Origin of the sequence: Psychrobacillus sp. NPDC096426 (genome assembly GCF_044762745.1) — a bacterium.
In the GTDB taxonomy this organism is placed as follows: Bacteria; Bacillota; Bacilli; order Bacillales_A; family Planococcaceae; genus Psychrobacillus.
Map to the genome: position 1 here is coordinate 57672 of NZ_JBIWEX010000010.1, position 84054 is coordinate 141725.

The 84054-nt window shown below is 37.8% G+C and carries 73 protein-coding genes, 1 pseudogene and 1 riboswitch (1 of these 75 cut by a window edge); of the genes and pseudogenes, 63 read left to right on the forward strand and 11 right to left on the reverse strand.

What is annotated here, in order from left to right; all coding sequences use genetic code 11:
* The 14 genes from ACIQYS_RS10420 to ACIQYS_RS10485 all read left to right on the forward strand — a co-directional run.
* On the forward strand, nt 1-791 hold the final stretch of the coding sequence (locus ACIQYS_RS10420) for an SLC13 family permease (protein ID WP_402978792.1). The gene continues 868 nt to the left of window position 1, outside the view; 791 of the gene's 1659 nt are visible here — the last part of the coding sequence; its start codon lies beyond the left edge, outside the window; its stop codon occupies nt 789-791.
* 22 nt (nt 792-813) lie between these two features.
* Nucleotides 814-1536: a carboxymuconolactone decarboxylase family protein gene (locus tag ACIQYS_RS10425; RefSeq protein ID WP_402978795.1), complete on the forward strand. Its 723-nt coding sequence runs from the start codon at nt 814-816 to the stop codon at nt 1534-1536.
* Between the two features lie 12 nt (nt 1537-1548).
* Nucleotides 1549-2235, forward strand: coding sequence for a CoA transferase subunit A (locus tag ACIQYS_RS10430; RefSeq protein ID WP_402978798.1), 687 nt, complete (start codon nt 1549-1551; stop codon nt 2233-2235).
* Nucleotides 2232-2870, forward strand: coding sequence for a 3-oxoacid CoA-transferase subunit B (locus ACIQYS_RS10435; RefSeq protein WP_402978801.1), 639 nt, complete (start codon nt 2232-2234; stop codon nt 2868-2870). Before ACIQYS_RS10430 ends, ACIQYS_RS10435 begins: the two co-directional genes overlap by 4 nt.
* 22 nt (nt 2871-2892) lie before the next feature.
* Entirely contained in the window at nt 2893-4005 is a 1113-nt protein-coding gene (locus tag ACIQYS_RS10440; RefSeq protein ID WP_402978804.1) for a muconate cycloisomerase family protein, read from the forward strand.
* A gap of 18 nt (nt 4006-4023) precedes the next feature.
* Nucleotides 4024-5217 carry a thiolase family protein gene (locus ACIQYS_RS10445; protein ID WP_402978809.1) on the forward strand — a complete coding sequence of 398 codons (1194 nt, stop codon included), beginning with the start codon at nt 4024-4026 and terminating at the stop codon, nt 5215-5217.
* A gap of 350 nt (nt 5218-5567) precedes the next feature.
* Complete coding sequence (locus ACIQYS_RS10450; RefSeq protein ID WP_402978813.1) at nt 5568-6332, forward strand: 3D domain-containing protein; 765 nt, start codon at nt 5568-5570, stop codon at nt 6330-6332.
* A gap of 479 nt (nt 6333-6811) precedes the next feature.
* Nucleotides 6812-7900: an ABC transporter substrate-binding protein gene (locus tag ACIQYS_RS10455; RefSeq protein ID WP_402978816.1), complete on the forward strand. Its 1089-nt coding sequence runs from the start codon at nt 6812-6814 to the stop codon at nt 7898-7900.
* On the forward strand, nt 7890-8726 hold the full coding sequence (locus ACIQYS_RS10460) for an alkaline phosphatase family protein (RefSeq protein ID WP_402978819.1): 837 nt from the start codon (nt 7890-7892) through the stop codon (nt 8724-8726). The genes ACIQYS_RS10455 and ACIQYS_RS10460 overlap by 11 nt, the downstream gene beginning before the upstream one ends.
* Before the next feature lie 39 nt (nt 8727-8765).
* A complete protein-coding gene (locus tag ACIQYS_RS10465) occupies nt 8766-9599 on the forward strand; it encodes an ABC transporter permease (RefSeq protein ID WP_402978822.1) in 834 nt (277 codons plus the stop codon).
* Entirely contained in the window at nt 9599-10384 is a 786-nt protein-coding gene (locus tag ACIQYS_RS10470) for an ABC transporter permease (RefSeq protein ID WP_402978825.1), read from the forward strand. The genes ACIQYS_RS10465 and ACIQYS_RS10470 overlap by 1 nt, the downstream gene beginning before the upstream one ends.
* Nucleotides 10381-11385, forward strand: coding sequence for an ABC transporter ATP-binding protein (locus ACIQYS_RS10475; protein ID WP_402978828.1), 1005 nt, complete (start codon nt 10381-10383; stop codon nt 11383-11385). Before ACIQYS_RS10470 ends, ACIQYS_RS10475 begins: the two co-directional genes overlap by 4 nt.
* On the forward strand, nt 11382-12167 hold the full coding sequence (locus ACIQYS_RS10480; RefSeq protein WP_402978831.1) for a DeoR/GlpR family DNA-binding transcription regulator: 786 nt from the start codon (nt 11382-11384) through the stop codon (nt 12165-12167). The genes ACIQYS_RS10475 and ACIQYS_RS10480 overlap by 4 nt, the downstream gene beginning before the upstream one ends.
* Entirely contained in the window at nt 12164-13165 is a 1002-nt protein-coding gene (locus ACIQYS_RS10485) for a histidinol phosphate phosphatase domain-containing protein (RefSeq protein ID WP_402978834.1), read from the forward strand. The genes ACIQYS_RS10480 and ACIQYS_RS10485 overlap by 4 nt, the downstream gene beginning before the upstream one ends.
* A gap of 53 nt (nt 13166-13218) precedes the next feature.
* On the opposite strand, the gene ACIQYS_RS10490 is transcribed toward ACIQYS_RS10485, so the two are convergent.
* The gene (locus tag ACIQYS_RS10490) at nt 13219-14265 is read right to left on the reverse strand and encodes an acyltransferase family protein (protein ID WP_402978837.1); all 1047 of its coding nucleotides are present in this window, start codon (nt 14263-14265) and stop codon (nt 13219-13221) included.
* Between the two features lie 328 nt (nt 14266-14593).
* On the opposite strand from ACIQYS_RS10490, the gene ACIQYS_RS10495 reads away from it, so the two are divergent.
* A complete protein-coding gene (locus ACIQYS_RS10495; RefSeq protein ID WP_402978840.1) occupies nt 14594-15031 on the forward strand; it encodes a hypothetical protein in 438 nt (145 codons plus the stop codon).
* A gap of 251 nt (nt 15032-15282) precedes the next feature.
* On the opposite strand, the gene ACIQYS_RS10500 is transcribed toward ACIQYS_RS10495, so the two are convergent.
* A complete protein-coding gene (locus ACIQYS_RS10500; RefSeq protein ID WP_402978843.1) occupies nt 15283-16224 on the reverse strand; it encodes an urea transporter in 942 nt (313 codons plus the stop codon).
* A 246-nt stretch (nt 16225-16470) separates the two neighbouring features.
* On the opposite strand from ACIQYS_RS10500, the gene ACIQYS_RS10505 reads away from it, so the two are divergent.
* The 14 genes from ACIQYS_RS10505 to tsaD all read left to right on the forward strand — a co-directional run bounded on the left by ACIQYS_RS10505 (nt 16471) and on the right by tsaD (nt 26016).
* Nucleotides 16471-16689: a DUF5342 family protein gene (locus ACIQYS_RS10505; RefSeq protein WP_402978846.1), complete on the forward strand. Its 219-nt coding sequence runs from the start codon at nt 16471-16473 to the stop codon at nt 16687-16689.
* Between the two features lie 383 nt (nt 16690-17072).
* Nucleotides 17073-17375, forward strand: coding sequence for an urease subunit gamma (locus tag ACIQYS_RS10510; RefSeq protein WP_402978849.1), 303 nt, complete (start codon nt 17073-17075; stop codon nt 17373-17375).
* Nucleotides 17376-17392: 17 nt separating this feature from the next.
* Entirely contained in the window at nt 17393-17707 is a 315-nt protein-coding gene (locus ACIQYS_RS10515; RefSeq protein ID WP_402978851.1) for an urease subunit beta, read from the forward strand.
* Nucleotides 17708-17711: 4 nt separating this feature from the next.
* Entirely contained in the window at nt 17712-19424 is a 1713-nt protein-coding gene (gene ureC / locus ACIQYS_RS10520) for an urease subunit alpha (RefSeq protein WP_402978854.1), read from the forward strand.
* A gap of 9 nt (nt 19425-19433) precedes the next feature.
* Complete coding sequence (gene ureE, locus ACIQYS_RS10525) at nt 19434-19889, forward strand: urease accessory protein UreE (protein ID WP_402978857.1); 456 nt, start codon at nt 19434-19436, stop codon at nt 19887-19889.
* Complete coding sequence (locus tag ACIQYS_RS10530) at nt 19882-20568, forward strand: urease accessory protein UreF (RefSeq protein ID WP_402978860.1); 687 nt, start codon at nt 19882-19884, stop codon at nt 20566-20568. Before ureE ends, ACIQYS_RS10530 begins: the two co-directional genes overlap by 8 nt.
* A 27-nt stretch (nt 20569-20595) precedes the next feature.
* Nucleotides 20596-21207, forward strand: coding sequence for an urease accessory protein UreG (ureG, locus tag ACIQYS_RS10535; RefSeq protein ID WP_402978863.1), 612 nt, complete (start codon nt 20596-20598; stop codon nt 21205-21207).
* Between the two features lies 1 nt (nt 21208).
* The gene (locus tag ACIQYS_RS10540; protein WP_402978866.1) at nt 21209-22033 is read left to right on the forward strand and encodes an urease accessory protein UreD; all 825 of its coding nucleotides are present in this window, start codon (nt 21209-21211) and stop codon (nt 22031-22033) included.
* Nucleotides 22034-22071: 38 nt separating this feature from the next.
* Nucleotides 22072-22731 (forward strand): HoxN/HupN/NixA family nickel/cobalt transporter, encoded by a 660-nt coding sequence (locus tag ACIQYS_RS10545; protein WP_402978869.1) that lies wholly within the window; start codon nt 22072-22074, stop codon nt 22729-22731.
* A 133-nt stretch (nt 22732-22864) separates the two neighbouring features.
* Entirely contained in the window at nt 22865-23275 is a 411-nt protein-coding gene (locus ACIQYS_RS10550; protein WP_402978872.1) for a YugN family protein, read from the forward strand.
* 138 nt (nt 23276-23413) lie between these two features.
* Nucleotides 23414-23866: a tRNA (adenosine(37)-N6)-threonylcarbamoyltransferase complex ATPase subunit type 1 TsaE gene (gene tsaE / locus ACIQYS_RS10555; RefSeq protein WP_402978875.1), complete on the forward strand. Its 453-nt coding sequence runs from the start codon at nt 23414-23416 to the stop codon at nt 23864-23866.
* Entirely contained in the window at nt 23863-24552 is a 690-nt protein-coding gene (gene tsaB, locus ACIQYS_RS10560; protein ID WP_402978878.1) for a tRNA (adenosine(37)-N6)-threonylcarbamoyltransferase complex dimerization subunit type 1 TsaB, read from the forward strand. Before tsaE ends, tsaB begins: the two co-directional genes overlap by 4 nt.
* On the forward strand, nt 24539-25000 hold the full coding sequence (rimI, locus tag ACIQYS_RS10565; protein WP_402978881.1) for a ribosomal protein S18-alanine N-acetyltransferase: 462 nt from the start codon (nt 24539-24541) through the stop codon (nt 24998-25000). Before tsaB ends, rimI begins: the two co-directional genes overlap by 14 nt.
* The gene (gene tsaD, locus ACIQYS_RS10570; RefSeq protein ID WP_402978884.1) at nt 24997-26016 is read left to right on the forward strand and encodes a tRNA (adenosine(37)-N6)-threonylcarbamoyltransferase complex transferase subunit TsaD; all 1020 of its coding nucleotides are present in this window, start codon (nt 24997-24999) and stop codon (nt 26014-26016) included. The genes rimI and tsaD overlap by 4 nt, the downstream gene beginning before the upstream one ends.
* A gap of 599 nt (nt 26017-26615) precedes the next feature.
* Here the strand turns inward: tsaD and ACIQYS_RS10575 are convergent.
* Nucleotides 26616-28550: an ABC-F family ATP-binding cassette domain-containing protein gene (locus ACIQYS_RS10575; RefSeq protein WP_402979016.1), complete on the reverse strand. Its 1935-nt coding sequence runs from the start codon at nt 28548-28550 to the stop codon at nt 26616-26618.
* Nucleotides 28551-28681: 131 nt separating this feature from the next.
* Between ACIQYS_RS10575 and ACIQYS_RS10580 the strand changes: the two genes are divergently transcribed.
* Entirely contained in the window at nt 28682-29326 is a 645-nt protein-coding gene (locus ACIQYS_RS10580; RefSeq protein WP_402978887.1) for a redox-sensing transcriptional repressor Rex, read from the forward strand.
* A gap of 32 nt (nt 29327-29358) precedes the next feature.
* Here ACIQYS_RS10580 and ACIQYS_RS10585 read toward each other — a convergent pair whose 3' ends face one another.
* Nucleotides 29359-30072 carry a CPBP family intramembrane glutamic endopeptidase gene (locus ACIQYS_RS10585; RefSeq protein WP_402978890.1) on the reverse strand — a complete coding sequence of 238 codons (714 nt, stop codon included), beginning with the start codon at nt 30070-30072 and terminating at the stop codon, nt 29359-29361.
* Between the two features lie 186 nt (nt 30073-30258).
* Here ACIQYS_RS10585 and groES point away from each other — a divergent pair, with 186 nt between their 5' ends.
* The 4 genes from groES (at nt 30259) to ACIQYS_RS10605 (ending at nt 35227) form a co-directional block, all read left to right on the forward strand.
* Entirely contained in the window at nt 30259-30543 is a 285-nt protein-coding gene (gene groES, locus ACIQYS_RS10590) for a co-chaperone GroES (RefSeq protein WP_093274211.1), read from the forward strand.
* A gap of 192 nt (nt 30544-30735) precedes the next feature.
* Nucleotides 30736-32367 carry a chaperonin GroEL gene (gene groL, locus ACIQYS_RS10595; RefSeq protein ID WP_402978893.1) on the forward strand — a complete coding sequence of 544 codons (1632 nt, stop codon included), beginning with the start codon at nt 30736-30738 and terminating at the stop codon, nt 32365-32367.
* Nucleotides 32368-33509: 1142 nt separating this feature from the next.
* On the forward strand, nt 33510-34184 hold the full coding sequence (locus tag ACIQYS_RS10600; protein WP_402978896.1) for a response regulator transcription factor: 675 nt from the start codon (nt 33510-33512) through the stop codon (nt 34182-34184).
* A complete protein-coding gene (locus tag ACIQYS_RS10605) occupies nt 34181-35227 on the forward strand; it encodes a sensor histidine kinase (RefSeq protein WP_402978899.1) in 1047 nt (348 codons plus the stop codon). The genes ACIQYS_RS10600 and ACIQYS_RS10605 overlap by 4 nt, the downstream gene beginning before the upstream one ends.
* Nucleotides 35228-35345: 118 nt before the next feature.
* On the opposite strand, the gene ACIQYS_RS10610 is transcribed toward ACIQYS_RS10605, so the two are convergent.
* From ACIQYS_RS10610 to ACIQYS_RS10630, 5 genes and pseudogenes are all read right to left on the reverse strand, one after another.
* Nucleotides 35346-36065, reverse strand: a complete 720-nt coding sequence (locus ACIQYS_RS10610; RefSeq protein WP_402978901.1) for an ABC transporter permease subunit — start codon at nt 36063-36065, stop codon at nt 35346-35348.
* A complete protein-coding gene (locus ACIQYS_RS10615; RefSeq protein ID WP_402978904.1) occupies nt 36066-36971 on the reverse strand; it encodes an ABC transporter ATP-binding protein in 906 nt (301 codons plus the stop codon). It lies immediately after the preceding gene.
* 16 nt (nt 36972-36987) lie between these two features.
* Nucleotides 36988-37884 (reverse strand): ABC transporter ATP-binding protein, encoded by an 897-nt coding sequence (locus ACIQYS_RS10620; protein WP_402978907.1) that lies wholly within the window; start codon nt 37882-37884, stop codon nt 36988-36990.
* Nucleotides 37885-38405: 521 nt separating this feature from the next.
* Nucleotides 38406-38612 (reverse strand): annotated as a pseudogene (locus ACIQYS_RS10625) (tyrosine-type recombinase/integrase); the annotation flags it as partial.
* A gap of 131 nt (nt 38613-38743) precedes the next feature.
* Entirely contained in the window at nt 38744-39487 is a 744-nt protein-coding gene (locus ACIQYS_RS10630) for an SDR family NAD(P)-dependent oxidoreductase (RefSeq protein ID WP_402978910.1), read from the reverse strand.
* Between the two features lie 151 nt (nt 39488-39638).
* Here ACIQYS_RS10630 and ACIQYS_RS10635 point away from each other — a divergent pair, with 151 nt between their 5' ends.
* The 9 genes from ACIQYS_RS10635 to ACIQYS_RS10675 all read left to right on the forward strand — a co-directional run bounded on the left by ACIQYS_RS10635 (nt 39639) and on the right by ACIQYS_RS10675 (nt 52693).
* Nucleotides 39639-40223: a TetR/AcrR family transcriptional regulator gene (locus ACIQYS_RS10635; RefSeq protein ID WP_402978913.1), complete on the forward strand. Its 585-nt coding sequence runs from the start codon at nt 39639-39641 to the stop codon at nt 40221-40223.
* Between the two features lie 185 nt (nt 40224-40408).
* A riboswitch (purine riboswitch) is annotated at nt 40409-40510 on the forward strand.
* A 120-nt stretch (nt 40511-40630) separates the two neighbouring features.
* Nucleotides 40631-41782 (forward strand): BMP family lipoprotein, encoded by a 1152-nt coding sequence (locus ACIQYS_RS10640; RefSeq protein ID WP_402978916.1) that lies wholly within the window; start codon nt 40631-40633, stop codon nt 41780-41782.
* Between the two features lie 115 nt (nt 41783-41897).
* The gene (locus ACIQYS_RS10645; protein WP_402978919.1) at nt 41898-43430 is read left to right on the forward strand and encodes an ABC transporter ATP-binding protein; all 1533 of its coding nucleotides are present in this window, start codon (nt 41898-41900) and stop codon (nt 43428-43430) included.
* Complete coding sequence (locus tag ACIQYS_RS10650; protein ID WP_402978922.1) at nt 43423-44574, forward strand: ABC transporter permease; 1152 nt, start codon at nt 43423-43425, stop codon at nt 44572-44574. Before ACIQYS_RS10645 ends, ACIQYS_RS10650 begins: the two co-directional genes overlap by 8 nt.
* Complete coding sequence (locus tag ACIQYS_RS10655; protein ID WP_402978925.1) at nt 44575-45534, forward strand: ABC transporter permease; 960 nt, start codon at nt 44575-44577, stop codon at nt 45532-45534.
* Between the two features lie 831 nt (nt 45535-46365).
* Nucleotides 46366-47637, forward strand: a complete 1272-nt coding sequence (locus ACIQYS_RS10660; RefSeq protein ID WP_402978928.1) for a RidA family protein — start codon at nt 46366-46368, stop codon at nt 47635-47637.
* A gap of 361 nt (nt 47638-47998) precedes the next feature.
* Nucleotides 47999-48205 carry a hypothetical protein gene (locus tag ACIQYS_RS10665; RefSeq protein WP_402978931.1) on the forward strand — a complete coding sequence of 69 codons (207 nt, stop codon included), beginning with the start codon at nt 47999-48001 and terminating at the stop codon, nt 48203-48205.
* 323 nt (nt 48206-48528) lie between these two features.
* Entirely contained in the window at nt 48529-50601 is a 2073-nt protein-coding gene (locus ACIQYS_RS10670; protein WP_402978934.1) for a methyl-accepting chemotaxis protein, read from the forward strand.
* A 760-nt stretch (nt 50602-51361) separates the two neighbouring features.
* Nucleotides 51362-52693 carry a hypothetical protein gene (locus ACIQYS_RS10675; protein ID WP_402978937.1) on the forward strand — a complete coding sequence of 444 codons (1332 nt, stop codon included), beginning with the start codon at nt 51362-51364 and terminating at the stop codon, nt 52691-52693.
* Between the two features lie 151 nt (nt 52694-52844).
* On the opposite strand, the gene ACIQYS_RS10680 is transcribed toward ACIQYS_RS10675, so the two are convergent.
* The gene (locus ACIQYS_RS10680; RefSeq protein ID WP_402978940.1) at nt 52845-53711 is read right to left on the reverse strand and encodes an alpha/beta hydrolase; all 867 of its coding nucleotides are present in this window, start codon (nt 53709-53711) and stop codon (nt 52845-52847) included.
* A gap of 297 nt (nt 53712-54008) precedes the next feature.
* Here ACIQYS_RS10680 and ACIQYS_RS10685 point away from each other — a divergent pair, with 297 nt between their 5' ends.
* From ACIQYS_RS10685 to ACIQYS_RS10730, 10 genes are all read left to right on the forward strand, one after another.
* Entirely contained in the window at nt 54009-54989 is a 981-nt protein-coding gene (locus tag ACIQYS_RS10685; protein WP_402978943.1) for a 2-hydroxyacid dehydrogenase family protein, read from the forward strand.
* Nucleotides 54990-55241: 252 nt separating this feature from the next.
* Nucleotides 55242-56648, forward strand: a complete 1407-nt coding sequence (gene allW / locus ACIQYS_RS10690) for an allantoin permease (protein ID WP_483880185.1) — start codon at nt 55242-55244, stop codon at nt 56646-56648.
* An 18-nt stretch (nt 56649-56666) separates the two neighbouring features.
* Nucleotides 56667-58025: an allantoinase AllB gene (allB, locus tag ACIQYS_RS10695; RefSeq protein WP_402978949.1), complete on the forward strand. Its 1359-nt coding sequence runs from the start codon at nt 56667-56669 to the stop codon at nt 58023-58025.
* Between the two features lie 43 nt (nt 58026-58068).
* Nucleotides 58069-59400, forward strand: a complete 1332-nt coding sequence (locus ACIQYS_RS10700) for an allantoinase (RefSeq protein WP_402978952.1) — start codon at nt 58069-58071, stop codon at nt 59398-59400.
* Between the two features lie 97 nt (nt 59401-59497).
* On the forward strand, nt 59498-61162 hold the full coding sequence (locus tag ACIQYS_RS10705; RefSeq protein ID WP_402978955.1) for a PucR family transcriptional regulator: 1665 nt from the start codon (nt 59498-59500) through the stop codon (nt 61160-61162).
* A gap of 35 nt (nt 61163-61197) precedes the next feature.
* Nucleotides 61198-61581 carry a RidA family protein gene (locus ACIQYS_RS10710; RefSeq protein ID WP_402978958.1) on the forward strand — a complete coding sequence of 128 codons (384 nt, stop codon included), beginning with the start codon at nt 61198-61200 and terminating at the stop codon, nt 61579-61581.
* Nucleotides 61582-62484: 903 nt separating this feature from the next.
* Nucleotides 62485-63882 carry an NCS1 family transporter gene (locus ACIQYS_RS10715; protein ID WP_402978961.1) on the forward strand — a complete coding sequence of 466 codons (1398 nt, stop codon included), beginning with the start codon at nt 62485-62487 and terminating at the stop codon, nt 63880-63882.
* Nucleotides 63883-64156: 274 nt separating this feature from the next.
* The gene (allW, locus tag ACIQYS_RS10720; RefSeq protein WP_402978964.1) at nt 64157-65626 is read left to right on the forward strand and encodes an allantoin permease; all 1470 of its coding nucleotides are present in this window, start codon (nt 64157-64159) and stop codon (nt 65624-65626) included.
* A 78-nt stretch (nt 65627-65704) separates the two neighbouring features.
* Nucleotides 65705-67060, forward strand: coding sequence for an allantoinase AllB (allB, locus tag ACIQYS_RS10725; RefSeq protein ID WP_402978968.1), 1356 nt, complete (start codon nt 65705-65707; stop codon nt 67058-67060).
* 77 nt (nt 67061-67137) lie between these two features.
* Complete coding sequence (locus ACIQYS_RS10730; protein ID WP_402978971.1) at nt 67138-68469, forward strand: allantoinase; 1332 nt, start codon at nt 67138-67140, stop codon at nt 68467-68469.
* Nucleotides 68470-68807: 338 nt separating this feature from the next.
* On the opposite strand, the gene ACIQYS_RS10735 is transcribed toward ACIQYS_RS10730, so the two are convergent.
* Nucleotides 68808-70463 (reverse strand): PucR family transcriptional regulator, encoded by a 1656-nt coding sequence (locus tag ACIQYS_RS10735; RefSeq protein WP_402978974.1) that lies wholly within the window; start codon nt 70461-70463, stop codon nt 68808-68810.
* Between the two features lie 264 nt (nt 70464-70727).
* Here ACIQYS_RS10735 and ACIQYS_RS10740 point away from each other — a divergent pair, with 264 nt between their 5' ends.
* From ACIQYS_RS10740 to ACIQYS_RS10785, 10 genes are all read left to right on the forward strand, one after another.
* Nucleotides 70728-72104, forward strand: coding sequence for a uracil/xanthine transporter (locus tag ACIQYS_RS10740; protein ID WP_402978977.1), 1377 nt, complete (start codon nt 70728-70730; stop codon nt 72102-72104).
* A 275-nt stretch (nt 72105-72379) separates the two neighbouring features.
* On the forward strand, nt 72380-73630 hold the full coding sequence (gene allC, locus ACIQYS_RS10745; protein WP_402979019.1) for an allantoate deiminase: 1251 nt from the start codon (nt 72380-72382) through the stop codon (nt 73628-73630).
* Between the two features lie 55 nt (nt 73631-73685).
* The gene (allE, locus tag ACIQYS_RS10750; RefSeq protein ID WP_402978980.1) at nt 73686-74450 is read left to right on the forward strand and encodes a (S)-ureidoglycine aminohydrolase; all 765 of its coding nucleotides are present in this window, start codon (nt 73686-73688) and stop codon (nt 74448-74450) included.
* A 23-nt stretch (nt 74451-74473) separates the two neighbouring features.
* Nucleotides 74474-75526 (forward strand): ureidoglycolate dehydrogenase, encoded by a 1053-nt coding sequence (gene allD / locus ACIQYS_RS10755; RefSeq protein ID WP_402978983.1) that lies wholly within the window; start codon nt 74474-74476, stop codon nt 75524-75526.
* 48 nt (nt 75527-75574) lie between these two features.
* Complete coding sequence (gene allD / locus ACIQYS_RS10760) at nt 75575-76624, forward strand: ureidoglycolate dehydrogenase (protein WP_402978986.1); 1050 nt, start codon at nt 75575-75577, stop codon at nt 76622-76624.
* 100 nt (nt 76625-76724) lie between these two features.
* Nucleotides 76725-78470 (forward strand): acyl-CoA synthetase FdrA, encoded by a 1746-nt coding sequence (gene fdrA, locus ACIQYS_RS10765; RefSeq protein ID WP_402978989.1) that lies wholly within the window; start codon nt 76725-76727, stop codon nt 78468-78470.
* Between the two features lie 68 nt (nt 78471-78538).
* Entirely contained in the window at nt 78539-79813 is a 1275-nt protein-coding gene (locus ACIQYS_RS10770) for a YlbE family protein (RefSeq protein WP_402978993.1), read from the forward strand.
* A complete protein-coding gene (locus tag ACIQYS_RS10775) occupies nt 79814-80704 on the forward strand; it encodes an oxamate carbamoyltransferase subunit AllH family protein (protein ID WP_402978996.1) in 891 nt (296 codons plus the stop codon). It begins immediately after the preceding gene.
* Between the two features lie 36 nt (nt 80705-80740).
* Entirely contained in the window at nt 80741-81676 is a 936-nt protein-coding gene (gene arcC / locus ACIQYS_RS10780; RefSeq protein ID WP_402978999.1) for a carbamate kinase, read from the forward strand.
* A gap of 256 nt (nt 81677-81932) precedes the next feature.
* The gene (locus ACIQYS_RS10785) at nt 81933-83177 is read left to right on the forward strand and encodes a Zn-dependent hydrolase (protein ID WP_402979002.1); all 1245 of its coding nucleotides are present in this window, start codon (nt 81933-81935) and stop codon (nt 83175-83177) included.
* The last annotated feature ends 877 nt before the right edge of the window (nt 83178-84054 follow it).

The following is an 84054-nucleotide window of genomic DNA, read 5'->3' on the forward strand; positions in this document are numbered from 1 at the left end:
TGATGCTGTTTTCTATTTTCTATATTACAAAAATTGCTTATCCAATGAAGGTTAAAAAAATTAAGAACGGTCGTCAGTTTGTAAGTGATCGGAAAAAAGAACTTGGTAAAATGTCGTATGAAGAAAAAATAGTATTGTCCATTTTCTGTTTAACTGGATTCATGTGGATGACGAGAACATTCCTATGGAGTGATATCATCCCTGGTTTGAGCGATACGATGATTGCTATGGTAGCCGCGGTTCTACTACATATTATTCCATCATCTAATAGACCGGGCGAACGTATCCTTGGAAAAGATTCACTCAAGAATATGCCATGGGATGTTCTGCTCTTAGTTGGTGGTGGGCTTGCACTTGCTGCAGGTTTTAACGGAACGGATCTGGCGACCTGGATTGGTAGCCAATTACTATTACTAGATGGTGCTTCTTACCTTATGATTCTTGGTGTTACTACATTGCTTGGTATCGGTATGACACAAATGACGCCGAATACAGCGACTGTAACGATTCTTGTTCCAATTACTGCAGCGTTGGCGCTTGCAATGAATGTTCACCCGCTTCCGCTTATGACAGCGGTAGCTATGGGAGCTGGGTTTGCATTTATGTTACCGATTGGTACGCCATCGAATGCGATCATATTTGCAACCGGCAAAATAACGATGATGGATATGCTGAGAAAAGGGACGGGTCTGACGGTATTGGCATATGTTCTAATTGTTTTGTTTGTGTATTTCGTTCTTCCAATCATATTTGGTATCAATCAGTTTGAATACCCAGAGGTTTTAAAATAATTCGAAACTTAGGAGTGAAATAATGAGTAAAGGATTGGAATATTTTAAAGAAGTGTACGACGAGGTTCCAGGTTGGGTGCAGAAAATGCATGATTATAGCCCGATTGTGCTCGATCATTATACGGGATTACGCGGAGAGATTATGCAAGATGGTGCATTATCCCGCAAGGAAAAAGATGTGCTTTTAGCGAGTATGAACGCTGCTCGATTGTATGCACGCAGTATGGGTTATCACACGAAAGGCGCAATCGATTTTGGGTCGACGATTCCTGAACTAGTGGAGTACTTTTTAGTTTCTTATTTATACGGAGGAACAGCGGCTTTAAAAGTATCGCTAGAGGGACTTGCTTATGCACTTGAGCTAAAAGGGAAGCGAATAGTACATTCTGAAAAGGATCCAGAGACGATTGAAGAGATTTTCGAGACGATAATTACATGGCTAGGTGACGAGGATACTAACTTTTTAGTAGAATCTCTTGCAATCATTCAAAGTGGTGACAAAGCAAGAATAGAAAAAAAGCTTCTTGGAGAAGGCCGTGTGTCTACGCGTATGAAGCATTTAAATATGGTTGGAAACTATATTACACAACTACGAGGAGCAGATGCGGTTCCTTGGATAGAAAAAGCGAGAGCAGTAGGTGTAACGGAAGCAGAACTTGCGGATGTTGGGTATATTTGCGTGTTAACCGCTGGAATTCCAGCATGGTTTGAAATAAGCGATTCATTAAAGTTAGCAACTAAGTAAGGAGAGTTTAATATGTCAAAAGTTATCAGTGACATTCAGGATGCTTTAGCTTGTGTAGAGAGTGGTCATACCGTCTTAGTAGGTGGTTTTGGATTAGTAGGGGCACCTCTTTCATTAATAGAAGGTTTAACAGAAAAAGATGTGAAAGATTTAACGATTGTTAGTAATAATCTTGGTGAATCGGGTAAAGGTCTTGGGATTTTACTCAATCAAAACAAAATCAAAAAAGGGATTGGTTCTTATTTTACGAGTAACCGGGATGTCGGGGGTAAGTATCAAAAAGGAGAAATCGAGTTAGAGTTGCTACCTCAAGGTACATTAGCCGAATCTCTACGTGCTGGTGGTGCTGGACTAGGCGGATATTACACGACAACTGGTGTTGGAACGGATCTTGCAAAAGGAAAAGAAGAACGAGTGATTGATGGAGTGAACTATATTTTTGAAAAGGCGATTCGTGCAGATGTTGCACTTATTCGTGCACATAAAGCAGACACCCTTGGAAATCTCGTTTATTACAAAACTGCGCGTAACTTTAACCCGCTTATGGCAACAGCTGCGAAGAAAGTAATTGTAGAAGTGGATGAAATTGTGCAACCTGGTGAGTTAAATCCCGAAGAAATCGTGACGCCATTTTTGTATGTCGATACAATTATTCAAGCACAGCAAGTGTTGACGAAGGAAGGGGTTGTGAACAAATGACTACATTAAGTAAAACAGATATGCAGCATTTAATCGCGAAGCGTGTAGCAGCTGAACTCGAAGGACCTTGTGTTGTGAATTTAGGAATTGGTATTCCTACACTCGTTGCGGAATATATGGATGCAAAGGATATTTACATGCATACGGAAAATGGCCTGCTTGGCGTAACAGATGTGGGGGAAGCGGATATCGATCCAAACCTTGTAAATGCAGGAAAGCTACCAGTCGGGGAAGCAATTGGTGCCTCTTATTTCAATAGTTCAGATTCCTTTGCAATGATTCGTGGAGGGCATATAGATGTAGCAATTCTAGGTGCGCTTCAAGTCGATCAGACTGGCGTTATTGCGAACTGGGCCGTACCCGGAAAGAATATTATGGGTGTCGGTGGTGCAATGGATTTATTGGTTGGTGCAAAGAAAGTATTTGTGACGATGAGTCATTCGTCAAAAGACGGCAGTAGCAAGTTGCTGAAAGAATGTACATATCCGATTACATCGACAAGAAGTATTGATATGATTTTCACGGAACTTGCGGTATTTGAAGTAGTGGATAAGCAATTGAAGCTTGTCGAGTTAATGCCAGGTGTAACCATTGAAGAAGTACGAGCAAAAACGGAAGCTGATTTTATACAATAATATAGAAGAAAGTTGGTTCTAAATGAAAATACGTTCTTTTGATGTTTATATATTAGATTTACCAACAATTCGCCCGCACCAATTAGCGATGCATACGATTGTCTCCCAATCAGTCGTAGTAGGTTGTGTCACAGATGAGGAAGGGCGCGAGGGCTGGTCCGAAGTGGCGACTATTGGAGGAGCATCATACGGAGAGTCGACACCTGAAGCGATTAAAGCAAATATAGATACGTATATTGCACCGCTAGTTATCGGGAAAGATCCTATTCATTTTGACAAAATTATGTATGAGGTTTCGAAGCAAGTTAGAGGCAATAATTTTGCGAAAACGGTAGTGGAAGCTGCAATTATTGATTTAGCCGCTCGTAGTAAAAATATACCGGCATTCGAATTATTCGGAGGCCAAATTCATACTTCATTGCCAATTGCATGGACACTTGCAAGTGGAAATACTGCAAAAGATATTGAAGAAGCGAAAGAATTTTTGCATCAAAAGCGCCATAATATTTTCAAGTTGAAAATAGGAAAAGGCGATCCGTTTAAAAACGTCGAGCATGTTCGAAAGATAAAACATGCAGTTGGAGACGAAGCTCGTATTACGGTCGATGTCAATCAAGCGTGGGACGAGGATACCGCGAATTATTGTATCGCAGCTCTAGAAGATGGCGGCGTTTCGATGATAGAGCAGCCGCTACAAACATGGAATTACGAAGGAATGGCAAGGTTAACCTCTCGTTTTAAAGTACCAATTATGGCAGATGAAGCTGCAAATAGCATACAAGATGTATTCCAAATTTCGAAGCACCGTGCCGGAAATTGTATCGCGTTGAAACCTTGCAAAGCAGGAGGGCTAACGCAAACGAAGAAAGTGGCGGGTATAGCAGAAGCAGCAGGAATTGGATTGTATGGAGGTACGATGATTGAGTCTAGCTTAGGAACAGCAATTTGTGCTCAACTGTACGCAACAATCCCAGAAATGAAATTTGGTACAGAAATATTCGGTCCTTTATTGTTTAAAGATGATCTTACGTTGGAACCTATTAAGTTTGAAAACTTTGAAGTGGTAATCCCAACCGGTCCTGGATTCGGTGTAGAAATTGATCGTGAAAAAGTGAAGCATTATGCAAGAAGTTAATGGGTTGGAGATGATGAGATGAAAAATGTAGTAATCGTAGATGCTGTACGTACAGCAATTGGGAAACTGGGTGGAAGCCTTGGCAATGAAACAGTAGATTACTTGGGATCACATGTAATAGAAGAATTGATTCGTCGTACAGAATTAGATAAAACTGTTATCGAAGAAGTGATTTTAGGTCAAGCGAAACAAAGTGCGGATGTATCAAACTTAGCAAGAGTTGCGATGCTTCGTGCAGGCATTCCTGTAGAGATTCCTGGATATACAATTCATAGACAATGTGGTTCTGGCGTTCAAGCGGTAAACTCTGCAGCTCAACAAATTCAAACAGGGTTAAGCGAAATTATTATTGCGGGTGGAGCAGAGTCGATGAGTACTGCACCATATTATGTGAATAGTGTGCGCTTTGGAACAAAGTCTGGAGACGTTTCGCTAAAAGATCCGAATACGGCTAGTCAACCGGGGTCTCAGCCAAGAGAAGTTTATGGAGATTTGAATATGGGAATCACAGCGGAAAATGTTGCAGAAAAGTATGGGATTTCAAGAGAAGCGCAAGATGAATTCGCATTAAGCAGCCAGGAAAAAACGAAAAATGCAATTGAAAAAGGTTATTTTGAAAAAGAGATAGCCCCGTATCCAGTGAAAACTCGTAAAGGTATTGTAGAATTTAAAGTCGACGAGCACCTTAGAGAAACAACTTTAGAGAAGCTGGCAGCATTGAAGCCGGTTTTCAAGGAAGGTGGTACGGTAACTGCAGGTAACGCTAGTGGTCGGAATGATGGAGCAGCTGCGTTATTAGTAATGTCTGAAGACGAAGCATTAAAACGTGGCTACAAACCAAAAGCACGCATAATCGCACAAGCTTCTGTAGGCTGTGCACCTGAGTTAATGGGACTGGGTCCTGTGTATGCGATGCAAAAAGCATTGAAGCAAACTAATTTGTCGATGGCAGATTTAGATGTAGTAGAATTGAATGAAGCATTCGCATCGCAAGCCGTTGCCTGTGTGAATGAATTAGGTCTAGATTACAGCAAGGTGAATCCAAATGGTGGAGCCATTGCAATGGGGCACCCAATTGGTGCGACTGGTGCAATACTATTGACGAAATTAGTTCACGAACTAGAACGTACTGGTAACAAATATGGTGCGGTGACACTATGTATCGCTGGCGGTATGGGCATCGCAACAATCATTGAAAATATGCAAGTTTAAGGAAGAGTTGCTTAGGCGGCTCTTTTTGTTTTGGGAGAGAATGGACTGGTTTTGGATTGGTTGCTTTCGTGTGTGAATTAGTTGCTTTTGCACTCAATTTGGTTGCTTACCTCATAGAATTGGTTGTTCTCGTAAGAAATTGGTCTCCCTTCGCCAATATTTTCTATTAAAATTGTAATTTCTTATACTGGAATTTTTCGAAAAATATGGCCATTTTTCAAAACAGATTTTAATTGTTTTGGAAGGTGGCTTCTTTTTATTTTATTAGAATGTTTGTTTTTCGGAGTTTTTGGGCAAGACTGTGTCGAAATAAAAATGTTTTACAGTTTACTTGTAAAGGAGGATTTATTTTGAAGTTTAGAACATTTTTGTTCATTGTGCTTATAACATTTTCAACGAACACCGTAACACAAGCGGCGGATCTTATGCAGATAGGCACAGGAGGGGGCGATCTCGATGCTTCCTATAGTTTTCCAGAAGAATTTGATTTGCCGTTTCAATATGCTTTAGATTTGGGGTTAGTCAATTATCCACCAGTAGAACTGGAAGAAGAGCCTAGAGTATATGAGGTCATGGAAGGGGATAATTTGTTTCGAATTGCACTGAAACATAATATTCCATTGGAGTCGTTAATGGAATGGAATAATTTGGACGGGTATTTAATACACCCTGGCGATGAATTGATAGTGAGCGGTGAGGGGATGGAAGGAGAGACCGTTCCTAAAAAGCCTGATAGGAAGGTGGCGGCTGTATTCACTCCAATTGTTACAACCCCACCAATTGTAGTACCGGTAGTAAAGGAAGAAAAGGTAGAAGCACAAGTAGCGAATGAAATGACTGTTACAGCAACAGCCTATACAGCATATTGTGCAGGATGTTCCGGGACGACTGCCTATGGAATTGACTTGCGTTCCAATCCGAATCAGAAAGTGATTGCCGTAGATCCAAGAATTATTCCACTCGGTACAAAAGTTTGGGTGGAAGGTTATGGAGAGGCTATTGCCGGTGATACAGGTGGGGCTATTAAAGGCCATAAAATTGATGTATTTATTCCATCTTATGATAATGCGATGGAATGGGGAGTCAAAAAGGTGAAAATTAAAGTACTCAATTAATCAAGGAATCCTATGCAAAGTGTTTTGCATAGGATTTTTTTGAGGCATATGAAATTATGTGGATAGCTTTCTCCAAGCAAGCTAGGGCAAGCTCCACGAAAATTGCTTGCTAATCAGTTTCGAATTTTACAGTATATGGTTGAAGGAGACAAAATACACTGCGAACGCGACAAACTAGCCTTTGTACACGACAAAGACTACCCGGAGCACGACAAAAAGACCGCTCAACACGACAAACCCGAAGATCCTATCCTTAAGACGCAATCCCTATCTCGAAAACTATCCTATTTAAGGGTAGTTTTTTGTGTTTGAAATGAAATGAGTTCCTAAAATCGTCCGAATTCTCCATGCACTTTCACAATATCTCAACAATTTTTACTTAACATTATTAACTACTCCATACTTGCTTAATGTTTGTTTCGTAATATAAACCTTGTAAGCAAATCAAAACAAACACAAACAAACGGAGGTTTTCATTAATGTCTTTTAAGCGTATCTGGAAGAAAAGTTTAATCGGTGTACTAGCAGTATCTATTTTGGCAGCTTGTTCAGATGGGTCTGCCGGATCAACAGTTAATGGCAACGATTTATCGTTAGATGAGATTACAACAAAAGCAAAAGAAGAAGGTACAGTAAACTCGGTAGGTATGCCAGATACATGGGCGAACTGGGTGGAAACTTGGGAAGAGCTTGGGACTGAGTACAGCTTAAAACATGCAGATACAGACATGTCGAGTGCAGAAGAACTTGCAAAGTTTGAAGCTGAGAAGGAAGATGCAACGGCTGATATTGGAGACGTTGGTATTGCGTTTGGACCGATTGCGAAAGACAAAGATTTAACATTAGCTTATAAAACTTCTCATTGGGATGATATTCCGGATTGGGCTAAAGACGATGAAGGCCACTGGGTTGTTGGATATACAGGAACAATGTCCTTTTTAACAGATACAAATAATGTGAAAAACCCACCTAAATCATGGGAAGATATTAAAAACGGTGATTACAATGTGAGTATTGGGGATGCATTAACCGCGAACCAAGCACAGTTTGCTATTTTAGCAGCAGCAATGGCTTTTGGTGGAGATGAGAAAAATTTACAACCAGGTATTGATTTCTTCGCGGAGCTTGCGAAACAAGGTCGCTTACAAGGTGATCCAACTGTAGCAAACTTGGAAAAAGGGGAAATCGATGTAGCAATTCTTTGGGACTTTAACTCTTTAGGTTACCGTAGCCAAATTGATGAATCTCGTTTTGATGTAGTAATTCCAGAAGAGGGTTCTGTAACTTCTGGTTATGCAACGGTTATTAATAAATACGCGAAAAACCCACATGCTGCAATGCTAACGCGTGAATACATTTTATCGGATGCTGGACAAGAAAATCTTGCAAAAGGGTATGCTCGCCCAATCCGTGAAAATGTAGAGCTTTCAGCGGAAGTAGAAGCATTGTTATTACCGTCGGAAATGTATGCAAATGCAAAACCAGTTGGTGATCAAAAAGCGTGGGAAGAAACAACGAAACAAATTCCACAAATGTTCCAAGAACAGGTGTTAATCCATGTCAAATAATCGTGTAGTTCTTATAGTGGTAGATGCACTCAGGTACGATACCGCATGTACACATATGGGATATATGCAACATTTAGTGGAAAGAGGTGCTGCTGCGCGCTATGAAGTGCGCTCAGAAGTACCCTCATTATCTCGCCCACTATATGAGACGATTTTAACGGGGACACCACCAATTATTCATGGTGTCACAAGTAATGCCACTGTACGTTTATCCAATCAAACAAGCTTATTCCATTTAGCAAAAGAGAGCGGGAAGACAACCGCCGCAGCTGCTTACTACTGGGTGAGTGAACTATATAATAGCGCTCCTTTTAATCATTTTGCGGATCGTATTCAATTGGATTCAGATCTCCCGATCGAAAATGGACTATTCTATTTTGAAGACCATTATCCAGACAGTCATTTATTTGCAGAAGCAGCTTGGTTAATGGATGAGAAACAGCCTGACTTTTTATATATTCATCCGATGAATGTGGATGATGATGGCCATAAGTTTACGGCGGATTCCAAGGAATACCGTAATCGTGTATTAGCAGTAGATGCGATTCTTTCGTTGTTCATCCCTAAATGTTTGGAACAAGGATATGAAGTTATCGTGACTGCCGATCACGGAATGACGAGTGATGGAAATCATGGTGGTAATACAATAGAAGATCGACATGTTCCGATGTTTGTATTGTCGGATCAGGTGAAGCCAGGTATTAATGAAGGGATTGTTTCACAGCTTCAAGTGGCGCCTTTAGTTTGTCAATTACTAGATATAGAGCCCTCAGAAGAAATGGTTCCTCTTCTACTGAACGGTGTACGTACGAAAAAAGAGGCCTAGTGCCTCTTTTCTTACTTTAAAAAGGAGTAGTGATATTCGTTGACTTCTAAAAAGCAGTTGATCGTTTGGGTTTTGCCGTTTTTAGTGCTCGTCTTGTTATTTTTCGTCGTACCATTGTTATATATGGTTATTTCAAGTTTTAGTAATAGTGATGGCTTTACGTTCGGTCATTATCAAGAGGCTTTGACGAGTAGCTATATTTTACAAGGATTTAAAAATAGCATTACTTTGTCTGCTGTATCCGCTATAGTCGCGCTAATTGTAACGTTGTTTGCGGTGTATGCGATGATGCGTTTTTCAGAGCCGGTGCGTGAGCGTATTTTAATGATTACGAATTTGACATCAAATTTCTCCGGTATCCCACTAGCGTTCGCGTTTATCATTTTGTTAGGTAATAGTGGTTTGTTTACGCTGTTATTTGATAAATGGGGAATCGATTCGTTATCGTCGTTTTCTTTGTATAGCTGGGGCGGGTTACTACTCGTGTATATTTACTTTCAGTTACCTCTTTCCTTGATGCTTTTATATCCAATTTACTATGGTATTCAGCAGCAATGGAAGGATGCAGCGGCATTACTTGGGGCATCGACGTTTCAGTTTTGGCGAAAAATTGGAATTCCAATTATGCTTCCGGGGATTGTAGGAACATTTAGTGTTCTTTTTGCAAATGCGATGGGAGCGTATGCGTCTGCTTATGCACTGACAGGCAGTAGTTATAATTTAGTGGCTATTCGAATTGGTGCATTATTAAGTGGCGATATTTTTGCTCAACCAGAGCTAGCGAGTGCGATTGCAGTGTTGCTCGGAGTGACGATGATTATCGCGATGCTATTAAGTGAGTGGAGTATTAAGAAAACAAGGAGGAATTTATAGTGAAAAAGAAAGGTTTTGCGGATCTATTCTTTGTCTTCCTTCTTTTATATTTATTCCTCCCAATTTTAGCTACGATGCTTTATGCGTTTGCAACTAATTGGAATAAAACAGTGTTACCGGAAGGGCTAACGTTTAAATGGATATCTACGCTATTTCAGGATAGTAGTTTTATCGAAGCGTTTGGACGATCGGTGTTACTTTCTGGAGGAGCGGTACTGCTAGCTTTATTGTTTATCGTTCCGGCGATTTTTGTTATCGTACTTTATTTTCCAAAGTATGAGAAATGGATTCAAGCGGCAGTTGTGATGGTCTATGCTTTTCCGGGTGTTATTTTAGCGGTTGGGTTAATCCGTGCGTATGCACATATTGGAGTGCCAATGATTTTTGCTGTTTTAGGGGCATATGTGATTAGTATTTTGCCTTACATTTATCAAGGGACACGGAATAGTTTGCGCAATGTGAATGCAAAGCAGTTGTTAGATGCGGCTGAGTTATTAGGAGCATCTAAAGCCCAAGCATTTATGAAGGTGTTATTACCCGCTGTATATCCGGGACTGTTTGCTGGTGCGTTATTATCATTTTCCGTATTGTTCGGTGAATTTGTGTTGATTAACTTAGTCGTTGGTTCAAGATTTGAAACGGTTCAAATATATTTGATGAAAAAGTTAAGTACGAGCGGTCATATTGCGAGTAGCGTGGTGTTTGTTTACTTAGTATTAATGGGTATTTTAACTTTTATCATATCCATGTTAACGAAACGATCAAAAGGGGCTGCTAAAGTATGAGTTATGTTGTAATAGAAGGTCTTCATAAAACGTATGGCAAAAACGCGGTGTTATCGAATATTGACATGACAATTAAAGAAGGCGAGTTTGTAACGTTACTCGGCCCAAGTGGTTGCGGTAAAAGTACCATTTTACGTATTGTTGCCGGTTTAACAGATGCAACTTCAGGTATTGTAAAAATCGAAGGAAAAAGCATGAACAATATCCAACCAAAAAATCGTGAAGTAGGAATGGTATTTCAATCCTACGCATTATTTCCGAATATGACGGTAAAAGAAAATGTCGCATTCGGGTTGAAAATGAAAAAAATGAACGCGAGTGATATAGAACAAAAAGTGAAAGAAGCACTAACACTAGTGCACTTATCCGATAAAGAAAATGCTTTTCCACATGAATTATCCGGGGGACAGCAACAACGTGTTGCATTAGCAAGAGCATTGATCGTACGCCCAAAAGTCTTACTTTTAGATGAACCATTAAGTGCACTAGATGCGCAAATTCGTAAAAAGTTACAAGCAGATTTGCGTTCGATTCAAACAGAGCTTGGCATGACAATGGTTTTAGTTACGCATGACCAAGAAGAAGCTATGGCGGTGTCGGATAAAATATTCGTGATGAATAAAGGGAAAATTGCGCAAGCAGGGTCTCCAACAGAGATTTATACGAAACCAGAAAGTGAATTCGTTGCGAATTTTATCGGGCATTATAATGTATTTACGCGCAAAGAATTGGAGCAAATGATTGGTATGAAATTGCCTACTGAACGAGAGAAGTTTGCGATTCGCCCGGAAGCAATACATTTGAAAGCAAAAGAGGGAGACTACCGTTTCACAGGTATTGCGAAAGAGGCTGTGATGAGTGGAAATGTCATTCGTACTGTTTTTCAAGTAGGTGAACGTACTTTTTCCGTGGAGCAGTTACATGAAAGAGAAGCTTCGCTAGTACTTGGGAATACTTACGAATGCTATGTGTCCCAAGAAGATGTGGTTGCGTTATTATGACCTATTCCAAATTAGAACGTTTTGAACATATTTTAAGTAAGCTAGAGTTCGATCGAAAGATTGTTGTCTCCGTGATTGCCGAAGAGTTAAATGTTGCACCGGAAACGATTCGCCGTGATTTTGATGAGTTAGAGGAACAGCATTTATTGACAAGAGTGCATGGTGGTGCCGTGAAGTTCATTAATTTACGAAAAGAGCCGGAGTATTTGCGGAAAATGGATATGCAAAAAGAGGCGAAACGTGAAATAGCTCGTGTTGCAGCTGCGCGTATTAAGGACGGCGATACAATTGCGGTAGATGTTGGGACGACTACTGTCCACATTGCAGATTTTCTTGTGGAAGTGAATAATGTAACGGTCGTGACAAATTCTATTTCTGCTGCAGTTAGGTTCAACGTAGCGTTAGAAGAAAAAAGAATGACAGGGAAAGTAATTTTACTTGGAGGGACGACGAATCCAGAACAATCTTCTGTTTCTGGAGCGATGACATTAGAATGGCTTAGTCGCATGAATTTGGATAAAGCATTTTTATCTTGCGGCGGGATTGATGAAGGAATCGTTTTTGACTACGATTTGGATGAATCGCTTGTTTCTGCAAAAATGTTGGAAAATAGTTATTGTCGGATATTATTAGCGGATACAACGAAGGTGAACCAAAAATCTTTTTACACAATTTGCAACTTGAATGACGTTTCGGAAGTTATTTGTAATGAAGTACGCCCCACTAGTTGGACAGCGTTTGAAGGAAAATGGACAAAGGTAGATGGAGGTAAGTGTAAATGAAAATGGATTATCATGTACATTTGGAGGAAGGTCCATACTCGTTTCGTTGGTTGGAGAGAACTTCTCAAGCAATCGCTTCTTTTCATTCGCCAGATAGATTGGAAAAAGGCACGAAGGAATATATAACTTGGCAAATAAATGCGTTGAAAAATAGATTAGATCAAGGGTGTTATAGTGAAGAATGGCTAGATTTTTACTTAATGCGAGCGAAACAGCTAGAATTGAAGGAAGTCGGCATAGTTGATCATTTGTATCGTTTTCACGAGACAAAAGCTTATTTTGAAAAAAATATGATTTTGGATGCATCGGATTTAGGAAAGATGCAACGATACTGGTTGGATAGTGTGATGACCGAAAATATGAATGATTTTGTGGATACTATTTTGCGAGCGAAAGAGAAATGGCGCAGTGAAGGCGTGGAGCTAAGATTAGGTATTGAAGCGGATTATTTTGTTGGTTGTGATACGGAGCTAAAGGAGCTTTTAAGCGCATATCCATGGGATTATGTGATTGGTTCCGTTCATTTTGTAGATGGTTGGGGATTTGATAATCCGCAAACTGTTGATAAATTTAAAGGTATGGATTTAAAAGTATTGTATGAGCAATTTTTTACGACGGTAGAAAAAGCGATTCGCTCGGAGTTGTTTGATTTTGTAGCGCATTTGGATAATTTGAAAGTGTTCAATTTTCAAGTGGATGATATGGATTTTATGCAGACTTGGTATAAACGGATTGCGGATGCGCTTGTGGATACGGGGACTGCAACGGAAGTGAATGCTGGGCTTTATTATCGTTATCCAGTGAAAGAAATGTGCCCTGGACCTGATTTTGTGAAGGTTTTAGTGGAACATGGTGTAGAGTTTACGGTGTCTTCAGATTCTCATTATCCCGATGATTTAGGGAAATTTACGGTTGTGAATGCAGATATGCTCAAGTCCTTAGGAGTACAAAAGCTTGTAGGATTTGATAAGCGGGTAAAGAAATATCATTCATTGTAAGGATTCGAATAACGACAATAAAACCTCTTCCCGTAACAAGGAAGAGGTTATTTTTATAGGTGAATTGGTTTTTTTGCGCGAATATCTCCAAGAAAGAACTTTCCGTACGGTAATATTTTTTGAATAACAATCGAAGCGATAATTGGAATAGCTAAACCTAAAGTCGTAAATCCAATTAATCCATATTGGAAATAATCGTTCATGATAATATCTGTGAAAATATGCAAGTACATAATAGCAATCGAGTGTTTTTCAACTTTCGCCAACCAATCTAGTGGTAGAATAATCGTCAGCCTTTGGAAAATGCCAAAGATGACAATTATAAAGGCAATAGGGATTAATAGATCGAGCGCAAAATGGTCGTAGCGTAAAAACTTCATGCTCAAATGATAATCGATCCATCCCACAAAATCTGCAGCAACTGCACCAAATACCAATACGAGAGCACCGAATAACCATGGAAGCGTTACATTCATCCAAACAGATTTTGCATAATAACCAAGGGAAAAATAGACGATTGCCATTAATACAACGTCTAAATTCCATAACATTGGAATCGTTTGAGCAGCTTCAGCTGGAGCTCCGCTTATAACATGCATGGCAAGTATACTTTCTAAATGCGCTACTAAATAGAAAATGACAAGCAGCATGATTTGTTTTACACGACTTAAGTATTTGGTCATCCAAATGAATAGCAAGTATGTAAAAAATAACGTCGTTACAAACCAAAAAACTCCGTAGGCACCGCGTGCAAAACGCCCTCCAATAACTAGCTTCCATAGGTCTTGTAAATACCAAGATAACTCAAAGTTGCCTAAAGCTAGTTCCATACTATAACGAACAGTTGTAATAATAAATAAGAAGAATAAATACGGCACCATTAGCTGCATAAACCTCTTCTTTATCGTCATTTTAGTGTTTTGATTATCTTTTATTTCTTTGAAAAATATGCCACTTAATAAGAAAAAAGCCGGCATATGAAACCAATAAATATATTTGATGAATGGGAAATCTAGTTCTCCAGGATAATGACCGATGACAACAAGAATCATCAAGAACCCTTTCGTAACATCTACCCACGTTAATCTCTTTTGCGACATAAAACTTCCTCCAAAACATCATTCTCTATGTTTATGTAACCTATATTAAGTCAATATAAACATATAGTCTGTTTCAATTCGATTACATTTTGATTAATCTAATCTTCCAAAAAACTCATTTGGATATCAGTGAATTTTTGATTTATGTAAAATACCTACTTGTAAGATACGTATTAATTTAACATAGAATGCTTCGATATTATTTGTGAAAACCTACCAATTAAATTAGATAGATTTACTGGTAAAATATTAAATGGAGGATTTGATATACGAAAAAGAGATAAAACCGAATAAGTAATTTATGAAAAATGTCGAAAGGAGGGTTTTTATGATAGAAAATTTTCAATATGAAAAAGAATTTTTTGAAGGCTTGCCTCATAATATAATTCAATTTAGTTTATCCGTTGAGGACAACACATTCAAAGGGCATTATAAAGATGGAGAAATTAATTGGTTTCATCCAAAACCTGAGCGGCTTGTAGATGCGCTTCCTCAAGAGATAGAGGAGGCAGTGCTGAAGAAAATAGAGCACGAACTAGGGATATTTATAATGATGAAGAATTTTAAAATTGATAAAATTTTTGAAGGCTTACCGCATGAGGTAATTCAATTTAGTTTCACAATGGAGGAGAACTCCTTTAAAGGACACTATAAAGATGGCGAAATTAGCTGGTTTTCTCCAAAACCTGAGCATCTTACAGAGGATGTCCTTTCGGATGATGTGAAATCAGCAGTTTTAAAAAAGCTGGGACCATATATTGTATAAGGCAGCCGATGTGCTGTCTTTTTTTTATCAACGAAATATTAATTAGACAGTATTAACTACTGTTTCTATGATATGTTTTGCTTATTTATGGCAAGCTTCTTCCAAATCCACTAAATTTGACCAAAAGAACTCCGCACATTATGGGGATCTTTTTTTATTGTATAAATCTTAATTGATTAACCTAAATTTACCAACTAAAGACGTTACTTATTTGTAAAAATTAGTTTTTCACCCTCTCCTTTTCGAGCACTTCAATCTTTCAGAAAGCTATTTCGTATCCATAGAAAAATCCATGTTACCCCGATAAATGGAAAAGTGAGAGCAGACAGACCAAGCGGAAAAACTAATAAGTTGATACCCGCTGTGAAAATCACCGAACCCATCGCAGCAATAATCCCTGTGATGGCTATACTTCTTTCTTTATGATCAAAAGTCAAACCAACTGAAATAATGGATAAAATAGCATTGAAATTGAAAAGACCCAATTCAATCGTCACCGTATCCACTCCGAAAAAGTATGCGGTTAGCAGCGCAACAAACGTTCCGATAATCGCATTCACCCCGTACTTCCATCCTGCTAAGAAGAGTGCAACCAAGATAAGAAGCCCCGTCCAAACGGAATCGATTAGAAAGACTTCACTAGTCCCTTTTATCAATACCAATAAGAAATTGGGTAAATTGTCGGGAGCAAAAGTAAATACTGTTCGTGTCTCTACGATAAATTCAGGGTTTACGTGGAAAATACCTAAGTGAACACCCGCGAGCTGCATGAACCAAGTAATGAGGATAAACGGTACAGTAAGTACTGGTATATTCTTCTTTTTAAAAGAACGATCCAGTATGAGAAATAAAATAGAGGAAGCTGAAGCAGCAACTAATGCATATATCCAACTATAAGGGCTATTTACGAGAAACATAGTTGCCATTCCAGTTAAAGTGGGGTTAAACCCGAAGAGCCCAATGCTTAAATCATTTATATCTCCATTTAAATCATAGGCGAGCACTGTACCTAATAGGGATGAAACAAAAGCTATTAACCCTAAAAGAGGGGAGAACAACATAATCCCAACAATAATTAGTATCCCTGTAATAACATTGTCTATTAGTAGAACTTGTGAGACTCCTTTAAAGGCATAGAGAATAAATGAGAAGTATTTGTTGGCGTATAAAGAATTCCTTTCCTCTATATTCATCCGAAATCACTCCTTTCTCATAAAAAATAGGTTGCGTAATAATTTAGCGTAAAATACTTTGAAATTAACTGTTAACCCCTTCCAATTTATTTAGGGGATATTAGACATACACAATTTTATTTTAAGCCAATAAAAATATGATTCACTTGATCGAACGAATTAATACTTAAATGAGGGTTGAAAATTTGAAAAAGGGACATAACTGAATGGGTAATTTTAAAAAAATATATAAGGGAGGTTGTTTAAGTGATTGAAAATTTTCAATATGAAAAAGAAATTTTTGATGGTTTGCCCCATGAAGTAATTCAATTTAGTTTCACCATTAAAGATTATAAATTTGCTGGACATTATAAAGATGGAGAGATTAAATGGTTTCAACCTCTGCCGGGGACTATTACGGAGGAACTGGTCCGTGAGGAAGTGGAAGAAGTGGTATTAAAAAAACTAAGACCGTATCTTTCATAAGACAGCCTAGGTGCTGTCTTATGATTTTGTGTTTCAGATAAATCTACACTAGTAGATAATCTGTGAAGGAAAAGAGTTAAATTTCCCCATGGACTGTTTTTTTAAAGGATATGTTTCTGTATTTAAATTCACTAAATTAGACGAAAAGAACTCTGCAAAATCTTATAGAGGTCTTTTTTAGTGTATAAGTTTTCATTGATTAACCTAAACTTACCACTGAAAGATGCTTCCTAATTGTAGTAATTTTAGCTCGTTCCTTTCTTACAATAATAATTTCCAAATTATTATTGTGAGGTAATTGTAAGTAAATACCATTTAGTATTTACTATTTTGACTAAAAAATGAGATAAAACTATTTCATTTTTACGATTGGAGGAAATGCTGTGCATTTATTACCCCGCGAAGAAGAAAAGTTATTAATCGTCGTTGCAGCGGACTTGGCTAGACGTCGTAAGGAAAGAGGGCTAAAGCTCAATCATCCGGAGGCAGTGTCCCTCATCACATATGAAATATTAGAGGGGGCTAGGGACGGTAAAACAGTAGCGGAACTAATGGCTTATGGTGCCACTATCTTATCTGCTGACGATGTAATGATTGGAGTTTCTGAAATGATTGATGATGTGCAAGTAGAGGCAACATTCCCAGATGGTGTGAAGCTCGTTACTGTACATTCACCTATTCGCTAAAAAGGAGGTTTTTTTGCATGATACCTGGGGAGTACGTATTAAAAGAAGAGGACATCATTTGTAACGAAGGAAGAGAGTTGAAAATAATATCTGTTGTAAATAAGGGAGATCGACCTATACAAGTGGGTTCACACTTCCATTTTTTTGAAATTAACAGTTGGATTGAATTTAATCGGGAAGAAACTTTTGGATATCGACTGAATATCCCAGCTGGTTCGGCCGTGCGCTTTGAGCCGGGAGATAAAAAAGACGTACAGCTTGTACCTTTTGGTGGAGAACGACGTGTTTACGGGTTGAACAATAAAACTGAAGGATCATTAGATCGGGGGTAACACGATGAGCTTTAATATGACGAGACAACAATATGCTTCTATGTATGGTCCTACAACTGGAGACGCGGTACGCCTAGCGGATACCGAATTATTTATAGAAATTGAAAAGGATTATACAACTTATGGTGAAGAGGTTATATTCGGTGGAGGAAAAGTAATTCGTGATGGAATGGGGAGCCATCCACTAGCCTCGCGTGATGAAAATATTCCAGACACAGTCATTACTAATGCTATTGTTCTAGATTATACAGGCATTTATAAAGCGGATGTCGCAATTCGTGACAGTAAAATTGTTGCGATAGGAAAAGCGGGAAATCCATTACTAATGGATAATGTGAATATCGTTATTGGTGCATCTACTGAAATAATTGCGGGAGAACATAAAATTTTAACAGCTGGAGGTATTGATACGCATGTGCATTTCATCAACCCGGCTCAGATCGATACGGCTTTGACGGCAGGAGTAACGACGCTTTTCGGAGGTGGAACCGGTCCTGCAGAAGGTTCGAAGGCAACGACGGTTACGCCAGGAGAATGGCATATACATCGAATGCTGGAAGCCGCAGAGGATATGCCCATCAACGTTGGTTTCTTAGGGAAAGGTCATGCAGCTGCAGAAGAACCACTTGCTGAGCAAGTTCGTGCTGGTGCAGTCGGTTTGAAAGTACATGAAGACTGGGGTGCAACTTACGCTTGTATTGATAACTCGCTAAAAGTGGCCGATGAATACGACGTTCAAGTTGCGATTCATACGGATACATTAAATGAAGGTGGATTCGTAGAAAATACAGTTTCCGCATTCAAAGATCGGGTTATTCATACATTCCATACTGAAGGTGCTGGGGGTGGACATGCGCCGGATATTATTAAAGTAGCTGGTCAGATGAATGTATTACCAGCGTCTACTAACCCAACGCTTCCATACACGGTGAATACAATTGACGAGCATTTAGATATGTTAATGGTTTGTCATCATTTAAGCCCTGATATTCCAGAAGACGTAGCATTTGCTGATTCGCGTATTCGTGCGGAAACAATTGCTGCCGAGGATATTCTGCAAGACTTAGGAGTTTTTAGTATTACTAGCTCGGATTCTCAAGCAATGGGTCGTATTGGAGAAGTCATTATTCGTACATGGCAAACTGCGGATAAAATGAAAAAACAACGTGGTAAGTTTAAAGAGGACCAGGGAGTAGGCGACAATAATCGCGTGAAACGATATGTTGCAAAGTACACGATTAATCCAGCAATTGCACAAGGTATTTCCGAATATGTAGGATCTATTGAAGTAGGGAAGTTCGCAGATTTAGTACTTTGGGAACCTAGATTCTTCGGTGTAAAACCAAGCATGATTCTGAAAGGTGGAATTGCTGTACAAAGCTTAATGGGAGATGCCAATGCTTCTATCCCAACTCCTCAACCTATTCTTTATCGTCCAATGTATGGAACGATGGGGAAAGCGAAGTATAAAGCGTCGATTACATTTGTTTCGACTGCAGCATATGAAGCTGGCGTACATGAAAAACTTGGCTTGCAAAAAACAGTTCTTCCCGTACATGGTATTCGTAATTTAACGAAAAAAGATATGAAACTAAATGGAGAAACGCCAGATATTGACGTAGATCCAGAAACTTATGAAGTGAAAGTAAATGGAGAGCTTCTAACGTGTGATCCAGTAGATACAGTTCCAATGGGGCAACGATATTTCTTATTTTGAGGTGAGATAATGATAGTTGAAGAAGTAGTAACGAATATCCATCAACTAGATCCTACTATATTGGCAAGTACGCATAAGGAAAAAATATACTTGGAAAGCAGTGACTTAGTAAAACGAATTCAACGGGTTAAAACTGATCATGGAAAAGAGATCGGGATTCGCTTGAAGGAAGCGAAGGATTTACAAGCTGGCGATGTGCTTTACATGGATGAAAAAAATATGATCATTGTGGAGGTTTTCCCAGATGATTTATTAATCATATCGCCAAGAAGCGTGCATGAAATGGGAACAATTGCCCATCAACTAGGAAATAGACATTTACCTGCTCAGTTTGAAGAAGACCAAATGCTCGTTCAATATGATTATTTGGTAGAGGAGTTATTAGAACAACTTGAAATTCCTTATGCACGTGAAAAGCGAAAAGTGAGACAAGCCTTCCGTCATATTGGGCATAGTCATGACTAATTACTTGTTGTCTTTGTTCCAATTATGCGATTCCAATTTGCCGACCGGGGGATTCAGTCATTCGTTTGGCTTGGAGACGTATATTCAAGAAAACAAAGTGCATGATAAACCGAGTTTTTCGAAATGGCTCAAAATGTATTTAGATGAGCAGCTCGTCTATTCAGACGGGCTCGCTTGTCGACTAGTATATGAGGCATTATCGAATAATGATCTTGCAATAATATGGGAGCTAGATCGACGTATTACCGTTCAAAACCTACCAAGAGAAACGCGAGAAGGTACAAAAAAAATAGGGGAGAGAATGCTCACTTTAGGAGTAGATTTATATGCTAGTCCTCTATTACAAACGTATAAACAAAGAGTATTAGAAAGTGTGTCATTTGCTCATCCTGCAATCGTATTCTCTATAATAGCTTTTCAGTTGGGAGTTCCACAAAAGTTAGGAATTTCTGCGTATCTTTATTCTTCCATTTCAGGTTTAGTTCAAAATGCGGTACGTGGAATACCCCTTGGTCAAACAGCTGGCCAACAATTATTGCGAGAATTTCAGTCGTATATTCAAGAATCTTTGGACAAAATAGGGAACCTAGCGGAAGAAGACTTTGGTGCCGTAGCTCCGGGTCTAGAAATAGCACAAATGAAGCATGAAAGAGTGAATATCCGCATATTCATGTCTTAATGGCATAAAGGAAGGGAGTATTTGTTTATGGATCCAATTAAAATCGGAGTAGGCGGTCCAGTAGGTGCTGGTAAAACAATGTTAGTAGAAAAGTTAACGCGTCATATGGCAAATGATATTAGCATGGCTGCCATTACAAATGATATATATACAAAAGAAGATGCCAAATTTCTAATGAATAATGGAGTCTTACCGGAGGATCGTATTATTGGGGTCGAAACAGGAGGATGCCCGCATACCGCAATTCGGGAAGATACTTCGATGAACTCCGCTGCGATTGAAGATTTAATAAAGCGTCACCCTGATCTGGATCTAATCTTTGTTGAAAGTGGTGGAGACAACTTAGCTGCAACATTTAGTCCAGAGCTTGTCGATTTCTCTATTTATATTATTGATGTTGCGCAAGGAGAGAAAATCCCACGTAAAGGCGGACAAGGGATGATTAAATCCGATTTGTTCATTATTAATAAAATCGATTTAGCGCCATATGTTGGTGCAAACTTAGACGTAATGGCTTCGGATACGAAGGTATTCAGAGGAAACAAGCCATTTATCTTTACAAACCTTCAAGATAATACCGGATTAGATGAGGTAATAGATTGGATTCAGAAAAATGCGTTATTGGCAGGTTTAAAATAAGATGAAACAGTGGACAGGTATTTTACAACTTGTGATGGAAAAGAAGAAAGAAAGAACTGTCACTAAAACTGTATACTTCCAGGGTGCATTAAAAGTAATGCGCCCCAATTATCTTGATAGTTCGGGACAAGCTTGCTTTTTTGTCATAAATCCTGGCGGTGGTTACGTCGGTGGTGACCGATATCGTATAGAAGTGACGCTAGAGGAAAATGCAGAGCTTATATTAACGACGCAATCTGCTACAAAAGTGTATAGAACGCTTATTACCCCTGTCTTACAGGAAACTGAATTTATATTAAAAAAGGGTAGTGTTCTAGAATACATTCCAGATCCTTTAATCGCTTATCGTGATGCCAAATACCATCAAAATACCGTAATTAGAATGGAAAAAGGATCGACACTTCTTTATACCGATATATTAACTCCAGGCTGGTCTCCTAATGGAGAATGGTTTAAATATGATTATCTTCGTTTGAAAAACGAAATATATATGGACGACGAGTTAATTGCATTTGATCATTTAAAGTTAGAACCTAGTGATTCGCAAGTAGAGGATATAGGATTTATGGAAAGTTACACGCATTTAGGTTCGATGCTTGTCGTGGATGAACGGTGTACACCAAGTTTTCTGCATCAATTGTATGAACAATTGGAAGACTATAAACAGGGGTGTACATTGGGTATGTCCATGCTCTACGAATCGGGATGTACGATTCGAATTCTAGGTTCTTCTACGCAACAAATCGAAGAAATATTAGCGGTATGCACTTCATTCATTCGACGAGAGTGGTTTACTAAAAAACCTATGTTATTAAGAAAATACTAGTAGCTAATCGTTCAGATTTTAAAAAAAGGGGAGAATAAATGAGTATAACGTTATTTTCAATATTATCATTAGGTTTTGTTCTCGGTATCAAGCATGCAATTGAGCCGGATCATGTTATTGCTGTGTCTACAATTGCAAGTAAAAGTAAGAAGCTTTGGCAATCTACACTAGCAGGTGTTTTTTGGGGAATTGGACATACGTTAACACTGTTCATCGTTGGTATTATTTTAATCATAATGAAGGATGAAATCTCAGCAAAGATTTCGATGTCTCTTGAATTTTTAGTAGGAATTATGCTCGTTTATTTAGGAATTATGAACATTATTAGTTTTCGCGAGAAAAAACAGCATACACATTCACATGTAAGCTCTTTAGAAAACAAATATCCCTACTTAAAATCTACTGCAATTGGTTTAGTTCACGGGCTAGCTGGTAGTGCTGCAATGGTATTACTTACACTGACGACTGTGCAGACGACTTGGGAAGCAGCTATTTATATTGTGGTTTTTGGAGCAGGTACCATTTTAGGAATGCTCTGTTTCACAACTGTACTCGGTATCCCATTTGTATTTAGCTCCCGAAAATACAGTGTAAACAGAATATTGGCAGTAATAGCAGGCGGGATTAGTTTTGCTTTCGGTATTTACTATATGTATAATCTTGGCGTTACAGAGGGACTGTTCTCTCTTTGGATTTAATAGAATCAATACAAGACTAATAAAGGGAGAGAATTTATGTCCCTTATTATTAGTCTTTTTTACATTCGATCTGTTTGTAAATATTACTTTATGGAAAAGATATGATGGAGTATTTAAGAAGGAGTGAATAGTTTTGTTGCAACTACAAACAGATTTAGAAGGAAAGCGAGCATATTTTGGTCAATTGCGAAACAGCATTCAACATTTGGGATATAGTATCGGAGGAAATTGGGATTATCATAAAGGAAGCTTTGATAATGTTTTATGGCGTGAAGCAGGAGAGACAATCTATTTAAGACTTCCATTCGAAGTACTTGAAGGTGACTTGGATCATCAAGAAGCATATATAAGATTTCAAACGCCTTATGTTATTAAGCATGTAGTGAACGTCGGCTTAGATATGGATGAAAATTCATTATTAACTTCTACAGGGTTCAATCAGTTCCAGGACCCTCTAGACAAAGACGGAAAAATTGAAAATAAAAATAGATGGGTGCATGCTGGAGAACAGGCTGTAGAACAAATTGTACGTCTAGTACACTAATGAGAGTAAAATCATTTCGCCATTTCGCGGAGTGATTTTTTTTGTTCAAATTTGCTCAAAGACTGCATACTTACATTCCGCCGCTTATTTCTTTATAATAGAAGCAAATAGAAATGTACGAAGAAAGGATAGCAACCGATGATGTATGAACGAACGGTAAATTCGGAGCAGGAAACAGAAAGGCTTGCTCGACTGCTTGCGGAAAGCTTAGCGTCTGGTGACGTACTAACGTTAGAAGGCGATTTAGGAGCTGGCAAGACAACATTTACAAAAAGTGTGGCGAAGGGTTTAGGAATTACACGGAATGTAAATAGCCCGACATTTACGATATTAAAACAATATGAAGGCCGACTTCCTTTGAATCATCTCGATGTATATCGTTTAGAGAATAGTGATGAGGATTTAGGATGGGACGAGTTGTTTTACGGGGAGGCAGTAAGCATTATTGAGTGGGCTCATTTGATAAAAGAAGACTTGCCATCAGAGCGTTTGGCAATTCAGATCTACCGCCTAGAAAACGATAAGCGGAAGTTTACGTTTACTCCGTTTGGAGATCGATATGAACGATTATGTGAGGAGCTTTTTGAATGATTTGGTTAGGAATAGATACATCCCATACGCCGCTTGCGGTAGCTGTTGTGAAAGATGGACAAGTACTTGCAGAATATAAGTCGTCCCTTAAAATTACCCATTCAATTGGGGCAATGCCTGCAATTGAGGAACTGTTGAAAAAAGCGAATATAAAACCGAATGAAATTGATGCGATTGCTGTTGCCCAAGGTCCAGGTTCCTATACAGGTGTAAGAATTGGGGTAACAATTGGAAAAACACTTGCTTGGACACTTAATTTACCGATCGTTTCGGTATCGAGCCTGCAAGTGTTAGCTGAGAATGCACCATATTTTCCTGGGATTGTTTGTGCCATTATGGATGCAAGACGCGGCAATGTATTCGCAGGAATTTATACGAACGGGGAAGTAGTGAAAGAAGCACATATGTCGCTTTTGGAATTGTTAAACACAGTAGATGAAATGAGACAGCCGGTTTTATTTGTCGGAATGGATGTGGACATTCACTGGGAACAGATTAAGGAAGTACTTGGCGATAAAGTGCAGCGTGTGAATGCGGCATTCTCCTTACCAAGTGCTGCTGTCCTAATCGAACTAGCAAAAAAACAACAACCAACAGAAGCACATACGACGGTTCCCGAATACTTACGCATAACAGAGGCAGAAGCAAACTGGATGAAAGAGCAGAAGAAACATGATAACGAATGAAACAATTACGTATCGAAAAATGACAGTGGACGATATCGATCAAATTTTATTAATAGAAGAAGAAGCATTTCCCGTGCCGTGGACAAGAGAAGCTTTTGAACATGAAATGACGACAAATTTGTATTCGTACTATATTGTGGCAGAGACAGAAGCGAAAGAGATCGTTGGGTACTGCGGTATGTGGATTGTCCTAGATGAAAGTCATATAACGAATGTAGCAGTTTCGGAGCGTATGCGTGGCTTAAAAATTGGGGAAGGCTTAATGCGCGAAGCAATTCGTGTAGTGCTAGAACAAGATGTTGTACTAATGACGCTAGAAGTACGAGTGACAAATGAGATCGCCAAAAACTTGTATTATAAACTAGGTTTTCAAGACGGTGGCATACGAAAAAATTATTATACAGATACACAAGAGGATGCTCTTGTCATGTGGGTGGAGTTCAAATGATAAAAGATCAATATATATTAGGAATAGAAACGAGCTGTGATGAAACGGCGGCTTCCATCGTAAAAAATGGCCATGAAATCATTTCAAACGTTGTCGCTTCTCAAATCGAAAGCCATAAACGTTTTGGTGGAGTTGTGCCTGAAATTGCGTCAAGACATCATGTCGAGCAAATTACGATCGTCATCGAAGAAGCGTTGAAGCAGGCGGATATGACACCAGCAGATCTAGATGCAGTTGCAGTTACAGAAGGTCCGGGACTAGTAGGTGCGCTATTAATCGGTATAAATGCAGCAAAAGCATTTGCATTTGCGAACAGCCTTCCACTAGTCGGCGTTCATCATATTGCTGGTCATATTTATGCGAATGCACTTGTGCAACCAATGGAGTTCCCGCTTTTAGCACTAGTCGTGTCGGGAGGTCATACAGAATTAGTATTAATGAAAGAAGACGGTCAGTTCGAACTAATCGGAGAAACAAGAGATGATGCAGCCGGTGAAGCATACGATAAAGTGGCCAGAGTATTAAATTTACCTTATCCGGGAGGACCACATATTGACCGACTTGCTAATGAGAGCGACGGTGCGGTACCTTTCCCAAGGGCGTGGTTGGAAGAAGGATCTTACGACTTTAGCTTTAGTGGCTTAAAATCTGCCGTGATCAACTATCAACATAATGCGGAGCAACGCGGTGAAGCCATCAATGCTAACCATTTAGCAGCAGGTTTCCAACAAAGTGTCATCGAAGTATTAACGACAAAAACACTACGCGCGGCACGAGAATTTAAAGTAAAACAAGTGATTGCAGCAGGCGGAGTTGCTGCCAATAGAGGACTTCGTCAATCGCTTGAAGTAACATTCGAAAAAGAAAACATTCCATTTTACGTGCCTCCGATTTCCTTGTGTACAGATAATGCAGCAATGATTGCTGCTGCAGGAAATTCTAAGTTTTCTGCAGGAAAAACAAGTGATATGTCGATGAATGGTCGACCAGGAATGGAATTAACTAGTTGGAACTAAACGAAATCCTCTTTTCTTCGACAAGAAAAGGGGATTTTTTAACAGGTATATTTGGAATTGTCAATAGGGAACGTTCGTACTTATGCACAGTTTGTGGATAAGATGTGCATAAGTTTTGTATTTTCTATATATTGTGTCTCATTTACACACAACTATGTGGAAAAGTAATCTTGGAATCTGTGGACAATGTGCATAAGTCTGTTGATATGTTGGTGCTACTAGTTTTTTCTTGTGAATAAAATTGTGGAAAATGAAATCGTGAAAAAAAGTACTTGACCAACATATATAGACAAGAATCGACAAATGAACTTGCAATAAATGGCTGAACGAGACAAACAAGGACGCAACACGAAAAACCTCCAGACGAGCAACTATTTGAAGGTGTTGTACAGGTTAATATAGGATTGTCCAACTTCTGCGCTAGATTGTCCAACTTTATTGAGAGATTGTCCAACTTCCACGCTAGATTGTCCAACTATTAGAAGAGATTGTCCAGTTTTTACATAAGATTGTCCAAGTTCTCTCTAAGAATGAAATTCTCGTCTATACCTTCTTCTGTAGTCTTAATGTAAAAAAGAGATTCCCCTATAGGAATCCCTTTACTTTGAAGCTGTTTCTTCTAATTGCTCTTGTAATTCCAGCCACTCATTCGACAGGTCGTCTTGTTTTGCTTTCCATTTATCTAGCTCCACTTGCAATTGTTGCACTGCTTCATGGTCTTGGAATATTGTTGGGTCGCAAAGTTTTTCTTCGATAGAAGCAATCTCGGAATCGACTGTTGGAATTTGTGCCTCTAGTTCGTCGAGTTGACGACGTAATTGACGTTCTTTCTTTTTCGCTTCTTTATCGATTGTAGAAGTATTTGTTTTCACAACAATCGTTTTCTCTACAACAGCATTTTCCCCTGCAAGCTCTTCTAGTTCTTCTTTCTTTTCCAAGTAGTAGTCATAATCACCTAAGAAAAGGGTCGCTTGATCGCTAGATAACTCAATCACTTTTGTTGCAATACGGTTAATAAAGTACCGGTCATGTGATACGAAAATGATCGTTCCTGGGAAGTCGAGTAACGCATTTTCAAGTACTTCTTTACTATCTAAATCTAAATGGTTTGTCGGCTCATCGAGTACAAGTGTATTTGCTTTTAGGAGCATTAATTTGGCTAGGGCAAGTCTTGCTTTCTCTCCGCCTGATAAGGTAGCAATTGTTTTTTGTACATCGTCGCCGCTAAATAGGAAGCGTCCTAAAACAGTTCGGACATCTCTTTCATTCATCAGTGGCCATTCATCCCATAGTTCTTGCAATGCGGTTTTATTGCCAGTAAGAGTAGCTTGTTCCTGATCGTAGTAACCAAATTGGACATTAGTTCCATACTGAATTTTTCCAGCGTTACTATCCAGTTGCTTCATCAGTGTTTTTAGTAGCGTGGATTTTCCGACGCCATTTGGACCGACAAGTGCAATACGATCTTGCTTATAAACAGAAAAAGAGATATTCGAGGAGACGGTTTTGTTTGGATACCCAACGGCAACTTCCTCCAGTCGTAATACGTCATTTCCGCTTGGACGATCGATGGTAAAACCGAACGTCGCTGATTTTTCGTCGCCATCTGGAGCATCCATCCAATCCGTTTTTTCAAGGACTTTTCGTCTCGATTGCGCCATTTTTGTCGTCGAAGCACGTGCTAGATTTTTGCTTACAAAGTCTTCTAATTTTGCTTTTTCTTCTTGTTGTTTTTCGTATTTCTTTTTGTCGAGCTCATAGTTTTTCGCTTTTTCATCTAAATAAGCACTATAATTTCCAACATATCTAGTTACATTATGGCGAGAAACTTCATATACAAAGTTCACGACTTGATCTAAAAAATATCGGTCATGGGAAACGATTAAAACGGCACCGTTATAGTTTTTTAAATAATTTTCTAAAAAGCTAAGTGTTTGGATGTCCAAATGGTTTGTTGGCTCATCAAGGATAAGTAAATCAGGCTTGCTGAGTAACATTTTCGCTAATGCCAGTCTCGTTTTTTGCCCTCCGGATAATGCTTGTACGGGCTTATCATAATCTTCTGGGAAAAACTGCATACCATGTAAGATGGAGCGGATATCCGATTCGAATCGATAACCTCCAGCTTCATTGAATGCAAGTTGTAATTCATCATAAGTTGCAGTTACACGTGCATAAGCTTCTGCGTCTTCATATATAGAAGGATCAGCCATTTGTGCTTCTAATGAACGTAGCTCTTTTTCGGAGTCGATTAAATCGCTAAAAATAGATATCATTTCATCCCATATGGATAGCTTCGATTCAAGTCCAGCATGTTGCTCTAAATAGCCTAGGCGAACTGTTTTTGGCATGATGATATCGCCAGAATCATATGACATTTCACCAGCAATTATTTTAAGTAAAGTAGACTTTCCAGCACCGTTTCGTCCGACGAGCGCAACACGATCTCGGTCTTGTACTTCTAACTTTACGTTCGTTAATATATCTTCTCCGTTAAAGGATTTTGTTACTTGATTGACTTGTAAAACAATCATGATAATTGGCACCTCAATTCTCTCCTTAGTGTAATAGATAGGGCCGAACGTTGCAACGCCCTAGCTTTACAAGTAAGGAAATGTCTAGTAATATAATAACGATTTGTACCAATGAAATAGGAGGGTTTTTCATGAAACCTGAACTTCCAAGAATTCCTCAAGCAACAACGAAAAGACTTCCGTTATATTATAGATTTATACAAAGTTTTCATAATGCAGGACATAAACGAGTTTCTTCCCAAGAACTAAGCGAAGCAATGAAAATAGATTCCGCAACGATTAGAAGAGATTTCTCTCATTTTGGAGCACTCGGTAAAAAAGGATACGGCTACGATGTTCCAACGCTTCTAGAATTTTTTCGAAAAACGCTCGACCAAGACGAAGCAGCACATGTAGCATTAATAGGTGTAGGTAGCTTAGGAACCGCATTTCTCAAATACAATTTCCAGAAAAATCATAATACTAAAATTGTAGTGGCCTTTGACACGAAAGCCCCAGTAGAAGGAATGATGAAAAGTGATATTCCGGTCTTTCATCCAAGTGTGATGGAAACGAAACTTGCGGAGTACGGGATTGAGTTAGTAATCGTTACAGTTCCAAGTCGCTCTGCACAAGAAGTTGCCGACCGATTAGTGAAAACCGATATTAAAGGCATTTTAAACTTTACGCCGGTGAGGCTATCAGTACCAGATACGATTCGAGTACATACGATTGATTTGTCTGTCGAGGTGCAAACGCTGATTTACTTGATACGAAATGAGCATACTGAAGAATGAACAAAGCCTTCCAATTGATGGAAGGCTTTTCTCTATTGCATTTGTGAATAGGCTTCGAAAAATTTTTTGATAGCATCGCCGTAAAACTGAGCGAGCACAACAAATCCATTCAAGAGCATGTGAGAAATGATCGATGCCATAATACGTTTTGTCTTGTAATAGATAAACGCGAATATAAACCCAGACACGGCATATAGTAGGATGTGCACGAACTCGAAGTGTATCACTGCAAAAGCAATTGCACTCACAAGCGCCGCTACAAAAAAGTTTGTTTTGGGCAATAATGAACCGAAAATGATGCGGCGGAAAATAATCTCTTCTAATATAGGTGCAAAAATAACGATAGAAAAAATGGCAAAAGGAACACTACGCGCAATTTCTATAAATTGCTCCGTATTTGCAGAGCCTGGTTCAATTCCAAACATTAGTTCCAGATTTGCCGCAACAATTTGACCGAAAAAAACTAGGAAAAAACCAATTATTCCCCAACCGATTACTTTACCAAGAGAAGCTTGCTGTCCTTTTAAAGGCCTTAAGAACGTATTATTTTTGCGAATAACGTGTAGTGTAAAGAAGGTGGCAATTCCCATGCTGATGAATATCCACCAACCGTAAGTGGTGAGCACTGGATCTTTCACATCCGTTGTTTGGATTAATTTATAAAGGAGGGGTACAAAAGCTGCTCCTGAAAGTTGCATCACACAGTAGATGATTAAAATGTATAATCCGGTTTTTTGCTGTTTCATTTGAAATGATTCCTCTCTATATTAACAATCTTCTTTTATTGTAAAGGAAAAGAGAGATAAAAGAAAAAGTTAGCCTTCTTACTTGCAAAATGTTCTGTTATTAATTATTATTATAAGTGTGTTAGCACTCAAAGAGTAAGAGTGCTAATAATATAAAATTCGACAAATTTAGGGAGGTTGTTTCACTTGTTAAGACCATTAGGTGATCGTATCGTAATCGAATTAATCGAAGTAGAAGAAAAAACAGCATTCGGCATCGTTCTTCCAGACTCTGCTAAAGAGAAACCACAGGAAGGGAAAGTTGTTGCTGTAAGTTCTGGACGAGTACTTGATAACGGCACTCGTGTAGAATTGGACGTAAAAGAAGGAGACCGCATTATCTTCTCTAAATATGCAGGTACAGAAGTAAAATACGAAGGCACTGAATATTTAATATTACGCGAAAGCGATGTTCTAGCAGTAATTGGCTAAATAGAAAAGCGCAAGCGCCTATGTTAGAGGAATACAGTCTAAGTTCGCGACATCGTGTCGCAACGACTGCATGACCTGCATCCTGCAGGCCTCCGACAGGAAAGGCGCTGGAGCTGGATCAATACTGAGTAAAAAAGTTTATATTTTCTTATCTAAAAAAATTCCAGACAAAACTTAGGAGGTAACTAAATCATGGCAAAAGAAATTAAGTTCAGTGAAGACGCTCGTAGTGCAATGCTACGTGGGGTGGATAAACTTGCAGACGCTGTAAAAGTAACGCTTGGACCAAAAGGACGTAACGTCGTTCTAGAGAAAAAATTCGGTTCACCACTTATTACAAATGACGGTGTAACAATTGCGAAAGATATCGAGCTTGATGATGCATTTGAAAACATGGGTGCAAAATTAGTTGCAGAAGTTGCATCGAAAACAAATGATATCGCTGGTGACGGTACTACAACAGCTACTGTTTTAGCACAATCAATGATTCGTGAAGGATTGAAAAACGTAACAGCTGGAGCAAACCCAGTTGGAATTCGTAAAGGAATTGACCTTGCAGTTGCAGCAGCAATTACAGAGTTAAAAACAATTTCTAAACCAATCGAAGGCAAAGAGTCTATCGCACAAGTTGCTGCAATCTCTTCTGGAGATTCTGAAGTTGGCGAATTGATCGCGGAAGCTATGGAACGCGTTGGAAACGACGGAGTTATTACAATCGAGGAGTCTAAAGGATTCACTACAGAGCTTGACGTAGTAGAAGGTATGCAGTTCGACCGTGGATACGCATCTCCTTATATGGTGACAGACTCAGATAAAATGGAAGCAATTTTGGACAATCCATATATTTTAATTACAGATAAAAAAATCTCTAGCATTCAAGAAATCCTTCCAGTGCTTGAGCAAGTTGTACAACAAGGGAAACCACTTTTACTAATCGCTGAGGATGTAGAAGGGGAAGCATTAGCTACTCTAGTTGTAAACAAATTACGCGGAACATTTAATGCTGTAGCGGTTAAAGCTCCAGGATTCGGAGATCGCCGTAAAGCAATGTTAGAAGATATCGCTATCCTAACTGGCGCTGAAGTAATTACAGAAGATTTAGGACTAGATTTAAAATCTACGGACATTACACAACTTGGACGAGCTTCTAAAGTGGTTGTAACAAAAGATAACACTACAGTTGTAGAAGGTAACGGAGAATCTGATCGCATCGCTAGCCGTGTAGGTCAAATCCGTGCGCAATTAGAAGAAACAACTTCTGAATTCGACAAAGAAAAATTACAAGAACGCCTAGCTAAACTTGCTGGTGGTGTTGCAGTAGTGAAAGTCGGAGCAGCAACAGAAACAGAACTAAAAGAACGCAAACTTCGCATTGAAGATGCTCTAAACGCAACTCGCGCAGCTGTGGAAGAAGGTATCGTATCTGGTGGTGGTACTGCACTAGTAAACGTATACAACAAAGTAGCAGAAGTTGCAGAGACACAAGAAGGCGACGTAGCAACTGGTCTAAAAATTGTCCTTCGTGCACTTGAAGAGCCAGTTCGTCAAATCGCTAACAACGCTGGTTTAGAAGGTTCAATCGTAGTGGACCGTCTAAAACGCGAAGAAATCGGTACTGGTTTCAACGCAGCTAACGGCGAATGGGTAAACATGATCGACGCTGGTATCGTAGACCCAACTAAAGTAACTCGTTCAGCACTTCAAAACGCTGCATCTGTAGCTGCACTATTCTTAACGACAGAAGCAGTAGTAGCAGATATCCCAGAACCAGCAGGCGGCGGAATGGGCATGCCTGATATGGGTGGCATGGGCGGCATGATGTGATAAAGCCGTCAATCCCTTGATATACAAGGGTTTGTATGTAAGTTGAAAGTGAAATGCTAACATTTTGCTAACATAGAGGATTATAATAGAGGCTTCTCATTAGTTGTGCAAACTTTTGGGAAGCTTCTTTTTTCATTTCTTTTGTAACGTGGAGATAGACATTTTTTGGTGATTTGATCATCTGAATGGCAAAAGTCTATCCATGATTTGTTCAAGTGCTACACCAGCCTCTGCTAGAAGTGATGTATGTGTATGGTCGTAAAGAGTGTTGGGTTAATTCGAGATATAAGTTTGCAAGAGCAAGTAGTATTGCCTTTCTCAATTGTGCCGTTTTAACTACGATAGATATCCCGGTTGCCGCTCTGTTTTAGCAAAGATGATATCTAGATTATTGTAAGTATCACTTAATTGTTGAATGGATTTCTCTTGATTTACTTTGTGAAATTTTAAAGCTTTTATAACATCTTCATCCAACAACTTGTCGTCTGGATTATTACGTTTTCTTCTGTAGAAATGTCCTTTCATTGAAAGCATTCTAAGCTTTATCCATAAGTCACAGGGACTTTGAGAAACGGCTAGAAAAATTATTCCATCAAATATTTACAGAAAAAATTTATTTAGAGACAAAACCACCGCTGGACATAAATTATGATATTCATCCATTATCAAACAAAGGAACACTTAGCCTACTCAACTATTGGGATAAAAATCAAATTTCAGTTACAACAAGGAATACATGATGTACCTGCTAACACTGCTTTCTAATACACAAATAACAAGCTGAGAATTAAGAAGATGAGTTCGGACAGTTGGTGAGAAATTGGGGAAAGTCCTACCAAGGAGAGGGAAAATCTCCCTGTCTTTCACTACAAGATTCATTAAATAATCAATAAAACTGCCTCTAGTAGTTATTTTTACAGGGTATTGGTAATGTAAGAGGGAATTTGGAAATATTTGAACATTAATCTGAATTATGAGAGGATGATGTATTATGATTATTCTTCATAAAAGAAGGAATTGTGCTTTCAAGTAGCTTTTCTTTAAGTGAGGTTTTTTTGTTAATGGATTTAGATTGGCTATTAAAAGGGTAATAATAAAGGGATTTCTATGGTGCCAAACTTATATGGAAAGGTGCAGCAAACATGTTTAACATACTGGTTGTAGATGACCATGACAATATTAGAAATTTGATGATCACTTATTTAGAACGTAAAGGTTACCGAACGATTGCGGCTACTGATGGTTTAGAGGCAATGGCAGTGCTAGAAAAAGAACATATTGATTTGATGATTGTTGACATTATGATGCCTAATATGGACGGCTACACGTTGACGCAGGATTTGCGCTCGGCGAATTACAATTTTCCAATACTTATGATAACAGCAAAGGAACGTATGGAAGATAAGAAAAAAGGGTTTCTGGCCGGTACGGACGACTATATGGTTAAGCCTATTGAACTTGATGAGATGCTGTTACGTGTGATTGCACTTCTGCGGCGAGCAAGAATGAATACGGAGAAGAGAATAGTTATCGGTGATGTTATTCTGGATTATAACACTCTAATTGTAAAGACCAAAACTAAAGAAATGCTAATTCCCAAAAAGGAGTTTTACTTACTCTTTAAATTGCTTAGTTATCCCAAAAAGATCTTTACCCGGCGAGATCTAATGAATGATATTTGGGGTTATGATACTGATTCAGATGAGAGAACAGTTGATGTCCACATCAGAAGGCTACGTGAGAAATTTAGTGACTTGGCTGAGTTCAACATCGTAACAGTAAAGGGCTTGGGTTACAAGGCAGAGATAAATCTATGATGCTTAATATAAAATTCAAACACTTCTTCCGCTTTAGATCTGTTTATGTGAAATTTGCTGTTACTTTTCTTGGGATATGGTATTCTCTCAATGCTTTGACTTTTGTCATTGCAATGCATTTTATGTCTGGTGAAAATAATATTGAACTAGAGGGAATCAGACGCGTGACGGGTCTTGTTTTTTTAAACAGTGCTATTTACGGAACCGTTGTTATTCTAGCGGTTGTAAGAAGTGTTTTGAAGCCATTAAAAAGGCTTTCTAAAGCAGCGAGGGCGGTAGCTAAAGGTGATTTTGACGTTTCGGTTAGGGAAGATAGCTTAGATGAGATTGGACGGCTCACGAATGATTTTAACAAAATGGTCAAAGAGTTGCGTAGTATAGACAATCTTCGTCGCGAGTTTGTTTCGAATGTATCACATGAATTTAGAACGCCGGTAGCATCGATTAAGGGGTACGCTAAGCTAATCACTGAGGATGAGGAAGCAAGTCAGTCCATTAAAGATTATAGTAGCATTATTATGGCAGAAAGTGATCGGCTTATCGATTTGTCCTCTAACTTATTACGTCTTTCTGAACTTGATACCCAAGTTATCTATAAGGAAACTGTATTTTCCTTGGACGAGCAGATTAGACAAGCTATATTGATTTTAGAATCCGGATGGGGACAGAAAGGGATCGAGTATGAAGTAGACCTTGCAGAAGTAGAATTTATTGGTGATGAAGAGTTATTGCGTCAAGTTTGGCTTAATCTTATACAGAATGCAATCAAATTTTCGCATCATGGTGGAACCATTTCTATTTTTCTTTCTGAAGAAGATGATAAGATACAATTCAAGATTATAGATAATGGGATTGGCATTTCCTATGAAGAGAAGTCCCGAATTTTTGAGCGGTTTTATAAAGGAGAAATTTCTCGCAAAAAAAGCGGGAATGGACTTGGCTTGTCTATTGTGAAAAAGATAGTTGAGCAGGCCAGAGGCAAAATATCGATTGAAAGCGAACTTGATAAAGGTACAATCGTTAAAGTGACGCTTCCTAAATAAGAAGCTCCCGATTTGTCCAATAAAATGACCAGTCACCGGTTTAATTCCGGCGACTGGTTAGTTAAAACTTTGCAAATATTCTTCATGGAGACTAAGAAGTGTTCAAGTATCCTTAAACTTACAGTGGCAAGTCTCTTGTTGAGAAGATTTTAATTCCGCTAAAATAAGTGATCAACCCGATCCCAGCTAATACTGCAAACTGCCATATATAATCGGAAGAACCTGAAGCTATGGTATTAACATTGTATAAGGTAGTGATAGTGAAATTTTTTACAAAGTGAAAGTTCTCTCCAAACATGCTCATCATAGACAATAACAAAAATGCGCCAACTATACCGCCCCCAACGGCAATAGCATTTTTGGAGAGATTGAAAATGCTGGATGCCAGGAAGCAAATACCGCTATATGCTAAAGCAAGAAGAAACAATCCGAAATTAAATTTAATAATGTCTACCCATTCACTGGAACTAACGCTCCCATTTAAAATGGCTGTAGGAATAATGTGTGTAGCTGCAGTGATTAAACTCATGACGAAGAGTGAACCTATAAAAAACACAGCCTGTGTCAGGGCTACTTTCGAACGTTTTACTGGTGTTGACAATATATAGGCCATCGATCCTTTATCTACTTGTGCCGCTAATAATTTATTGCCTGTAATGATAATATAAATAGAAGTGAGTACTCCTGGCAGCAAACTATAAAAAATTTGCCCGGTTATTTTTACTGGTTGTCCTGTGCTGGCGATGAGGACCAAACATAAAGCCTGTATAGCTGTTATAATCAGAGCCAGTGGAATATTTGCTTTAACGGTTTGTTTCATCAGTGTTTTCGAAATCATTTATACTGCCTCCGTATCGTTATATTTATCTTTAAAATAAGCTTCCAATGTACGTGGTATTTGGGTAATAAATCGGACGTTCATATTTTGGAGAACATTAAATAGTTCATTGATATCCTTGTCGGGGATAAGGACGGTTGCTTGGTTAAACTCGGTTTGTTCTCTGATAATATTGAAAGAGCGTGAGAGAAAGTCTTTGAAGTCTGATTGTTTCATAAATTCAATTTTGATTTCTTTTACCGACTCGTTTCCACGGATCGTGCTCATATCAACGATATCAATAATACGCCCGTTTTTGAGAAAAGCCACACGGTCACAAGTAGACTCTAATTCATTAAAAATATGACTGCTCATGAATATCGTTTTACCTTTTTGCTTTTCTTCTTTTACGAGATTAGTAAGCTCACTTTGCATTAAGGGATCAAGTCCAGTACTGCCTTCATCCAGTAATATAATATCTAAATCTGCCATGAAAGCATTGACAATAGCAGACTTTTGCTTCATTCCTTTGCTCATTCTTTTTAATTTTGCATCTGCATCAAGATTAAATCTTTGAATTAATTCATTCGCACGTGAAAAATCACGAATGCCTAAATATTCAGCCTGTAGTTTAAAGAAGTCGATTCCTCTTTTAACCTCAGGAAATGCGATCTCCCCTGGGATATAGCCAACATGTTTTTTTAATTCGGAGGAGAATCTCCAGCTATCTTTATCCAATATGGAGGTGTAACCTTTCTGAGGCTTTAAAAATCCCATAAGATGTCTAATTAAGGTGGTTTTCCCACTTCCGTTAATACCAACAAGGCCGAATACTTCGCCCTTTTTAACAGTGAGATTAATGTCGAATATGCCTCTACCCTCTCCATAATCTTTTGTCAGATTACTGATCTTAATGATTTCATTCATTCTTGTTCCTCCTTCATTAGGCGCCTTTTTCATAGAAGTGCATGAAATAGTCTTCTAGCGAGAACTTCTTCTCTTTGAAATTCATAACTTGATAATTTGCTAGAGCTTTTACCAACTGATTAATCTCCATATCATTAATTTCGATCTCAGCCATATGCTTATCTTGTTCTGTTAAAGAAATCGTAAGATGGGTCTCTTTTGTAAATGCGGCCAAGTCTTCACGAGTAGTAAAAGTGATCTGATATACTTTATTTATATTGTGGCGAATCTCATCTGTATTAACTGTAGAGATAATTTTCCCTTCCTTAATGATGGCGATCCTATCACAAATGGCATCAATTTCACCAAACATGTGACTGGATAAAAGAATTGTTTTCCCCCGCTTTTTTTCTTCTTTCATAAAATCAATAAATGTTTGCTGCATTACGGGATCAAGTCCACTAGTAGGCTCATCCAGTAATAAAATATCGGGGTCTGCCATAAATGCGGTTACTACTGCTAACTTTCTCTTGTTTCCAAGACTCATCCGTTTTGTTTTTCCGCTAGGATCTAACTGGAATTTGTCTAATAAATATTGAAGTCTTTCCTCATTGTGGGAGTTCTTCAGGCCCTGCATCATTTTGATAAATTCCCATCCTGTCAAACCTTCTGGTAAGGCAATTTCACCAGGAAGATAACCTACATTCCGTAGAATTTTACTCGTCTGTTCATTACACCTCATACCATTAATAGCCGCATGTCCTTGTTGGGGGTTTGTAAATCCCATCAAATGACGGATAGTTGTTGTTTTACCAGCACCATTAGGTCCAAGAAATCCGAACACCTCTCCCTTTTGGATTTGGAACGAAACGGAGTAAATTCCGCGTCCGTATCCGAAATCTTTCGTTAGGTTATCAACTTCAATTATTGCCATCGTGAATAAATCCCCTTTCGTTTTTGGATTGATATTAATGTGTACTATTGTGTACTTGTGTATCTTATAAATCCTGTATGAACTAAATGTTAACTTTTAGATTGAGAATACAAAAAGATTGAGATATTTCTATTTCTCTAATTATCCGATTCGAAACTTCATGACGGGGGGAAGTTGGTCCATGTAAATTGAATGTAAAAGAATCACTATCATCAGACATCTCGAGTTGCGCTGCATCTGCATTAATCCCATAAGCTGCCGAATGTCAGTATGAATGAAGAGACTCTCAAGCAACATTTATAGAAGAAAAGTCCCTTATTCGGGCTAGAAACTCTATTAAAAATCAGTTCGAAGATATGGGGGAAAGCCCAGTTTTAGCGTTAACTGACGACTTAGTTCTTGTTAAGGCAAATGTACAATACTTTATCGTTAAGGAGTATGAAGGGGCATAATAACGGACGCCATACGAATTGTAATGGCTTCCGTAAGTTCGTTTAGTAGGAGTTGAAAATGCTGAAATGCTAACATAGAGGATTAAATCTGAGGCTTCTCATTAGTTGTAAAGCTTTTGGGAAGCTTCTTTTTCCATTTCTTTTGTAACGTGGAGACAGACATTCTTGGTGATTTGATCATCTGAATGGCCAAAGTCTATCCATGATTTGTTCAAGTGCTACACCAGCCTCTGCAAGAAGTGATGTATGTGTATGTCGAAAAGAGTGTGGGGTTAATGAAAGAATATACTTACGTGAGTTAAATTTTGTGAAATTAAGTAAAACACACGAATGCTGTTATATCAACATTCGTGTGTTTTACTTTTGGATGCTTTTAGCTCTGAGGGTCTTATTTCTTTGGATAAAAATTATAAGTCTGAAATCATACCGCCATCTACAACAAATTGTGAACCAGTTGAATAGCTTGAATCATCAGAAGCAAGGTATACAACTAAATTAGATACTTCTTCTACTTCTGCTCTTCTTCTTAGTGGAATATCTTGTTCAAGTTGCTTAAGATATTCTTCAACATCTGGTTGGTCAGCCATAGGTGTTTTGATAATTCCAGGATGTACAGAATTTACACGGATGTTATATTGTCCAAGCTCAGTGGCTGCACCTTTAGTCATACCAGTTACAGCATGTTTAGAAGCACTATAAGCAATAGCCGTTGGTGCACTTACCAAACCATCTACAGATGAAATGTTAATAATAGAACCTACGCCAGCTTTTTTCATAGAAGGAAGTACTTTTTGCATTCCTAAGAATACGCCAAGCTCGTCTACTTTAAATGTTAATTCGAAGTCTTTTACAGTTAGTTCTTCTAATGTTTTGAAGATACCAATTCCTGCGTTGTTTACTAACACGTTGATAGGACCAAATGTTTCTTCTGTTTTTGCTACAACTTCTATCCAGTTCTCTTCATTAGCAACATCTAATTTAAGAGCAATTGCGTTTTCCCCTAATTCATCGACTAAATTTTGTGCACCTTCAAAGTTAAGGTCAGTAATAGCTACTTTTGCGCCTTCTTCCACGAATTTGCGAACATGCATAGCACCCATACCTTGTGCTGCCCCTGTAATGATCGCTACTTTACCGTCTAGTTTACCCATGATGTAGTCCTCCCGTATTTATGTTTAAAATATCTACAACCCAAATTTAACATCTATTGCGAAAATTAAGGTAAACAAAAATACTACAAATGAAGCTTAAACAACATTTATACTAATATTGTTGAGTATTACTTTCATAGGAGATGGACAAATGGAACTTAAAATAGATCGAAGAGTAAAAAAGACTAAGCTTTCTTTGAAAAATGCATATATAGATTTAATTGAACAGTACTTGGAACATGAAATTACAGTATCCATGATTGCGCAATATGCAGATTTAAATAGAGCTACCTTTTATGCCCATTATTCAAACAAGGAAGAGTTTCTAGAAGAGGCTTTGTGCGATTTGTTAGAGGGATTAAGAAGAGCTATATTGTCTCCCTTTGAAGATAATGATAGGATTAATGTCAATTCTTTAGCGCCTACAACAGTTCAAATATTTGAATATATTGAAAAAAATAAACGCATATTTTATGCATTGTATAATAGTCATTCAGATTTTAAAAAGCGTTTAGAGGAGTTATTTTATCATATTTTTTTAAATGATATCTTTGTAGAAGTGCAGTCTACAATAGGTAAGATAAATTATGAAATGTTTTTACATTATCAATCGAAAGCTGCGCTAGGATTAATTTATTTTTGGATACAAGATAAATTCCAATATTCTGCGAAGTTTATGATGGAACAACTTACTATCTGTTCTAATACCCAGGTAATCGATTTAAAGAAAATATGAAATTTATTAAGGCATAGGGAGAAAACGAATCTGTATTAAGACATGAGTCAATTTACATTAAATTTATTCATGATACGATTTTTTTTATAAAAAATCAGTATATTGACGAATGTTTTTATTGTTTTTATAAATGAATGTTCGCTTTTTTATTGACAGTGAGAATTTCTGATGTTAACATGAGTTAGTAAAAATTAAATATTATTTCTCGTATAATATTGGGGATATGGCCCGAAAGTTTCTACCAAGCTACCATTAATAGCTTGACTACGAGGTTGTGTATATATATGGAGATAATCTAATATTTTTTCCCTCCATCATCTACCTACCTAAAGTCAAGCACCGGTATAACTCGGTGCTTTTTATTTTTTACAAAACTACAACATGATTAACAGAGGAGCATAATTTCAATGAAAAAAGGTACAAAGAAAATAGTAATGATATTATTTGTTGCTTTAATGACTGCTGTTATGGCAGCATGCGGTAATGACTCAGCTAATGAAAACAAAGCTAAGTCTGGAATAGGTGAAGAAGGATTAAAAATTGCCATTGTAACAAGCCCTTCAGGCGTTGATGATGGTAACTTTAATGAGGATAACTATAACGGTATTTTGAGCTTTATTGAAAAAAATCCAACAGCAACAGTAAAGTCTGTTAAAGAAGAAACTGGTGATCCTGCTGCGGCTGTACAAGCTGTTGCTGATATCGTGGCAGATTATGATGTTATTGTAACACCTGGGTTCCAATTTGCTGGGGTTTCTAGCATTGCTGTAGAAAATCCAGATAAAATCTTTATTTTGAATGACTCTGAGCCAGCTCCCGTAGATGGCCAAACTGATTTCGATAACATCTATGCGATGAATTTCGCTGAACAAGAAAGTGGTTTCTTTGCAGGAATGGCTGCAGCACTTGAAACAAAGACAAACAAAGTAGCGGTTGTAAATGGTATCGCTTATCCTTCAAATGTCAATTATCAATTTGGCTTTGAATCAGGCGTAAATTATGCTAATAAGGTTTTTGAAAAAAATGTTGAACTTGTTGAATTATCAGGTTACGCAGGTACTGATGTAACAGGGGCTGATGTTGGTGGTAACTACGCAGGATCCTTTGCAGATGAAGCAACTGGTAAAGTAATCGGAAATGCATTGATCAAACAAGGTGTTGATCTTATCTTTGTTGCTGCAGGCGGCACTGGTAATGGTGTATTCACAGCAGTCAAGGAAGCTAAAGACGATGTAAAAGTAATTGGTGTGGATGTTGACCAATATGATGACGGAGTAAATGGTTCTGAAAATATCGTTTTAACGTCTGCTGTAAAATTCATGGCTATGAATATTGAAAAGGCATTGAATTCTGTTGTTGATGAAACCTTCAAAGGCGGAAATGTAGTTCTCTATGCGGATACAGATTCAACTGGCTTTATAAAAGAAGAAGGCCATCATCAATTATCAGAGGATACACTAAACAAATTGAATGAAGCTTACGAGTTAGTGAAAGCTGGCACAATCGTACCTGCATCTAATTTTAATGAACATTCTCCTGAACAGTTTCCAGGTTTGTAAGATTAATTAGAAACACAATAACAGTAGAAGTTTATCATATCCCTAATAGTAAAATAATTAGGGAATGGTGAACTTCTATTATTTTTCGGATTATGGTGAGGAAGGAGAACGAACGATGTCTGATTATATCGTAGAAATGAAACATATAACCAAACGTTTCCCTGGAATAGTAGCGAATGATGACGTATCGATTGGCATTAAAAAAGGAGAAATCTTTGCCTTGCTTGGTGAAAATGGTGCGGGAAAATCTACATTAATGAGTATTCTGAGTGGGATGTACGAACCCGATGAAGGAGAAATCTATATCCGGGGAGAGAAGGTTCAAATCAGTTCGCCGAATCATGCAGCAAACCTTAACATCGGAATGGTCCATCAGCATTTTAAGTTAGTCGAAGATTATACGATTACAGAGAATATTACTTTAGGAATTGAGCCAATTAAAAGATTTGCAGGACTCTTTCCGTACGTAGATATTCGAAATGCCAATCGCAAAATTGAAGAACTGTCCAAGGATTTTGGATTGGAAGTGGATCCTACCAAAAAAATTGCAGATCTTACGGTTTCCATGCAGCAACGTGTGGAAATTTTAAAGGTGCTTTATCGTGAAGCAGAAATCCTTATATTTGATGAACCAACGGCAGTCCTAACGCCACAAGAAATCGATTTCTTGCTCGGTATTATCGAAGGTCTAAGAAACAGTGGAAAAACTATCATATTAATAACACATAAGTTAGAAGAAATTAAGAAAGTGGCCGATCGTTGTGCAGTATTGAACAAAGGTAAGCTAGTGGATGTTTTGGATGTAAAGACAACATCTGTCAACCTTATGGCTCAATTAATGGTTGGTAGAGAGGTAAGTTTTGAATCTGAAAAAGTACCTGCTCAGTTTAAAGAGGAAGTATTGAAGGTAGAACATCTAACTGTGAAAAATGAAGACGGATTTGAAGTGGTCAAGGACGTTTCCTTTACGATCCGCAGTGGTGAAATATTTGCGATTGCGGGTGTTGCAGATAATGGTCAAGTTGAAATAGCGGATGCTATTGCCGGATTGACAAAAGTCAGCGACGGAAAAATATTCCTCGAAGGTAAGGACATTACGAACGAAAGTATAAGAAACCGAAAAGAAACTGGAATTTCTTATATACCTGAAGATCGACAAAGCTATGGACTATTTTTGGACTTTGATCTATCAACGAATTTGGCGTTAAAGCAGTACTATAAGGAGCCTTTTTCTAGTAAGGGAATCTTAAATAAAGAGGTATTTGAGCAATTTGGCAGTAAGTTAATTGATCAATTTGATATTCGAAGTGGACAAGGTATTAAGACACAAGTTCGTTCGATGAGTGGCGGTAACCAGCAAAAAGCAATTATTGCCCGTGAGATCGAATTACAATCCCCGCTCATGATTTTCGTCCAGCCAACACGAGGAGTAGATATTGGTGCGATTGAAAATATTCATAACATGATGATTCAACAACGGGATCAAGGAAAAGCAATCTTACTGGTTTCGTTGGAGTTAGAAGAGATTATGAATGTAGCGGATACGATAGGCGTTATATATAATGGCCAACTTCAAAAAGTTGCAAGCAGTGAATCATTAACGACCAATGAAGTCGGCGAATATATGATGGGGGCAAAGCATGAGTAAGGATAAAAAGAAAAGAAGCTTAAGTTATCGTCTGTTTTGGCCAATACGGAATGAGAAATGGCAACCGATTACAATCCCGGTAGCTTCTATACTAATCAGTTTTATTGCTGCGGCAATAGTGATACTTTTACTGGGCAAAAATCCGTTACAAGCGTTTTATAACTTGTTCCAAGGGGCAGGGATCTTGCCTAAGTCTTCTTATGCTGGCTACAAGAGCATACTGACTGATTTTTTGAGTTTGCTAAACGCCATGACGCCACTTGTATTTGCAAGCTTGGCAGTGGCTGTTGCTCTTAGAGCAGGCCTGTTTAATATTGGTGTTTCTGGTCAAATGCTCGTCTCTGGTTTTTTAGCGACGGTGATTGTTGGTTATAGTGGGTTAGATGCCATCATTGCAAAGCCGCTTGTATTGTTGGTCGGAATTGTTGCTGGAGGCTTAATGGGTGGATTAGTAGGATGGTTAAAATATAGATTTAACATTCATGAAGTAGTATCTACGATTATGTTAAATTATATTGCCCAATATGTCATAAGCTTTTTTATTCAAATGTATTATGTTGATCCTGTTTCAAGGCAATCCAAATATATTTCAGAAGCAGCAAGATTGACGTTAGTAAACGTCGAGATCGCAAACTTGAAAATGGATATTCCATTGGGCTGTATTTTGGCCATCATTATCGCCATTTTAGTCAAGTTTCTCATGGACAAAACAGTGGTTGGTTTTGAAATTAAAGCAGTTGGTTCCAACCGCAAGGCAGCAAAATATTCAGGAATAAATGTCGGAAGAAATACAGTCTTAGCCATGATTATTTCAGGAGGTTTGGCTGGACTTGCAGGTGTTACGTATTATTTAGGTTATTTCTCTTCCATACAACCAAAAGTATTATCAAGTATCGGTTTTGACTCCATTGCGGTGGCACTATTAGGAAACGCTCATCCAATCGGGATTATTTTTTCATCTTTCTTAGTATCAATTATTGACCAGGGAAGCACGTATATGAGTTCGCAGGCTGGGATCAGACAAGAAATTGCTTCTGTGATTATAGGTTTGATCCTATTGTTTAGTGCATGTGGTGCGTATGTTAAGCATAAAGTCAGCCGCTTGAAGGAAAAAGAAGTGGATCGAAAGGACAGTGAATCATAAATGGATACGATTATTATTGATGGATTATCCTTTGCTCTGCCTCTTTTTATCATGGCAATAGGTGGTATATATAGTGAAAAAAGTGGTATCACCAATCTAGCACTTGAAGGCTTTCAAGGTTTCGGTGCATTCATCGGAGCCCTGTCAGCTGTGTTAATCGCAAATGCTTCTGGAATAGATGTTCAAAATCTATTTTACATGTCGTTACTGTTTGCGATGATTGGCGGGATGGGTTTTTCCGTTATTCATGCTGTATTAAGTATTAAATTTAAGGCAAATCAAGTAATCAGCGGTGTTGTGATTAATATTTTGGCGTTAGCACTAACGACTTTCTTAACAACACAAATAAATGCACTTGTATTTGGAGCGGCTTCGGACAAGTTTCGATTAGGTGTATCGGAGCGGTTTACTATTGAAGGTTTAGTCAATATACCAGTGATTGGTGCGGTCTTTACGAATGTGTATCCGTTCGAAGTGATTATCATTGTGATTGCCATTTTTGCTTGGTATCTTTTATATAAAACGAGATTCGGTATGCGCTTAAGAGCGAGTGGGGAAAATCCTCATTCTGTTGATGCAGCAGGTGTAAATGTATCGAAAATACGATTTTCTGCTGTTCTAATATCAGGTCTTTTATCAGGTTTAGCTGGTATGTGCTTTGCCTATTCCATTTCAGCTAACTTTTCTTCAAGTATTTATATGGGATATGGATTCTTAGCCATTGCTGCATTAATCTTTGGTAACTGGAGGATTCTCCCTACTTTAGTCGCTTGTCTTATATTTGGTTTTGCCAAATCTGGTGGAACGTTTATTGCTCAGGCAATGGCATTGCCAAGTAGTTTCACCGATTTATTCATGATTTTACCGTATGTATTAACGTTATTGTTATTAATCTTTTTCTCTAAATCAAATCGCGCTCCGAGAGCATTAGGTGAAATTTATGACAAAGGAAAAAGATAGAAAAATGCTAACATAAAAGATATAACACACTCTCACTTTACGGGCAGCATGATGTAATAAGTTGCTTCACCCCTTGATAGATAAGGCTTTATATGATGAGAGTGTAATGCTAATATTTTACTAATATTTGAGAATTTTGATCGAGGCTTCTCACAAGTTCATTAAACTTGTGGGAGGCTTCTTTTTTCATTTCTTGCGTAACGTGTAGGTACACATTTTTGTAATCATCTGATCATCGGTATGACTAAGCCTGTCCATAATCTGCTCATTTTAGTTCGAGGGAAGAGAACTTTTAGCAAAATTCGCTCAGTAGTGTTTGAAGGAATGTATGTATAGATATTCGGTAACCTGTCAAGAATGATAATAATTAATTCGGTATCTTGATATGAACAGTATCCTATTCTGGTTACAACCGAATTATTTTACCCCTAAATATGCTTGATATCAAGGGTTTTGTACATTTTGTTTATATTCACTTGTTCGAGGTTAATTAATCATTCGGTAGGATGCCAAGAGGAGGTTTCGTTAAGTACTCGGTAACATACCAAGGGAGACGTTCTCGAAATGATTCCATCTTTTTGACGCAGCCCTTAACTGTTGTTGTCCAGAAAAACAAGAAACATGTAGTCAAAACGAAGAAAGCCTGCTATAATTGCAACCGGAGTAACCATAGGGGTTACTAACTCAAGTTTCGTAGCAGAAATCAGGCATTAAAGCCTCGATATTACTAGGCTGCGAGTTAAACCAAAACATCACTTGCCAAAACGAAGTCTGTGTCTAGTGAGAATTGTTTTATCAACTTAATAAATATATCTAAAGGGGAATACTATTATGAGCGGTTATAACGCAGTATCAGCAAAAAATACAGAAAATGCTCCAAACGGTAACGGTCTATATTCACAAACTGTAGCATTCTCTCATTACAATAATCTTTCAGCTCAATTACCTATCGATCCTAAAACTGGTAAATTGGTAGCTGGTGGTATAACAGAGCAGGCTGAACAGTGCTTTAAAAATATCGAGGCAATTGTAGACAGCATCGATCATGTTATGAGCGATATTGTTAGAATCACTGTATTCGTTAAGAATATCAAAGATGTTGACGCTGTAGACGAAGTTTATAAATCATTCTTCCCAACCTATGTTCCTGCACGGACAACAGTTGCAGTTGCAGCTTTGCCGATGGATGCTATGGTGCAAATTGAAGCACTTCTTTCACACGGTGAAGGTACAATTCCAAACGCACCACAAGCAGGCGACCTAATTAAGCTTACAAATAATACGGCGAATGCACCTACAAGCCCTCTATCTACACAAACCGTGGCTTTCTCTCATTACAATTATCTTACAGCTCAATTGCCTATCGATCCAAAAACAGGCAGATTGGTTGCTGGAGGTGTAAAAGAGCAGGCTGCACAGAGCTTAAAAAATATCAAGGCGATTTTAGAAAGTATCGACGTTCCTTTTGACGATATTGTTAAAATTACAATCTTCCTTAAAGACCTTTCGGATATTGAAGCGGTAAACGAAGTTTATTCAACATTTTTCCCAGACTCCGCTATCGCCAGAGCCGTAGCCTATGTCCCTGCACGGACAACAGTTGCAGCTGCAGCTTTACCTATGGATGCTTTGGTGCAAATTGAAGCAGTGGTGTCACACGGAGATGGTACGCCTCCACAAGCTGTTGAAGACAGACATGGAATCGTTATTTGGGCAAACAACACTGATAACGCACCAAAGAGTTCTCTTTCTACGCAAACTGTAGCGTTCTCCCATTACAATCACCTTTCAGCTCAATTACCTTTAGATCCGAAAACTGGTGAATTGGTAGCTGGTGGTGTAAAAGAGCAAGCTGAGCAGTGCTTGAAAAATGTTAAGGCAATTGTAGAAAGTATCAACCACGTTATGGACGATGTGGTTAAAGTAAATATCTTCCTTAAAAATATCGAGGATATTGATGCTGTAGACGAAGCTTACAAAGCATTCTTCCCAGGTGGTGTCCCTGCACGAAGAACAGTTGGTGTATCTGCTTTACTTGAAGATGCTTTAATCCAAATTGATGTAGTTGTATCAAATGCTGAAGGAACACCTCCACAAGCATAATAGGCATTTGTTTGTATATACAGGAACTAATGAAGTTCTTGCTAATGCAGAGATGGTGAATGCGAAATTGCATATCTATTCAAAAAAGGGGCTGCCTCAAGTGAAAATTGAGGCAGCTTCCGTTTTTTAACAGCACAAATGAAAAAGCATCGAGATTTTAGCCGATTATGGCAGAAATATTGATGCTTTTTTAGTTTTCGGATATAACCCTTATTACTACTCGTAGAATAGTGCAACTATATAGTTTAAAGTGATTGTAAAGAAATGTACTTAAAAGGTTGAGACAGGGATAGTGTAATATTTGTAATTTCTTCCTATTGAACTATAATAGATTTAAAGTACATAAAAAGGGTGACTAGAATTGAAACAATACGAAGTAACATTTTATTTAATTAACGGGCAAATAGGGCATTTAATAGAAGAAAAATCCCTTATTCGAGCTAGAAACTCTATTAAAAATCAGTTCGAAGATATAGGAGAAAGCCCAGTTTTAGCGTTAACTGACGACTTAGTTCTTGTTAAGGCGAACGTACAATACTTTATCGTTAAGGAGTATGAAGGAGCATAATAACAACAGACTTATGACGAGAATTTATCATTAGTGATTGACGAAGGAAAGACAAATATAGCTTTACTCAAAGAACACTTTTGATAATATTGAAAAGCTGCTAAGCAATGGATATTAGGTAATGTTTTTTCTTTAAATACGCCATTACATATAACTATAAAGTGCAAGTAAAATGCTAATATAGCGGATTAAACCTGAGGCTTCTCATTAGTTCATTGAACTTTTGGGAGGCTTCTTTAACTTTTTAAAGAGAAAAGAGTAAAGAAAGTGTTACCCAAAGCCGATACTATCTATAGTCTACACAGATAGGAAGGAATATACTAATGGTAAAAAAAGATAATGAAACGAAGTCAAACTTGTTTTCTTGGATAAGAAATAGTATTTCAACAAAAGTAGCTTTTGCTCTTTTTATAGCTATCATAATCATATTTTCAATTACAGGGTTTCTAATTAACTCTTATACGAAATCAATTTTAGTTCAAAGTGTAGAAGAAAATGTATCGACGAATAGTGACGCAATTGCTGATCAAGTTAATAGTATGTTTGCAAATAAAGGAACAATTGTAAGGCAAATTGCAACAAACCAGGAGATACTAAAATACTTGAATACAGCCGAATCAAGGGATGAAGCAACGACAAACTCGTATTATGATGGGGTTTTAAAATCACTTGATGAGATTGTTAAAACAGATGATGCTATTGCAATGACTTGGGTTGCCAGCAATAAGTCCAATTTTCTAATTGGAAGTAATAGCGTAGTATCGGATCCAAGCTTCGATATTAAAAGCAGACCTTGGTATGAATTAGCCTTAGAGGAAGATGATGTATATTTTACTGAGCCATATATGGATGAAGTGTTTGGAAAAATGATTTTAAGTGCTATGAAACCAATTAAAGATGGCGAAAATACGGTTGGTATCGTTGCGATAGACATATTTTTAGATGAATTACCTCAATTAATGCAATCTTATAAGATGGGAGAAAATGGATATTCATTTTTACTGTCCAACGATGGAACCATACTATATCATCCGAACAGTGAGTTAATACTGAAACAAAAACTTCAATCGCTTTCTGGTGAGATAGGAAATGTGGGTCAGAAAATGGTTGATGGTGAAAAGGGGCTTGAACTAACGCGAGTAAATGATGGCTTAGAATATATTGGGTATTCACCAGTTTCAACAACTAATTGGTCAGTTGGAACATCTATAACACAAGAGGAAGCATTAAGTAGTCTTAACACTTTTACAGTCATGATGATTTTATATTTTGGTATTGCTTGTTTCATCCTAATTGTCTTAGTATTCTTCCTGTTAAAACGTATGTTAAGAGAAATTCCTCATGTTACAAATGTAATGGAGCAACTAGCTTTAGGTAATTTAAGTCAGGGAGAATTAAAATCAAAATCTAAAGATGAAATAGGTAAATTAGTAACATCTACAAACCAATTGAATCAGAACTTGCGAGATATAGTAAGTCAAATCAATACAGTTTCTGAAACAGTAAGTAGCCAAAGTGAAGAATTGACTCAATCCGCAAACGAAGTAAAAATGGGATCAGAACAAGTAGCATCTACTATGCAGGAATTAGCAGCTGGTTCTGAAACTCAAGCCAATAGCGCGAGTGATTTATCATCTGGTATGAATAATTTTGCAGATAAAGTTCAAGAAGCAAATGAAAATGGTTACCGCATAGAAGCAAATTCAAAAGTAGTTTTAAACATGACTAAAGATGGATCTGAGTTAATGAAAAATTCAATTCTTCAGATGGAAAAAATTGATAATATTGTGCGGGATTCAGTCAATAAGGTTCAAGGGCTAGACAAGCAATCACAAGAAATTTCCAATTTAGTAACCGTGATTAAGAACGTTTCTGACCAAACTAATCTTCTAGCTTTAAATGCTGCAATCGAAGCTGCAAGGGCTGGAGAGCATGGAAAAGGATTCGCAGTAGTAGCAGATGAGGTAAGAAAACTTGCTGAACAAGTATCTGATTCTGTAAAGAATATAACTGATATAGTAGGTAACATTCAAAATGAAACGGGTCTTGTATCGGAATCGTTACAAGGTGGATATAAGGAAGTGGAACAAGGAAAAGCACAGATCGAATCAACTGGCGAGACTTTCCATAGTATTAGTGAAGCTGTAACAGAAATGGTTAATAGTATCAAAACTATTGCTGAAAACTTAGCTGAAATTGCAGCAAATGCACAGCAGATGAATGGAGCAATTCAAGAAATTGCTGCGGTTTCAGAAGAATCTGCAGCAGGTGTTGAACAAACATCTGCTTCTTCTCAACAAATAAGCAGCATTATGGAAGAAACAGCTGGGAGATCGAATCAACTAGCGAAATTAGCTGAAGAACTAAATGAATTAGTAAGACATTTTAAGTTATAAATAATCACGGGTAGTTTAATATACTCCACTAACTTCCTATATTAGAATGATAAACAGGTGTGTAAAAAATGCAAGCGGTAGAGGGTGTGAAAATACTTTACGTGCGGCATGTTGTAATAACGTAGTTATAAATTGTAAACTCCACCATTAACTTTTCTATTAATGGTGGAGTTTTTTTAAAAAGAAAAGTTCTTTTAATTAATGAAAACAGACACAAAAAATAATGTGTCTGTTTTTCAATTCAGTACACAATAGGGGGCAGGAATGGCAAGAGGTTGATAGAAACGAAGAGAATCCCCTTATTTTTGATAACTACAGGCCGTTATCAGATGATCTAATATGAAAATTTAGTAAATATTCGTTATATTGTTTTGATAATCTTTACTTTCTAGTTTTATTTGTAAAGAAAAATTGTTCAATTATATCAAATTATACGGGAGAAAAAACAACTTGAAATATCAGAGAGAACAAATAGGCAGGCATAATTACTTTTTTTAAATAGAGTAGTATATGCTATATATATTATTTCATATATTGCAAGATTCTAAAAATATGTAATGGAAGCGTCATTTTTTTTAATCAGAGTAACACAAGATGGTAACAAAGCTTTGGTATATTCAATGCAGGCAGAAGATGGTGCTGCCGGAAAATTTGAGTAATAAACTTACTCGGCTGATTAGGAGGTGAAACGATAAATAACGGAATTTATGAAAAATCCATCCTATCAGTAGAAAAAATACGAATTAGGAGAGATCAAGTAATGAATAAAAAACAAATGGATTCTAAGAAAGTAAATAAAAACTTGTCGAAGAAAGTAGCGCCACTAGTAATGTCAACATCAATGATGGCTGCGACCTTTTTAGCAGCTGGTGCACCTATTTCTGCAGCAGAGCTTGATACAAAGGGAGTAAATCCAGAAGTTATTGAACATGTGAAAAACCATGGTCAGGAAGTATCTTCATTAGCGAAAAGTCTATTAGGCACTCCTGAAAAAGGTAAACTAGTTAGCAAACTTGCTCAAGCTAATTCCAGCAAAACTAATGATGATCCAGATAATAATGATAATATAGATGAAACAAATAACGATGTGCCACAAGAAGGCGAAATAAGTGATGGTACAGCAACTGAAGAAGGAACTGCTGAAGAACAAGAAGTACCAACAGTTAAAAATGGTCAAGTAGCAGATGATACGATAGCAACTGAAGAAGAAGGAACAAAGGAAGAACAAGAAGCACCAACAGCTGAATATGACCAAGTAGCAGATGATGCGATAGCAACTGAGGAAGAAGGAACAGCGGAAGAACAAGAAGCGCCTACAACTGAAGATGGCCAAGTAGAAGAAGGTACAGAAGCAGTTGAAGAAGATGTAGCAGCTGAAGAACCGGAAGCACCAACAATTCAAGACGGCCAAGTAGAAGATGATGCGATAGCAACTGAAGAAGAAGGAGTAGCAGAAGAACCAGAAGAACCGACAGCTGAAGAAGGTCAAGAAGCAGTAGAAGAAGACTTAGCAGCAGAAGATGGCCAAGTAGATGGTTCACAAAATCAAGAAGATGACTCTAGTACATGGGTAGAAGAAACTTATCAATTTATCGGTGCTGGCTATCAAAGTGTTATTGGATATTATCAATACCTAATTGAACAAAATTTAGCTCAATCAAGTGAAGAATCTGATAATGTTGAAGAAATTGATGTAGTATCCGATGTATCTACTGACGTTGGTGAAACAGATACAACAACTTTAGAGGCAGATACATCTCAAGACAGCTCTGTTGATATCGCAGATACAGGTCTAATAAATGATACTGACGTTAATCTAGAAAGCCCAGTCGTTGCAGAAAATAAAGATCAATCTTCTGATATAGAAACACCAGAGCAAGAAACTGTAGAATCAGTGGAAAATACAGTATCCGATCTTGAGGAACCAATACAAACAGTAAATGAAGAAGTAAGTTCGGCTACTGAAACAGAACAACTTAGTCAAAATGAGGAAGAAAAGGAATCCAACCAAATCTCTTTAAAGGATAAAATGATAGGATACTATCAAGACCTAGTAGCTTCATTTGCTAACTTTATGAGCTTCTTAAAATAAAAAGTAATCTGCCTTAAAAGGTTAAGCAGAACTATTTCTGCTTAGCCTTTTTTGCATGGTTGGAGTTGTTGTAAATTACACTCGGAAATCTTAAATGATTGAATAACGAAAGAGGGTGTTCGACTGAGCGAACACCCTCTCTTATTTTCGATCAATTGTCTTCTTGAAGATGCTTTCTTAGAAACTGAATGACATCATCAAATGCATTTTGCACAGTCGCACTCTGCCAATCTTCATCAAAGACATGTTTGCCGTTTGGAATAGTGATTAATTGGTTTTCTACCCCAGTTTTCGTCAATGCTTCGGACATCAATACTGATTGCTCGTATGGGACATCTTCGTCTATTGTTCCATGTAAGAAAAGTGTTGGTGGATACTCCGCATCTAAAGTGTATAATGGGCAAAACGACTGAAGCTCTTTTATGTCCATGTCGCTTATTTTCTCGATCCAGGCACCATTTTGTCTTGCGTACATATAAATGGCATAACGTTTTTGAATCGGTCCAACGGTAATGACTTCATTTGTTACGAGCATATCGGCAAGTTCTTTTGGAACAGCAGTCATTTTTTTATAGTGAGGGCTTGGTTTTAATGCCCACTCCCCAGTGATATCACCGTATCCATAAAACGAGACAATCGCTTGCGGTTTTGTCTCGAATGTTCCAGATAACAGTGCAAGGTAGCCACCAGCAGAGCCGCCGATCACTGCTATTTTTTCTGGATTATAGTCAAACTGCTTTATACCCTCAAACTTTAGCCAGGAAAGTGCGTCCGCAATATCGGTTACTATGTCAGGTATTTTTGTTTCGGGAGCAAGTCGATAATCAATCGAAAATACATTAAACCCTGCCTGCAAATAAAATTTAACTTGTTCAACTTTAATGTCTTCTTTAGATCCCCACAATAGACCGCCACCATGAATATAAACGATGACAGGAGCAAACTCTAGAGTGGTGGGATAAAAATCTGCTTTTATTTCAAATTGTTCACTTTTTTTATAAACGACAGTTGTTTTCATTTGTTGTAACACACACCTTCTATAAAATGATCAAAGTTTTTAATTATTGTTCAGTAATAATACATTATATCATAAAAAAAAAATTGCCTTTAAACATGCAACGAATTAGGAGAATTGCACATAGAAGATGAAAAAAAGCAAAAAAAGCTCATAAACAGATTGAAGCTACTTGGACCGAAAGTAAATATGAAAGGACCTGCTAGATGGTACACCATCTATAAAAGAGTGAATTTAGGGAATATTAATTGTTAGGAAATGATCCTCCTATTACATAAATATTGAAGAGGTGTTTTTAGAATGGCCAAAATTTTAGTTGCAGGGGAAATTCCACAAAAGGGATTAGATTTGTTAGTAGAAAAGCATGAGGTAGAGGTATTCCCTGGTGAAACATTAATTTCTGAAGAAGAATTAGAAGAACGTATTCAAGGTAAAGATGCACTATTAAGTTTATTATCAACACCTGTCACAAAAGAAATTATTGATAAAGCTCCGAACCTGAAAATTATCGCAAACTATGGAGCGGGATTCAATAATGTAGATTTTGAATATGCAGCATCTAAAGGAATCCCCACTACCAATACACCGATTGCCTCTACTGCAGCAACAGCAGATTTAACGATCGCACTATTGTTAGCGGTTGCAAGGAGGGTAGTAGAGGGTGATGAAGTATGTAGAACAGTTGGCTTTAATGGTTGGGCTCCACTTTATTTCCGAGGGCGTGAAGTAACTGGGAAAACAATTGGGATTGTCGGATTTGGACAAATAGGACAAGCAGTCGCAAAAAGAGCTGCAGCGTTTGATATGAAAGTTATATACTACAACCCACGCCGAAAAAGTGAGGAAATAGAGAAGTCTTTAAATGCCACATATGTTTCGTTGGATGAATTATTAACACAAGCTGATTTTATTACACTTAATTGTTCCTACAACCCAAGCATGAAACACATGTTTAGTACGAAACAATTTGACATGATGAAAAAAACCGCCTATTTAATAAACTGTGCACGTGGTCCAATTGTAGAAGAAACAGCTCTAATAGAGGCTTTAAATGAAAAAGTAATTGAAGGTGCAGCATTAGATGTATTTGAATTTGAACCTTCTATTGGAGAAGGTTTGAAAAAACTAAACAATGTTGTTTTAACACCCCATATTGGTAATGCCACATTTGAAGCACGAGATGCGATGGCAGTAATGGCAGCTGAAAACATTGTAAAAGTATTAAATAATGAGGATCCCCTTTATGTAGTGAACGGTGTAAACAAAGTAAAATCCTGTTAAATCTATTGTATTCATATAGTGGAAATAATAACGTTGAAAAGCTCTAGTTCTGAATAGCTCAAATTAGTTTGGGAAAACTATAGAGATGGGCAGGAGTATTGTAATGCAACAACAGAGATAAGTGAGATATCAATAGAGACATCAGTACAGGGTAAGAATACCCCAGAAAAATTAGTTTTCATTAAATTAAAATATCTTTAGGGGGCGAGTCCCATAGAACAGGTAAAGACTCCACCAGAACAAGAACAAACTATTAGTAAAGACTTAATGCCAATTAAGTTGGAGGACCGAAAGTGGGGGATGGGGAACTATTTTGCCCTTTGGATGGGGTCTGTGCATAACGTACCAGCTTATATAACAATCGGAGGTTTTTTCGCACTTGGGTTATCCGTCGGTCAAGTATTTTGGTCAATTATACTTGCAGCCATCATTTTAGGGGCAATTTTATCTATAGGCGGACATGCAGGAACAAAGTATGGCGTTCCTACTTCTATGTTACTTAAAACATCATTTGGTACAAGAGGATCAATGGTCCCTGGTGTAATTAGAGGGGTCATTGCAGCAATTATGTGGTTTGGTTTCCAAACGTATGCAGGTAGTCTTGCTGTAACGATTTTAATCGGGAAACTGTGGCCTGTATATTTAACATTAGGTGGTGATTGGAATTTCTTTGGTTTAAGTTTACCGGGGTTAATTTCATTCCTATTATTCTGGGCCGTAAACGTTATGTTTGTTTATGGTGGAATGGGAATCTTGGGGAAATTCACAAAAATACTTTCTCCAATTATTTATATCGTATTTGGAGGAATGGCCATTTGGGCAATTAATTTAGCAGGAGGCATCACTCCAATATTACAATATGTACCTAAAGGAATTGAAGGAAATGAGTTGATCGTTTTCTTAGGATGTGTAAGTGCTCTCTTAGCAACATGGGCGGCTCCCTCTGTTAGTATTTCAGATTTTACAAGGGAAGCAGTTTCCCAAAAAGTTCAAACAGTTGGACAAATTGCTGGAATCCTTCTTTCGTACTTATTATTTGCCTTTGCAAGTATTGCTGTTATCATCGGTTCGGAAATTGCATTTGGTACCCCTATTTGGAACGTACTTGATGTAGTAGAGAAATTTGATAGCAAATTTGCAATTGCTGTATCCGTATTAACCATTTGTTTGGCAACTTTATCAGTGAATATTACGGGGAATATTGTTCCAGCAGGTTATCAATTAGCATCGCTGTTTCCGAAAAAATTAACATTCAAATCAGGTGCATTTATTGCGGCACTTGTAGGAATAATAATAATGCCATGGAAGCTCATGGAAAACTCAACAAGTATTTTCCTTTTCTTAGGAGTAATTGGGGGATTATTAAGCCCGGTACTTGGTATTATGCTTTCTCACTATTTTGTTGTTGCAAAAAAGCATATTGATATGAATGGATTGTATGGTTCAAGTAACTCTTATAGTTATCAAAACGGGTTTAACATGCAAGCGATTATAACGCTTATCATTGCTGGGGTTATTAGTTTAATTGGTCAATTTGTTCCTGTCTTAAAGCCGCTTTACGATATGTCTTTCTTTACAGGGACAATTATAGCTTTCATTCTTTATTCATTGATCGCTAAAAAACCGACATCTAATCCAGTAGAGGATGAAATATCCTAATATTAGGGAGGAACTGTAATGACGTATGATCTAATTATTAAAAATGGAAATGTTGTATTTCATGATGGAGTCCGTCAAGTCGATATCGGAGTTAAAAATGAAAAGATTACTTGTATAGCTGAAGAAATTACAGATGAAGCAAAAGAAGTTATTGATGCAGGTGGGCAATATGTGATGCCTGGAATGGTTGACACACATGTCCATATTAGTGAACCTGGTCGAACTGAGTGGGAAGGGTTTGAAACAGGATCCAAAGCAATGGCAGCTGGAGGTACGACAAGTTATGTTGAAATGCCACTGAATGCATTACCGGCAACGATTAATAAAGAAGCGCTTGATCTTAAACTAGATGCTGCGGTTAATCAAAACTATGTTGACTATGGTTTCTACGGCGGACTTGTACCCGAAAATCTAGATAAACTAGAAGAATTAGCAGGTGCAGGTGTTCTAGCGTTTAAATGTTTCCTTTCCGATATTACGAGTGATATTCCTGGAGATTTTACTAATGTCGATGATTATACGATGTATAAGGGAATGCAAAAAATAGCAGAATTGGGTGGAATTTTATGTATCCATGCTGAAAACCCATCCGTTACGTCTAAGCTGACTGAAGAAATGATCAGAGAAGGCCGTACATCTGCAGCTGAGTATGTTGATTCACGTCCAATTTTCACTGAAGTAGATGCTGTTCAGCGTGCCATTTTGTTTGCAAAAGAAACAGGTTGTAAATTACACTTAGTACACATTAGTACGTCAGAAGCAGTTCAAGTAATTTTAAAAGCGCGTTTGGAAGGTGTAGATGTAACGGTTGAATCTTGTCCACACTATTTTGCGATGACTGCAGAGCAAGTAGCGGAAATTGGTCCAAAAGCAAAGTGTCAGCCGCCAATTCGAAAAGCAAAAGACCAAGCAAAATTATGGGACGAGTTATTGAATGGCAATATTGACTGGTTAACTTCTGACCATTCGCCGTGTACGGAAGACTTGAAACAAGGAAATATCTTTGAAGCATGGGGCGGAATTAGTGGGGTTCAAAATAACGTTGATTTAATGTTTGATTTAGCTGTAAAACAACGTGGTTTAGCAGTAGAAAAGTTTGTCCATTTAATTGCATTTAACCCTGCCAAACGTTTTAGCTTGCCTTATAAAGGAGAAATAGCTGTTTCTAAAGATGCAGACATTATTTTATTAGATCCGAATCAATCCTATGTTGTGAAGAGAGAAAATCTATATTACAAAAACAAACATAGTGCCTATGAGGGCAGAAAAATTGACTGTCGTGTAACGAAAACGATTGTTCGCGGAAATGTTGTTTTCGATATACAACAAGGAATTGTAGGAGAACCAATCGGAAAACTATTATCTGCTGTAAAATAAAATAGGATTTTGAACTTTTCTTAATAAAGGGAGAGCGACTATCATGACAAATTACGATTTAATAATAAGAAATGGTCACATTGTAACTTCGGAGTCAGTTGCCAAAGGAGATGTTGCAATTAAGGATGGCAAGATTGCCGAAGTATCCATTAATAGCGAAATTAGTGCAACAGCTGCTAACGAAATAAACGCAGAAGGTCTTCATGTTTTCCCAGGTTTAATAGATTCTCATGTGCATTTTAATGAACCTGGTAGAACGGAATGGGAAGGCGTCGAAACAGGCAGTAAAAGCTTGGCTGCCGGAGGAGTAACGACTTATTTCGATATGCCTTTAAACAGTACACCACCAACAATAAATAAAGAAAATTTAGATTTAAAAAGAAAACTTTCCGAAGAGAAATCTGTTGTAAACCCGAACTATTGGGGTGGGCTAGTGCCAGAGAATATTGATAATTTAAAGGAACTTTATGATAATGGTGTCATCGGCTTTAAAGCATTTATGTCGCCGAGTGGTATAGAAGATTTCCATCATGCGGACGATGCAACGCTTTATAAAGGTATGCAAGAAATCGCCTCGATTGGTTCACTACTTGCTGTTCATGCGGAAAGTACAGTAATTTGTGAACAGCTTGCAACGAAGAAGTTGCAAGAAGGGAAAACATCTGCACGTGATTTTGTTGAATCAAGACCGATTATTTCAGAGATAGAAGCTGTTCGAAGAATTATTTCTTATGCGGAAGCAACGGGATGTAAATTGCATATCGTTCATGCAAGCAGCAGAAAAGTCGTTCAAGTAGTGGAAGAAGCAAAACGCAGAGGCGTAGATGTGACAGTCGAAACATGTGCCCATTATTTATCATTAACTGTAAAAGACTTAGAACAAAAAGGCGGTTTGGCAAAATGCGCCCCTCCTTTACGGGATGAAGACGAGTTAGAAGATTTATGGGTGGCAGTTGCTAATGGTGAAATTGATATAATTTCCTCTGACCATTCTCCAGCGCCTGCTTCAATGAAGACGATTACAGATAATTATTTCGAAGGTTGGGGTGGTATTTCTGGTGCGCAATCTACTTTTAATGTTATGCTAACAGAAGGCTATGCAAAGCGTAATCTACCTTTGGAAAAGATTGTTGTTTTAATGGCAACAAATCCTGCAAAAATCTTTGGTTTGCCAAATAAAGGGAATATTGCTGTTGGTTATGACGCAGATTTCGCAATCGTTAATATAAATGAAAGCTTTAGATTAGAAAAAGATGATTTGTTCTATCGTCATCAACACTCACCATATGTAGGCATGACATTTAAAGGAAAAGTGAAGACAACCATCGTAAATGGTAAGGTTGTTTATGAAAACGGTAATTTTCCAAAATCATAAAAGAGTTTATATAGTGTGAGTAATAGGTAATAACGGACTACAAAGGGCTGAGACATTTCTCTGCCCTTTTCCTAGTAGAGAGGAGGAGGAGGGCTATTTGGAAATTCGTGTTGAAGATGTTTTGAAATTACCATCACTCAAAAAGGCAGTTGTATTGAGTGGGGAACAATATTTGCATAAAATTGTTAAAGGGTCAACTATTATGGAAGCTCCAGACATTACTGACTGGTTAATAGGTGGAGAACTAATTTTAACAAGTTTATACCCTATTCGTTTTTTTAACGAGAATGAGCAAAAGCAGTTTATTACGAAGTTAGCCGAAAAAGAAGTTAGTGCATTAGTGATAAAAAATCATCGTTTTGTAAATGAGATTCCCCCATCCATCATCGAGCAAGGGGAAAAATGTAATTTGCCGATCATCCAAATTCCTAAAGAAGTCCCTTATGTTGATATTCTGTATCCTGTGATGGAAGAAATTTTGAATGTTCAAGTAAAAAAGCTTCAATATTATAAAGAAATCCATGATCAGTTTACAGCTTTATCGTTGGCAGATGAAAGTCCAGAAAAAATCATAGAAACATTAGAAAAATTAATTGGAAATCCTGTCGCCTTATTTGACCGAAATTTCTTTTGTTTAGCTTCCACACTCCCATATCTAACTAATTTCGAAATTGTTGAAAAGTATCATCGCTATGACAAGACTGAAGAGATGAAATTTCCACATTACCGTCAAATCGTGAAGTACCTTGAACAAAAAGAGAAGATTGGACACCAAATAGTCGTTCCAATTGAAACGATTAACCATATAAAAACTTACCTATTAATCGGTGAAATGAATAAACCTTTGGAAGAACTTGATTTTATTGCAGTTGAAAATGCTGCAACTTCGCTTTCGCTTGAGTTAGTCAAAAAATTTGCTGTGGCAGAAGTAGACAAACGATTTAAAAATGATTTACTGGAACAATTAATCGAGGGAAAATTACCTTCCAATATTCTTTACCAAGATGCCAATTTAATTGGTTGGGATATAGAAGGATCATTTGCAGTTGTTTTATTGAAAATAAGCAAAAATAATGAAATGTTATCTTCGAAACAAGTGAAACGAGGAATATCCAATGGCAATGAAGAGACGTTGCTTTACGAAGCTATTTATCAGTTTTTACCAAATGCGATTATTGGCAGTAAAAGCGGTTTAAATGTAGTACTTTGGAAAGCCGATATAGAAGACCCGGAATGGTTGATCAAAATGAAAGGAAGAGTATCGACTATAGTAGATTTGGTGAAAAAACAAGATAACGAAATAATTATTCAAGTCGGGATAGGGACGCTATCAGAACATATAAATAATATTTCCGAAAGTTATATAAAGGCTCAAGATGCGTTGGAATTTGGAGAGGTTTTAAATGGTAAAGAATCTATTACATCTTATTCTGAATTAGGGGTCTTTAGGATGCTCGGCCAATTCACTAATTCCGAAGAGTTAAAGACTTTCATTCCACCATCTTTACAAATTCTACTAGATTATCAACAAGCAAATAAAACAGATTTGTTAACTACATTAAAGATTTTTTTACAATGCAATCAAAATGCGACAAAAGCATCCCAACTTCTTTTTATCCACCATAAAACAGCTGTCTATCGTATTGAACGAATCAAGGAAATTACAGGGATGAATTTTGATGACGCTGAAGAAATGTTATTAGTTCAAATTGGATTAAAGATTACTGAACTTCTTGAACGGGAAAAAATCCATAAGTATTAAGTTTCATCATTTTAAAAATTAGGAGTGTTAATCGAATGGTTAGAAAGACGTATAGCGCAAAAAATGTAACAGCATCAGGTCCATATTCACATGCAGTAGAAGCAGATGATTTTATTTTTTTCTCTGGTCAGACAGCAATGAATGCGGAGACAGGAGAAAATTTACAAGGTAATATTGCAGAACAAACAAAACATTGCTTTACAAATTTATTTGAGGTATTAGAAGCAGCAAATCTAACACATGATGATGTTGTAAAAGTAAATGTATATCTAACGGATATGAATAATTTTTCTTCTATGAATGAAGTATATAAAACGTACTTCAACGACCCTTACCCGGCTAGAACTTGTGTTGCAGTTTTAGCATTGCCATTAGGCGCGGAAGTAGAAATCGAAATGATCGCTAAGAGAAAAGCATAGTTATTTGCTCGGCACTGGTAAAGATTCCAGTGCTTTTTCTTTTTATAAACCAAAAGTTTTATTAAAAATGAAGAGCGAAATTATTAGCAAGTATTTCGTAAAAATAATCCAGTAAATAGGTAAAATCAATCGAATGGTCATTGAAGCAACTAAATTAGCAAGAAAGCAACAATTTGTGTACGGAAAATCATTTCCCAGATCAAGAGTTAAATTAAAAGGAGGCAACCATTAATTTGTAAAATATATTATTAGATTATTAGTGACTTAGTGAAGCTCATGTTCACTGTTTAATAAGCAACTTTTTTCATATAGGGATGGCTGCCACTTTTGGATTCGTGCAGCGGTTCTAATATTTCTTATTGGTTTGTTTAACTAAACGCAAATTAGCTAGCATATTTTGTTGATTGAAGCGGAAAGCGTCCGCCCTGGAGCGGAAACCCTAGCGGTAACTTTTTTAAGGCGCATTATCCCTATTATGTAAGTCATTCCATTCATCGTTTCCATTTACTATTTCGGGGTAGAGAAAGGTGCTAACGCTTTTGTTCATTTTGACAACCAATTTCCTGTATTTGCTAATAATTTATTGTTCATTGTGCACAAAAGATTGTTCAAAGAAGCTGTTATTGTAACATTTGTTATGCACTGTATATAGCGAGCGCTTGTACATTTTGTTTAATAGACATAAAGACCATCCTAATAAAGCTATGTATAATAAGTGTTGTTCGAAAGAACACGTTTTCGATAGATAATAAAGTTGATCTAATGTAACTCGAAATTATTTAACTTATTAAAGTGAAACTGCCTATGTGTAATAATCATATAGGAATAGGTTAAACTTTTATTTTATCGTCTAGAATAAACGTCGCTGAAAAATACATCATACGATAAAAAGGAGCATGGCATATGTCTAAAACAAAAGAAATTCACGATACAGAAGTGACGCAGATTGAACTTGCCTCTGGATTGGATGAATCACTACATCCGAATACCGAAAAGGATAGAGCCGTTAAGCCAAGAGACTATGTTTTCATGTGGATGGGCGATGGGGTTAACATAGGAAATATGACGTTAGGGGCAAGTGTAATTATTGCGGGAGTAGCAACGTTAAACATCTTTCAAACAATGCTGGCAGCCCTGATCTCAATTGGGATCATTTCAACTATTTTCGCCTTAAACGATCGACTAGGCTATAAATCAGGTATACCATACGTTGTACAGCTTAGAATGTCTTTCGGAATAAAAGGAACAGTTATATCATCATTACTACGTGGTATACCTGCTATTGTCTGGTACGGTATTCAAAGTTGGATTGGTGGTACTGCATTAAATGAGTTTATAAAGATTGTTACTAATGGATCATTTGATAATGTTTTTGTTTGCTTTGTAGCTCTTCAACTAGTTCAGATTGTTATATCACTATTCGGCTTCCATGCGATTAAATGGGTAGAGACGGTTGCAGCTGTTATTTTCATGATAGGACTAATTTATGTTTTTGGAATTCTTGTAACGTCATATGGCACAGAGATTACTCAAACTTGGGTACAAGCAGAAGGAAATTGGGGATTACCGTTCTTAGCGCTTATTATGGTCTTTTTAGGGAATTATGCAGGGATTTTTGTAAGTGCTGCAGACTATTCAAGAGAGCTGAAATCGGGTATAAGTGATAAGAAGCGCGGAGCATTATACTTCCTCCCAATTACTTTCTCATATGGTTTCGTTATTGTCATTGGTGCAATGTTAGCTGCTGCAACAGGTATAACGAATCCTGCAATAGCACTTCCAGTGGTAATCGACAATCCTTATATCTCTGCAGGTGTATCTCTATTTATCGTCATTACAGTAATTGCGACAAACATGGTAGCAAACGTCGTTCCACCAGCGTATGTTATTACATTATTGACAAAATTAAAATATAAAGTTTCTGTAACGATTACAGGATTGCTTGCTCTATGTGCATTCCCTTGGTTGCTTGTACAGGAGTCATCAGCTGCAGGTCTTAATATGTTCGTACTAATCTATTCCGCATTTTTAGGGCCGGTTATTTCGATTCTGTTAGTTGAATATTATATTTTAAGAAAACAGAGAGTAAATACTGCAGATCTATACAATGAAGAAGGTTCTTATGCCGGATATAATCCAGCAGGTTTGCTTGCGATGTTTATCGGTGCAGCCGCTGCCTTTATAGAGGTAGAGTTGGCATGGATCATCGGTGTAGTAGTGGCAGGGATAGCTTATTACCTTCTATCGAAATATGCCTTTAAGGGTTCAAGTTTCAAAAAAGGGACGATTTTTGAGAAATAAATATTTTTTCTGAAAATAACTCGTGGGGAATATGTCCTCATGAGGTATTTTCGTTGTTCGATTTGCACAATCGTTTGTATAAAGTGCACATAATGCTCTCCTTACTTATTCACTATAAATAATAGCAATTGATTCTTTTGGTTAACTAACCTAAAGAAGTATAACTATTTTTTTTGTATAATGATTGTTGTTCACTATTCGGATATTGCCGATGAGCCTATTGTTTAAACAAAAGTCTCGATAGTTAGTGGCATCATGTAAGGAGGAAGTTTTTTTGAATCATTTTAATAGAGAGAAAGCGACGGCTGCCGGCTATAGTAATGATGTTTTGCCGACAAAAGAAGTCGATAGAAATTGGGGAATAGGAAATTTTTTCACTGTTTGGATGGGCTCTGTTCATAACATTCCAAACTATATTGCCATTGGCGGTCTTTTTGCTTTAGGAATGTCAGTTGGTCAAGTCTTTGGGGCTATTATGGTTGCCTCTGTAGTCATTGCGTTGATGCTCGTTCTTAACGGTCATGCAGGATCAAAATACGGATTGCCGTTTGCGATGCTGTTGCGTTTATCATATGGACCGAAAGGAGCAATGATTCCTGGAGTTTTAAGGGGAGTTATTTCGGCGATTATGTGGTTCGGATTTCAAACGTACGCAGGAAGCCAAGCATTATCAATCTTAATTGGAAAGCTTTGGCCGACGTATTTAACGTTAGGCGGAGATTGGAGCTTATTAGGATTATCATTGCCGGCATTACTTTCGTTTTTAATATTTTGGTTATTTAATGTTGCTTTGATTTATGGTGGTATGGGGTTCTTAGGTAAATTTACTAATATCCTCTCGCCGCTTGTTTATATTGTTTTTGGTGGAATGGCAATTTGGGCCATTAACTTAGCAGGTGGAATTGGCCCTATTTTAGCGTATACCGGCTCGGGAGTTGCAGGAAATAAAATCATTATTTTCTTCGCGGCTATAACAGCAGTGATTGCAGCGTGGGCAGCACCGATTGTAAACGTTTCAGATTTCACGAAGCTCGCGAAATCTACGAAAACGCAAGCAATTGGACAAACTGTCGGACTTGTTGTGGCATATCTTTTATTTGCGATTGCGAGTATCTCGATTATTGTTGGATCTGAAATCGCTTTTGGGACACCGATATGGAACGTACTTGATGTTGTAGCTCGGTTTGACGGGACGTTTGCCATCGCTATTTCCGTTCTTACTCTATGCTTAACTACATTATCAGTTAACGTTACCGGAAATATTGTACCTGCCGGTTACCAATTAGCGTCCTTATTTCCAAAAAAACTAACTTTCAAATCCGGTGCAATCCTTGCCGCAATCATAGGAATTCTCACTATGCCATGGAAACTGATGGAAAGTGCAACGAGTGTTTTTACTTTCTTAAATGTTGTTGGTGGGATATTAGCTCCGGTTACTGGAATCATGTTGGCTCAATATTTCATCATATCCAAAAAGAATATTGATTTGGATGCATTATATGATGCCAAAAAAGGAAGGTACCATTATTCAAAAGGTTTTAATGTAAATGCGATTGTAACTACAATTATTGCAGGCGTCGTTTGTTTGATCGGCAATTTTGTTCCCTTTTTAAAACCACTTTACGATATGTCTTGGTTTGTAGGAATCATTACTGCCTTTATTCTTTACACGGCGCTTGAATCTGCGCGTTCAAAAGGAACTTTGTTAGAAAAAACTCCAGAATTAACTAAGGAAAATAGTTAATAAAAGAATTGTGCGAATGAATGTTTGGTCTGAAAAATGGTAAGTTAAAAATTTTTGATAGCTGAGAGGGGAATTCAAATGGTATTTGATTTAGTTATTAAAGGCGGGAATGTTGTATTACGTGATGGTGTTTATAAAGTTGATATCGGGATTAAAGATGAAAAGATTTCTTGCATTGCTGAACATATTACGGATGATGCAAAAGAGGTAATCGATGCAACTGGACAATATGTTATGCCAGGAATGATTGATACACATGTTCACATTAGTGAACCTGGACGTACAGAGTGGGAAGGTTTCGAAACGGGATCGAAATCGCTAGCTGCTGGAGGAACAACTAGTTATGTAGAAATGCCGCTTAATGCCTTGCCAGCAACAATCAATAAAAGAGCATTAGATCTTAAGCTAGAAGCAGCTGTTAACCAAAACTACGTTGATTACGCATTTTACGGTGGACTCGTACCGGAGAACCTGGACAATCTAAAAGAATTAGCTGACGCTGGCGTTCTCGCTTTCAAATGCTTCTTATCCGATATTACAAGTGATATTCCGGAAGATTTTATAAATGTAGATGATTACACATTATACAAAGGTATGCAAAAGTTAGCTGAATTGGATCAAATTCTTTGTATCCATGCGGAAAATGCGTCTGTTACATCTGGACTTTCTAAAGAGTTTGCGAGGGAAGGCAAAAACTCTGGTGTAGAATATGCAGAGTCGCGTCCAATTTTTACAGAAGTGGAAGCAGTCAGCCGTGCGATTCTTTTTGCTAAAGAGACTGGTTGTAAATTGCATCTTGTTCATATTAGTACTTCAGAGGCAATCCAGACTATCTTGAAAGCACGTGCAGAAGGTGTAGATGTAACGGTTGAATCATGCCCTCATTATTTTGCCTTTACTGCCGAGCAAGTTGATGAAATCGGTCCTAGAGCAAAATGTCAACCTCCAATCAGAAAAGCAGAAGACCAAGCAAAATTATGGGACGAGCTGCTGAATGGGAATATTGATTGGTTAACATCTGACCATTCACCTTGTACGGAGGACTTAAAGCAAGGAAATCTTTGGGAAGCTTGGGGCGGAATTAGCGGTGCGCAAAACAACGTCGATCTTATGTTTGACTTGGCTGTTAAACAACGTGGATTAGCCGTTCATAAATTTGTTGATTTAATTGCAACGAATCCAGCTGAACGTTTCAACATTTCCCATAAAGGTGAAATTGCCGTTTCAAAAGATGCTGATATCATTTTAGTAGACCCTAACCAGTCATATACGGTTAAAAGGGAAGACCTTTACTACAAAAACAAACATAGTGCATATGAAGGTAGAAAAATTGACTGCCGCGTAACAAAAACAATTGTTCGAGGAAATGTTGTATTTGATTTAGAAAATGGAATCGTCGGAGAACCAGTTGGAAAGTTAATTTCTGCTAACTAAATGGTTCATTCAATCCCTTTGTCATTGTCAAATCCGGCAATGGCAAAGGGATATATATATACTTGGAGGAATGACAGATGACTACATACGATTTAATCATTAAAAACGGGAAAATTGTTACAGCTGAATCGATTGTTCAAGGAGATATTGCGATTAAAGACGGTAAAATCAAAGAAGTTGGTCAATCACTTCAAGGTTCGGCTGATCGAGTAATCGATGCAGAAGGGCTTCATATTTTGCCTGGATTAATTGATACGCATGTACACTTTAATGAGCCTGGAAGAACAGAATGGGAAGGAATTGAAACAGGGAGCCGTGGCTTAGCTGCTGGTGGAGTTACAACTTTCTTCGATATGCCATTAAACAGCACACCGCCAACGATCAACAAAGAAAACTTAGATCTAAAAAAGGCATGTGCAGATGAAAAAGCGATTGTAAATCCTCGTTACTGGGGTGGACTTGTTCCCGAAAATATTGAAGATCTAAAAGAACTTCATGAGAATGGTGTCATCGGATTCAAAGCGTTCATGTCACCGAGCGGCATCGCTGATTTTAATCATGTTGACGATGAAACGATTTTCAAAGGGATGAAAGAAATCGCTTCTCTTGGCTCTCGTCTTGCAGTTCACGCTGAAAGCACAGTTATTTGTGATCAGCTTGCAGAAGAAAAGCAAAAGCAAGGTAAAACGACTGCAAGAGATTTTGTTGAATCAAGACCAATCATTTCTGAAATAGAAGCTGTAAGAAGAATCATCTCTTATGCAGAAGCAACTGGCTGTAAAGTACATGTTGTCCATGCAAGCAGTAGAAAAGTCGTTGAAGTCATTCTAGCGGCGCAAGCTAGAGGCGTCGATATTACAGTTGAAACTTGCGCACATTATTTAGCTTTAACTGTAAAAGACCTTGAAGAAAAAGGCGGATTAGCGAAGTGCTGCCCTCCGTTACGCGATGAAGATGAGGTTGAAGATTTATGGGTTGCGGTTGCTAATGGAGAGATTAATGTAATTGCCTCTGACCATTCTCCAGCTCCAGCATCTATGAAAACAATAACAGATAACTATTTCGAAGGTTGGGGCGGAATCTCAGGTGCTCAATCCACTTTAAACGTCATGTTAACAGAAGGGTATTTCAAACGTAACCTTCCTTTGGAGAAAATTGTTGCCTTAACAGCGACAAACCCGGCGAAATTATTCGGGCTTGATAGTAAAGGAACAATTGCTGAAGGGTATGATGCTGATCTAGCGATTGTAAATCTAGAAGAAAGCTTTGAACTTAAGAATGAAGATTTATTCTATCGTCACCAACATTCTCCTTATGTAGGTATGACATTTAAAGGGAAAGTCAAATCAACGATTGTCAATGGTGAAGTCGTATTTGAAAATGGAGAAATCACAGCTCATAAAAAGTAAGCGCATAAATAGTAAAATCCCAAACCAATTCCGGTTTGGGATTTTTGCTGTCCAACTCCAGGGACGTCGGCTCCTCTTATGCTAGTCGCCAATAAGCGGGCGCCTTAAGCGTTTCATTAAGAGATAAGAAAGTATATACTTTTTACTCAGTATTGATCCAGCTCCAGCGCCTTGCCCCTCGGGGTCAAATGTGAAAAAGCTGTGGTGGCTGGGGAGCTGCCTCCTCGCTTTTCCTCATTTGCCTGTCGGAGTCCTGCAGGATGCAGGTTATACAGTCGTTGCGACAAGATGTCGCGAACTTAGACTGTATTCCTTTAACATAGGCGCTTGCGCTTTTCTTAACTAAATGCTTCTTCCTCTTCTTTTAGAATAGAGCCGATGATGAGGGCTACGCGTATGCGCAAAGAGTCAGCTGGATCGCGTAGGGAGCAGTTTAGCAATTCCTCTGTTTTTTCTATACGATATTTCACCGTATTTCGATGGACGAATAATTTTCTGGATGTTTCCGAATACTCACATTGGGCATCTAAGTAAACTTGAATCGTTTTTATTAGTTCCTGGTCTTCCTTTGTTTTTGGATAGGCCAATGATTTTAATGTATTTTCATAAAGGGCTTTTAAGTCTTTACGAGGAAGGGATTTTAACAATTCCTCCAAATCCTTTGTTTTATAATATTTTATAAACCCTTTTAAATTTTGTTCGTATCCTGTCAATATTGCTTCCACAGCTTCATAATAAGCGGTCGGTATTTCTTTAAGGGAAGAGACTGAATGGCTTACTCCAAAGGAAAGGGTGAAATCTCCATTAAAGTTTGCTTGGACATTTTCTATGAATTGTGTGATCCTACTAATTTCTTCCTCACTATATTTTGGGAATTGTAAAATCATGGCGAAGTACTTTCCTTTTGTGAATAAAGTAGCTTCAAAACCTTCATGTATAATTTCATCTTCAAGTTGGTCGTAAACACTATTATGCAGCTCTCCGACTTTTTTTTCATAAAGCTGCAACGTTTCATATATTTCCCCTTGGGCATCGATTGTACATACTACACAGATATTTTCCATGCCTTTTTGGAGCCCGTAATAGTTTGATCGGCTAAATATTTCTTCATCGGACTGGATTTTCATTTCGATTAAATCAGCAAAGAAGTTATTTTTTAACAATCTTGAGTTTTCTTCGATTGCTTGCTCTTTTACCATTGTAAATGAAATGACATTGCCTGCCTGCTCAATTGCCATTTGTGACGAAGGATATGGTAAGGTGAGTGAATCGAAAATGACGAGCATACTTGGATATTGCCGCTTCGTATGAACCGGAAAAGTCGAAACGCTTTGATGTTCCCTTGACGGAATTGAAAAAGTGGTCCCTTCTCGTGCAACAGGTAAGTCTTCTTTCACTTTCTGAAGGATCTCCTGTTTAATATCCTTCATTGATTCCTTCACGAAATCATGACTTTGAGCAATCTTTTCTCCCCTGTGATTCAATAAAAGGGCTGGACGTGCCAAGAGATAGCCTAATTGTTCTAATAGAGCACTTAAACTGTATCCTCTGATGAGCATATTTGAAAACTCTTTTTGAACATGCAATGCATAATACAGCTGCTCTGCTTCATGATCATTCAAATAATTCAAGATATGGCGAGAAACTTCACCTAATGTATGATTTGTCGGTAAATCAATAATTGGAAATGCAAGCTCATCAGCGAGTAATCTTACTTCAGGTGGCAATTGATGAAAGAATCGGCTAATTTTGATGACAAGACCTGAACAATTTAAGTCGTGCATTTGTTTGATTAACTCACAAAATTTCTCCGTATCATCCTTAAACGCATATCCGGTTGAAAGGAGAAGATGGTTTTCAGCTAAAAAGTTAATTACGTCAGGCGTATCAGATATATTTACAGATTGTACATTTCTTGTTAGACCGCGATGGCCTGCAAGTACAATACCTTCTTTCATACCTTCCAATATAAATAAATCATTTATGGTTTTCATGCGAATACCCTCTCTATTTAAAGATTTCCATAAAAAAAATTCATCTTGCTCTTACCTTGTTCATTTTACGTTAAAAGTAAACAAAATTCAAAGTATAAATTGGTCATAGTAAACAATGACAATTCCGTGCGATAACTGTAGACTAGAATAGTTAAAAGCCAAAATTAAGGGAATACTATACTTCTTCAAGCAGATCGGTAAACAGATCCGTGAGTAGGAGTTCTAAAAGATTTCAAGGCTGCGGTTTATTCATATAAAGAAAAGGTGATTGTTATTAACGAGTTATTAAAATCAAGTAACTGGATTTCGGGCTTACAGTGGCTCTTTTTTATTTTTACGAACATAGTTGTCATACCGATAACTGTCGGAGCGGCTTTTGAACTTTCTCCAGGCACAATTGTCAATATGCTTCAGCTTTCCTTTATCGTGACAGGATTGGCGTGTATCGTTCAAGCGTTTTTTGGACATAAACGAGCTATTATGGAAGGGCAATCCGGACTATGGTGGGGAATAATTTTAATGCTATGTAATACGGCTGTGGCACAAGGGATGCCTTTACCTGTTTTGGGGGGTAGTTTAACGGTTGGTATTATTATTACCTCGATTATAACCTTTTTAATTGGTATAACAGGGCTGGGACCTCATATAGCCAAGTTATTTAAACCTGCCGTAATGGGCGTATTTATGTTTTTATTCGGATGTCAATTAATTGGAATCTTTTTAAAGGGTATGTTAGGTATTCCATTTGGCAACCAGGCAGCTGGTGCTCAAATAAATGTATCTGTTGCTTTGTTATCGATAGTGATAGCAATTGTTGTAATCGTGATCAGTGTAAAGGCACCTTCAAGTGTTCGACGCTATGGTTTACTAATCGGAATTATCGGTGGTTGGATTATTTATGCGCTTATTTTCAAGCCGGAAAGTCTTGTCAGTGAAACTACGTCGTTTGGCATTGAGCTATTTCCATTAGGAAAGCCTGCATGGGACATTGGAATTATCATTACAACTGTTATTGCAGGATTGTTAAACTCCGCAAATACGTTTGGTGCGTTAAAAGGTACGGAAAGCATGTACGAGGTGGAAACGACTAAATCCGAATACAGAGCTTCCTTTACGATTACAGGTATTTTCACTTTTATAGCAGGAATTTTTGGACTTGTTCCAAATTCACCTTACGTATCTTCGATTGGTTTCTTAAGCCAAACAGGAATTATAAAAAGAATTCCTTTTGTTCTCGGTGGATTAATGTTTCTTGTAATGGGCCTCATCCCGCCCGTTGGACACTTTTTCTCGCAGCTTCCATTAAGCATTGGTAGTGCAGCGTTATTTGTCTCTTATTTGCTTCTTTTAAATTCTTCCTTGAATTTCTTTAAACAGATTGAATTCAATACGACCAATATCTATCGTTCGGCTGTGCCGTTGTTTGTAGGTGTTGTGATTATGACCCTTCCTGCTTCTTATTTCGTTACCATTCCAAGTGTGATCCGTCCAGTTCTTAGCAGCGGATTATTAGTGGGAATCATTCTAGCTCTACTGTTAGAGAACCTTTTCAAATGGGACAGTTACGGTAATGAAGAAAAAGGTGGACAAAAGGATATAGCGAGCACGTTTACTGATAAAACCGAATCACAAATTAAATGATGAAAACAGGTAAAAAAAGGCAGCTAGATATGCTGCTTTTTTTATATATAAATTATCCATAATGGTTAAATTAAAATTGAATCTTCATCTATATGTGCTAAAGACTATTTTTATAGCAACGTATACAATAAGTAATGGAGCTAAAGATTCTACATTATTAAAAGACAATTCAGTGCATACTTTCCGCATGTATTACAAACAATAAAAAGCGTTACCAAAATAATTATTATATACATTACATAGCGTGGAAAAGGGTGGTGAAATAAGTGAACGATATGAAAGACATTGTACAACAGCTTGATCATCTAGCTGAAGAAACAGATAGCAAGCTTAAATGGTTAGCCGAATTCGGAAAAGATCCTGAAGGCGGAGTTTCTCGTTTACTTTATACAAAAGAGTGGGTTGAAGGTCAACATGCATTAAAAGAATGGATGGAGAACGAAGGCCTGGAAGCTCGATTTGATGATATTGGGAACTTATTCGGGACATTAACAGGAAAAAATACAAACGAAACTATTTTGACTGGCTCCCATGTGGATACTGTGAAGAATGGCGGACGTCTTGACGGTGCATATGGAGTTGTCGCGGGAATTCTTGCATTGAAATACTTGAAAAAACATTTCGGTCAACCAATAAGAAACATAGAAATCGTTTCGATGGCCGAAGAGGAAGGAAGTCGTTTTCCTTACTCGTTTTGGGGCTCCAAAAACATTGTCGGCTTAGCTAAACGCGAAGATGTTGAAACTATCAAAGACTTCGACGGTGTTCCATTTGTTGAAGCGATGAAAAATGCGGGCTTTGGCTTCGGAGATGAACAAAAAGGTCCACGTAAAGATCTAAAAGCTTTCGTAGAAGTTCATGTTGAACAAGGAAGCGTTTTGGAAACGGAAAAAACGGCAATAGGTGTAGTAAACAACATTGTCGGACAAAGACGTTATACGGTAGAAATAATAGGCGAAGCTAATCATGCAGGTACAACGCCAATGGGTTATCGGAAAGATGCTGTTTTTGCGGCAAGCCAAATGATCCATGAAATTATTTCGATGGCAAGAGAAGCCGGCGATCCACTTGTGACGACGGTTGGAAAATTCGAAGCTTATCCTAACATCGTGAATGTCGTACCGGGAAAAGCCATTTTTACTATTGATGTTCGTCATACTGATAAAGAAGCCATTGTTTCTTTTACAGAACAAATGACAGCAAGAATGCAAGACATCTCAAAAGAACACCAAGTTGAAATGAATATTGATCTGTGGATGGATGAAGATCCAGTTCCAATGGATCAAAAAGTCGTTGAACTTATCGAAAAGCAATGTAAAGAAAACGGCCTTAACTATAAGGTAATGCACAGCGGTGCGGGGCATGATTCCCAAATCTTTGCTCCAGTTGTGCCGACAGCTATGCTGTTTGTTCCAAGTCTGAAAGGGATCAGCCATAATCCGGCTGAATTTACAGAACCGGCAGATTTGGCAGAAGGTGTGAAAGCACTTATTGGTGCTCTTTACGAATTGGGCTATAAAGAATAACACTGTGAATTCGATGTACAGATAAAAATACATGCAAACAAAGGAGAATGTAACAATGGGTTATCCAAAAGATTTACTTTCAAGCAGATCTATTATTAAACCTGGTCAATATGCTCTAATCGCTCCAGAGGGGTTAGTAAATAATACCATCCCTGGGTTTGAAAATTGTAGAATTTCTATCTTAGGTTCACCAAAACTTGGTGCAAGCTTTGTCGACTATATAGTCACAATGCACGAGGGTGGAAAGAATAGCCAAGGTTACTGCGGTCAAGAAGATGTACAATGCTTTGTTTACGTTATTAGCGGAAAAGTGAAAGCTAAAGCTGATGACAAGGAATATATCTTGGAAGAAAGTGGCTATTTATATTGCCCACCAGGCGTGACAATGTATTTGGAGAATATGGAATCAGGTGATTCCCGTCTATTCCTTTACAAACAAAAACACAACCCATTAGAAGGACAGAAGCCTTGGGTAGTTTCAGGACATGCGAATGCTATCGAGTATATGGATTATGATGATATGACCAACGTTCATCTTAAGGATCTTTTACCATTAGATCTTGCTTTTGATATGAACTTCCACATTCTTTCATTCGACCCGGCAGCTAGCCACCCATTTGTCGAAACACATTATCAAGGACATGGTGCATATCTGTTATCTGGTGAGGGTATGTATAACCTTGACAATGAATGGATTCCGGTTAAAAAAGATGATTACATTTTTATGGCGCCATATGTTCATCAAGCAGCTTACGCTGTTGGAAGAGAACCATTAACTTATGTTTACTCTAAAGACTGTAATCGAGACCCAGAACTATAATTTGGAAATTATGAGGTGTCAATATGAGAATTACAAGAGAAGACTTAAAAAGTCTAATCAAAACGAAGCTAAATAAGGCTGGACTTAACGAAGATCATGCAGAACAAGCAGCAGAAGTACTCGTATTTGCGGACGAAAGAGGGATTCATTCCCACGGTGCAATGCGTGTAGATTATTATGCTGAGCGAATTGCTAAAGGCGGGATTAATACAAACCCTGACTTTAGATTTGAAAAAACAGGTCCTTGTTCAGGGATTTTCCATGCTGATGGCGGAAACGGTCATACAGCTGCCAAATTAGCAATGGACGAGTCCATTAAAATGGCAAAAGAAAATGGCATTGCGATTGTTGGAGTAAGAGATATGTCTCATAGTGGGGCAATTTCTTACTTTACCCATCAAGCGGCACAAGCAGGTTTGATTGGGCTTACAGTTTGCCAATCCGATCCGATGGTTGTTCCGTTTGGAGGAGCAGAACCTTACTACGGTACAAATCCAATTGCTTTTGCAGCACCAAGTTCTGAAGATGGGAAATACATTACTTTAGATATGGCAACAACTGTTCAAGCTTGGGGAAAAATCTTGCATGCAAGATCAAAAAATGAATCTATTCCTAACACATGGGCAGTAGATAAAAACGGCGAGCCAACAACAGATCCTTTTGATGTAAATGCGTTATTGCCAATTTCTGGACCAAAAGGTTATGGACTGATGATGATGGTTGACGTCTTATCTGGTATTTTACTTGGACTTCCATTCGGAAACAAAGTATCTTCCATGTACGAAGACTTAACTGAATACCGTAAATTAGGTCAACTTCATATCGTTATTAATCCGGAATTCTTCGGTGCCATTAACCAGTTCAAGAAAGATATTTCTCAAACAATGGATGATTTAAATGGAATCAAACCTGCAACTGGATTTTCAAAAGTGTTATACCCTGGTCAAAATAATGACGTTGTAATTGAGGAATATAAGCAAAAGGGAATTGAAATCGTAGATGATATATATGAATATTTAGCATCTGATACTATTCATTTCAATAAATACGATCATAAAGATCCGTTTGCTAAATAGTTTTTCACAGAACAAATGGTCAAAGACGAATTCAAAGGGTGATGAGGAATGAGATTATCAAAAGAGCAATTACATGAGTTAATTTCTAAAAAACTTCATAAGGCAGGATTAACAGAAGATCATGCCTCTGGAGTTGCAGATGTACTTGTACATGCTGATGCAAGGGGTGTTCATTCTCACGGAGCAATGCGAGTTGAGTATTATGCTGAACGTATTGCTAAAGGTGGACTTAATAACAACCCGGATTTTAAATTTGAAAAAACAGGCCCTTGTTCAGCGATATTTGACGGTGATAATGGTGTCGGACACGTTGGGGCAAAATTGGCTATGGATGAAGCGATTAAAATGGCCAAGGAAAATGGAGTTGCTGTAGTCGGTGTAAGAAGAATTGGCCATAGTGGTGCGCTTTCTTATTTTGTTCAGCAAGCGGCTGATGCCGATTTAGTTGGTATTTCCGTATGTCAATCCGACCCAATGGTTGTTCCATTTGGTGGAGCTGAACCTTATTATGGAACGAACCCACTTGCGTTTGCTGCACCAGGAAAAGACGGTAAGCATATTACTTTTGATATGGCAACTACTGTACAGGCTTGGGGGAAAATTCTCCATGCAAGATCGAAGAACGAACCAATTCCTGATACGTGGGCTGTTGACAGCAACGGCGAGCCAACGACAGATCCATTTAAAGTAAATGCTTTGATGCCAATTGCTGGACCAAAGGGATATGGACTAATGATGATGGTTGACGTGCTTTCCGGCATTCTGTTAGGTCTACCATTTGGAAAGAATGTATCCTCTATGTACCATGATTTAACGGAAGGTCGAAATCTAGGTCAACTTCACATCGTTATTAATCCAGAATTCTTTACTGGAATTAATTCTTTTAAAGAAGCTATAACTCAAACAATGCAAGATTTGAGTGAAATTAAACCAGCTCCAGGATATAACCAAGTTTACTATCCAGGACAAAGAAGTGCTGAAAGAGAAGAAGCATATGAAAAAGACGGCATTGAAATTGTAGATAATATATATGAGTATTTGATTTCAGATGTTGTTCATAATAATGCCTATGATCATAAAAGCCCATTTGCAAAATAATAGTAAAAACGCTGTATAGAAGGGCGGCTTAAAAGTTAGTCGCTCTTCTGTACTGAATACAATAAATTTGCCAATAAAAAAAGAAGAGGTGCATTCAAAGATGCTTTATACAATTGTTAAACAGAACTCCTATCAGGATTCAGTTAATTTAATGCTTCTTACAAATAAAATCTCCACAATGGAAGGCATTAACAAAGTTCAAATCATGATGGGAACTCCTGCTAATAAAGATATTTTAAAGGCAGCTGGACTATACACAGATGAACTTGAAGGTGCTGCGTCTAATGATATGTGTATCGTTGTTGATACTGACTCAGAAGAGAAAATCCAAGAGGTTCTTGATGAAACAGACAACTATTTAAACAACCAAGCAATCTCTGCAGGTAAAGAAGCTTTCGAAACTGTTCGTTCTTGGGATAAAGCGACAAATGCATTACCAGGTGCAAATCTAGCAATCATCTCTACACCAGGTCAATATGCAGCTGAAGAAGCTGAAAAAGCAATTGATCGTGATATGCACGTTCTTATTTTCAGTGATAACGTAACGGTTGAAGATGAGCGTCGCATTAAAGAAAAAGCACATGAAAAAGGTCTTCTTGTAATGGGGCCTGACTGTGGTACAGCAGTAGTTTCTGGCGTGCCTCTTGCATTCGCTAACGTTATGAAAACCGGAAAAATTGGTGTAATCGGGGCTTCTGGAACAGGTATTCAAGAAGTTACAACAGAAATTGACCGTTTAGGCGCTGGAGTTAGCCATGCGATCGGTACTGGTGGTCGTGACCTAAATGATAAAATCGGTGCGATTACAATGTTAGATGGCATTAAAGCATTGGCACAACATAGCCAAACAGAAGTGATCACATTGATTTCTAAGCCACCTGCTAAAGAAGTGCGTGACGAGGTTGTTCAATTACTTCAAAGTATTTCTAAACCAGTTGTTGCGATTTTCCTTGGTGAAGAGCCACATAACCACGAAGGCAATGTTTATTATGCTAACACACTTGAAGAAACAGCTGCGATTGCTGTTGATCTTGTTAAAGGTAACCCGATTAAGTCAAATTACAACAGATTACAAGCTGAAGTACCTGCTGTAAACTTAAAGCCAGAGCAAAAAACAATCAAAGGTTTATACTCAGGCGGTACATTAGGTTACGAAGCAGCTACTTTAATTAGTAGTGGTCTTAACTATGATAATTCTGGTGCCCACGCGGAAGGATACCTTCTAAATGCAAATGGATTTGAAGTGATCGACCTTGGTGATGATATTTATACACAAGGTAAACCACATCCAATGATCGACCCAGATACAAGAATTCAATACTTCCAAAAAGCTGCACAAGATGAGTCAACTGCAATTATCCTATTTGACCTTGTTCTTGGATATGGTTCTCATGAAGATATGGCGGGCGCACTTATCCCTGGCATCGAAAAAATCCAAAAAGAATCACAAGCAAAAGGTAAAGAAATTTACTTCGTAGCATCTGTATGTGGTACTGACCAAGACCCACAAGGCCTTGATGAGCAAAAAGCAAAATTAGCAGAAGCTGGAGTTATTTTACGTGATAGTAACAACCAAGCAGTTCTTACTGCATTAGCTATGCTTGATATTCAAATCGAAGAAGTACAAAAAGAATTAGTACCTGCAAAAGAAACTGCAACAGTTGAAATTACTGTTTCAGAAGCTATCCAAAAATTATTAACTGAAAAACCAAACGTAGTTAACGTTGGATTAAAGAAATTCACAGAAGCAATTACTGCTAACGGCGGAAGAGTTGTTCAGTATGACTGGCGTCCAGTTGCTGGCGGCAACCCAAGAATGCGTCAAATTTTAAACGTACTTCGTTAATCAAAATAATTTATTCAAATTCCAGGTCATCGAATTACACGACCAATGAATTTTTAGGAGGAAGCAAAATGTACGGACAATTTAAAACAATTGATGAAGCAAACCGAGCAGTAATCGATAAAGTTGTATCGAGTGCACCTTTCTTAGTAGATGTAGTGCCTGCAAAATCTGTCATTCAAGAATTAAACGGGAAAGTTCTGCTTCATGCAGGACCACCTATTAAATGGGAAAACATGACTAGCCCGATGCAAGGATCTTGTATAGGAGCTACATTGTTTGAAGGTTGGGCATCTAACGCCGATGAAGCAGCTAAGATGCTTGAAAATGGAGAAGTTGAATTCATTCCATGTCACCATGTGAACGCGGTTGGTCCAATGGGAGGAATTACATCTGGAAGCATGCCAGTTCTTGTGGCAGAAAATCGTGATGGCGGAAACCAAGCATATTGCACAATGAATGAAGGTATTGGTGCAGTTCTACGTTTTGGTGCATACTCTGATGAAGTACTTAAACGTCTTGCATGGTTCAGAGATGTACTTGGTCCAACACTTTCGAAAGCAATAAAAGTTAAAGGTGACGGATTAAACGTTAACGTTATGATGGCGAAAGCAATTACAATGGGAGACGAGTTCCACCAACGTAATATTGCTGGTTCACTTATTTTCCTAAAAGAAATTACTCCGTATATTTTAAAAACAGATGTAGCGGACAAAGACAAGCAAGATGTTATTCAATTCTTGGCTGATACAGATCAATACTTCTTAAACATTGCGATGGCTTCAACGAAAGCAGTAATGGATACAGCACGTGAAATCCAACATGGTACAGTAGTAACAGCAATGTGCCGTAACGGTTATGAATTCGGAATTCGTATTGCTGGTATGGGTGACCAATGGTTTACAGCACCAGTTAATACGCCTCAAGGTTTATTCTTTACTGGCTATGATCAAGACTTGGCTTGTCCTGACATGGGTGACAGTGCCATCACTGAAACATACGGTGTAGGCGGCTTTGCAATGATTGCTGCTCCTGGTGTTACACGCTTCGTAGGTGCTGGTGGAATGGACGATGCAGTTTCTACAAGTAATGATATGATGGAAATTTGTATTGATCATAACCCTAACTTCTCTATTCCAACTTGGGACTTCAAAGGTTCTTGTCTTGGAATCGATGCAAGAAAAGTTGTTGAAACAGGTATCGAACCAGTGATCAACACAGGAATTGCACATAAAGAAGCTGGAGTAGGTCAAATTGGTGCAGGTACAGTTCGTGCTCCATTAGCTTGCTTTGAAAAAGCAATTGATGCATACGCTGTAAAACTTGGTCTAATTGATCCACAATAAATGAATAATTGCACTCTTTTTGGGGAGGACTATAGTTATCTAGTTCCTCTCCTTCTTTATCAAAATGAAAATGGACACGTTCATAGTCGTTTTTCTAATGGCTTTAATATTAAAATGGGCGATTCTCTCGTATTTATTGGGAATAATAAGAACGGTCTTCTGCCATTTGGAATTCATCTTCGAGAAGAAGATACTTTAAGTGCTGTTACCTCTGTCAATAACGGAGATCCAGTTACTTGGAATAAAAGAACAAATTCTATTGAATTACCAGGGGCAATTATTTGTCTTGAAAAAGGGAAAAGTTTTAAAAATGAATTAACTACTTTAAAAAGTTCAATGATTTTTAAGGATAGTTTTAAACGATTTTGTTTACAAGTAAACGAAATAGAAAACCAAACTGGACTGAATGTTTCTATCCGTGAATTTTTAAATAAGTATGTTGCAGGCGAACAAGAATGGCATGGTGTTGAACCAAATTTGATTATGTTGCTTGAAGCGGCTGAGTCGAGTGATGAATTTTTAATTGAGAAAGTTCTTAGATACTTCCTTGGAAGAGGACAAGGCTTGACTCCTTCAGGGGATGATATGATTGTCGGGCTACTTGCCTTTGATGCCGTTTCCCATTTTCTTTCCCCTCGCTTTTATCAAAAAGCCTCAGAGCTTATTGAAGGCGAGTCGATCACAACAGATGTAGCAAGAGAATATTTACGGTATGCACTTAAACGGGAATACAGCTCAACCGTTTCCGATATGGTCAATGTTCTTGCAAGCGGTAATGCTAATAATTTCGAGAAAGTCTTTCATGACTTGATTGGTGTTGGACACAGTTCAGGCTTGGATACAATATTAGGTATTATTATAGGAATGCTTGTTTTTAGGAATCGAAAATAAAAACAGAAACAAATTAAAAGGTTGGAGAGTGTTTATATGAGTAAAGTTGTTTTAGCGATTGGCGGTAACGCAATCATCAAAGAAGGTCAAAAAGGTACAATTGAAGAACAACGTGAAAACCTTGTGGAAAGCTCTAAACCTGTTCTAGACTTAATGGAACAAGGTCATACAGTTGTTATTACACACGGAAACGGACCACAAGTTGGTAATACATTAATTAGAGGGGAAATGGCGAAATCAGTTATTCCAGAGTATCCTTTAGATGTATACGGTGCTGAAACTCAAGGTAACCTAGGTTATTTAATTCAACAAATCTTTAAAAATGAAATGACTTCACGCAATATTAACAAAACAATTGCTACAGTTGTAACGCAATCAGTTGTTTCTAAAGAAGATCCAGCATTTGAAAGCCCAACAAAACCAATTGGACCATTCTACTCGAAAGAAGATATGGAGAAAATTGTAGCAGAAAGTAACTTAACATTTGTTGAGGATGCTGGTCGCGGATACCGTCGTGTTGTTGCATCTCCAAAACCAGTTCGTATTGTAGAAAAAGAAGCAATCGAAACTTTACTTAACAATGGTATTTCAGTTGTTTCTACTGGTGGTGGTGGTATCCCTGTCATCGAAAACGAAGGGAAAATCGAAGGAATCGAAGCTGTAATCGATAAAGACTTCGCAAGTGCTTTACTTGCAGCTGATATTAACGCTGATTATTTATTCATCTTAACTGGTGTTGAACAAGTAGCGATTAATTTCGGTAAACCAAACCAAGAAAATTTATTAGAAATGACAATTGATGATGCACTTCGTTATTTGGATGAAGGTCAATTCCCTAAAGGAAGCATGGGACCAAAAATTGAAGCAGCAATTCTTTTCCTACAAAAAGGTGGAAAAAACGTAATCATTACGTCTATGGACAAACTTCAAGATGCTCTTGAAGGAAAAACAGGTACACGTATTGTAATGTAAGTTCAATATATAAATTTAGTCTGTCTATCACTACTTTCTATACAGAATGTAGCGGTAGGCAGTATTTTTATTTTTGCACATAAAGTCCCCGTATTATCTTTTCATCTAGTACATAATTGCAATTAGGAGTATGATAAAGTTTTATTAAGTAGTTAACTATGTTCATGTTTTTTTAATACTTACATTATTAGTGACTGAAATAACCTGAAGATTTATAATAAGTAGAAACTACGAGGATGAGGCAGGAGATATCTATATGAATAGTAAGGAAAGATATCAAATACTTTTTAATAAAATCAATCAATATAACTCTGGGAATAAAGGAATCACAAGAGTTGCCTATACAAATGAAGAACAGGCCTGTACACAAGCTTTTATGCGAATGTGTAAAGACGAGGGATTAGATATCCGGATAGATCCGTGTGGAAATGCAATTGGGAGAAGAGAAGGTAGAATAAAGGGACTTCCGCCTGTGTTACTAGGATCTCATTTGGATACTGTTTATCAAGGCGGTAAGTATGATGGAGTAGTTGGTGTTACTGCTGCACTAGAAGTTGTAAAACGACTTAATGATAAAGGAATTGAAACAGATCATCCAATTGAAATAATTTCATTTGCTTGTGAGGAATCTTCTCGATTTGGTGTTTCAACTTTAGGAAGCAAAGCGATGGCTGGTATCTTTGATAAAGAGAAAGTTAGATATCTAAAAGACCGTAATGGAATTACATTGGAAGAGGCACTTTCTTTATGTGCACTTGAAATTGATAGTATCGATAATGCGAGTAGAAAAGATGAAAATATAAAGGCTTTTTTTGAATTACATATAGAGCAAGGTCCAGTATTAGAGAACGAAAATAAAAAGATTGGTATTGTTACTGGAATAGCGGCTCCGGTTCGATTTTCTATCAGAATAATAGGAACCCCTTCACATTCTGGCACAACACCAATGAATATGAGAAATGATGCTCTTCTTGGTGCATCCCAAATAGCATTGGAACTTGAAAAAATAGCAATAAATGAACAAAATTACGGAACGGTTGCTACTGTTGGTGTTTTGGATATTCCATCTGGTGCGATGAACGTGGTGCCGGGCGAAGTAGAGATCAAAGTTGACATTCGAGGGACTTCATTAGAATCAAGACAGCGGGTAGTAGACCATCTAAATCGAACGATCGAATTAATGAAAAGAATTAGACATCTAGAAATCTATAGTCAGGAAATAATTTCGGAGGAACCAGTATTACTATCTACTGAAATTATTGGCGCTATGGAAACAATTTGCAAGGAACAGGATATCTCTTACAAAATGATGCCAAGCGGAGCAGGACATGATGCTATGAACATGGTAAAGCTATGCCCTACTGGACTTATCTTTGTTCCATCTGTAAATGGTCTTAGTCACCATCCGGATGAGTATACCGATCATGATAATATCTTAATAGGCATCGATGTGTTGGAGAAAATTGTAATTCATTATGCTAAAATGGATTCGATCATTTAAGCACCACTAAATAATTTTATATAAAAGGTCTTTCATTAAATCACTTAATTAATGGAAGGTCTTTTTTTATGCTTTAGGAAAATATTAAGTAAAAGGTATTTCACTATATAGGGATACTGATACAGTGTGATTCTTATTAGTGACCGCAATGATTTTCGCTACAGGGCGGACGCTTTCCGCGGGGAGCGATGAACCTTCACCGACGCTACGCGTGCGTTGTGAAGTTTCATATGTCTCTACAGAGGAACGAAGGCTAAGTGCACCACATCGTGTGGCAACGCCTTCGTGACCAACATCCTGTTGGCCTCTACTGGAGTCGCCGCCCTTCCGCTCCAATCCATCAAAATTGCTAGCTAATCAACGTCACTGCTCAAAGTGAAAATTCAATAAGCGGTTGAATAAGCTTTAAACATCATAAAGCCAATAGTATTTCAATGCACAGATATCCAGTAAATAAAAAAAGCAATCAATCAATTATAGAAAGCAACCAGTTCAATTTGGAAAGCAACTAAATTAGAACGGGAGCAACCAAATTGCTAGTGAAAGCAACCAATTCTTAATCTAACAAGTATACATGGATTGAGACTACGATAAATTGGAGGTGTTATTCTAATAAATAGTTGAATGAAACAGGTTTTATCCTAGTAAATGCTCCAATGATTTGGAGACAGCATTTTCTAATTAGAGTTTAATAAATATTGCATGGTTGACCTATTAATTTAAATCTTTGATAAATACAGAAGCTAAATTAGCAAGAATTCACATTGATTGAAGCGGAAGGTGGCGACTCCAGGAGCGACCGAGCATAGGTTGCAACATATAGTGGGTGGGATTCCCACCGAGTAAGAACTAGCCATTCGCTCGTAGCGAGTCTTGG

Bases quoted from the DNA above. Each gene is read 5' to 3' on its own strand.
- ACIQYS_RS10425 (WP_402978795.1), top strand. From the start codon at position 814: ATGAGTAAAGGATTGGAATATTTTAAAGAAGTGTACGACGAGGTTCCA.
- ACIQYS_RS10430 (WP_402978798.1), top strand. From the start codon at position 1,549: ATGTCAAAAGTTATCAGTGACATTCAGGATGCTTTAGCTTGTGTAGAG.
- ACIQYS_RS10435 (WP_402978801.1), top strand. From the start codon at position 2,232: ATGACTACATTAAGTAAAACAGATATGCAGCATTTAATCGCGAAGCGT.
- ACIQYS_RS10440 (WP_402978804.1), top strand. From the start codon at position 2,893: ATGAAAATACGTTCTTTTGATGTTTATATATTAGATTTACCAACAATT.
- ACIQYS_RS10445 (WP_402978809.1), top strand. From the start codon at position 4,024: ATGAAAAATGTAGTAATCGTAGATGCTGTACGTACAGCAATTGGGAAA.
- ACIQYS_RS10455 (WP_402978816.1), top strand. From the start codon at position 6,812: ATGTCTTTTAAGCGTATCTGGAAGAAAAGTTTAATCGGTGTACTAGCA.
- ACIQYS_RS10460 (WP_402978819.1), top strand. From the start codon at position 7,890: ATGTCAAATAATCGTGTAGTTCTTATAGTGGTAGATGCACTCAGGTAC.
- ACIQYS_RS10475 (WP_402978828.1), top strand. From the start codon at position 10,381: ATGAGTTATGTTGTAATAGAAGGTCTTCATAAAACGTATGGCAAAAAC.
- ACIQYS_RS10480 (WP_402978831.1), top strand. From the start codon at position 11,382: ATGACCTATTCCAAATTAGAACGTTTTGAACATATTTTAAGTAAGCTA.
- ACIQYS_RS10485 (WP_402978834.1), top strand. From the start codon at position 12,164: ATGAAAATGGATTATCATGTACATTTGGAGGAAGGTCCATACTCGTTT.
- ACIQYS_RS10490 (WP_402978837.1), bottom strand. From the start codon at position 14,265: ATGTCGCAAAAGAGATTAACGTGGGTAGATGTTACGAAAGGGTTCTTG.
- ACIQYS_RS10495 (WP_402978840.1), top strand. From the start codon at position 14,594: ATGATAGAAAATTTTCAATATGAAAAAGAATTTTTTGAAGGCTTGCCT.
- ACIQYS_RS10500 (WP_402978843.1), bottom strand. From the start codon at position 16,224: ATGAATATAGAGGAAAGGAATTCTTTATACGCCAACAAATACTTCTCA.
- ACIQYS_RS10515 (WP_402978851.1), top strand. From the start codon at position 17,393: ATGATACCTGGGGAGTACGTATTAAAAGAAGAGGACATCATTTGTAAC.
- ureC (WP_402978854.1), top strand. From the start codon at position 17,712: ATGAGCTTTAATATGACGAGACAACAATATGCTTCTATGTATGGTCCT.
- ureE (WP_402978857.1), top strand. From the start codon at position 19,434: ATGATAGTTGAAGAAGTAGTAACGAATATCCATCAACTAGATCCTACT.
- ACIQYS_RS10530 (WP_402978860.1), top strand. From the start codon at position 19,882: ATGACTAATTACTTGTTGTCTTTGTTCCAATTATGCGATTCCAATTTG.
- ureG (WP_402978863.1), top strand. From the start codon at position 20,596: ATGGATCCAATTAAAATCGGAGTAGGCGGTCCAGTAGGTGCTGGTAAA.
- ACIQYS_RS10540 (WP_402978866.1), top strand. From the start codon at position 21,209: ATGAAACAGTGGACAGGTATTTTACAACTTGTGATGGAAAAGAAGAAA.
- ACIQYS_RS10545 (WP_402978869.1), top strand. From the start codon at position 22,072: ATGAGTATAACGTTATTTTCAATATTATCATTAGGTTTTGTTCTCGGT.
- tsaE (WP_402978875.1), top strand. From the start codon at position 23,414: ATGATGTATGAACGAACGGTAAATTCGGAGCAGGAAACAGAAAGGCTT.
- tsaB (WP_402978878.1), top strand. From the start codon at position 23,863: ATGATTTGGTTAGGAATAGATACATCCCATACGCCGCTTGCGGTAGCT.
- rimI (WP_402978881.1), top strand. From the start codon at position 24,539: ATGATAACGAATGAAACAATTACGTATCGAAAAATGACAGTGGACGAT.
- tsaD (WP_402978884.1), top strand. From the start codon at position 24,997: ATGATAAAAGATCAATATATATTAGGAATAGAAACGAGCTGTGATGAA.
- ACIQYS_RS10575 (WP_402979016.1), bottom strand. From the start codon at position 28,550: ATGATTGTTTTACAAGTCAATCAAGTAACAAAATCCTTTAACGGAGAA.
- ACIQYS_RS10580 (WP_402978887.1), top strand. From the start codon at position 28,682: ATGAAACCTGAACTTCCAAGAATTCCTCAAGCAACAACGAAAAGACTT.
- ACIQYS_RS10585 (WP_402978890.1), bottom strand. From the start codon at position 30,072: ATGAAACAGCAAAAAACCGGATTATACATTTTAATCATCTACTGTGTG.
- groL (WP_402978893.1), top strand. From the start codon at position 30,736: ATGGCAAAAGAAATTAAGTTCAGTGAAGACGCTCGTAGTGCAATGCTA.
- ACIQYS_RS10600 (WP_402978896.1), top strand. From the start codon at position 33,510: ATGTTTAACATACTGGTTGTAGATGACCATGACAATATTAGAAATTTG.
- ACIQYS_RS10605 (WP_402978899.1), top strand. From the start codon at position 34,181: ATGATGCTTAATATAAAATTCAAACACTTCTTCCGCTTTAGATCTGTT.
- ACIQYS_RS10610 (WP_402978901.1), bottom strand. From the start codon at position 36,065: ATGATTTCGAAAACACTGATGAAACAAACCGTTAAAGCAAATATTCCA.
- ACIQYS_RS10615 (WP_402978904.1), bottom strand. From the start codon at position 36,971: ATGAATGAAATCATTAAGATCAGTAATCTGACAAAAGATTATGGAGAG.
- ACIQYS_RS10620 (WP_402978907.1), bottom strand. From the start codon at position 37,884: ATGGCAATAATTGAAGTTGATAACCTAACGAAAGATTTCGGATACGGA.
- ACIQYS_RS10630 (WP_402978910.1), bottom strand. From the start codon at position 39,487: ATGGGTAAACTAGACGGTAAAGTAGCGATCATTACAGGGGCAGCACAA.
- ACIQYS_RS10635 (WP_402978913.1), top strand. From the start codon at position 39,639: ATGGAACTTAAAATAGATCGAAGAGTAAAAAAGACTAAGCTTTCTTTG.
- ACIQYS_RS10640 (WP_402978916.1), top strand. From the start codon at position 40,631: ATGAAAAAAGGTACAAAGAAAATAGTAATGATATTATTTGTTGCTTTA.
- ACIQYS_RS10645 (WP_402978919.1), top strand. From the start codon at position 41,898: ATGTCTGATTATATCGTAGAAATGAAACATATAACCAAACGTTTCCCT.
- ACIQYS_RS10650 (WP_402978922.1), top strand. From the start codon at position 43,423: ATGAGTAAGGATAAAAAGAAAAGAAGCTTAAGTTATCGTCTGTTTTGG.
- ACIQYS_RS10655 (WP_402978925.1), top strand. From the start codon at position 44,575: ATGGATACGATTATTATTGATGGATTATCCTTTGCTCTGCCTCTTTTT.
- ACIQYS_RS10660 (WP_402978928.1), top strand. From the start codon at position 46,366: ATGAGCGGTTATAACGCAGTATCAGCAAAAAATACAGAAAATGCTCCA.
- ACIQYS_RS10670 (WP_402978934.1), top strand. From the start codon at position 48,529: ATGGTAAAAAAAGATAATGAAACGAAGTCAAACTTGTTTTCTTGGATA.
- ACIQYS_RS10675 (WP_402978937.1), top strand. From the start codon at position 51,362: ATGAATAAAAAACAAATGGATTCTAAGAAAGTAAATAAAAACTTGTCG.
- ACIQYS_RS10680 (WP_402978940.1), bottom strand. From the start codon at position 53,711: ATGAAAACAACTGTCGTTTATAAAAAAAGTGAACAATTTGAAATAAAA.
- ACIQYS_RS10685 (WP_402978943.1), top strand. From the start codon at position 54,009: ATGGCCAAAATTTTAGTTGCAGGGGAAATTCCACAAAAGGGATTAGAT.
- allB (WP_402978949.1), top strand. From the start codon at position 56,667: ATGACGTATGATCTAATTATTAAAAATGGAAATGTTGTATTTCATGAT.
- ACIQYS_RS10700 (WP_402978952.1), top strand. From the start codon at position 58,069: ATGACAAATTACGATTTAATAATAAGAAATGGTCACATTGTAACTTCG.
- ACIQYS_RS10710 (WP_402978958.1), top strand. From the start codon at position 61,198: ATGGTTAGAAAGACGTATAGCGCAAAAAATGTAACAGCATCAGGTCCA.
- ACIQYS_RS10715 (WP_402978961.1), top strand. From the start codon at position 62,485: ATGTCTAAAACAAAAGAAATTCACGATACAGAAGTGACGCAGATTGAA.
- allB (WP_402978968.1), top strand. From the start codon at position 65,705: ATGGTATTTGATTTAGTTATTAAAGGCGGGAATGTTGTATTACGTGAT.
- ACIQYS_RS10730 (WP_402978971.1), top strand. From the start codon at position 67,138: ATGACTACATACGATTTAATCATTAAAAACGGGAAAATTGTTACAGCT.
- ACIQYS_RS10735 (WP_402978974.1), bottom strand. From the start codon at position 70,463: ATGAAAACCATAAATGATTTATTTATATTGGAAGGTATGAAAGAAGGT.
- allC (WP_402979019.1), top strand. From the start codon at position 72,380: ATGAAAGACATTGTACAACAGCTTGATCATCTAGCTGAAGAAACAGAT.
- allE (WP_402978980.1), top strand. From the start codon at position 73,686: ATGGGTTATCCAAAAGATTTACTTTCAAGCAGATCTATTATTAAACCT.
- allD (WP_402978983.1), top strand. From the start codon at position 74,474: ATGAGAATTACAAGAGAAGACTTAAAAAGTCTAATCAAAACGAAGCTA.
- allD (WP_402978986.1), top strand. From the start codon at position 75,575: ATGAGATTATCAAAAGAGCAATTACATGAGTTAATTTCTAAAAAACTT.
- fdrA (WP_402978989.1), top strand. From the start codon at position 76,725: ATGCTTTATACAATTGTTAAACAGAACTCCTATCAGGATTCAGTTAAT.
- ACIQYS_RS10770 (WP_402978993.1), top strand. From the start codon at position 78,539: ATGTACGGACAATTTAAAACAATTGATGAAGCAAACCGAGCAGTAATC.
- ACIQYS_RS10775 (WP_402978996.1), top strand. From the start codon at position 79,814: ATGAATAATTGCACTCTTTTTGGGGAGGACTATAGTTATCTAGTTCCT.
- arcC (WP_402978999.1), top strand. From the start codon at position 80,741: ATGAGTAAAGTTGTTTTAGCGATTGGCGGTAACGCAATCATCAAAGAA.
- ACIQYS_RS10785 (WP_402979002.1), top strand. From the start codon at position 81,933: ATGAATAGTAAGGAAAGATATCAAATACTTTTTAATAAAATCAATCAA.